Origin of the sequence: Comamonas sp. CMM02 (genome assembly GCF_014851485.1) — a bacterium.
Taxonomy (GTDB): domain Bacteria; phylum Pseudomonadota; class Gammaproteobacteria; order Burkholderiales; family Burkholderiaceae_C; genus Comamonas; species Comamonas avium.
Genome location: NZ_JACUZW010000001.1, coordinates 514,715 through 630,057 on the forward strand (window position 1 = coordinate 514,715; position 115,343 = coordinate 630,057).

Annotated in this window: 103 protein-coding genes and 2 tRNA genes (1 of these 105 cut by a window edge); 64 read left to right on the top strand and 41 right to left on the bottom strand. The window is 57.7% G+C overall.

What is annotated here, in order from left to right; genetic code table 11:
- The 4 genes from IB213_RS02320 to IB213_RS02335 all read left to right on the top strand — a co-directional run.
- Positions 1–8: the 3' end of an ABC transporter ATP-binding protein/permease gene (locus tag IB213_RS02320; protein WP_192405270.1), read on the top strand. The gene continues 1,807 nt to the left of window position 1, outside the view; the window shows 8 of its 1,815 coding nt (coding positions 1,808–1,815); its start codon lies off the left edge, out of view; its stop codon occupies positions 6–8.
- 39 nt (positions 9–47) lie between these two features.
- The gene (locus IB213_RS02325; protein ID WP_192405271.1) at positions 48–989 is read left to right on the top strand and encodes a 2-hydroxyacid dehydrogenase; all 942 of its coding nucleotides are present in this window, start codon (positions 48–50) and stop codon (positions 987–989) included.
- Between the two features lie 147 nt (positions 990–1,136).
- Positions 1,137–2,933 (top strand): Na/Pi cotransporter family protein, encoded by a 1,797-nt coding sequence (locus IB213_RS02330; RefSeq protein ID WP_370551170.1) that lies wholly within the window; start codon positions 1,137–1,139, stop codon positions 2,931–2,933.
- 211 nt (positions 2,934–3,144) lie between these two features.
- The gene (locus tag IB213_RS02335) at positions 3,145–3,516 is read left to right on the top strand and encodes a DUF1304 domain-containing protein (RefSeq protein WP_192405272.1); all 372 of its coding nucleotides are present in this window, start codon (positions 3,145–3,147) and stop codon (positions 3,514–3,516) included.
- 182 nt (positions 3,517–3,698) lie between these two features.
- Here IB213_RS02335 and IB213_RS02340 read toward each other — a convergent pair whose 3' ends face one another.
- From IB213_RS02340 to IB213_RS02350, 3 genes are read right to left on the bottom strand one after another with little or no spacing between them, the layout of a single operon-like run.
- Positions 3,699–4,736 (bottom strand): DctP family TRAP transporter solute-binding subunit, encoded by a 1,038-nt coding sequence (locus IB213_RS02340; RefSeq protein ID WP_192405273.1) that lies wholly within the window; start codon positions 4,734–4,736, stop codon positions 3,699–3,701.
- Between the two features lie 46 nt (positions 4,737–4,782).
- A complete protein-coding gene (locus IB213_RS02345; protein ID WP_191722747.1) occupies positions 4,783–6,081 on the bottom strand; it encodes a TRAP transporter large permease in 1,299 nt (432 codons plus the stop codon).
- Positions 6,078–6,629, bottom strand: a complete 552-nt coding sequence (locus tag IB213_RS02350) for a TRAP transporter small permease (protein ID WP_192405274.1) — start codon at positions 6,627–6,629, stop codon at positions 6,078–6,080. Before IB213_RS02350 ends, IB213_RS02345 begins: the two co-directional genes overlap by 4 nt.
- A 248-nt stretch (positions 6,630–6,877) precedes the next feature.
- On the opposite strand from IB213_RS02350, the gene IB213_RS02355 reads away from it, so the two are divergent.
- The 5 genes from IB213_RS02355 to IB213_RS02375 all read left to right on the top strand — a co-directional run bounded on the left by IB213_RS02355 (position 6,878) and on the right by IB213_RS02375 (position 11,354).
- Positions 6,878–7,828: a LysR substrate-binding domain-containing protein gene (locus IB213_RS02355; protein ID WP_191722749.1), complete on the top strand. Its 951-nt coding sequence runs from the start codon at positions 6,878–6,880 to the stop codon at positions 7,826–7,828.
- 323 nt (positions 7,829–8,151) lie between these two features.
- A complete protein-coding gene (locus tag IB213_RS02360) occupies positions 8,152–9,048 on the top strand; it encodes an amino acid ABC transporter substrate-binding protein (protein ID WP_191722750.1) in 897 nt (298 codons plus the stop codon).
- A gap of 108 nt (positions 9,049–9,156) precedes the next feature.
- Positions 9,157–9,912 (top strand): amino acid ABC transporter permease, encoded by a 756-nt coding sequence (locus IB213_RS02365; RefSeq protein ID WP_191722751.1) that lies wholly within the window; start codon positions 9,157–9,159, stop codon positions 9,910–9,912.
- Positions 9,913–9,914: 2 nt separating this feature from the next.
- Entirely contained in the window at positions 9,915–10,586 is a 672-nt protein-coding gene (locus tag IB213_RS02370; RefSeq protein ID WP_191722752.1) for an amino acid ABC transporter permease, read from the top strand.
- Positions 10,587–10,613: 27 nt separating this feature from the next.
- On the top strand, positions 10,614–11,354 hold the full coding sequence (locus IB213_RS02375) for an amino acid ABC transporter ATP-binding protein (protein WP_191722753.1): 741 nt from the start codon (positions 10,614–10,616) through the stop codon (positions 11,352–11,354).
- Positions 11,355–11,501: 147 nt separating this feature from the next.
- Here IB213_RS02375 and IB213_RS02380 read toward each other — a convergent pair whose 3' ends face one another.
- A complete protein-coding gene (locus IB213_RS02380) occupies positions 11,502–12,281 on the bottom strand; it encodes a siderophore-interacting protein (RefSeq protein ID WP_191722754.1) in 780 nt (259 codons plus the stop codon).
- Between the two features lie 85 nt (positions 12,282–12,366).
- Here IB213_RS02380 and pyrC point away from each other — a divergent pair, with 85 nt between their 5' ends.
- The 4 genes from pyrC (at position 12,367) to IB213_RS02400 (ending at position 16,534) form a co-directional block, all read left to right on the top strand.
- On the top strand, positions 12,367–13,410 hold the full coding sequence (gene pyrC, locus IB213_RS02385) for a dihydroorotase (RefSeq protein WP_192405275.1): 1,044 nt from the start codon (positions 12,367–12,369) through the stop codon (positions 13,408–13,410).
- A gap of 256 nt (positions 13,411–13,666) precedes the next feature.
- Complete coding sequence (locus tag IB213_RS02390; protein ID WP_191722756.1) at positions 13,667–14,536, top strand: NYN domain-containing protein; 870 nt, start codon at positions 13,667–13,669, stop codon at positions 14,534–14,536.
- Between the two features lie 222 nt (positions 14,537–14,758).
- Positions 14,759–15,634, top strand: a complete 876-nt coding sequence (gene htpX / locus IB213_RS02395) for a protease HtpX (RefSeq protein WP_191722757.1) — start codon at positions 14,759–14,761, stop codon at positions 15,632–15,634.
- Positions 15,635–15,787: 153 nt separating this feature from the next.
- On the top strand, positions 15,788–16,534 hold the full coding sequence (locus IB213_RS02400) for a YXWGXW repeat-containing protein (RefSeq protein ID WP_192405276.1): 747 nt from the start codon (positions 15,788–15,790) through the stop codon (positions 16,532–16,534).
- A gap of 58 nt (positions 16,535–16,592) precedes the next feature.
- Here the strand turns inward: IB213_RS02400 and IB213_RS02405 are convergent, their stop codons facing one another.
- Entirely contained in the window at positions 16,593–17,507 is a 915-nt protein-coding gene (locus IB213_RS02405; RefSeq protein ID WP_191722759.1) for a LysR family transcriptional regulator, read from the bottom strand.
- A 127-nt stretch (positions 17,508–17,634) separates the two neighbouring features.
- On the opposite strand from IB213_RS02405, the gene IB213_RS02410 reads away from it, so the two are divergent.
- The 10 genes from IB213_RS02410 to IB213_RS02455 all read left to right on the top strand — a co-directional run bounded on the left by IB213_RS02410 (position 17,635) and on the right by IB213_RS02455 (position 29,806).
- On the top strand, positions 17,635–19,752 hold the full coding sequence (locus tag IB213_RS02410; protein WP_192405277.1) for a 3-hydroxyacyl-CoA dehydrogenase NAD-binding domain-containing protein: 2,118 nt from the start codon (positions 17,635–17,637) through the stop codon (positions 19,750–19,752).
- A gap of 247 nt (positions 19,753–19,999) precedes the next feature.
- The gene (locus IB213_RS02415; RefSeq protein WP_191722761.1) at positions 20,000–21,181 is read left to right on the top strand and encodes an acetyl-CoA C-acyltransferase; all 1,182 of its coding nucleotides are present in this window, start codon (positions 20,000–20,002) and stop codon (positions 21,179–21,181) included.
- A gap of 23 nt (positions 21,182–21,204) precedes the next feature.
- On the top strand, positions 21,205–22,401 hold the full coding sequence (locus IB213_RS02420) for an acyl-CoA dehydrogenase family protein (RefSeq protein WP_191722762.1): 1,197 nt from the start codon (positions 21,205–21,207) through the stop codon (positions 22,399–22,401).
- A gap of 25 nt (positions 22,402–22,426) precedes the next feature.
- A complete protein-coding gene (locus IB213_RS02425; RefSeq protein WP_192405278.1) occupies positions 22,427–23,563 on the top strand; it encodes an acyl-CoA dehydrogenase family protein in 1,137 nt (378 codons plus the stop codon).
- Between the two features lie 5 nt (positions 23,564–23,568).
- Entirely contained in the window at positions 23,569–24,375 is an 807-nt protein-coding gene (locus IB213_RS02430) for an oxepin-CoA hydrolase, alternative type (RefSeq protein ID WP_192405279.1), read from the top strand.
- A gap of 39 nt (positions 24,376–24,414) precedes the next feature.
- A complete protein-coding gene (locus IB213_RS02435) occupies positions 24,415–25,665 on the top strand; it encodes a CaiB/BaiF CoA-transferase family protein (RefSeq protein WP_191722765.1) in 1,251 nt (416 codons plus the stop codon).
- A gap of 107 nt (positions 25,666–25,772) precedes the next feature.
- The gene (locus IB213_RS02440; protein ID WP_192405280.1) at positions 25,773–26,774 is read left to right on the top strand and encodes a tripartite tricarboxylate transporter substrate binding protein; all 1,002 of its coding nucleotides are present in this window, start codon (positions 25,773–25,775) and stop codon (positions 26,772–26,774) included.
- A 32-nt stretch (positions 26,775–26,806) separates the two neighbouring features.
- The gene (locus IB213_RS02445; protein ID WP_191722767.1) at positions 26,807–27,796 is read left to right on the top strand and encodes a tripartite tricarboxylate transporter substrate binding protein; all 990 of its coding nucleotides are present in this window, start codon (positions 26,807–26,809) and stop codon (positions 27,794–27,796) included.
- A gap of 167 nt (positions 27,797–27,963) precedes the next feature.
- Positions 27,964–28,713 (top strand): electron transfer flavoprotein subunit beta/FixA family protein, encoded by a 750-nt coding sequence (locus IB213_RS02450; protein WP_192405281.1) that lies wholly within the window; start codon positions 27,964–27,966, stop codon positions 28,711–28,713.
- A gap of 160 nt (positions 28,714–28,873) precedes the next feature.
- Complete coding sequence (locus IB213_RS02455; RefSeq protein ID WP_192405282.1) at positions 28,874–29,806, top strand: electron transfer flavoprotein subunit alpha/FixB family protein; 933 nt, start codon at positions 28,874–28,876, stop codon at positions 29,804–29,806.
- A 230-nt stretch (positions 29,807–30,036) separates the two neighbouring features.
- Here IB213_RS02455 and IB213_RS02460 read toward each other — a convergent pair whose 3' ends face one another.
- The 7 genes from IB213_RS02460 to IB213_RS02490 form a co-directional block, all read right to left on the bottom strand.
- A complete protein-coding gene (locus IB213_RS02460) occupies positions 30,037–30,669 on the bottom strand; it encodes a LysE family translocator (protein WP_192405615.1) in 633 nt (210 codons plus the stop codon).
- A gap of 52 nt (positions 30,670–30,721) precedes the next feature.
- A complete protein-coding gene (locus IB213_RS02465) occupies positions 30,722–31,201 on the bottom strand; it encodes an isoprenylcysteine carboxylmethyltransferase family protein (protein ID WP_192405283.1) in 480 nt (159 codons plus the stop codon).
- A 43-nt stretch (positions 31,202–31,244) separates the two neighbouring features.
- On the bottom strand, positions 31,245–31,448 hold the full coding sequence (locus tag IB213_RS02470) for a hypothetical protein (protein WP_192405284.1): 204 nt from the start codon (positions 31,446–31,448) through the stop codon (positions 31,245–31,247).
- Between the two features lie 58 nt (positions 31,449–31,506).
- Positions 31,507–32,133 carry a LysE family translocator gene (locus IB213_RS02475; RefSeq protein ID WP_192405285.1) on the bottom strand — a complete coding sequence of 209 codons (627 nt, stop codon included), beginning with the start codon at positions 32,131–32,133 and terminating at the stop codon, positions 31,507–31,509.
- Positions 32,134–32,186: 53 nt separating this feature from the next.
- The gene (locus IB213_RS02480; RefSeq protein ID WP_192405286.1) at positions 32,187–32,708 is read right to left on the bottom strand and encodes a GNAT family N-acetyltransferase; all 522 of its coding nucleotides are present in this window, start codon (positions 32,706–32,708) and stop codon (positions 32,187–32,189) included.
- A gap of 176 nt (positions 32,709–32,884) precedes the next feature.
- Positions 32,885–33,949 carry a porin gene (locus IB213_RS02485; protein WP_192405287.1) on the bottom strand — a complete coding sequence of 355 codons (1,065 nt, stop codon included), beginning with the start codon at positions 33,947–33,949 and terminating at the stop codon, positions 32,885–32,887.
- 204 nt (positions 33,950–34,153) lie between these two features.
- Positions 34,154–35,131, bottom strand: coding sequence for a GMP reductase (locus IB213_RS02490; RefSeq protein ID WP_191723293.1), 978 nt, complete (start codon positions 35,129–35,131; stop codon positions 34,154–34,156).
- 278 nt (positions 35,132–35,409) lie between these two features.
- Here IB213_RS02490 and IB213_RS02495 point away from each other — a divergent pair, with 278 nt between their 5' ends.
- On the top strand, positions 35,410–37,839 hold the full coding sequence (locus IB213_RS02495) for a UvrD-helicase domain-containing protein (RefSeq protein ID WP_192405288.1): 2,430 nt from the start codon (positions 35,410–35,412) through the stop codon (positions 37,837–37,839).
- Positions 37,840–37,972: 133 nt separating this feature from the next.
- Here the strand turns inward: IB213_RS02495 and IB213_RS02500 are convergent, their stop codons facing one another.
- The 3 genes from IB213_RS02500 to IB213_RS02510 form a co-directional block, all read right to left on the bottom strand.
- Positions 37,973–38,815 (bottom strand): BPSS1780 family membrane protein, encoded by an 843-nt coding sequence (locus IB213_RS02500; RefSeq protein ID WP_192405289.1) that lies wholly within the window; start codon positions 38,813–38,815, stop codon positions 37,973–37,975.
- 110 nt (positions 38,816–38,925) lie between these two features.
- Positions 38,926–39,897 carry a homoserine kinase gene (locus IB213_RS02505; RefSeq protein WP_192405290.1) on the bottom strand — a complete coding sequence of 324 codons (972 nt, stop codon included), beginning with the start codon at positions 39,895–39,897 and terminating at the stop codon, positions 38,926–38,928.
- A gap of 73 nt (positions 39,898–39,970) precedes the next feature.
- Positions 39,971–40,306, bottom strand: coding sequence for a hypothetical protein (locus IB213_RS02510; RefSeq protein ID WP_191723297.1), 336 nt, complete (start codon positions 40,304–40,306; stop codon positions 39,971–39,973).
- Positions 40,307–40,340: 34 nt separating this feature from the next.
- On the opposite strand from IB213_RS02510, the gene polA reads away from it, so the two are divergent.
- The 4 genes from polA to IB213_RS02530 all read left to right on the top strand — a co-directional run bounded on the left by polA (position 40,341) and on the right by IB213_RS02530 (position 45,597).
- Positions 40,341–43,160, top strand: coding sequence for a DNA polymerase I (gene polA / locus IB213_RS02515; protein ID WP_192405291.1), 2,820 nt, complete (start codon positions 40,341–40,343; stop codon positions 43,158–43,160).
- 285 nt (positions 43,161–43,445) lie between these two features.
- Positions 43,446–44,117, top strand: coding sequence for an AzlC family ABC transporter permease (locus IB213_RS02520; RefSeq protein WP_225214123.1), 672 nt, complete (start codon positions 43,446–43,448; stop codon positions 44,115–44,117).
- On the top strand, positions 44,114–44,431 hold the full coding sequence (locus IB213_RS02525) for an AzlD domain-containing protein (RefSeq protein ID WP_225560926.1): 318 nt from the start codon (positions 44,114–44,116) through the stop codon (positions 44,429–44,431). The genes IB213_RS02520 and IB213_RS02525 overlap by 4 nt, the downstream gene beginning before the upstream one ends.
- Positions 44,432–44,781: 350 nt before the next feature.
- Positions 44,782–45,597, top strand: a complete 816-nt coding sequence (locus IB213_RS02530) for a ZIP family metal transporter (RefSeq protein WP_192405292.1) — start codon at positions 44,782–44,784, stop codon at positions 45,595–45,597.
- Positions 45,598–45,780: 183 nt separating this feature from the next.
- Here the strand turns inward: IB213_RS02530 and IB213_RS02535 are convergent, their stop codons facing one another.
- Both IB213_RS02535 and IB213_RS02540 read right to left on the bottom strand, forming a co-directional pair.
- Positions 45,781–46,566 (bottom strand): LytTR family DNA-binding domain-containing protein, encoded by a 786-nt coding sequence (locus tag IB213_RS02535; protein ID WP_191723302.1) that lies wholly within the window; start codon positions 46,564–46,566, stop codon positions 45,781–45,783.
- A gap of 31 nt (positions 46,567–46,597) precedes the next feature.
- A complete protein-coding gene (locus tag IB213_RS02540; protein WP_191723303.1) occupies positions 46,598–47,677 on the bottom strand; it encodes a sensor histidine kinase in 1,080 nt (359 codons plus the stop codon).
- 52 nt (positions 47,678–47,729) lie between these two features.
- Between IB213_RS02540 and argH the strand changes: the two genes are divergently transcribed.
- From argH to IB213_RS02565, 5 genes are all read left to right on the top strand, one after another.
- Positions 47,730–49,190, top strand: a complete 1,461-nt coding sequence (argH, locus tag IB213_RS02545) for an argininosuccinate lyase (RefSeq protein ID WP_192405293.1) — start codon at positions 47,730–47,732, stop codon at positions 49,188–49,190.
- Between the two features lie 228 nt (positions 49,191–49,418).
- Entirely contained in the window at positions 49,419–50,414 is a 996-nt protein-coding gene (locus IB213_RS02550; RefSeq protein ID WP_192405294.1) for a Bug family tripartite tricarboxylate transporter substrate binding protein, read from the top strand.
- Positions 50,415–50,570: 156 nt separating this feature from the next.
- Positions 50,571–56,471: an alpha-2-macroglobulin gene (locus IB213_RS02555; protein ID WP_192405295.1), complete on the top strand. Its 5,901-nt coding sequence runs from the start codon at positions 50,571–50,573 to the stop codon at positions 56,469–56,471.
- Between the two features lie 85 nt (positions 56,472–56,556).
- Positions 56,557–56,859, top strand: a complete 303-nt coding sequence (locus tag IB213_RS02560; protein WP_191723305.1) for a YciI-like protein — start codon at positions 56,557–56,559, stop codon at positions 56,857–56,859.
- A gap of 193 nt (positions 56,860–57,052) precedes the next feature.
- Positions 57,053–59,113, top strand: coding sequence for a BCCT family transporter (locus tag IB213_RS02565; RefSeq protein ID WP_191723306.1), 2,061 nt, complete (start codon positions 57,053–57,055; stop codon positions 59,111–59,113).
- A gap of 135 nt (positions 59,114–59,248) precedes the next feature.
- Here IB213_RS02565 and tenA read toward each other — a convergent pair whose 3' ends face one another.
- Positions 59,249–59,923 (bottom strand): thiaminase II, encoded by a 675-nt coding sequence (tenA, locus tag IB213_RS02570; RefSeq protein ID WP_191723307.1) that lies wholly within the window; start codon positions 59,921–59,923, stop codon positions 59,249–59,251.
- Positions 59,924–60,065: 142 nt separating this feature from the next.
- Here tenA and IB213_RS02575 point away from each other — a divergent pair, with 142 nt between their 5' ends.
- From IB213_RS02575 to IB213_RS02615, 9 genes are all read left to right on the top strand, one after another.
- Positions 60,066–60,950 (top strand): endonuclease/exonuclease/phosphatase family protein, encoded by an 885-nt coding sequence (locus IB213_RS02575; RefSeq protein ID WP_192405296.1) that lies wholly within the window; start codon positions 60,066–60,068, stop codon positions 60,948–60,950.
- A 31-nt stretch (positions 60,951–60,981) separates the two neighbouring features.
- Complete coding sequence (gene pbpC / locus IB213_RS02580) at positions 60,982–63,171, top strand: penicillin-binding protein 1C (protein ID WP_192405297.1); 2,190 nt, start codon at positions 60,982–60,984, stop codon at positions 63,169–63,171.
- Between the two features lie 57 nt (positions 63,172–63,228).
- Complete coding sequence (locus tag IB213_RS02585; protein WP_192405298.1) at positions 63,229–65,133, top strand: diguanylate cyclase domain-containing protein; 1,905 nt, start codon at positions 63,229–63,231, stop codon at positions 65,131–65,133.
- A 116-nt stretch (positions 65,134–65,249) separates the two neighbouring features.
- Positions 65,250–66,428 (top strand): alpha-hydroxy acid oxidase, encoded by a 1,179-nt coding sequence (locus tag IB213_RS02590; protein ID WP_192405299.1) that lies wholly within the window; start codon positions 65,250–65,252, stop codon positions 66,426–66,428.
- 165 nt (positions 66,429–66,593) lie between these two features.
- A complete protein-coding gene (locus IB213_RS02595) occupies positions 66,594–67,637 on the top strand; it encodes a YidB family protein (RefSeq protein WP_192405300.1) in 1,044 nt (347 codons plus the stop codon).
- Positions 67,638–68,050: 413 nt separating this feature from the next.
- Positions 68,051–68,983: a DMT family transporter gene (locus tag IB213_RS02600; RefSeq protein WP_192405301.1), complete on the top strand. Its 933-nt coding sequence runs from the start codon at positions 68,051–68,053 to the stop codon at positions 68,981–68,983.
- 63 nt (positions 68,984–69,046) lie between these two features.
- Complete coding sequence (dinB, locus tag IB213_RS02605) at positions 69,047–70,249, top strand: DNA polymerase IV (protein ID WP_192405617.1); 1,203 nt, start codon at positions 69,047–69,049, stop codon at positions 70,247–70,249.
- 207 nt (positions 70,250–70,456) lie between these two features.
- A complete protein-coding gene (locus tag IB213_RS02610) occupies positions 70,457–72,019 on the top strand; it encodes a PAS domain-containing methyl-accepting chemotaxis protein (RefSeq protein ID WP_192405302.1) in 1,563 nt (520 codons plus the stop codon).
- A gap of 207 nt (positions 72,020–72,226) precedes the next feature.
- Positions 72,227–74,386 carry a hypothetical protein gene (locus IB213_RS02615; RefSeq protein WP_192405303.1) on the top strand — a complete coding sequence of 720 codons (2,160 nt, stop codon included), beginning with the start codon at positions 72,227–72,229 and terminating at the stop codon, positions 74,384–74,386.
- 55 nt (positions 74,387–74,441) lie between these two features.
- Here IB213_RS02615 and IB213_RS02620 read toward each other — a convergent pair whose 3' ends face one another.
- From IB213_RS02620 to IB213_RS02660, 9 genes are all read right to left on the bottom strand, one after another.
- Complete coding sequence (locus IB213_RS02620) at positions 74,442–75,332, bottom strand: hypothetical protein (protein WP_225560927.1); 891 nt, start codon at positions 75,330–75,332, stop codon at positions 74,442–74,444.
- Positions 75,307–75,537 (bottom strand): hypothetical protein, encoded by a 231-nt coding sequence (locus tag IB213_RS02625; protein ID WP_192405304.1) that lies wholly within the window; start codon positions 75,535–75,537, stop codon positions 75,307–75,309. Before IB213_RS02625 ends, IB213_RS02620 begins: the two co-directional genes overlap by 26 nt.
- Positions 75,528–76,613 (bottom strand): ribonucleotide-diphosphate reductase subunit beta, encoded by a 1,086-nt coding sequence (locus IB213_RS02630; RefSeq protein WP_191723317.1) that lies wholly within the window; start codon positions 76,611–76,613, stop codon positions 75,528–75,530. Before IB213_RS02630 ends, IB213_RS02625 begins: the two co-directional genes overlap by 10 nt.
- A 278-nt stretch (positions 76,614–76,891) precedes the next feature.
- Positions 76,892–79,798 (bottom strand): ribonucleoside-diphosphate reductase subunit alpha, encoded by a 2,907-nt coding sequence (locus IB213_RS02635; protein WP_192405305.1) that lies wholly within the window; start codon positions 79,796–79,798, stop codon positions 76,892–76,894.
- Positions 79,799–80,311: 513 nt separating this feature from the next.
- Positions 80,312–80,908, bottom strand: a complete 597-nt coding sequence (ampD, locus tag IB213_RS02640) for a 1,6-anhydro-N-acetylmuramyl-L-alanine amidase AmpD (RefSeq protein WP_192405306.1) — start codon at positions 80,906–80,908, stop codon at positions 80,312–80,314.
- A complete protein-coding gene (locus IB213_RS02645) occupies positions 80,892–82,346 on the bottom strand; it encodes a sigma-54 dependent transcriptional regulator (RefSeq protein ID WP_191723320.1) in 1,455 nt (484 codons plus the stop codon). The genes ampD and IB213_RS02645 overlap by 17 nt, the downstream gene beginning before the upstream one ends.
- An 8-nt stretch (positions 82,347–82,354) precedes the next feature.
- Complete coding sequence (locus IB213_RS02650; protein ID WP_287915184.1) at positions 82,355–84,085, bottom strand: ATP-binding protein; 1,731 nt, start codon at positions 84,083–84,085, stop codon at positions 82,355–82,357.
- Positions 84,086–84,115: 30 nt separating this feature from the next.
- Positions 84,116–84,343 carry a PP0621 family protein gene (locus IB213_RS02655; RefSeq protein WP_191723321.1) on the bottom strand — a complete coding sequence of 76 codons (228 nt, stop codon included), beginning with the start codon at positions 84,341–84,343 and terminating at the stop codon, positions 84,116–84,118.
- A complete protein-coding gene (locus tag IB213_RS02660) occupies positions 84,340–85,155 on the bottom strand; it encodes an inner membrane protein YpjD (protein ID WP_225560928.1) in 816 nt (271 codons plus the stop codon). Before IB213_RS02660 ends, IB213_RS02655 begins: the two co-directional genes overlap by 4 nt.
- Positions 85,156–85,415: 260 nt before the next feature.
- On the opposite strand from IB213_RS02660, the gene ffh reads away from it, so the two are divergent.
- The 3 genes from ffh to IB213_RS02675 all read left to right on the top strand — a co-directional run bounded on the left by ffh (position 85,416) and on the right by IB213_RS02675 (position 88,067).
- Entirely contained in the window at positions 85,416–86,807 is a 1,392-nt protein-coding gene (gene ffh, locus IB213_RS02665) for a signal recognition particle protein (protein ID WP_191723323.1), read from the top strand.
- A 253-nt stretch (positions 86,808–87,060) separates the two neighbouring features.
- The gene (locus IB213_RS02670; RefSeq protein WP_225560929.1) at positions 87,061–87,579 is read left to right on the top strand and encodes a C40 family peptidase; all 519 of its coding nucleotides are present in this window, start codon (positions 87,061–87,063) and stop codon (positions 87,577–87,579) included.
- A 74-nt stretch (positions 87,580–87,653) separates the two neighbouring features.
- Positions 87,654–88,067 (top strand): hypothetical protein, encoded by a 414-nt coding sequence (locus IB213_RS02675; protein WP_192405309.1) that lies wholly within the window; start codon positions 87,654–87,656, stop codon positions 88,065–88,067.
- 77 nt (positions 88,068–88,144) lie between these two features.
- Here the strand turns inward: IB213_RS02675 and IB213_RS02680 are convergent.
- From IB213_RS02680 to IB213_RS02705, 6 genes are all read right to left on the bottom strand, one after another.
- Positions 88,145–88,221 (bottom strand) — tRNA-Met (locus tag IB213_RS02680).
- 6 nt (positions 88,222–88,227) lie between these two features.
- Positions 88,228–88,304: transfer RNA gene (locus IB213_RS02685), tRNA-Met, on the bottom strand.
- Positions 88,305–88,330: 26 nt separating this feature from the next.
- The gene (locus IB213_RS02690; protein WP_192405310.1) at positions 88,331–89,110 is read right to left on the bottom strand and encodes an enoyl-CoA hydratase; all 780 of its coding nucleotides are present in this window, start codon (positions 89,108–89,110) and stop codon (positions 88,331–88,333) included.
- A 69-nt stretch (positions 89,111–89,179) separates the two neighbouring features.
- A complete protein-coding gene (locus tag IB213_RS02695; protein WP_192405311.1) occupies positions 89,180–90,946 on the bottom strand; it encodes a M61 family metallopeptidase in 1,767 nt (588 codons plus the stop codon).
- Positions 90,947–91,033: 87 nt separating this feature from the next.
- Positions 91,034–91,747: a DsbC family protein gene (locus IB213_RS02700; RefSeq protein ID WP_191723328.1), complete on the bottom strand. Its 714-nt coding sequence runs from the start codon at positions 91,745–91,747 to the stop codon at positions 91,034–91,036.
- A gap of 80 nt (positions 91,748–91,827) precedes the next feature.
- Entirely contained in the window at positions 91,828–92,967 is a 1,140-nt protein-coding gene (locus IB213_RS02705) for an FAD-dependent monooxygenase (protein ID WP_192405312.1), read from the bottom strand.
- A gap of 108 nt (positions 92,968–93,075) precedes the next feature.
- Between IB213_RS02705 and IB213_RS02710 the strand changes: the two genes are divergently transcribed.
- The 3 genes from IB213_RS02710 (at position 93,076) to ychF (ending at position 95,685) form a co-directional block, all read left to right on the top strand.
- Complete coding sequence (locus tag IB213_RS02710) at positions 93,076–93,963, top strand: MOSC domain-containing protein (protein WP_192405313.1); 888 nt, start codon at positions 93,076–93,078, stop codon at positions 93,961–93,963.
- Between the two features lie 50 nt (positions 93,964–94,013).
- Positions 94,014–94,313: a hypothetical protein gene (locus tag IB213_RS02715; RefSeq protein WP_191723331.1), complete on the top strand. Its 300-nt coding sequence runs from the start codon at positions 94,014–94,016 to the stop codon at positions 94,311–94,313.
- A gap of 277 nt (positions 94,314–94,590) precedes the next feature.
- A complete protein-coding gene (gene ychF / locus IB213_RS02720; RefSeq protein WP_191723338.1) occupies positions 94,591–95,685 on the top strand; it encodes a redox-regulated ATPase YchF in 1,095 nt (364 codons plus the stop codon).
- 240 nt (positions 95,686–95,925) lie between these two features.
- On the opposite strand, the gene IB213_RS02725 is transcribed toward ychF, so the two are convergent.
- Genes IB213_RS02725 through IB213_RS02735 form a run of 3 tightly spaced genes read right to left on the bottom strand, consistent with a single transcriptional unit; the run spans position 95,926 to position 97,829 of the window.
- On the bottom strand, positions 95,926–96,288 hold the full coding sequence (locus tag IB213_RS02725) for a DUF202 domain-containing protein (RefSeq protein ID WP_225560972.1): 363 nt from the start codon (positions 96,286–96,288) through the stop codon (positions 95,926–95,928).
- A 2-nt stretch (positions 96,289–96,290) separates the two neighbouring features.
- The gene (locus tag IB213_RS02730) at positions 96,291–96,644 is read right to left on the bottom strand and encodes a YidH family protein (RefSeq protein ID WP_192405315.1); all 354 of its coding nucleotides are present in this window, start codon (positions 96,642–96,644) and stop codon (positions 96,291–96,293) included.
- A 21-nt stretch (positions 96,645–96,665) separates the two neighbouring features.
- Positions 96,666–97,829 carry an acyl-CoA dehydrogenase family protein gene (locus IB213_RS02735; RefSeq protein ID WP_192405316.1) on the bottom strand — a complete coding sequence of 388 codons (1,164 nt, stop codon included), beginning with the start codon at positions 97,827–97,829 and terminating at the stop codon, positions 96,666–96,668.
- Positions 97,830–98,007: 178 nt separating this feature from the next.
- On the opposite strand from IB213_RS02735, the gene IB213_RS02740 reads away from it, so the two are divergent.
- Positions 98,008–99,225, top strand: a complete 1,218-nt coding sequence (locus IB213_RS02740; protein ID WP_192405317.1) for a CaiB/BaiF CoA-transferase family protein — start codon at positions 98,008–98,010, stop codon at positions 99,223–99,225.
- A gap of 23 nt (positions 99,226–99,248) precedes the next feature.
- Here IB213_RS02740 and IB213_RS02745 read toward each other — a convergent pair whose 3' ends face one another.
- Both IB213_RS02745 and IB213_RS02750 read right to left on the bottom strand, forming a co-directional pair.
- Positions 99,249–100,025, bottom strand: a complete 777-nt coding sequence (locus tag IB213_RS02745; protein WP_192405318.1) for an IclR family transcriptional regulator — start codon at positions 100,023–100,025, stop codon at positions 99,249–99,251.
- 20 nt (positions 100,026–100,045) lie between these two features.
- A complete protein-coding gene (locus IB213_RS02750; protein WP_225560931.1) occupies positions 100,046–100,846 on the bottom strand; it encodes an IclR family transcriptional regulator in 801 nt (266 codons plus the stop codon).
- A 100-nt stretch (positions 100,847–100,946) separates the two neighbouring features.
- Here IB213_RS02750 and IB213_RS02755 point away from each other — a divergent pair, with 100 nt between their 5' ends.
- From IB213_RS02755 to IB213_RS02780, 6 genes are all read left to right on the top strand, one after another.
- Entirely contained in the window at positions 100,947–101,912 is a 966-nt protein-coding gene (locus IB213_RS02755) for a tripartite tricarboxylate transporter substrate binding protein (RefSeq protein ID WP_192405319.1), read from the top strand.
- Positions 101,913–101,914: 2 nt separating this feature from the next.
- A complete protein-coding gene (locus tag IB213_RS02760; protein ID WP_191723345.1) occupies positions 101,915–102,070 on the top strand; it encodes an acetate--CoA ligase family protein in 156 nt (51 codons plus the stop codon).
- A gap of 14 nt (positions 102,071–102,084) precedes the next feature.
- On the top strand, positions 102,085–103,074 hold the full coding sequence (locus IB213_RS02765) for a tripartite tricarboxylate transporter substrate binding protein (protein ID WP_225560932.1): 990 nt from the start codon (positions 102,085–102,087) through the stop codon (positions 103,072–103,074).
- Positions 103,075–103,115: 41 nt separating this feature from the next.
- Positions 103,116–103,259, top strand: a complete 144-nt coding sequence (locus IB213_RS02770; RefSeq protein ID WP_192405320.1) for a hypothetical protein — start codon at positions 103,116–103,118, stop codon at positions 103,257–103,259.
- Positions 103,260–103,281: 22 nt separating this feature from the next.
- Positions 103,282–103,482 carry a DUF1254 domain-containing protein gene (locus IB213_RS02775; RefSeq protein WP_192405621.1) on the top strand — a complete coding sequence of 67 codons (201 nt, stop codon included), beginning with the start codon at positions 103,282–103,284 and terminating at the stop codon, positions 103,480–103,482.
- A 317-nt stretch (positions 103,483–103,799) separates the two neighbouring features.
- The gene (locus IB213_RS02780; RefSeq protein WP_191723667.1) at positions 103,800–104,726 is read left to right on the top strand and encodes a hypothetical protein; all 927 of its coding nucleotides are present in this window, start codon (positions 103,800–103,802) and stop codon (positions 104,724–104,726) included.
- A gap of 33 nt (positions 104,727–104,759) precedes the next feature.
- Here the strand turns inward: IB213_RS02780 and IB213_RS02785 are convergent, their stop codons facing one another.
- Positions 104,760–105,284 (bottom strand): YqaA family protein, encoded by a 525-nt coding sequence (locus IB213_RS02785; RefSeq protein ID WP_191723347.1) that lies wholly within the window; start codon positions 105,282–105,284, stop codon positions 104,760–104,762.
- A 61-nt stretch (positions 105,285–105,345) separates the two neighbouring features.
- Between IB213_RS02785 and IB213_RS02790 the strand changes: the two genes are divergently transcribed.
- From IB213_RS02790 to IB213_RS02820, 7 genes are all read left to right on the top strand, one after another.
- Positions 105,346–105,912 carry a hypothetical protein gene (locus tag IB213_RS02790; protein WP_192405321.1) on the top strand — a complete coding sequence of 189 codons (567 nt, stop codon included), beginning with the start codon at positions 105,346–105,348 and terminating at the stop codon, positions 105,910–105,912.
- Positions 105,913–106,045: 133 nt separating this feature from the next.
- Positions 106,046–107,098, top strand: a complete 1,053-nt coding sequence (gene dusB, locus IB213_RS02795) for a tRNA dihydrouridine synthase DusB (protein ID WP_192405322.1) — start codon at positions 106,046–106,048, stop codon at positions 107,096–107,098.
- Positions 107,095–107,346, top strand: a complete 252-nt coding sequence (locus IB213_RS02800) for a helix-turn-helix domain-containing protein (RefSeq protein ID WP_191723350.1) — start codon at positions 107,095–107,097, stop codon at positions 107,344–107,346. The genes dusB and IB213_RS02800 overlap by 4 nt, the downstream gene beginning before the upstream one ends.
- Positions 107,347–107,429: 83 nt before the next feature.
- On the top strand, positions 107,430–109,028 hold the full coding sequence (purH, locus tag IB213_RS02805) for a bifunctional phosphoribosylaminoimidazolecarboxamide formyltransferase/IMP cyclohydrolase (RefSeq protein ID WP_192405323.1): 1,599 nt from the start codon (positions 107,430–107,432) through the stop codon (positions 109,026–109,028).
- Positions 109,029–109,255: 227 nt separating this feature from the next.
- Complete coding sequence (locus IB213_RS02810; RefSeq protein ID WP_192405324.1) at positions 109,256–109,705, top strand: c-type cytochrome; 450 nt, start codon at positions 109,256–109,258, stop codon at positions 109,703–109,705.
- A 302-nt stretch (positions 109,706–110,007) separates the two neighbouring features.
- Positions 110,008–111,483 (top strand): amino acid permease, encoded by a 1,476-nt coding sequence (locus IB213_RS02815; RefSeq protein WP_192405325.1) that lies wholly within the window; start codon positions 110,008–110,010, stop codon positions 111,481–111,483.
- Between the two features lie 171 nt (positions 111,484–111,654).
- Entirely contained in the window at positions 111,655–112,260 is a 606-nt protein-coding gene (locus IB213_RS02820) for a DNA-3-methyladenine glycosylase I (protein ID WP_192405326.1), read from the top strand.
- Between the two features lie 57 nt (positions 112,261–112,317).
- Here the strand turns inward: IB213_RS02820 and hemL are convergent, their stop codons facing one another.
- A complete protein-coding gene (hemL, locus tag IB213_RS02825; protein ID WP_192405327.1) occupies positions 112,318–113,622 on the bottom strand; it encodes a glutamate-1-semialdehyde 2,1-aminomutase in 1,305 nt (434 codons plus the stop codon).
- Positions 113,606–114,595: a bifunctional hydroxymethylpyrimidine kinase/phosphomethylpyrimidine kinase gene (locus IB213_RS02830; RefSeq protein ID WP_192405328.1), complete on the bottom strand. Its 990-nt coding sequence runs from the start codon at positions 114,593–114,595 to the stop codon at positions 113,606–113,608. The genes hemL and IB213_RS02830 overlap by 17 nt, the downstream gene beginning before the upstream one ends.
- 111 nt (positions 114,596–114,706) lie before the next feature.
- Between IB213_RS02830 and IB213_RS02835 the strand changes: the two genes are divergently transcribed.
- Positions 114,707–114,859 (top strand): rubredoxin, encoded by a 153-nt coding sequence (locus IB213_RS02835; protein ID WP_225214156.1) that lies wholly within the window; start codon positions 114,707–114,709, stop codon positions 114,857–114,859.
- A gap of 62 nt (positions 114,860–114,921) precedes the next feature.
- On the top strand, positions 114,922–115,320 hold the full coding sequence (locus IB213_RS02840; RefSeq protein ID WP_192405329.1) for a PleD family two-component system response regulator: 399 nt from the start codon (positions 114,922–114,924) through the stop codon (positions 115,318–115,320).
- The last annotated feature ends 23 nt before the right edge of the window (positions 115,321–115,343 follow it).

The window sequence follows — 115,343 nt, forward strand, 5'->3', positions numbered from 1 at the left end:
ACGCTTAATAATTTCCCCCACTTTTATAGTTTGTGAGATGCATTGCCATGTCTGCCTCTAAGCCGGTTTTATTGATCCTGAATGTTTTGTCTGAGTCGCACCGTGCCCAGCTTGCTGCGTCCTATGAGGTGATTTATGCGCCCGATTCGCAGCAAGCAGCGCAGGCTATTGCGCAAGACGGTGGGCGCATTCATGTGGTGCTGACGATTGGTGCAATTGGCTTGAGTGCTGCACAAATGGATGCCATGCCTCAGCTGCGCATGGTGGGGGCGCTGGGTGCTGGCTATGAAAATATTGACCTCGCCCATGCCCAGTCGCGCGGCATTGCAGTCAGCAATGGTGCGGGCACCAATGACAGCTGCGTGGCAGACCATGCATTTGGCCTGGTGATTGCCGCTGTGCGCGGCATCGTGCATCTGGACAAGCTCACGCGGCAAGGTACGTGGCGCAACGACATTCCTTTGCCCCCCAACGTCTCGGGCAAACGCCTGGGCATTCTGGGCATGGGGACCATTGGCCAGAAAATTGCCCGCCGTGCGCAGGCGTTTGATATGCCCATTGGCTATCACAACCGCAAGCCCAAAGACGGTGTGGGCTACAGCTACTTTGCCAGCGTGCTGGAGCTGGCGCAGTGGGCAGATGTGCTGGTGGTGGCCACGCCAGGGGGCGCAGCCACCAAGCATCTGGTCAACGCACAGGTGCTGCAGGCTTTGGGCCCTCAGGGCTATGTGGTGAACATTGCGCGTGGTTCTGTGATTGACACAGCCGCGCTGGCACAGGCATTGCGCACCGGCAAGCTCGCTGGTGCCGGGCTGGATGTGTACGAAAGTGAGCCCCTGCCGCCAGCACAACTGCTGGAGCTGGAGAACGTGGTGCTGACGCCACACGTGGCAGGCTGGTCGCCCGAGGCTGTGCAGGCCACTGTGGATTTGTTTTTGAACAATGCACAGCGACATTTCTCCGGACAACCCCTGGTGACGCCGGTATAGCAAAAACAGTCGTCATACACTGCAAGCCTGTGCGCCACGCCACACGCGGGAGAGGCGCGGCCTGGGTGCAAGACTCAGGCCTTTAAAACCAATAATTTGCAGAGGTGTGGCGTGATCAGTCCCGTCTATTCGAAACATTCTTTGATCGTGCTGGCTTTTGCGGCCCTGGCATGGTCGTTCTGGTACAGCTCCGGCTGGCTGGTGCTGTGTGCAGGCCTGGCCCTGTTTTTGTTCGGTATGCAGAACCTGGAGCAAGGCCTGAAAAGTTTGGCAGGCAGCAAGCTGGAAGGCTGGCTGTCCACCAGCACTGCTACGCCGTTCAAAGGCTTGCTGTTTGGTACAGCGGCTACCTTTGTGCTGCAGTCCAGCACCCTGGTTTCGCTGCTGACGATTGCTTTTCTCAGTACGGGGCTGATCAGCCTGGCGGGCAGTATTTCAGTGCTCTTTGGTGCCAACCTGGGGGCTACCAGCGGCATCTGGCTGCTGGCCATGGCAGGACAAAACCTGAGCATGGCACCGCTGGCCATGCCGCTGCTGGTGTTTGGTGTCTTGCTGGGTTTTGCAGGCGATAAAGGCAAGGCAATAGGCCGCTTTTTGCTTGGTATCTCGCTGATCTTTCTGGGGATCGATGAGATCAAGGAGGGCTTTTCCAGCTTTGGTGATTTGCAACTGGACCGCTACAGCGCAGAAGGCATCAAGGGGGCGCTGCTGTTTATCGGTATCGGTACCTTGATTACCGTGGTGCTGCAGTCCAGCCATGCCACTTTGATGCTGACTTTGGCTGCATTGGCCAACCAGCAGCTGGAGCTGTCACAGGCGCTGGCCATTGCGATTGGCTCTAACGTAGGCTCGGCCGTCTCGACCGGGGTGATGGGCATGATCGGCAGTGCGCGCAGCGGGCAACGGCTGGCAGTGGCGCACGTGGTGTTCAACTGCACCACGGCGGTGATTGCCTTTTTCCTGCTCTCTCCCATGACGTGGCTGGTCTTGCAAGCAACGGGCTGGATGGGCATGGGCGAGAACAAGCTCATTCAGCTGGCCATGTTCCATACTCTGTTTAACGTCATGGGCGTGCTGTTTTTCTGGCCCTTGCAGAGCCAGCTGGCACGGGCTTTGTTGCGCTGGATGCCTGACCCGCAAGAGCCCGCAGTCTTGATCGCCACGCACACCGAGCAAGTCACGCAGATCACACGCGCGCGCTACCTGCAGCCTGCATCGTTGCAAACCGTAGAGAGCGCATGCAGCGCAGTGTCCAAAGAGCTGCAGCACATGGGGCGCTTGGGGCTGGAGGTGGTGGCACATGCCTTGTATGCCCCAGCCAATATGCGTGATGAGCTGGTGCGAGAGGATGCGGATTTGCGCAGCCGCCTGCAGCAGCAAGCCATCAATGCCGATGTACTTTATAAAACGCACATCAAAGGGGTGTACGCCGACTTGCTGGAGTTCATGGGCAGCATGGTTCAGCCTCTGGATGGGGCGCAGCAAGACTTCTGGCACAACAGCCAGGTTGCAGCTTTTCAGCTGGTTGAGGCGGTGAAAGATGCACACAGGCTGCAGCGCAACATGCACAAATACTTGCAAGGCCCGGATGACTCTGCTGCACGTAGCAGCTATCTGGAGTTGCGCATGCACATGCTGCAGACACTCAAGGATATGCACGTACTGAGCGTATCGGACACCCCGGAAGCCGAATGGACACTTCAGTTGCAGGCCCTGGATGAGCGCATTGCAGCTTTTGATACGCAGTTTCGCAAACATTTGTTCGCATCCATTCGTGGAGGCTTGCTGGACAGCTTCACCGCCAGTTCACTCATGAATGATCTGGGCTTTGCACAGAACATCATTCAGGGGCTGCGCCATGTGCTGCTCTTGGGTGAAGGGCATGAAGCCGCACGCCAGCTGCAGTTGCTGATGGGCGATGATCCGTTGATTCAAGCGGCATGAGCAGATAAGAAAAACTCGCTCCGCCCTGTGTACTGGCTGTTTCCGTTCAATGCACGGCGGGCGCTTGCGTGACAAGTGCTACTGGTAATCTTTTGTGTGTAAATGCATGCTCAAGACTTCAGGTTGCCTGCCTTCAATGGCTCCATGCATGTGTCTTTGATGCCATGCGTGAACCATGGCAAGGGGCTTTTCATCTCAACTGGAGACGTATATGCAGGTGTTTGCCAATATTGTTGTTGCTGCCGTTGCCTTGCTGCACATCTACATTCTGGTGCTGGAAATGTTTCTGTGGACCCAGCCACAAGGGCGACGAGCCTTTGGCATGACGCAGGAGTTTGCACAGCAGACGAAAGTGCTTGCGGCCAACCAAGGCCTCTACAACGGGTTTCTGGCCGCAGGTCTTATGACAGGCTTGCTGCTGGGGGATCAGGGGCAGCTGTTCAAAATCTTCTTTCTCTTCTGCATCATGGTGGCGGGGGCCTATGGTGCATTGACCGCATCGAAAAAGATTTTCTTTATCCAGACGGTCCCGGCAGCGCTAGCCCTTGGCGCGGTATTAATGGCTCGTCAGGCGGGCAGCTGATGTTCAGAAAATATTCCGGTTGCTGCAGCGCAAAGCGCATCTGCCACTGCTTTTTGCGAGCATGTGTCACAGGCACAGTGCGCTGACGGTCAACGTGAAATGAAAAGCGCCCTTGACCAAGCAATTGGGCAAGGGCGCTTTTTTACGTTGGCATGCGCGTGTGGGTGTGCCGCCTCTGTGAATTACTTCTTGCGCTCGGCAATCGCCTTTTCAGCCATGTCGACCAGGTTGGTGCCAATCTGTGGTTTCCACTTGGTGTACACGCTGCGGGTGGCATCGGCGAACACTTTGCGCTGTGCAGCGTTCAGGTCAGTCACGGTCACGCCCTGTGCGGTGATTTCTTTGACCAGCGGCTTGTCGGCTTCACTCATGCCCTTGCGGGATATGGCGATCTGCTCTTTGGCGGCATCCAGTGCGGCCTGTTTGACGATGGCGCGGTCTGCGGGGGTCCAGCTGTTCCATACGTCTTTGTTCACGACATAGATCAGCGGGTCATTCATGTAGCCCCACAGCGTCATGTACTTTTGGCCCACGGTGCTCAGCTTGGCAGCCATGTACACCGACACAGGATTTTCCTGGCCGTCGACCGCACCGCTGGCCATGGCGGGCTGTGCGTCGGCCCAGCTCATTTGGGTGGGGTTGGCGCCCAGTGCCGTGAAGGTGTCAAGGAACAGGGGAGAGCCCACCACGCGGATCTTCAGGCCCTTCAAGTCTTCAGGCTTGCTGATGACGTGTTTGGAGTTGGAAATTTCACGGTAACCGTTTTCGCCCCAAGCCAAAGGCAGCACGCCTGCTTTGTCGATGGTCTTGAAAATTTCTTGGCCTACCTGGCCTTGCACCACGGCATCGACCGCAGCGTAGTCCGGGAACAGGAAGGGCAGCGAAAACAGATTCAGTGCTTTGACCTGGGGCGACCAGTTGATGGTAGAGCCTACGGCCATGTCGATCACGCCCTGGCGAATGGCGCTGAACTCGCGCGTCTGATCGCCCTGTACCAGCGAAGTGCCGGGGTACAGCTTGATGTTGATACGTCCTTCGGTGCGCTCGCGTACTTTATTGGCCCAGATTTCTGCGCCCTTGCCCCAGGGAAAAGCGGTGCCCAGTACGACGGACAGGCGGTATTCCTCTTTGTACTTGGCTTGGGCGTGGGCTACGGGCAGGCCTATGCTCAGCAAGGTGGCCGCAGCGGCGGTGGCGCTCAAGAAGGTGCGAAGTTTCATGGTGTGTCTCCTCTTTGGGTTTAAGTTGTCAAGCACTCGGGGGAAATCAGTAGCCCAGCTTGGCAGGCAGCCACAGGGCCAGTTGCGGAAAGGCAATGACCAGCAGCATGACGCCGAACATGGCAATCAGCATGGGTATCACCCAACGGATGGTGCTTTCCATGCGCACGTTGGCGATTCGGCAAGACACCATCAGGTTCACGGCCAGCGGGGGGGTGAACTGGCCCAGTGCCACCTTCAATGTCAGGATCACGCCAAACCACACGGGGTCCCAGTTGTAGTGGTTCATGATGGGCAGCAGCAGCGGCACAAAGATCAGGAAGATGGAGATGCCGTCCAGAAACATGCCCACGGTGATCAGCAGCAAGATCAGCAGCATCAGCACGCCATACTCACCCAGGCCAGAGTTGACGATGGCCTTGGCCACTGGGTCAATCACCCCCAGCGTGGACAGCGAGAAGGCAAAAATTCCCGCCAGCGCCACCACCAGCATGATGACGGCCGACAGCTCGCCAGCCTCACGCAGAATGGGAAACAGATCGCGCACGCCAATCGTGCGGTGAATCACCATGCCAACAAACAGTCCGTAGAACACAGCGACTACCGCCGCCTCGGTAGGGGTGAACCAGCCCGCGCGCATGCCACCCAAAATCAAGATCGGGGCAGCCAGACCCCAGATGGCTTGTTTGAAGCTTTTCCATAACTCAGGACGGGGCAGGGCGGCTTCCAGATGGCCCATCTTGTGTTTGCGCGCCATCCATACGGCTGGAACAATCAAGGCAATGCCCGCCAAGATGCCGGGAATCATGCCTGCGGCAAACAGTGCAGGCACCGAGGCCCCGGGCACCAGCACCGAGTAAATGATGAAAGCCACAGAGGGTGGAATCAGAATGTCGGTGGCAGCAGCAGCCCCCACCACGCTGGCGGAGAAGCTGCCGGGGTAGCCGGCACGGTACATGGCTGCAATCATCACGCCGCCGACGGCGGCAGCGTTGGCGGGGCCGGAGCCTGAAATACCCCCCAGAAACATGGCCACCACAATGGCGACCAGTGGCAGCATGCCGGGGCCGCGCCCCACGATGGCGATGGCAAAGTTCACCAGCCGTGCGGCCACGCCAGAGCGGTCAAAGATGGAGCCCACCAGCACAAACATGGGAATGGCCAGCAGTGGGTATTTGCCCAGACCGGCATACAAATTCTGTGGCACTGCCAGCAGGCCGAACCATTGCGCATCCATATTGGCCAGCGCAATGCATGCAGCACCCGCCAGGCCCAGGGCTGCGCCAATTGGCACGCCCAGAAACATCAGAACCAGAAAGGCGACAAAGAGCAGCGTGGCGATCATGCTTGCTCCTTGTCGCTGGCGTCGATGGTCTCGCCTTCAAATGCGCCGGGCTTGGTTTGCCGCATGAACAGACCCACGGCGCGCGCGGTGATGGCCAGTGAGCAAATGGGCAGCCAGATGGAATACCACCACTGCGGCACACCAATACCGGGGGAGGTCTCTTCATAGCGCCAGTCGTCCCACACCATGCGCGCGCTCAAAACGGCAATCAGCATGAACAGAAGCGCTACGGATGTAGACCCCAAAAGGGCGAGTGCCTTTTTTCGTGCAGAACTGCCACGGCTGGTCAGAAATTCAATGCGGATGTGCTGATCGCGCGCTACGGCGGCGCTGCCTGCCACCATGGCCAGCAAGATCATGAGGAAGATGGAGAACTCCTCCGTCCATGCAAAAGATGCATCGGTGAAGTAGCGCACCAGTACATTGCCAAAGGTGATCAAGGCCAGCAAGGCCATGATGATGACGGTGAGCCAATCTTCAATGCGCAGGGAACGCGGCTCTTGAGAGCCTTCGGCCTTGGAGGCCGGGCTGGGTGTAGGTTCGGGCATGTCGCGGAATCGGAAACAAAAGCTAAGCAAGTGATCAGGCGTGCAGGCGTGTGAAGCGCCAACTGCTTGGGGGTCACCCAACGCCCAATGTCGATTCCGGTGTGGTCGGTGTTGTGCACGCCAGCCGGATGTTGAGAGCTAGCACGGATGTGTGCCAGAACCCACCAAACATTATTGAAGCATTTGCTTGCGCTGACTATGCGGAACATCCCAAGGTGTCAGGCTGCGGCAAGGCGATAATCTGCAGTATGGAAACAAAATGGCTTGAAGACTTTGTCAGTCTGGCTGAAACGCGCAGCTTCAGCCGCTCCGCTCAACTGCGCCATGTCACCCAGCCCGCTTTTTCGCGCCGTATTCAGGCGCTGGAAGCATGGGCGGGTACCGATCTGGTCGATCGCAGCTCTTACCCCACCCGGCTGACGTCGGCGGGCAAGACCATGTACGACCAGGCGCTGGAGATGCTGCAGTCGCTGCAAAGCACACGTTCGATGTTGCGCGCCCACTCAAGCAGCGACAAGGGCATGGTGGGTTTTGCCGTGCCCCACACGCTGGCTTTTACGTTCTTTCCCGCATGGGTATCTCAGGTGCAGGAGCAGTTTGGCTCTTTCAAAAGCCGCTTGATTGCATTGAACGTGCATGACGCCGTCATGCGCCTGGTGGAGGGCGGATGTGATTTGCTGATCGCCTATCACCACAGTTCACAGCCTTTCCAGCTGGACACCTCGCGCTATGAAATGGTGCGTTTGGGTGAAGAGCTGCTAGCGCCTTATGCCAAGCCCGATGCGAAAGGCAAGCCCATGTTCATGCTGCCGGGATCGGCGGGTGCCACCTTGCCTTTCTTGGCGTATGGCCCTGGAGCCTATTTGGGGCGCTTGACGGAACTGCTGCTCAAAGAGGCGGACATGCCCGTCCATCTGGAGCGTGTGTATGAAACCGATATGGCTGAAGGGCTCAAGGCGATGGCTATTGAAGGTCATGGCATCGCGTTCTTGCCATACAGCGCGGTACGCAATGAGCTGGCGTCTGGGCGCTTGGTGAGTGCATTGCCCGAAGGCACCACCAAGTTCCAGCTGCCAATGGATGTGTTGGCTTACCGGGAGAAGCCCACTGGCAAGGACAGCCAGAAAACGGTGGTGCAGGCTTTGTGGAGTTTCTTGCAGCAGCAAGCGGTGGGCCAAGACAAATCCAAAGCCGATTAACTGGCATAGAGATTGCATAAGAGTTGGGGTAATCCTCCTCTTGTCAAGCGACTTTCCTGAGGTAGGGGAAGTCGCTTTTTTATTGGCGAAATCATGTTGGTGCAAGAAAACACGAATTTCTAGGTGTTTCCCCGCATCAAACTTCTTCTGTAAAAGCTGCTGAAGCTTTTACGATGGAAGACATTCCGCTTGGCGACGCGAGGAGGGCGGGAATCTCTGTCACGCATTCGACAATGTGTGGCAAATTATGTACATCATGCATGACCTTATGCGTTTGACGTGTGGGTCTGCCTGTTCACTAAGTTTGATCTGAGGAGCACTGTATGAAGAAACATTTGCTGGCCGTAGCTGTGATGGCGCTGGCTGCTGGTAGCGCCATGGCACAAGCCAACGATACATTGGCCAAGGTCAAGTCGTCTGGAAGCCTGACACTGGGTGTGCGTGAATCCTCGGGCGCATTGGGCTACACATTGGGCGATGGCAAGTACGTGGGTTTTCACACCGAAATGGCTGAAAACATCACCGCCGATGTGGCCAAGCAGCTGGGCGTGAAGGTGGAAGCCAAATACCAGCCAGTGACATCGCAAAACCGTATTCCACTGGTCGTCAACGGTACAGTGGATCTGGAGTGCGGCTCTACGACCAATGACCTGAACCGTCAAAAGGATGTGGACTTCGCCAACACCACCTACGTGGAGCAGGTGCGCATTGCTGTGAATGCCAAGTCTGGCATCAATGATGTGAAAGATCTGAATGGCAAGACCGTGGCGACAACTACGGGCACCACTTCGGTGCAATTGCTGCGCCAAAACAAGCGCGCTGAAGGCATCGAATTCAAGAACATCATGGGCAAGGACCACGCAGACAGCTTCCTGCTGCTGGAAACAGGTCGTGCCGATGCGTTTGTGATGGATGGCTCCATCCTGGCTGGCAACATCTCCAAATCCAAGAATCCCAAGGATTTCAAGATCGTGGGCGAGCCTCTGTCCACTGAGCCAATCGCTTGCATGGTGCGCAAGAACGACCCTGCTTTCCTGAAGGCAGTGAACGATTCGATCGCGCGCCAAGTCAAGGATGGCACGCTGGCCAAGCTGTGGGACAAGTGGTTCGTCAAGCCTATTCCTCCAGCCAACGTTGCTGTGGGCCTGCCACTGTCGGATGCCACCAAGGATGCTTGGAACAACCCTAACAACAAGCCTAAGGAAGATTACAACAAGTAATTTTTGCCAATTGAACGCGCCCCGCCTGCGTGTGCTGGCTGGGGCGTTTTCCGTTGGAAGGCCTGTGTGAAAAACAGGCATCAGGTTGGTTAATTGGAAGGGAATCCTATGAATTGGGATTGGCAAATGTTTTGCGAAGACACGCTGGACCGCACGGTGCGCGAAGGCTGTTTTGGCAAGGACGGTGACATCACCTATCTGGATTGGATGTTGTCGGCCTGGGGCTGGACGGTTTCGGTATCCGTTCTGGCACTGATTTTGGCTTTGGTCGCTGGTGTGGTGATCGGTACTTTACGGACTCTGGAAAATCGTCCTTGGACAGTGCGTTTCGGCAATGCGTGGGTGGAGTTTTTCCGCAATATCCCGTTGCTGGTTCAAATTTTTCTCTGGTACCACGTGGTACCAGCCATCTTCCCTGCGATGAAGTCCGTTTCGGGCTTTGTGCTGGTGGTGCTGGCGCTGGGATTTTTTACTTCGGCACGTATTGCCGAACAAGTGCGTTCAGGTATCCAGGCTCTGCCACGTGGGCAGCGTTATGCGGGGATGGCCATGGGCTTCACCACATGGCAGACCTACCGTTTTGTGCTGTTGCCCAATGCGTTTCGCATCATCATTCCACCGCTGACCAGCGAGACGATGAATATCTTCAAAAACTCGTCCGTCGCGTTTGCCGTGTCGGTGACAGAATTGACGATGTTTGCGATGCAGGCACAGGAAGAAACTGGCCGTGGCATTGAGGTGTACATGGCCGTCACAGGCCTGTACATCATTTCTGCCTTCGCCATCAATCGCATCATGGCCTTCATTGAGAAGCGCTCACGTGTTCCCGGACTGGTGTCCGCTGGCGCAGTGGGAGGGCATTGAGCATGAATCTCGCACTTGATTTTTCGTTCTACAACTGGGATCTGATCCAGAACTTTGTTCTCAAAGGCCTCTATTTCAGCTTGATGCTGACGGTAGTCGCTACGTTGGGCGGCATCTTCTTCGGTACGGTCCTGGCGCTGATGCGCCTGTCGGGCAAGAAGTGGCTGGCAGTACCTGCCACCATTTATGTCAACGGCATGCGCTCTATCCCGCTGGTGATGGTGATTTTGTGGTTCTTCCTGCTGGTGCCACTGGTGATTGGCAAGCCTATCGGGGCAGAGCTGTCTGCCGTAGTGACGTTCATTGCTTTTGAAGCAGCGTACTTCTCCGAGATCATGCGTGCTGGTATTCAGTCGGTGCCGCGTGGTCAGGTGCATGCGGGTCAGGCCGTGGGCATGACCTATGGGCAAAATATGCGGCTGGTGGTGCTGCCACAGGCTTTCCGCAACATGCTGCCTGTGCTGCTGACACAGACCATCATCTTGTTTCAGGACACTTCGCTGGTCTATGCCATTGGTGCCTACGACATGCTCAAGGGCTTTGAAGTAGCCGGCAAGAACTATGGCCGACCCATGGAAGCCTATATTGCTGCTGCTGTGGTGTATTTCGTGATCTGCTTTGGCCTGTCTTACTGGGTCAAGCGTCTGCACAAAAAGATTGCCATCATCCGTTGATGGACGTTGGTGACAAAGGATTTACGCATGATTGAACTCAAAAACGTCTCCAAGTGGTACGGCAGCTTTCAGGTGCTCAACGACTGCTCCACCAGCATCAAGAAGGGTGAAGTGGTCGTGGTTTGCGGTCCCTCTGGCTCGGGCAAGTCCACTTTGATCAAAACCATCAACGCGCTGGAGCCGATCCAGAAGGGTGAAATTTGGGTGAACGGCACCGCCGTGCACGATACCAAAAACACCAATTTGCCTCAGCTGCGCTCCAAAGTGGGCATGGTGTTTCAGCACTTTGAGCTGTTTCCTCATTTGTCCGTCACGGAAAATCTGACCATTGCCCAGATCAAGGTGCTGGGTCGCTCTGTCGATGACGCCAAGGCGCGTGGGCTGAAGATGCTGGACCGTGTCGGTTTGACGGCCCACAAAGACAAGTTCCCCGGGCAGCTTTCAGGTGGCCAGCAGCAGCGCGTGGCGATTGCCCGTGCGCTGTCGATGGACCCGATCGTGATGCTGTTTGACGAACCCACTTCTGCGCTCGACCCGGAAATGGTCGGTGAAGTGCTGGATGTGATGGTCGGTCTGGCCCACGATGGCATGACCATGATGTGCGTCACGCACGAAATGGGCTTTGCCAAGAAGGTTGCCAGCCGCGTGATCTTCATGGACGTGGGTGGCAAGATTTTGGAAGATTGCTCCAAGGAAGAGTTCTTTGGCAACCCTGATGCACGCCAGTCGCGCACCAAGGATTTCTTGAGCAAAATTTTGCAGCACTGATGGCTGTGATCCATCTCGAAAAAAGCCGCTGGTACCAGCGGCTTTTTTTATGTCGAAGTGGTATTGAGCACTGCTTCACTGCTGCATTGCGCACTGCTTCAGTGCGAATGCATTCAGTGCTGCCGGCCCATTGATCGGCTCGACTGTTTATTCTTTATCTGCCAGCTCGGCATGGTGCGCCGCTTCGCCTTGCTTCCAGTAGGCAGCAATGCGCATGCGCTTGGGAGATGCGCCCTTGGCGACCACAACCTTGCGCAGTGCAGCCATTTCACTGTGCTCGCCAGCGGCCCAGATAAAACCGGGTGTTTCTGGCAGCGATAAAGCTTCAGCTGCTGCCGTCAGCGAGTCCACCCATTGCAGATCGACTTGTGCCTGCGAAGACAGCGCACGGCGGTCCGCTTCGGCCACGGCCAAACGCACTGTGACTTGTGCAGTGGGCGGCAGTTCGGCCAGCGCACGCTCTACGGCAGGCAGGCCGCTGGCGTCAGCCAGCATCCAGTACCAGTCAAAGGTTTTGGAGATCACCATGGAGCCGCGCGGGCCCGCTGCACCCACCCATGAGCCCATGGGGGCGGTGCGCGCCCATTCGGTGGCGGGGCCGAAGTCGTGCAAAGCAAAGTCAACCGTCAGCGTGTTGGTGGTCCAGCGCAGCGGTGTGTAGTCGCGCATGGTGGGGCTGGGGCCATCAATCATGGGCTTGCCGTCCACCATTTGGGGCAGCAGGGGCTGCTCATAACCTTCCTGGGGCAAGATGAGCTTGAAGTGGTCGTCAAATCCATCGCTGGCAAAGTCACGCAACTCGCCAACCAGTGTCAAACGCAAAAAATTAGGGCTGATTTGTTCGCGGGAGAGCAACTGAAGGTGGCGTGCTTTGAAAGGGTGGCGAACGCGCTCAAAAGCAGGCGCTGTGGTGGTGGTGTCTGTCATATGTTCTTCTTTAAATGAGAGTGCTTCTCATTATGCCTTTTGCGAGGCTGGCGGTAATTCATGCGGGCAATGTGACAATAGGGGGATGACTTCCCCCACGACCCTCACCATTACCCGCCCCGATGACTGGCACCTGCATGTGCGCGATGGCGATGCCATGCGTTGCGTGGTGCCACACAGCGCCCGCCAGATGGGGCGCGCCATCATCATGCCTAACTTGAAGCCGCCCGTCACTACGGCCGAGCTGGCCATGGCCTACCGCGACCGAATTTTGTCTGCCGTGCCCGCTGGCAATGCGTTTGAGCCTTTGATGACGCTGTACCTGACGGACAATCTCGGGCCCGACGAAATCGTGCGTGCCAAGGCTGCTGGTGTGGTGGCGTGCAAGCTCTACCCTGCGGGCGCCACTACCAATTCCGATCACGGGGTGACGGATTTGCGCAAGATTTACCCCACGCTGCAAGCCATGCAGCGCGAAGGTCTGGTGCTGCTGGTGCACGGTGAAGTGACCGATCCCAGCGTGGACCTGTTTGACCGCGAAGCGCTGTTCATTGAGCAGCAGCTGCAGCCTCTGCGTAAAGATTTACCAGAGCTCAAGATTGTCATGGAGCACGTGACGACCAAGGAGGCAGCCGACTACGTGACCGCAGGCGATGCGTACTTGGCAGCCACGATCACGCCCCAGCATTTGCTCTTTAACCGCAACGCCATCTTCTTGGGTGGCGTGCGCCCGCACTTTTACTGCCTGCCCGTGCTCAAACGTGAAACGCACCGCATGGCCTTGGTGCAAGCGGCCACCAGCGGCAGCCGCAAGTTCTTTCTGGGCACCGACAGTGCCCCGCACGCGGCGCATCTCAAGGAAGCGGCTACGGGTTGTGCAGGCTGCTACAGCGCGCACGCAGCCATTGAGATGTATGCCGAAGCGTTTGACGGCGTAGGTGCCTTGGACAAGCTGGAAGGCTTTGCCTCGTTCAACGGCGCAGACTTTTATGGCCTGCCGCGCAACACCGACACCATCACCTTGGTCAAAGAAACCTGGACCCCGCCAGTCAGCTTTGAATACGGCGAAGGCGCACAGCTCAAGCCGCTGCGCTTTGGCGATGCGCTGCCCTGGAAGATGCTGGATTAACGCCCACTGCTGCCAGCGGCAATACCTTGCTGTGCCTGGCCCGTACTCCGTGTACGGGACTGTGGCAGCACAGCCTCGAACGCTGTGCTGTGCAGAGGGTGTTTAAAAAATAGGAGCTGCAAGCGCTGGTAGCACAATGCTTTCAATGTTTAAGCATGCTGAAAATAAGCAGGGGTAAGCGTGTGCTGCTCCTTTTTTGGTATTGGCAAGTGGCTGTGCCTCAGGTAGTCTGTGTGCATTACCAAGGAGCCCATCCATGCCCACGGACGTCCAGCCCCGTATTGCTTTGCTGATCGATGCCGACAATGCACCGGCAGAGATGATTGATGAAATTCTGACTGAGTTGTCGACCTTCGGTGTCATCAACACACGCCGTGCGTATGGCAATTGGACCAAATCGGGCCTGCATGGCTGGCAGAACAAGTTGCTGGAGTACGCCATTCGGCCCATGCAGCAGTTTGACTATTCAAAAGGCAAGAATGCCACCGACATGGCCATGACAGTGGATGCCATGGAGCTGCTCTATACCGAAGAACCCGATGCGTTTGGCATTGTCTCTTCAGACGCTGATTTCACTCCGCTGGTGATGCACTTGCGTGCCAAAGGTGCGGCGGTGTACGGATTTGGCGCTGAGCAAACGCCGCGTGCATTTGTGAATGCCTGTTCGCGTTTTCTATACTTTGATGCCTTGCTGGAGCTCGGTGATGGCATCACCAGCCGCAGTGACCGCCGCGAGCTGTCAGAGGCCGAGCTGGAGGCCCGTTCGCTGTCTGCTCCGCTGCCGCCCGTGCTGCTCAAATCCAGCGCTGACGCTGGCAAAGTACCAGGGGGCACAGGGGTTGCCACGCCGTCTGCATGCAGCCTGCGCGTGCCTACGCACATGCTGCGCCAAAACAAGCAGCTCATGACCATGTTGCGCGATGCCGTGAAAGCGACCCAGGATGAAACCGGGTGGTCGCGCGTGAGTGCGGTGGGTACGCACATTGGCAACAAACTCTCCTTTGACGCCCGCAACTATGGCTATGCCACGCTGACCAAGCTGATGGCTGCCACGCAGGCGTTTGAGCTGCGCGACGAGGGCACCGCCCGCGTTGCTGTCCGCGACCCATCTTTTCAGCGCACGTAGGTCTGAAACCGGGACATTGGCTGAACTTCCAGCGGCGTTGGCAATCGAACGCCTGCTTTGCTTCTATGATGAATGCCGTTAAAACAGCGTGCAGCCCCCACACAACAACACCACAACATGCGGGGCGCAACAGGTGACCGCGCTTGAATTTGCAGGCTTGTGCCCCATCTTCCAAGCTGGGGCCGATGGCCTGTTTTTTCCCCACAGTGGAGAAACCCAAGAATGAAACGTATTGCTCTCTTTTTATTGACCAACATTGCTGTAGTGGCGGTGCTGGGTATCACTGCCAGCCTGCTGGGTGTGAATCGATTCTTGACCGCCAACGGTCTGGATCTGACCGCTCTGCTGGGCTTTGCCTTCATCATGGGCTTTGGTGGTGCCATCATCTCGCTGCTGATCTCCAAGCCCGTGGCCAAGTGGTCCTCGGGTGTGCATGTGATTGATCAGCCACGCAACGCCGACGAAGCCTGGATTGTGGACACTGTGCGCAAGTTTGCGGACAAGGCAGGTATTGGCATGCCTGAAGTAGGTATCTACGAAGGTGAAGCCAACGCCTTTGCAACCGGTGCTTTCAAGAACAATGCACTGGTGGCGGTGTCCACCGGTTTGCTGCAAGGCATGACCCGCGAAGAAGTCGAAGCCGTGATTGGCCATGAGGTGGCTCACATCGCCAATGGCGACATGGTGACCATGACGCTGATTCAAGGCGTGATGAATACTTTTGTGGTGTTCCTGTCGCGTGTCATTGGCTACGCCGTGGACAGCTTCTTGCGCAAAGGTGATTCTGAAAACTCGGGCCCCGGCATTGGCTACTACGTGACCACCATTGTGATGGACATCTTGCTGGGCTTTGTGGCTGCCATCATCGTGGCCTGGTTCTCGCGCCAGCGTGAATTCCGCGCTGATGCGGGTGCAGCCCAATTGATGGGGCGCAAGCAGCCTATGATGAATGCTCTGGCCCGTTTGGGCGGCATGGTGCCCGGTGAGCTGCCTAAGAGCATGCAGGCCATGGGTATCACCGGCAATATCGGCAAGCTGTTCTCCAGCCACCCACCCATTGAAGAGCGCATTGCTGCGCTGCAAAATGCTCAGCATTAAGCGGCGCACTGTGATGGTGTAGGCCGTGGCCTTGCGCTGTCACATCTTGTGCAGTTTCTTTACGCCGGCTTTACTGCCGCAGCCCCAACCCCGGTCAACATTGAACCGGGGTTTTTCGTTGTAGTGGTGTCTACCCTGAATGAAAGAGCTGTTATGCCATTCACTGTTGCTGATTTGAAAAGCCGCCTGACACCGCGTTGCTGGGCTGCGGTAGTGGCTGTGGGTGGTGCGGCTGTGCTCAGCGGTTGCGTGGTCGCCCCTTTGGATGATGGCTATTCTGACTATGCCTACTCCAGCACTACGGTCTATACCAACTATGGCTACCCGCCACCGCCCCGTGTGGAATACCGCACCGTGGCTCCTTCCCCGGGCTATGTGTGGGTAGGAGGTGACTGGTTGTGGTCAGGCAGCCGCTACGACTGGCACCCCGGTCGCTGGGCACCACCGGGCTATCGTCCCATGCCGCGTCCACCGCACCATGGGTATGCGCCTCGTCCACCGGCATACCCGATGCCGCCAACGCCCAGCCGTCCATCGATTCGCCCGGACGAGCCACAGCGACCACCGCACTGGCGCCCTGATGGGGGTTCACGTCCGCCACAGGTGCGGCCACCCGTGCCATCGCAACCGCCAGGCTGGCGACCCGGACGCCCGGGTACAGATCGCCCGCAGGTGCTGCCGTCGTTCCCGTCACAACCGGGCATGGAACGCCCAGATCGCCCTCGCCCGCCCCAGCAGATGCGCCCGGATGGTGAGCGGCCACGGCCTGAGATGCGGCCAGATCGTCCACGTCCAGAGATGCGACCAGATCGTCCACACCCAGAGGCTCGCCCTGTGCGGCCGTCCGACAGCGAAGAGGCCCGCCGTCCATTCTTTCGCGGAGATCGTGAAAACCGCTGAAATTGAGCTGCGGGTTGCTGACTTTCAAAGCCTGCTGGTTTGTTCCAGCGGGCTTTTTTTATTCGGAGCTGGTGGTGGGGCTGGCCGTACCACGGGCTTTGGCTAGCAGAAAGTCAATACAGGTACGCACAGCCCGCGTCTGGTGCCGGTTGGGCAGATAGAGCAAGTACATGTGTGTGCCAAAAATACTCAGGCGGTATTCGGTCAGTGTGGTCAGCACTTCACCGCTGGCAATCTTGTCTTGCACAACATAGTCGGGCACCAGCCCCACGCCCAGGCCCGCCAAGATACCTTCGCGCAAGAAGGGGAAGTGCTCGGAGCTAAGGGTGGGCTCCAGCATCACCTCTTGCCGGTCCATGCCTTCCTGATAGGCTGACAGGCGCAGCTGGCGGCCCATGACGCCGGCCGTAATCAAGGGGCTGGCGCGCAGCTCCATCAGGGTCTGGGGCAGTCCATATTGCTGCACATAAGCGGCAGAGGCGCAGGCCACATAGCGCACATCACCCAGGCTGCGGGCAATCACCGACAGCGGGGGTTCCTGCATCACGCGGATGGCAATGTCCACCTCATCGCGCAGGTTGTCGACCCGGTTCTCAAACAGCACATCGAGCACGATGCGCGGGTACAGGCGCTTGAACTCAATGAGCCACTGGCTCATCACGATTTGCCCGTAGCCGCTGGGCACGCTGATACCCACGCGGCCCTGTAAATCCTGGCCCAGGCTGGTGATGGTCTCGCGCGCAGCAAGAATCTCGTTGTGGATGTTGCGCCCGTGCTCGTACAGGCGCAGGCCAACTTCGGTGGGCTCCACACGGCGTGTGGTGCGCTTGACCAGTTGCACCCCCACTGATTTCTCCAGTTGTGCCAGGTGATAGCTGACATTGGCACGCGTCATCTTGAGTTTGCGGGCCGCCTGGCTGAGGTTGCCGCTGTCGATGATTTCCACCAGCAGTGTGAGCGTGTGCAGGTCCATCTAGGGTTTTCCCTTGTGATTGTTCAAAACCATTTGACAGTCTGTCAACTATTGGATGTATTGTAAAGAAGCATTAGCGTAGTACAAACGACTTTTCCCATAGAACAACTGTCCGGAGACACGCGCAATGAGTTCTGAAAGCACCGCTTCCGTGGTCCAAACCCGCCTTGATGGCGAGGTGTTGGTGGTCAGCATCAACAACCCCCCTGTAAACGCTTTGGGTCAGGCCGTGCGCGCTGGCTTGCTGGCTGCGGTAGAGCAAGCCGCTGCCAATGCAGCCGTGAAAGCGCTGCTGATTGTGGGTGAGGGCAAGGCCTTCATCGCGGGTGCGGACATCCGTGAATTTGGTAAACCCGCGGTTGCTCCTTCCTTGCCCGACGTGTGCAACGCGCTGGAAGCCAGCGACAAGTTGGTGGTAGCCGCCATTCATGGCGCAGCGCTGGGCGGTGGCCTGGAGGTGGCACTGTCGGCCCACTACCGTGTGGCGCTGCCTAAAGCCTTGCTGGGCCTGCCTGAAGTGAGCCTGGGCTTGCTGCCCGGCGCTGGCGGCACCCAGCGTGCCCCGCGTGTGATGGGCGTAAAGGCCGCAGCCGAGCTGATGCTCAGCGGCAAGCACCTGTCGGCCAAGGCCGCACTGGCTGCGGGCTTGGTCGATGTTCTGGTGGACAGCAGCGATCCGCTGGCTGCAGGGCTGGCGTATGCCCGCAACCTGCTGGCTGCCGGTGCCGCCGTGCGCCGCACCCGCGACATCGCCATTGCCGACAAGGCTGGCGCGCTGGCAGATCTTGAGGCACTGGCTGCAGAGACTGCCAAGAAGGCTCGTGGCCTGTTCTCGCCCCTGAAAATCATTGAGTGCGTCAAAGCCGCTGTGGAGCTGCCCTTTGACCAGGGGCTGGCCAAAGAGCGCGAGCTGTTTGTGCAGTGCCTGGAAAGCCCCCAGCGCCAAGGTTTGGTGCACGCGTTCTTTGCAGAACGTGAAACCGCCAAGATTCCCGAAGCCAAGGCCGCAGCGCCGCGCGCCTTCAGCACACTGGCCATTATTGGTGGCGGCACCATGGGCGCGGGCATTGCCGTGGCCGCACTGGATGCTGGCTACCCCGTGACCATGGTGGAGCGCGATGCCGAATCCATCGCCCGTGGCCAAGCCAATGTGGAAAAGGTCTACAACGGCCTGATTGCCAAGGGCCGTATGACCGAAGAGGGCAAGGCCGCCATCATGGCGCGCTACACCCCATCCACCAGCTACGACGACCTGAAAGATGTGGATCTGGTGATTGAGGCGGTGTTTGAAGACCTGGACGTGAAAAAGGCCGTCTTCAAGGAGCTGGACCGCGTGTGCAAGCGCGGTGCTGTGCTGGCCACCAACACCTCCTACCTCGATATTGATGCCATTGCCGATGCCACAGCGCGCCCGCAAGATGTGATTGGCCTGCATTTTTTCAGCCCAGCCAACATCATGAAGCTGCTGGAAATCGTGGTGCCAGCCAAGGTCAGTGCCGACGTCGTGGCCACAGCGTTTGAGCTGGCCAAGAAGCTCAAGAAGGTGCCGGTGCGCGCAGGCGTTTGCGATGGCTTTATCGGCAACCGCATTCTGGCTGTGTACAAGCAGGCCGCCGACTCCATCATGGAAGACGGCGCATCACCCTATGAGATTGACGAAGCCGTGCGCGGCTTTGGCTACCCCATGGGTCCATTCCAGGTCACCGATCTGGCTGGTGGTGACATTGGCTGGGCCACCCGCAAGCGCCGTGCTGCCACACGCAACCCCAAGGCACGCTACGTGGAAGTGGCAGACCGCATCTGCGAAAACGGCTGGTTTGGTCAAAAGACCGGGCGAGGCTTTTACCTGTACCCCCAAGGTGCACGCGTGGGCCAGCAAGACCCCGAAGTGCTGGCCATTGTGGATGCCGAGCGCGCCAAGAAGGGTGTGACACCGCGCAAGTTCAGCCCTGAAGAAATCATGCGCCGCTACATGGCAGCCATGGTCAACGAAGGTGCCAAGGTCGTGCAGGAGGGCATTGCCCTGCGCCCACTGGATGTGGACGTGACCTTCATCTCTGGTTATGGCTTTCCGCGCCACCGTGGTGGCCCCATGAAGTGGGCTGACATGCAGGGGCTGGACAAGATCTTGGCGGACATCAAGGCCTTTGAGCAGGAAGACCCTCTTTTCTGGAAGCCTGCGGCGCTGCTGGAAAAACTGGTCGCACAAGGCCAGAACTTTGACAGCCTGAACAAGGCTGCGTGACCCGCAAGGTCAGACATCTGAACGTATTGCCCAAGGCAGTGCGCAAAGAGGAAGGGGCGCAAGCCCTATCAGGGAGCACAACCGGCAGCACATAACAACCAAGCTGCTGGGCCGCGCTGCAAAGCGCGGTATTTAAAAAAAGAAGCTATCAGCGCAAGTGCAGCAAGCTTTTCAGTATTAAAAGTATCTGAAATGACCGCTTCATAAGCATTGATAGCTCTCAAAACATTTGAGTGAGACACACACCATGCGCGAAGCCGTCATTGTTTCTACCGCCCGTACCCCGCTGACCAAGTCGCACCGTGGCGAGTTCAACGTCACGCCTGCAGCCCAGCTGGCAGCGTTTTCCGTCAAGGCTGCGGTTGAGCGCGCGGGCATTGACCCGGCCATGATCGAAGACTTGATTCTGGGCTGCGGCAACCCCGACGGTTTTCAGGGCCGCAATCTGGGCCGCCAGACCGTGATCCGTGCCGAGCTGCCACTGAGCATTGCGGGCACCACCATCACGCGCTTTTGTGCATCGGGCCTGCAATCGATTGCGATTGCCGCAGGCCGTGTCGTAGCCGAAGGTGTGGACGCCATGCTAGCCGGGGGTGTGGAAACCATCTCGGGCATTCGCGCAAGCAACAACTTGCCCACCGATATGGACCCATGGCTGGTCGCCAACAAACCTGATTTGTTCATGGCCATGATCGACACCGCCGACGTGGTGGCCAAGCGCTACAGCATCAGCCGCGAAGACCAGGATGCGTTTTCGCTGCTCAGCCAGCAGCGCACTGCAGCCGCGCAGGCCGCAGGCCTGTTTGGCAACGAAATCATTGCCTGCGCCACACGCATGGCTGAAAAGAATAAAGAAACCGGTGAAGTCACTTACCGCGATGTGGTTGCCACTCAGGACAACTGCAACCGCGCCAGCACCACGCTTGAAGGGCTGGCCAAACTGGAGCCTGTCAAGGGCCCCGGCAACTTCATCACCGCAGGCAATGCCTCGCAACTGTCGGATGGATCCAGCGCCTGCGTGGTGATGGAAGCCAAAGTGGCCGAGCGCCTGGGCCTGCAGCCGCTGGGCGCTTTCCGTGGTTTTGCCGTGGCCGGCTGCGAGCCCGACGAGATGGGCATCGGCCCCGTGTTTGCCATTCCCAAGCTGCTGGCACGCCACGGCCTGACGGTGGATGACATCGACCTGTGGGAGCTCAACGAAGCGTTTGCCTCGCAGGCCCTGTACTGCCAGCGCAAGCTGGGTATTCCGCTGGAGCGGCTGAACGTCAACGGCGGAGCGATTTCGATTGGTCACCCGTTTGGCATGACTGGCGCGCGTCTGGCCGGGCACCTGCTGCTGGAAGGCCAGCGCCGCAAAGCCAAGTACGGCGTGGTGAGCATGTGTATTGCCGGTGGCATGGGCGCTGCCGGCCTGTTTGAAATTTTCTGAGCCAGTTTTCCCGAGGAATCGATATGGATCTTCAATTCACCCCCCAAGAAGAGGCGTTTCGCGCCCAGGTGCAAGCCTTTTTGCAAGACAAGCTGTCCCCCGAGCTGGCACGCAAGGTCAAGAACGGTCAGATCCTGAACAAGCAAGACCTGGAAAGCTGGCACACCACGCTCAACACACAGGGCTGGCTGGCCAACCACTGGCCTGAGCAGTACGGCGGACCCGGCTGGGGTGCGGTGGAGAAGTTCATCTTTGAACATGAATGCGCACTGGCTGGTGCGCCCCGCATCGTGCCATTTGGCGTGAACATGCTGGGCCCTGTCCTGATCAAGTACGCCAGCGAACAGCAAAAAAGCTACTGGCTGCCACGCATTCTGAGTGGTCAGGACTGGTGGTGCCAGGGCTATTCGGAGCCTGGTTCGGGCTCTGATCTGGCTTCCGTGAAGACCACGGCGGTGCGTGATGGCGATCACTACATCGTCAATGGTCAGAAGACCTGGACGACGCTGGGCCAGCACGCCAACATGATTTTCTGCCTGGTGCGCACCAACAAGGACGTGAAGGCACAGGCCGGCATCAGCTTCTTGCTGGTGGACATGAACACACCCGGTGTGACGGTGCGACCCATCATCACGCTCGATGGTGAGCATGAAGTCAACGAAGTGTTCTTTACCGACGTGAAGGTGCCGGCTGAGAATCTGGTGGGCGAAGAAAACAAGGGCTGGACCTACGCCAAGTACCTGCTGACCTATGAGCGCACGAACATTGCGGGGGTGGGCTTTTCGGTGGCGGCGCTGGAAAAACTGAAAGTGGCTGCAGACCGCATGCACTACAACGGCAAGCCTTTGTCGCAGGATCCTTTGTTTGCCGCGCGTATGGCCCGTGTGGAAATTGATCTGGAAAACATGAAGACCACCAACCTGCGCGTGATTGCTGCCGTGGCAGGTGGCGGTGTGCCGGGTGCAGAAAGCTCCATGCTCAAGATCAAGGGCACCGAGATTCGCCAAGAGATTCTGTCGCTCACACGCCGTGCCATGGGCCCTTACGCCGTGCCGTTTGTAGAAGCGGCCATGCATGACGGCTACAGCGAAGCACCGATTGGCCCTGAAGAAGCCACCGCCGCAGCGGCGGCGTACTTCAACTACCGCAAGCTGTCGATCTTTGGCGGCTCCAACGAAATTCAAAAGAACATCATCTCCAAGATGATCCTCGGCCTGTAAGCCGGGCAAGGGAAGCAACAAGACCATGAACTTCGAACATACCGAAGACCGCCGCATGCTGGCGGATACCTTGAACCGCTTTGTCTCTGAGCAGTACGGGATCGAGCACCGCAACCAGCTGGCTTATGGGCAAGAAGGGCATAGCCCGGCGCTGTATGCGCAATTTGCCGAACTGGGCGCTATTGGTGCGCTGTTTCCAGAAGATGCAGGAGGCTTTGGCGGCGCAGGTTTTGACATCAGCGTGGTATTTGAAGCGCTGGGCCGTGGCCTGGTGGCTGAGCCTTTGCTGGATGCTCTGGTCGTGGGCCAGGCATTGATTGCTGCGGGCAGCGAATCGCAAAAAGCCAAACTGCAAGACATCATTGCCGGTGACCTGATCTGTGCGCTGGCGCACGATGAACCGGGCAGCCATTACGAGCTCCATAACGTCTCAACCACCGCAACCCAAACGGCCAGCGGCTGGGTGCTGAACGGCACCAAGGGCGTGGTGGCACTGGGCGAGAAGGCTGATTTGTTACTGGTGAGTGCACGTACGGGCGGCTCACAGCTGGATGCCAGCGGTATCAGCCTGTTTCTGGTGGATGGCAGTGCCGCAGGGCTGAGCAAGCGTGGCTACCAGCGTTTTGAAGGAGGTCGCGCCGCCGACATCACGTTCAACAATGTACAGGTGCCTGCCGATGCCCTGGTGGGTGCTCAAGGCAAGGGCTACGCCGTACTGGAGCACATCAGTGGCTACGCGCTGCTGGCGCTGGCGTCTGAATCGCTGGGTGCCATGGATGTGGCCAAGCAGCACACGCTGGAATACCTGCAAACGCGCAAGCAGTTCGGGGTGGCCATTGGTACTTTTCAGGCGCTGCAGCATCGCATGGCCGATGTGCTGCTGGAGATTGAACAAGCCCGCTCTGCTGTCATCAACGCGGCCTCGGCAGTGGATACCGCCCAAGGCGCTGCCAAAGAAAAGGTCCTGTCGGCGGCCAAGTACACCGTGGGCTATGTGGGCACCAAAGTGGCACAGGAAAGCATTCAGCTGCACGGCGGTATTGGCATGACCTGGGAGCTGCCGCTGGCGCATTACGCCAAGCGCCTGGTCATGATTGATCACCAGTTTGGTGATGAAGACCACCATCTGGCACGCTTCATTGCCCTTGGGCAGCAAGGCTGATCGCCATGACCGAACCACTGCTCGTACGCCGGGAGGGGAATGTTCTCATCCTCTCCAACAACAACGTGGCAGCGCGCAATGCGCTGTCACCCGAGTTTTATGCCGCTGTGACGCAGGCCTTGAACGGCGCGGCTGCAGATCCCAGCGTTGGCGCAGTGGTGCTGACCGGGGAAGGCGGCCACTTTTGTGCCGGCGGAGATTTGCGTCAGTTGGCCAAGCGCCGTGATCTGCCCGTGCAGGAGCGCCGCGAAAAGCTGGAAGGCTTGCACGATCTGATCCGGGCGGTGCGTGACTGCTCCAAGCCGGTCATTGCTGCTGTTGAAGGCGCTGCTGCGGGTGCAGGCCTGTCGCTGGCATTGGCCTGCGACATGCTGGTGGCTGCCAAAAACAGCGTGTTCTCTGTGGCCTATGTGAAGGTGGGTTTGACCCCCGACGGCGGTGCCACGGCATTTCTGGCCGAGTTTGTCTCGCGCCAGGTGCTCACCGAGCTGTGCCTGACGGGCGAGCGCATCAATGGTGAACGCATGGCACAGATGGGCGTGGTGAACCGCTTGGCAGAACCGGGTCAAGCCATTGTGCTGGCCGTGGCGCTGGCACAGCAGATAGCGCAGGGGCCAGAGCTGGCCATGGCACGCATCAAAGGCCTGTGCCGCGTTGCGCCGCGCAACACGCTGCAAGAGCAACTGGAGCTGGAAGCCCAGTACATGGTGCAGTCGCAAGAGACCGAAGAGAGCCGCGAAGGGATTGGTGCTTTTCTGGAAAAGCGCACGGCCCAGTTTCGCCAGCCTTCGGCCATCGTGCTGACGCAATAACACCTACAACGACGCATCAAGCGCAGGGAGACAAAAACTATGACTACCACACCAACATTGCCTGAAGGCATGGACTTTCCGCTGGAAGGCGTGCGCGTACTGGATTTGTCGCGGGTATTTGCCGGCCCTTTGTGCGGGCAGGTGCTGGCCGACTTTGGGGCAGAGGTCATCAAGGTGGAGCACCCGGGCCGGGGCGATGACACCCGTGACTGGGGCATGCGCATTGGCAAGACCGAGACAACCTACTACAACAGCATGAACCGCAACAAGCGCTCGGTGACGCTGGATTTGCAAAGCGCTGAAGGCGTACAGATCATTTATGACCTGCTGCCCCAGTTTGATGTGGTGGTGCACAACTTCAAGCATGGCGGTGCAGACAAGCTGGGTCTGGGCTACGAAAAACTCAAGTCCATCAAGCCAGACCTGATTTACTGCAGCGTAGCGGGCTACAACAGTGACACCCCGGAAGCCAAACGCCCCGGCTATGACCTGGTGATTCAGGCCGAAGCTGGACTGATGGCCATCAACGGTGAAGAGGGGACACCGCCCTTGAAGTTTGGTGTGGCCGTGGTCGATTTGATGACCGGCATGTACGCCGCGCAGGCTGTGCTGGCTGCGCTGTACCGCCGCTGCCGCAATGGCCGTGGCCGCCAGATTGAGCTGGCGCTGTACGACTGTGGTGTCACCATCAATGGTTACTACGCACTCGACTCCATGCTGCTGGGTCACGATACGCAGCGCTACGGCAATGCCCACCCTTCCATCGTTCCTTACGGCATGTTTGAGGCGCAGGATGGGCCATTGATCATTGGTGTGGGCAACAACGGGCAGTTTGAAAAATTCTGTCGCAACGTCATTTTGCGCCCCGATATTTTTGAAGACCCACGCTATGCCACCAACGTGGAGCGCGCCAGAAACCGTCTGGAGATCTTGCCGCTGCTCAAGAGCATTATCGCCAGCCACCCACGCCAGCTGCTACTGGAGCGCATGCATGCCTGCGGCATTCCGTGCGGCGAAGTGGCAGGCCTGCACGAAGCGCTGACCAGTAAACGTACCCAGCAAACCGGCATCTTTCACCAAGTGCCGCACCCCGTGGTGGGCAAGACCTGGGTGTTTGCCCCGCCTTACCGCCTGGATGGTCAGCGTCTACCCATCCGCAACGCACCACCTACGCTGGGTGAGGCGACGCGGGAAGTGCTGCAAGAGCTGCTGTCCATGACGGATGAACAGCTGCAGGCACTGAAAGAAAAGGGTGTTCTGACCCTGCCAGAGGCACCGACGCCCCACTGATTATTTACCCCCGCACTGCGCGTCACAACAGCTCCGCAAGAGGGCTGTGTGCGCGCCAGCGTTGGGCCATTTCGCATCCAACACCGCAATTTCCGGGAGACAACCACATGGATTGCAACAACACCACCCGTCGTCAGTTGATGCTGGCCGCTGCCGCAGCGGCAGGCTCCAGCCTCGTGGGCCTGCCCGCCTGGGCCAAGGCCGCCTATCCCAGCAAGCCCATTCGCTTCATCGTGCCTTTCAACCCGGGTGGCGCGACCGACATCGTGGCACGCGTGCTGAGCGAGGCCATGTCCAAGAAGCTGGGGCAGCCCATCGTTGTGGAAAACAAGGCCGGTGCTTCGGGCATGCTGGGTACCGACCAGGTCGCCAAGTCGGCCCCAGATGGTTACAACGTGGTGCTGTCTCTGAGCACCTCGCTGCTGATCAACCAGTTCCTGTACTCCAAGATGGCCTACAACCCGCAAAAGGATTTGCTGATGCTCTCGGAGCTGGCATCGGCACCTGTCACGCTGGTGGTACACCCTTCGGTGCCTGCCAACAATATGCAAGAGCTGCTGGCGTGGGTGAAGGCCAACAAGAGCAAGGTGTCGTACGGTAGCTGGGGTGTGGGCTCGTACGCCCACCTGGGTGGCGCATACATGAGCAAGTCCATGAATGCCGACATGAGCCACGTGGCTTACCGCGGTGAAGCACCCATGATCCAGGAGCTGATTGGCGGGCAGTTGCAGCTGTGCTTTTCCAGCGCCCAGAACACCAAGCCGTTCATCGATTCCGGTCGCCTCAAAGCCATTGGTGTAACGGGCAAGGCACGCATGGCCGTGTTGCCCAATCTGCCCACGATCTATGAGCAAGGCGTCACCGATGACGCCTACTCGATCGCAGGCTTTGTCGGCATGGCCCTGCCTGCAGGCACACCCAAAGAGATCGTAGATGTGCTGTACGCCGCACTGCAAGAGGCATCCAAAGACGCCAAGGTCAAAGAGCGTATTGACGGTGCTGGTTTTTTGCCGGTGTTCAGCAGCCCTGAAGAATTTTCAAAAACCTATGCCAAAGCCGTACCTGTGTGGAAGTCACTGATTGAAGTGGCTGAAGCCAAGGTGGACTGATCAAAAAACGATATCAATCAGAGACAAAAAGCATGCAAAAACATTCCCATTCCATCACTCGCCGCATCTTGCTGGCCAGCGCTACTACCTTGCTGGCTGGCAGCGCGCTGGCACAGGCCGCATGGCCCAGCAAGCCCATCACCTTGATCGTGCCTTTCCCTCCAGGAGGCCCCACGGACGTGGTTTCGCGCATTGTGGGCAAGGAGTTGTCTGACCGTCTGGGTCAGCCCATCATTGTGGAAAACAAGGCTGGCGCTTCCGGTGCCATTGCGGCAACCCAGGTCAAACGTGCGGCACCCGATGGCTACACACTGATGACGCTGGCAACCCCTACGCTGTTTGCCCCGCTGTTTTACAAGAACACGGGCTACGAAATTTCCAAGGATTTCACTCCCATCGCCATGGTGTATGACCTGCCCATCGTGATGGTTGTCAATGCTGAAAAGCTGCCTGGTGTCACCACGCTGCCGCAGCTGATTGAAACCGCACGTGCGCAAAAAGGGGCGCTGAACTACACCACCAGCGGTGCAGGCAGCTTTGGTCATATGAGCATGGAGCTGCTCAAGGATCTGGGCAAGTTCGACATGCAACACGTGGCCTACAAGGGTGGCGTGCCCGCAATCACCGACACCATCGGTGGTCAGGTCCCCATCATGTATGCCGATCTGGTCGCCGCTTTGCCACACATCAAATCCGGCAAGCTGGTGGCTGTGGCCGTGGGCTCGCCTGAGCGTGTGAAGGTGATTCCTGAGATCAAGACCATTGCTGAGCAGGGCATTGAAGGCTTCTCTGCTGTCTCGCTGGGCGCATTCCTGGGCCCCAAGGGCATGCCGCCTGCAGTGGTCGAGCGGCTGAACAAGGAAATCAAGGAAATTCTGGCGCAAAAATCAGTGCAAGACCGCATCTTGGGTGCTGGTGCCATTGCGCGCTTCATGCCTGCAGCACAGCTGCAGCAAAGCCTGGCGACCGATTACGCCAAGTGGAGCAAAGTCGTGCGTGAAAAAGGCATGGCTGCTGAGTAAGCTAGTCTGTGCGCCTTCCACCGGCTGAGCCACGTGGAAGGCGGCCATCATGCAGCCTTCACGATCGGTGATGGCTGTATTTTTAAATACTGAATTCATAGCTGCTAGCGCCTGATGTATAAGCGTTAGTGACCGTTTTAACCAAAAATTTCTGAAAGAACAAAGCCATGAAGGTATTGGTCCCAGTCAAGCGCGTGGTGGACTACAACGTCAAAGTCCGTGTGAAGTCTGACGGCACAGGCGTAGATATCGCCAACGTCAAGATGAGCATGAACCCGTTTGACGAAATCGCGGTGGAAGAAGCCGTGCGCCTCAAGGAAAAGGGCGTAGTCACGGAAATCATTGCCGTCTCCTGTGGGGTTGCGCAGTGCCAGGAAACCCTGCGCACGGCCATGGCCATTGGTGCCGATCGTGCCATTTTGGTGGAGACCGATGCTGAGCTGCAGCCCCTGGCTGTTGCCAAACTGCTCAAGGCCCTGGTGGACAAAGAGCAGCCGGGCCTGGTGATTTTGGGCAAGCAAGCCATTGACGGCGACAACAACCAGACGGGCCAGATGCTGGCTGCGCTGGCTGATCTGCCCCAGGCCACCTTCGCCTCCAAGGTGGAAGTTGCAGGCGACAAGGTCAGCGTCACCCGCGAAGTGGACGGAGGTCTGGAGACACTGAGCCTGTCTACCCCCGCCATCATCACCACCGATCTGCGCCTGAACGAGCCCCGCTACGTCACCTTGCCCAACATCATGAAGGCCAAGAAAAAGCAGCTGGACATCGTCAAGCCCGAAGAGCTGGGTGTGGACGTTGCGCCCCGCATCAAGACCTTGAAGGTGGCCGAGCCTGCCAAGCGCGGCGCTGGCGTCAAGGTGCCGGATGTGGCGACCCTGGTGGACAAGCTCAAAAACGAAGCGAAAGTTATTTGACCCCCTGAGCCGCTTCGCGTCTTCCCCCTTGGAGGGGGACGACAGCCTCGCGTCGGGGCGGCCCTAGCTCGCTGTCCCTGATTTTGGGGCGTGCGAATTTGAAGGCCGTTTGCCCTATCCGCAGACTTCGCAAGAACCTCAAAGAATTTTTGGAGTTGAAATGACTTCTCTCGTAATCGCAGAACACGACAACGCCACCATCAAAGGCGCTACCCTGAACACCGTCACGGCCGCTGTAGCCTGTGGTGGTGATGTGCACGTACTGGTCGCTGGTGAAAACGCAGCAGCAGCCGCTGCAGCGGCTGCCCAGATCGCTGGTGTCTCCAAAGTCATCCACGCTGACGGCGCCAGCCTCAAAGACGGTCTGGCAGAAAACCTCACGGCCCAGGTGCTGGCTATTGCTGGTAACTACAGCCACATCCTGTTCCCAGCCACCGCCAGCGGCAAGAACGTTGCCCCGCGTGTAGCGGCCAAGCTCGATGTTGGCCAGATCAGCGACATCACAGCGGTCATCTCGGCGGACACCTTCGAGCGCCCCATCTACGCGGGCAACGCTGTCGCCACCGTGCAATCGTCGGATGCCACCAAAGTCATCACCGTACGCGGCACCGGCTTTGACGCAGCGGCTGCTACGGGCGGCGCAGCGGCGGTGGAAACCACTGCAGCGGTTGCCGACTCAGGCAAGAGCGCCTTTGTGGGCCGTGAAGTCACCAAGAACGACCGTCCCGAGCTGACGGCTGCCAAGATCATCGTCTCCGGTGGCCGCGCACTGGGCAGCGCCGAGAAATTCAACGAAGTCATGACCCCGCTGGCCGACAAGCTGGGTGCAGCCATTGGTGCCAGCCGTGCAGCGGTGGACGCAGGCTACGCTCCCAATGACCTGCAAGTGGGCCAGACCGGCAAGATCGTTGCCCCGCAGCTGTACATTGCAGCGGGCATCTCGGGTGCGATCCAGCACTTGGCGGGCATGAAGGACTCCAAGGTGATCGTGGCGATCAACAAGGATGCGGAAGCACCGATCTTCTCGGTGGCCGACTATGGCCTGGAGGCTGACTTGTTTGTGGCTGTGCCTGAGATGGTGGGCAAGCTGTAAAGAAATTTTCAGTCTTTCAACTGCATGTGAAAAAGGAGCCTTTGAGGCTCCTTTTTTTCACAGTCAGCAGCGCTTGCTGACTCTGCATTCAATACCGAATTTCAGTTCTGGTGGTTGGTTTTTTATTGCGTTGTTCTTGCCAGGGAACAAAACCCCGGCGGAGATGTTTAGCGAATCCGCTGTATCGACCGCTTGAGTTCACAGACAAAAACTGTCGTCATAAGCGTTGACTAAACCGCAGTTGAACGCCGAGCGAGCAGCAGGCCCAGCCCGGCAGCTCCGAGCAATGAGGCGCATATACGGTTAAAGATTTGCTTGCTTCGGGGCTCCACAAACCACTTCCTAAGATGACTTCCGAGGCAGGCGTATGCAGCAATCGCGAGCCACTCTAAAAACAAGAAAACAGTGCCTAAAGTGAAAAATTGTGGTGTGGCGGGCTCTGCAATATCTATGAACTGAGGCAGGAAAGCCGTAAAGATAAGAATCGCCTTGGGGTTGCCTGCAGCAACCAGAAACTCCTGCCGCGCGAGGCTAAAGAGGCTGGCAGTTGCATGAGTGTTGTTTATCTCTTGACCCTGTGGCTTGGCGCGCCACAACTGAAAGGCCAGATAAAAGAGATAAGCAGCTCCAATCAGTTTGATGACATAAAACCCGGCCAGTGATGCTTGCAATACTGCAGCAAGACCAGTCGCTGAAATAGCAATCATGCCAATGAATGCAAGCAGTCGGCCGGCTCCTGCTATTGAGGCAACCCAGAATCCATGGCGAGTGGCGTTTGCCACAGATAGCAAGTTATTAGGCCCCGGAGCCATGTTGAGAGCAAAGCATGCGGGAATGAAGAAAAGCAAAGTTTCTAAAGACATCGTTGTACAGCGCCGGGAGATTTCCGGTGAAACGTTAGCAGATTCAAGTTGCTTATAGCCAGCGCCGAACCTGTTGTCGATAAGTGTCAAACGATGCTCCAAATCGCTGGCGCAAGGCATCTTCCTCGGGACGTATCTGAAAATGCTGCAAATAGGCCATGAATAGCGGTACAGCAAGTAACGCAGACAGCTTGCCCAGCCACAGGGCGAAGGCCAGCAAAAGCAATGCGAAGCCGAGGTACATAGGGTTGCGCGTCCATCGATAAACCCCTCGCACCACCAGTGCGGTAGACGCTGCTGGATGGATCGGGTTGACGGTGGTCTTTGCACTGCGAAACGCTAAAAGGCCTGCAATGCACAGCATCCCCCCGATTACCGCCAGCACCAGGGCGATGATCCATGCTCCTGGAATAGCGATCGCTAGGACGCTGGGCAGGAGCCACATTGCGATCGCGCACAAAGCGCAGAGTGCAACGGGGGGTATGCGCAGAGATAGCCAGGAATTCTTCGTCGGCGGGGATTGAGCGGGCATATGAAGGTCAAACTATTAATTTCTGTGCGAGCACCTTAAAGATTTAAGTTACTTCAATGTCAACACCATGCATGGTGCATGCTTTTTCTGCTGTTCCTTGAGCAACAGGCATGGTCAATCTCGAGTCGGGCAGGCCCTGTTGCTGCGCGAAGGACAAGGTGGCTGCTTTCCCGGCAGTGATGCCAGCACAGATGTGCTCTAAGGCAAGCAGCTTGACCCTACCTTCATTGAAGGGATGTGCTTTCAATGCCCGCGAGCAACAGCACAGACATGGCTGAGCAAGTGGGCTGGTGTGATGGCATGCACTAACGCTCTTGAAAGGCGACCTTCAAGCCCAGAGCTACGTAGATGGCTCCAATCGTTTTACCTTGCCAGCGGCTAAATCTGCCCAAACTTTTCAGTGCTCGGCTCAGTGGCTTGACCGAGAGCGCCAGGAGGCTGGAATAGACGGCGCTAAGTGCCACAAATATGAGGCCTAGCACCATGAACTGAGTAAAACCAGAGCCTGAGCCTGGTTGAACAAACTGCGGCAGGAAGGCCAGGAAAAAAAGTGCGGTTTTAGGGTTCAAGACTTCTGCAGGAATCGCTTCTAGAAAAGCGCGTCCAGCCTTTATGGGTGTGACTTTGGGTAAGGTGGCACTTTGGGGCTTGGCCATGAATGTGCGCACACCCAGATAAATCAGATAAGCCGCACCCAGGTACTTCACAGTGCTGAAAGCCAGAGCGGAGGTCATCAGCAATGCAGAGAGGCCGACTGCAGCAAAAAGCGCGTGAATAAAGTCCCCAGCAGCAATGCCAAGTCCCGTCGCAATGCCGACATTGCGTCCACCTTCAAGGGTTCTACTGAAGACAAGCAGGACAGCGGGCCCTGGTATGAGGAAAAGGCCGATCACGATGGCCACGAATCCGGCTAGCGTTGACAAGTCAATCATGGTTTCTTTTGAGCCTCTAGATGGCTGCAACGGGTATCAAGTGGGGATGCCGCTTACCGCAGCGGTTTGACCATGTTCAGCCAGACCTGTGCGGCATGCACGGATGCTGATGCACCCTCGTTCACATAGCCTAAGGCCTCATAAAACGGCACACGGTCTTGCAGGCACGTCAGTGTCACTGTCTCTCGCTGTGCTGTGCGGGCAACGGTTTCCAGCTGGGACAGCAGCAGGCGGCCAATACCCAGCTTGCGGTGCGCTGGGTGTACGGCCAGACCCAGTACGGTCTGGTGACCTCCAGTTGCGGGGCTGGCGTTCAATTGTTTGAACAGCTCGTCGCGGATATAGCGTTCGGCTACTACAGGGCCGTTGATCAGTCCAATGACTTGTCCATGCAGCTGCGCCACCCAAAAGCAATCGGGAATGCGTTGCAGGCGCAGAGCAAATGCGGCGGGGGTCGCAGCCTCTTGGGGGGTGAAGCAGGTGTTTTCAATGGCGATCAGTTGCGGCAAGTCCTGCGCTGTGGCGGGGCGCAGCAGCAACTGGGGTGGCCTGGCAAGGTTCAAAGTTTCAGACATGGCAGCGATTGTGCATTTGAAGGCGGAGCGGGCATACCGGGCCGGGTGGCTGCAATGAGTCAGCTGGGGGGGGGTAGAAAAATAGCTTCTAACGCTTTTTTATGCAGCGTTAGAAGCTATGTTCATGCAGAGAAGGTGCCTCAAAAAGGCTCCCTTCCCCACCAGAAAGTCGCACCTTAGAAGGTGTGACGCAGACCCACCTGCAAGCCATGCTGCTTGCCGCTGTCGCTCAGCAGTGCTGCAGGCTCCAGACTCATGCCGCCCATCGCAGCGCTGTAGTCCTCGTTCTTCAGGAATGAGTAGGTGCCGTACAGTGCTGTGCGCTTGGACAGGTGGTGCTCATAGCCCAGAGAGAGCTGGTCGGCCTTGAGCTTGGTAGCTACCCCTACGGGCTGGTAGCGGTAGTGGTTATATGAGGCCTTCACCACACCGGCTGCCCCCACGGGCAGGGCTGTACCCAGCGAGTAAGTCTCGCTCTTGACGGTAGACAAGCCTGCTGGCGTGTTGCGTGCTTGGCGGTATGCTCCAGTCAGCTTGATGCTGCCAAAGTCATAGCTGCTGCCCAGTGCGTAGGCCCGCTGACGGATGTTGGCTCCCGTGAAGTCGACGTTGTTTTGCTGCTCCACCGCCAGACTGGCAGACCATGGCCCCTGATCGTATGAAACGGCTGCGTCGTAGTAAGCCTTGGTTTTCCAGGTGCTGTGGCTGGTTTCGCCGAAAGCGTAGTTGGCAGACAAAGTCACACCGCCAAAGCTGGGCGAGACATAACCGACCAGGTTGTCTTTGCGCTTGTCGTCGTTGTTGCCAATGCCCCAGGCTTGCGAGCCGCCGATGCCCGAGTGTTTGAAGACGTCATAGCGTTTCATGGCTTTGTAAGCTGCGGTTTCGTCTCGGCCCACGTTCACTTCACCAAAACTGCCTTTCAGCCCGATGGTGGCGCGACGCTTGAAGTCGAGGCCGTTGCCCGAGTCACCAGAGCCAGAGTCTGCGTTGATGCCGGATTCCAGCCAGAACTGTGCCTTGAGACCGCCACCCAGGTCTTCCACGCCGCGCAGGCCAAAGTAGCTGTCTTTGTTGCCACCCGATTTCAGGCCAGACCATGTGTTTTGCCCATCGATCACCGTGGCAGCAGCATCTACGTTGCCAAACAGCGTGAGGGACGATTGTGCAAATGCAGAGCCCGCTGCAGCTGCAGCCAGAAAGGGCAGGGAAGCGATGAGTTTTTTCTTCATTGTCTTCATCTGGAAACTCCAATCTGAGAGGTTAACTTGCAGATTTTTTTTGTGTTTTCTGGCAAATTGAAGTTCATTGATTTAACAGATTGTTGCAGTTTTTTGCATGCTGTTAATGCCGTGATCAAGATGTTTTGAGCTCTATGGAGGCTGCAGGCAGGCATTAAAAAAGCTGCCCTCAGGCAGCTTTGGTGGGGATGCGGTTGCGCAGATTTACATCAGCAGGTGTTCACCAGCGTTGTCACCGCCCAAGATGACGTAGTTGACCTTGCGGATGTCCAGCAATTTGGTGCCGCCGGAGTAGCTGATGGACGATTGCACATCCTGCTCCATCTCGATCAGCGTATTCATCAGCGGGCCCTTGACGGGTTCCAGGATGCGCTTGCCTTCGACGTGCTTGTACTCGCCCTTGTTGAAGTCGGACGCCGAGCCGTAGTATTCCTTGAACAGCTCGCCATTCACTTCCACGGTCTTGCCGGGGGATTCCTCATGGCCTGCAAACAGCGAACCAATCATCACCATGGTGGCACCAAAGCGGATGCTCTTGGCAATGTCACCGTGGCTGCGGATGCCGCCATCAGCAATGATGGGCTTGGTGGCCACGCGTGCGCACCACTTCAGGGCCGACAGCTGCCAGCCGCCTGTGCCAAAGCCGGTCTTGAGCTTGGTGATGCACACCTTGCCGGGGCCTACGCCCACCTTGGTGGCGTCAGCGCCCCAGGCTTCCAGATCGATCACGGCTTCAGGGGTGGCCACGTTGCCAGCAATCACGAAGGCTGCGGGGATCTTGGCCTTGATGTACTGAATCATGTTCTTGACGCTGTCGGCATGGCCGTGGGCGATGTCGATGGTGATGTACTCGGGGCAGATGTCGTCGGCCACAAAGCGGTCCACGATGGCGTAGTCCGCTGCTTTGACGCCCAGAGAGATCGACGCAAACAGGCCTTGCGACTGCATGGCCTTGGTGAACAGGACGTTGTCGATGTCAAAGCGGTGCATCACGTAGAAATAGCCGTGTTGCGCCAAGAATTTGCAGATCTTCTCGTCCAACACGGTTTTCATGTTGGCGGGTACGACGGGCAGGCGGAAGGTGCGGCCACCCAGCTCAACGCTGGCATTGCATTCCGAGCGGCTTTCCACGCGGCACTTGCGGGGCAGCAGCAGTACGTTGTCGTAGTCGAAGATTTCCATGATTTCCAAGCTCCAGAAAGGTCACGGCGGGAATCTCACCCGCCTCAATTTTCAAAGTAGGCGCTTGGTCTGGAGGCCGGTTTTTTGGCAGGCAAGCAAATTGCGGCCAAAAAAAACCGGACCACAAAAACTTGGGCCCGGTGATTGATTCTATATGTGCTGGCATACCCTTGGTGCATGCATGTTCGAATGAGCGGTATATGCGCAGGCATATACCGCTGTGCGGCGGGATGCACTTGTCCGTGCCTGGGGTGGTTCACACTTCCTACAATGCGAGGATGTTCCCAATCGACTTGCTTGACGGTGCCCATGGTGGCACGCCTTCTTCTCAGAATTCACCCCTGCTGCAAGGGCTGAATGACGAACAGCGTGCCGCTGTGACGTTGCCACAGGGCCATGCACTGGTGCTGGCAGGTGCTGGTTCGGGCAAGACCCGGGTGCTCACTACGCGCATTGCATGGCTGCTGCAAACAGGGCAGGTCTCGCCCGGCGGCATCATGGCCGTGACGTTTACAAACAAGGCAGCCAAAGAGATGACGGCGCGACTGTCTGCCATGCTGCCTTACAACGTGCGCGGCATGTGGATTGGCACCTTCCACGGTCTGTGCAACCGTTTGCTGCGTGCCCACCATGTGGCCGCTGGCCTGCCAGCCACCTTCCAGATTCTGGATACACAGGACCAGCTGTCTGCGGTCAAACGCCTGTGCAAGCAGTACGGTGTAGACGATGAACGCTTTCCGCCCAAGCAACTGACGTGGTTCATTGCAGGCTGCAAGGAAGAGGGCATGCGCCCGCAGGATGTGCCGGTGGCCGATCCTGATACGAAAAAGAAGGTAGAGCTGTACGCGCTGTACGAGGCGCAATGCCAGCGCGAAGGGGTGGTGGACTTTGGTGAGCTGATGCTGCGCAGTTTTGAACTGTTACGCGATGACGCTGCGTTGCGCGCCCATTACCAGCAGCGTTTTCGGTTTTTGCTGGTCGACGAGTTTCAGGACACCAACAAGCTGCAGTACGCATGGCTCAAGCAGCTGGCGGGCGAATTTGTCAACGGCAAGATGCAATCTACCAGCAGCGTGCTGGCCGTGGGGGACGATGACCAGAGCATCTATGCCTTCCGTGGTGCGCGTGTGGGCAATATGAGCGACTTTGTGCGCGAGTTTGATGTGCAGCACCAGATCAAGCTGGAGCAGAACTACCGCAGCTACGGCAATATTTTGGACAGCGCCAATGCGCTGATCGAGCACAACAGCCAGCGCCTGGGTAAGAACCTGCGCACTGATCAGGGTGCGGGCGAGCCGGTGCGTGTGATGGAGTCACCCACCGATCTGGATGAAGCCAGTTGGATCGTGGGAGAGATCAAGGATCTGGTGCGCAACGACGGCTACAGCCGCCAGGAAATCGCCATTTTGTACCGCAGCAATGCGCAAAGCCGGGTGATTGAAAGCAAGCTGTTCAACGCAGGCATTCCTTACCGGGTGTATGGCGGCCAGCGGTTTTTTGAGCGCGCTGAAATCAAGCATGCACTGGCCTATTTGCGGCTGATTGAAAATCCGCACGACGACACCAGCTTTATGCGCGTGGTGAACTTTCCTGCGCGTGGCATTGGCGCTCGCAGCGTAGAGACGCTGCAGGAAACCGCACGTGCTGCCGGGTGCTCGCTGAACGACGCGGTAACGGCCGTAGGTGGCGCAGCAGGCACCAAGCTGCAAGGCTTTGTGGCCAAGATGGATGTGCTGCGCGAAGAAGCAGAAGGCAAGACATTGCGCCAGACCATTGAGCGGATGCTGGAAGTCAGCGGCTTGATTGACCACTACGGCACGGAAAAAGAAGGCCAGGACCGCATCGAGAACTTGAAGGAATTGATCAACGCGGCCGAAAGCTTTGTGACGCAAGAAGGTTTTGGCAAGGATGCGGTGGCGCTGCCCATGGATGAAACGGGTGCTCCGCTGACGCAAAGCCCTGCCAGCCAAGGCTTGGATACCAGCTTGCCGGTGCTGGACCTGCCCCTGAATGGCACAGATGCAGAGACGGGCGAAACCCTCTCGCCGCTGCAAGCCTTTTTGGTGCATGCGGCGCTGGAGGCCGGCGACAACCAGGCCCAAGCTGGTCAGGATGCGGTGCAAATGATGACGGTACACGCCAGCAAGGGGCTGGAGTTTGATGTGGTGTTCATTGGTGGCCTGGAAGAAGGTTTGTTTCCGCACGAAAACGCCATGAGTGACCGTGGTGGTCTGGAAGAAGAACGCCGCCTGATGTATGTGGCCATCACCCGGGCACGCAAGCGCCTGTACCTGAGCCACTCACAAAGTCGCATGCTGCATGGGCGAACCACGTTCAATCTGCCCAGCCGGTTTATTGATGAGTTGCCCGAGAGCGCACTCAAGTGGATCAGCGCCAAGGGAGGCTTTGGCAGTTTTGCGCCTAAGAGCGCAGCGGGCAGCGGTTGGCAGTCGGGTGCCAGAGGTCAATTTGGTGCATATAGCCCCAAAGGCCCTGAAGTGTTTGCCAACCCGGTGGTGCCAGCTCAAAAGGCTGCCCCCGCGCACGGCATTGCCAAGGGCCTGACGGTGTTTCACACCAAGTTTGGCGAAGGCAAGGTACTGGCTGTGGAAGGGGCGGGTGATGATGCGCGGGCGCACATCAACTTCCCGCGCCATGGAGCCAAGTGGCTGGCGCTGGCCATTGCCAAGCTGACTATCGTGGATTAAGACCCGCTGGCCATCACCTCCGACACACACCAAAGACTTGCTGGGTGGTGTGAACGGCTCAAATGAAGCAGACAGATAGAGCAATAAAAAAGGGACGCAGAAGGCGTCCCTTTTTTATTGCGGCTTGTGCCGCTTATTTGTAGTCGTAGGTGACATCGTCCACGTGCAAAGTGCGCTCTTCGTCAGGTGGCGAGAAGCAGTCACGGAAGGTGAAGACGGCAGAGGTCAGGAACATGGTGACCAAGGCCATGCCCAGCATGACGGTCAAAATATTGGCTGCCAGTGCCACAGCAGAGCCCAGCAGCAAGGACAGCACCACGGTGATCAGTGACAGTGCAAGACCTGCACCAATGGCCAGACCCAGCCAGCCAATGGCATAGATGAAAAAAGCGCGGAAATTGCGTACACAGGCAACAACGCTGAAGAACACCGCTTTGACGGGAGACACGCCATGCCATTGCACCAGGGCCGGTGCATGCCACATCAGCATGGCCAGCAGGTTGTAGAGAAAAAAGCCGCCCCACAGGGCAATGTGAAAACCGGGCTGCTGCACCAGCTCTTCAGCCATTTCGGGGGTAATGGGCTCGTTGCTCAGAGACAGACGGGCCAGACTGCCGTCGTCAAACAGCGAGGTCAGCGCCACGATCAGCATGATGCCTACGGCGTAGAAAACGCCCAGAATGGCCAGAGCCTTGGTGCGTGGGTTGTCGCCACGAAAGGGGGCAATGACCAGGCTGGGGCGTGGAATACGGTCTTGAGAGGCCTCTGCTGCGCCCAGCATCATGATCAGAAATACCGAGGGCATGAGAACGAGGGCAATGTAGGGGCCAATGATAGGCAGCATGCCAATCAGCGACACGGCTGCCATGCTGAGAAACAGCAGTGCAGTCAGTGCCATGGGCTGGCGCCAGAAGGTTTGCATGCCCAGCTTGACCCATTGCAGGCCTGTGCTGGCAGGAACGATATGAAGTTTCATGTCTGTGTGGTACGCAAGAAAAAAGCCACTCAAAGCAGCGCTTGCGATCTGCTGAACTGTACCCCACACCTCACCAGCAGAGTGTGGCGTGGGGCTGCTGTGGCTTGAGCTTACGCCGTCAGCGGGTGGGCTAGCCTTGCAGGGTAGGCCACGCGCTGGCGCAGCACCCGCTCAAAGTGGGTGGGGTCGTGAGGCACCAGCATGGCAGCTTCACGAGGCAGATAAAAGTCCCACAGGCGTGAAATCCAAAACCGCAGTGCGCCAGCGCGCAGCATGGCGTTGAACAGCTGGCGCTCCGCAGCTTGCAGCGGGCGCACGGCCTGATAGGCATCCAGCATGGCCTGTGCCTTGGCGGCATCGTGTGCACCGGTGGCATGGTCAATGCACCAGTCGTTCAGACACACGCACAGGTCAAACAGGAAAGAATCTACGCCGGCAAAGTAAAAGTCAAAAAAGCCGGTGAGTGTTTCACCTTCAAACATGACGTTGTCGCGAAACAGGTCGGCGTGTACGGGGCCGCGGGGCAGGGCCTGGTAGGCGCTGGATGCGGCCGTGTGGTTCTGAAAGGCCAGCTCGGACTGCAGCAGCTCGGCAGTGGCAGGCTCCAGGTGTGGCAATACCACGGGCGCTGTCTCGTTCCACCAGGGCAGGCCGCGAAGGTTGGGTTGCTCGCGGTCGTAATTGCGCCCAGCCAGGTGCATACGCGCCAGCATGTCGCCCACTGCCGCACAGTGCACGGGCTGAGGCTGCAACTGGCTTTTGCCGCGCAGTTTTTGCACGATGGCCGCGGGCTTGCCGCAGACTTTGTGCAAGATGTCGCCACTCTTTGCATCTGCCTGTGGGTCGGGCACCGGAATGCCTGCGTGCGCCAGGTGTTTCATCAGATAGAGATAAAAGGGCAACTGTTCGGCAGTCAGGCGCTCAAATAATGTGAGTACCCACTCCCCTTGATCTGTTGTCAGGAAGTAGTTGGTGTTTTCAATGCCACCTTGAATGCCACGCAGCTCGGTGAGCTGGCCCAGGGGAACGCGGCGCAGTAAATCGCGCGCGTCTTTGTCAGAAACTTCGGTAAAAACGGCCATCGCTCAGGATGAAAGAAAGAAAAAAGCCTGCTGCGGCGATTGCGCGACAGCAGGTGAGGAAAAAAGAGGGGGCTTAGAACTGCAGAGCGCGCCAGACGCGGCGGCCATTGGTGCCGTCGGCACCTTCAGCGTTCTGAGGTTGCACCTCGTAAGCAGGCAAATTACCCACCTTGGGTTGAACGGTAATGTTCTTGGTTTCGCCACCTACACGCAATTCGTCCACACGGCTGCCTTCGTCTTCGACGCGAATGCGCTCAATACGTTGATTGCGTTTATCGCCCTTTTGCTCCGTATTTTGCAGCTGCTCTGAAGCTTGTGCATTGGGTTGGGGCGAGTTTTCGCCCTTGTCCTGTGCCAGCACGGGGGCTACGGCCAGGAAGGAGGTGAGGATGATGGTGGCTGCGCGCATACCTAAATTGTAGAGGGCAGGCACAATTCCAGCTATGAGCAATTCCAAGACACTGGTGCTGGTAGACGGATCCAGCTATCTGTACCGCGCCTACCACGCTATGCCCGACCTGCGGGCTGTGCCCGGAGACCCCAGCAGCCCGGCTACGGGCGCCATCCGGGGCATGATCAATATGATGCAGGCGCTGCGCAAAGAAGTGGTGGCGGATTACGCAGTGTGCGTGTTCGACGCCAGCGGTCCCACCTTTCGCGATGCCATGTACACCGAGTACAAGGCCACACGCTCACCCATGCCAGACGATCTGCGCAGTCAGATCGAGCCCATCCACACGGTGGTGGATCTGCTGGGCTGGAAAGTGGTGGCCGTGCCGGGCGTAGAAGCTGATGATGTGATCGCCACGCTGGCGAACATGGCGGCTGCGCAGGGCATGAACGTGATCGTCTCCAGCGGCGACAAAGACCTTTCCCAGCTCGTCAATGAACGTATCACCATCATCGACACCATGAACGGCAAGCGCCGTGATGTGGCAGGGGTGACCACTGAGTTTGGTGTGCCGCCCGAGAAGATGATCGACTTTCAGGCGCTGATTGGCGACACCGTGGACAACGTGCCTGGCGTGACCAAGGTGGGCCCGAAGACGGCTGCCAAGTGGCTGGAAGAGTACGGCACGCTGGACAATCTGATTGCCCATGCCGACGCCATCAAGGGCGTGGCAGGCAACAACTTGCGCGAAGCGATTGCCAGTGGGCAGCTGGCGTTGAGCCGCCAGCTGGTGACCATGAAAACCGACTGTGATTTGGCAGAGCATGTGCCCGGCCTGCCTGCGTTTGATGACATCACACTGGACGAGCCTGATGCCGCAGGCCTGCTGCCCTTTTACGAGCAATATGGCTTCAAGGGACTGGCGCGTACGCTGGGCGTGCCGGCGCCAGAGGCGTCAGCCCCTGCCGCTGCAGCCAAGGCCAAAGCTGCGCCGCCCTCGCCCCAGGGCGATATGTTTGATGCAGATGATGCCGCCGCAACCGAAGTGGCTGTGGCGGCGCAGCAGCGTGACGTGGTCTACACCACCATCCTGACCGAGGCACAGCTGGACCAGTGGCTGGGGAAAATTCAAGCAGCCACGCTGACCGCGATTGATACGGAAACGGATTCGCTGGATGAAATGCTGGCGCAGATTGTTGGCATCTCTTTCAGTGTGCAGGTGGGCGAAGCTGCCTATATTCCGCTGCGCCACGAAGGCATGGATGTGCCTGAGCAACTGCCTTTGACCATGGTGCTGGAGCGCCTCAAGCCCTGGCTGGAAAACCCCAGCATGAAAAAGCTGGGCCAGAACGTCAAGTACGACCAGCACGTGTTTGCCAACCACGGCATCAGCGTGCGCGGCTATGCACATGACACCATGCTGCAAAGCTATGTGCTAGAAGTGCACCGCCCGCACAACCTGACCAGCCTGGCGCTGCGCCACGTGAACCGCACCGGCATGACTTACGAAGACCTGTGCGGCAAGGGCAAAGGACAAATTCCGTTTGCACAGGTTGCCGTGGACAAGGCGGCTGCGTATTCGTGCGAAGACTCTGACCAGACGCTGGATGTGCATGGCGTGCTGTGGCCGCAGCTGGAAAACGATGCCAAGCTGCGCCACATCTATGAACTGGAAATTGCGACCAGCGAAGCGCTGTTTCGCATTGAGCGCAATGGCGTACGCATTGACGCCGGTGCGCTGGCGCGCCAGAGCAATGATTTGGGCGCACGCATCTTGCAGCTGGAAAACGAGGCGTATGAGATTGCAGGCCAGACCTTCAATCTGTCCAGTCCCAAGCAACTGGGCGAAATTTTCTTTGACAAGCTGGGCATGCCCGTTGTCAAGAAAACGGCGACCGGTGCGCGCAGCACGGATGAAGAAGTGCTGGAAAAGCTGGCAGAAGACTACCCGCTGCCCGCCAAGTTGCTGGAGCACCGCTCGCTGTCCAAGCTCAAGGGCACTTACACCGACAAGCTGGCGCAAATGGCCATTGCACGCACTGGCCGTGTGCACACGCACTATGCGCAGGCCGTGGCGGTGACCGGGCGTTTGTCCAGCAATGACCCAAATTTGCAGAACATTCCGGTGCGTACCCCTGAAGGGCGGCGTGTGCGTGAAGCCTTTGTGGCCCCTGAAGGCAAGCTGATTGCCAGCGCTGATTACTCGCAAATTGAGCTGCGCATCATGGCCCACCTGTCGGGCGATGAAGCTTTGCTCAACGCCTTCAAAAATGGTCTTGACGTGCACAAGGCCACTGCAGCGGAGGTGTTTGGCGTGAGCGTGGATGCCGTCAGCAGCGAGCAGCGCCGCTATGCCAAGGTGATTAACTTTGGCCTGATCTACGGCATGAGCAGCTTTGGCCTGGCCAAGAACCTGGGCATTGAAACCAAGGCCGCAGCGGCGTATATCGACAAATACTTCCAGCGCTACCCCGGCGTTAAGCGCTACATGGATGAAACCGTCGAGCTGGCGCACGCCCAAGGCTATGTGGAGACCGTCTTTGGCCGTCGCCTGTACCTGCCTGAAATTAACGGAGGCAGTGGCCCACGCAAGAAAGCTGCGGAGCGTGCGGCGATCAATGCCCCCATGCAAGGGACTGCGGCGGATCTGATCAAAAAAGCCATGGTTGCCGTGCAGGCCAAGCTGGATGCAGAAAAGCCGAATATTCAGGTCATCATGCAGGTGCACGATGAATTGGTGTTTGAGCTGCCGGCTGCGGAAGAGGGCTGGGTGCGCGCGCACATTCCGGGCGTGATGGCCAGCGTGGCTGAGCTGTCAGTGCCGCTGCTGGCAGAAGTGGGCGTGGGCGAGAACTGGGAAAAGGCTCATTGAGCCGTTGTCTCCAAAGATGCTCTGCCAGGAGGGGGCATCTGCTATAAAAAAGTCGGCCAAAGGTCGGCTTTTTTATGCGTAGATTGCGGTGTGAGCCACGAGCTGGTGGCATCGATCTGAAAATGCGTTGAATAATAAAAGAGCACCTAGTGCTTGCTGATAAATGTTTTCAGATACTTTTCATATGCAATCTCCCGTATAGGCTGCCTTAATAGCTATATTTTTTAAATGTCCCATTTGCAAAACACATTCATAAGGCCGTCATCTCTCACCCCTGCGGTACGTATGGGGCTTTCCATATCGGTGGCTACGGGCCTGTATGGCATTTCCTTTGGTGCTCTGGCAGTCGCTGCAGGTCTGAGCATCTGGCAGACCATGGCCCTGAGTGCGCTGATGTTTACAGGGGGGTCGCAATTTGCCTTTATTGGCGTGATTGCTGGCGGGGGGGCTGGATCGGCCGCATTGGGTGCAGCCACGTTGCTGGGGGTGCGCAACGCGGTCTATGGCATGCAGATGAACCGGATGCTGCAGCCCAAGGGCTGGCGCAAATACCTGGCTGCACAGGTCACGATCGATGAATCGGCCGCAACAGCATCGGGGCAGATCGATGCTGCAGAGCAAAGCCGCGGTTTCTGGACAGCGGGTGTCGGTGTGTTTGTGCTGTGGAACGTCTTCACTTTTGTGGGTGCCTGGCTGGGCGATGCTTTGGGTGATCCGCGCCAGTGGGGCCTGGATGGTGCGGCGGTAGCGGCTTTTCTTGGCCTGCTGTGGCCCCGTTTGCAGCAGCGTGAGCCCGTGGCACTGGCTGTGCTGTGCGGCGTGCTGACGGCTTTGGCTGTGCCTTTGCTGGCACCTGGCTTGCCAATTTTGGTGGCTGCCGTGGTAGGCGCCGCATGGGGCTGGTGGCGCAGCGCGGTTGCGCAAACCGCTGGTTTGAGCACCGAGGAGGCCTTATGAGTCTGGATCTGTGGCACTGGATTGTGCTGGCAAGTGCCGCTGCCTTTGCGTTGAAGCTGGCAGGGTATGCCGTCCCTGCACGGTGGCTGCAAAGCCCCAGAATGGTGCAAGTGGCAGCATCCATGACCGTGGCTTTGCTGGCGGCCTTGACCGTGATGAATACGTTCGCAGCAGGCACAGTGCTGGTGGCAGATGCGCGATTGGCAGCTTTGGTGGTAGCGGGCGTTGCTTTGTGGCTACGGGCTCCGTTTTTACTGGTGGTGCTGCTGGGGGCTGCCAGTGCGGGCATCACCCGCTGGCTGATGCAGGGGTAGCATCAGCGGGCAGCGCTGCCTTGTGGTGCCGCGCACCTCAACACGGTGAGGCATGGAGTTCACGCCACGATTGTGGGCGCAGCACCTGCAGCAATGGATATGATTCTCATTTGCCAGTTTCCATGACCACATCACGGCAGCAAGTGCGGTGAATGCATCGCCTTGCAGGGACGCATTTTTTTCTCTGTACCCCTTGACAGCTTGTGTAGGCTGTTTAGAGCGGGAGACTGGGGCAGTGAAAAGCACCCATTGGAACAACTCAGTCAGCAGCAAGGCGCGCAGCAAGTCTTGACCTGTTTAGAGAAAATACTGCGCAGTTGAGGCCACAGGCCTGAGAGAAAACATTTGCTATGACATTGGTCGCCATTATTTTGGCTACTCTGGCTTCCGGGATCGGAAGCGTCTGGGTGGCTAACTTTCTTCTGAAAGCCGGCTTTGGGAAAAACCAAAGTGACCGCGCTCAGCAAGGTCTATTGAGTCTTTCAGCGGGCGCGTTGCTGGCAACGGCCTTCATGCATTTATTGCCAGAAGCTTTCAACAGCGAAGCCAGTGCCCATGATTTATTCATGACGCTGCTCATTGGCGTGGTATTTTTCTTTCTACTGACCAAAGCCGAGCTTTGGCACCACGGCCATGAGCACCAGCATGAGCCGCATGACCATGATCACGCCCATCACCACGGCGGGCATACCCACCAGCACAGTCATAAAAGCGGTGGCTGGTCTTTGCTGACCGGCGACAGCGTGCATTGCTTTGGCGATGGCATCCTGATTGCCTCTGCCTTTGTGGCGGATATGCGCCTGGGGCTGATTGCGGCCGTTTCTGTCCTGGCCCACGAAGTGCCTCACCATATTGGTGACTTGGTGGTGCTGCGCAACAGCAGCCATAAGAGCCTGGCTTTGCTGAAAGTTTCCTTGGCGGGTGCTGTGACGGCTCTGGGCGGAATTACCGGCTATTTCCTGGTGGGCCGTCTGGCCGAGTCCTTGCCGTATTTTCTGGTGGTGGCATCCAGCAGTTTTGTCTATGTGGCGCTGTCTGACTTGATCCCTCAGTTGCAAAAACGCCTGTCAGCCAAAGAAACTCTGGTGCAAGTGGTGTGGCTGGTTACCGGGATTGTGTTGGTGACAGTGGTCAGTGGCTTGGCACACGGTGGTCACGCGCACTGACAAGTGGCGTGCGGCGCATTCAAAAATGGCACCCATTGGTGCCATTTTTTTGCGCTGTACGCTTTCCAATCCGTTAGCGCGACCCTTGGTACGTGGCTGCTTCGTAGCCTGGCGTATCTGTGTGCTGTAGCTGTCTGCTGCGCCGTACATGTCTTCGTCTTGCTGGGGGCGCTCTAGTGGCGTTCAGGCAGGCTCGGCTTGCTGGGTGTGTGTGCTGTTGCGCAAGACGCCTTGAATGGCAGAACGCACAGAAGACAGCTGACGGCGAGACACTTGCAAAATCTCTGGAACGCCGTGCAGGCGCATGGCCCAGCATTCGCCTTCTTCATCGGTGTAATTTTTTTCCAGCACACGCATTTGCGCGGGGTTGACCAGGGCGTTGCGGTGAATGCGCACAAACTGATTGGGAAAGCGGTGTTCCAGCTCACTGAGTGAACTATCCAGGATGAACGTGCGTGATGCCGTGCGCACGGTGACGTACTTTTGTTCGGCCTTGAGGTACACGATCTGGTGCAATGGCACGCGTTCGGCGCGGCCGCGGTCTCGAATGACCAGTGCAGGGGCGCTATCGGTTGTGTTGGTGGTGCCTTGCAAAGCACGCATGCGCCGAATTTTTGCAATGGCTTGCTGTAGTCGCTCCAGCCGCACGGGCTTGGTAAGGTAATCCACGGCATCCACTTCAAACGCGCCAGCGGCGTACATGGAATGAGCGGTGACGAAGACAATAGCCGGAGCGGGGTTCATGTTGCGCAGCATTTGCGCCAGAACCATGCCGTCAGGGCCAGGCATCTGAATGTCGAGCAAGACAACATCCACAGGCAGCTCAGTGCGTTGCAGGAAGTCTTGGGCATGGGCCACATTCGCTGCTTCTTCGACGATGAATGGAGAAGAGGGGTCTTCGCATTCGCTCAACAAGACTCGCAAACGGTTACGGGCCAACAGTTCATCATCGACGATCAGCACATGCATCTCTTATCTCCGGATGGTTATGGTTATGTACTTAACTGGACGGCAGAGAGATTCGAACTTCAAAAACATCATCTTTTTGCACTGCACTGAACGTTGCCTGAACATCGTGCAATAAGCGCAAACGCCGCTCTACGTTAGCAAGGGCCATGCCCTGACCTTTGGTAGCTGCAGCCTTGTCTCCTTGGCGTCTCGATGCACTCAGTGTATTGGTGACGCATAACAAAATGGATTTTTTTCGTAAGAGTCGCGCTGAGATTGTTACTTTCGCGCCAATGATTGAGGGTTCCACCCCATGTTTGACAGCGTTTTCTACCAAGGGCTGCAGGAGAAGTGGTGGCAAACCGACATTCAGGGTAGCGGGATCCAGGTCCCACTCCACCTGCAGCCGATTGCCGAAACGAATTTGCTCGATGTCGAGATAACGTTGGGCCAATTCAATTTCTTCGTGCAGTGCAATAGTGCTGCGCGGGTCTTGCAGCGTGGCTCGAAATAAATCACTCAGGTCTTCCAGTAGCCGTTCTGCTTTAGCGGGGTTTTCGCGCACCAGCGCGATGGCACTGTTGAGGGCGTTGAACAGAAAGTGCGGTCGTATGTGCGCTTGCAGCGCCGTGAGCTGTGCTTTGGTGGCTGCAGGGGTGCGGCCCTCGGCGCGCAGCACCAGGTAGCCCACAATGACGGCGGCCATCAGCCCGCCTGCGACGGCATTGGCCAGCCAGTGCATGCGCCCTACATCGCCAGTGATGGCCAGCATGGCTGTGGCGTAAAGACCTGCAACCACGCCCAGCGCGATACCGGTGGCGTATTGGTGTGGACCATCCATGCGGTGCAGGGCGCGCTTAAGGCTGCAGGCCATGAGCAGCCACACTAAAGTGCCAGGCAGCCCTCCACTGGTCAGCCAGGCGGTGTGCAGAAGCCACTCCCGGGCATTCGGGCTGGCGTAAAGCGACGCAACAGCCAGAGCCACTTCCACCCCCAGTACAGCGCGTAAAACTACGCCCAGATGGCAGGCGTCAAAAATTAAAACAGGTAGCGCTGCACTAGGCTGAGGGGTTGTCGTATCCGAAGATTCGAAAGAAGGCGATTGGCTCGATAAAATTTGCGGCTTGTGCATAGGGCATCCGGGTGTTCCGGGTGTCAGTCGTAATTGGAAATTCTGCCCTCCCATGTCTGATAACACCAACACACAGCCCTCCCAAAACCAGCTCGACACCAAGGCTCAGGCGTGGTCAGCGTTGTTTTCTGAGCCAATGAGCGATTTGGTCAAGCGTTATACCTCCAGCGTTTTCTTTGATCAGCGCATGTGGAAGGCTGATATCACGGGCAGCTTGGCCCATGCAGAAATGCTGGCTGCGCAAGGCGTGATTGGTCAGGACGACTATGCCTCCATCCAAAAAGGCATGGCGCAAATCAAGCAAGAAATCGAATCTGGCGCTTTTGAGTGGAAGCTGGATCTGGAAGATGTGCACTTGAACATTGAAGCGCGCCTGACGGCTTTGGTGGGCGATGCGGGCAAGCGCCTGCACACGGGCCGTAGCCGCAATGACCAGGTGGCCACCGATGTACGCCTGTGGTTGCGCGACGAGATCGATCTGATCGAAGGTCTGCTCAAAGAGCTGCAGCTGTCTCTGGTGGAAGTGGCCGAAAAGAACGTAGAAGTCATCCTGCCCGGCTTTACCCACTTGCAAGTGGCGCAGCCTGTGAGCTTTGGCCACCACATGCTGGCTTACGTTGAAATGTTCAAGCGCGACGCTGAACGCATGCTGGACGTGCGCAAGCGCGTGAACGTTTTGCCTCTGGGCTCTGCCGCCTTGGCTGGTACCACTTACCCGCTGGACCGTGAGCGTGTTGCAAAGACGCTGGGGATGGAAGGCGTGTCGCAAAACTCGCTGGACGGTGTCAGTGACCGTGACTTCGCCATCGAATTCTCGGCTGCCGCTTCGCTGTGTATGGTGCACGTGAGCCGCTTGTCGGAAGAGCTGATCATCTGGATGAGCCAGAACTTTGGCTTTATCAAGATTGCCGACCGTTTCACAACGGGCTCGTCCATCATGCCCCAGAAGAAAAATCCCGATGTGCCTGAGCTGGCGCGTGGCAAAACAGGCCGCGTAGTGGGCCACCTGATGGGCTTGATTACTTTGATGAAGGGCCAGCCTCTGGCCTACAACAAGGACAATCAGGAAGACAAAGAGCCGCTGTTTGACACCGTGGACACCCTGAAGGACACGCTGCGCATCTTTGCTGAAATGATGGGCGGTCAGGTCAATCCAGCCACTGGCGCCAAAGAAGGCGGTATCACCGTCAACGCGGCCAATATGCGCGCTGCTGCCTTGAAGGGCTACGCCACCGCCACCGATCTGGCGGACTACCTGGTCAAGAAGGGCCTGCCTTTCCGCGATGCCCACGAAACTGTGGCCCACGCCGTGAAGCTGGCCAGCGCCAAGGGCGTGGACTTGAGCGAGCTGCCTCTGGCGGAGCTGCAGTCCTTCAACCCCAGCGTAGAGGCTGATGTGTTTGAGGTGCTGAGCCTGGAGGGTTCACTCAACGCACGCAATACCCTGGGTGGCACTGCGCCTGCGCAAGTTCGCATTCAACTGGTCAAGCACCGCGCACGTTTGGCGGGATGACCGCGACGTTTTTGCTTGATCGAGCGGATTGAAACATCAAGAAAAAGGGACGCTGAAGGCGTCCCTTTTTCTTTGTTGGTGCCTTGCTTGCAGAGATTGCGTGCATTAAGTGGCGAATGGATGCATCACGATTTGCTATGTTTTTTGTAGAATTTTTGCGTTTTTCGACTGATAAGCTAGCAGATGGCCGTGTATGGCTGCTTTTATTTTTAACTGCTGGAGAAATTAGTGACCCACGCTTCACGTCGTCGATTCCTTGCCCAAACTGCTGCCCAAGCAGCGCTGCTGGCTACAGCCAGCGTGGCAGGGGCCCGCTGGGCGTGGGCTGCAGACAAACCTGTGCGCATCCTGGTTGGTTTTCCACCCGGCGGGGGCACAGACGTGATTGCACGTTTGCTCCAGGAGCCGCTGAGCCAGCGCTTGGGGCGCACGGTCATCATTGAAAACAAGCCCGGTGCGGGCGGGCAGATTGCGGCGCAGCAACTCAAAGCCTCGGTGGCTGATGGCACGACGCTGTTCTTGACGCATGACCACAGCATCTCCATCTTGCCGCAGGTGGTGCGCCATGCAGGGTTTGAACCGGCACTCGATTTTGAGCCTGTGGGGGGCTTTGCCTCATTTGTGAATACGTTTGCGGTATCGTCCCTGCATCCAGCCAAGACTTTTGAGGAATATCTGGACTGGGTGCGTCAAGCTGCGGGTGGCCGCAGTGCGGTGGGTATTCCGGCACCGGCGTCCACGCCAGAGTTCTTGGTCAAGCAAATTGCCAACCGTTATCAGCTGGATCTGATTGCCATCCCATACAAAGGCAGTGCCCCCATGATCGGGGACATGCTGGGTCGCCAGATTGAAGCTGGCATTGGCTCAGTGCAAGACTTTGTGAATTACCACCAGGAAGGCAAATTGCGTGTGCTGGCAGTACTGGGTGGCAAGCGCCAGCCCATGTTGCCGCAAGTGCCCACCTTCTCGGAGCTAGGTCTCAAAGGCTTGGAAGACATGCCTTACTACGGTATTTATGCCCCCAAGGGTGTGCCTGCAGCATTCACGCAGCGGTTTTCCAAAGCCTTGGCAGACAGCGTGCGGGAGCCGCACATTCGTCAGCAGCTAGAGGCGATCGGCTTGGTGGTAGATTCAATGACACCTGCGCAATTGGCGCAGCGTGAGCAGACTTACACGGCAGTCTGGACGCGCATCATCAGCGAAAGTGGCTTTAAACCTCAGTAAATCGCCATAGCATTGTGGGTGCCAAAGCCGCAGGCCATTGCGCCGCGGCTTTTTTATTGCCTGAAAAAAGCGCCAATGTCTGATGAAACGATGCGTGCTGTCAGTGCTAGGCTTGGCGATATTCATATCAATACAAAAAATGATTAGGGGCTGCAGATGCGCTTGAATGTGTTGTGGGGGCTCATGGCCGCGGGGGCATTGCTGTCTGGAGCGGCCCATGCGGTATCTATTACCCAAGTCACGCCCAAAGGGAGCGTGAGTGATGTGCGCCAGGTGGTGGTGCAAACCGCAGCGGATGCTGTGCGCTTTGGCAATGCCCAGGCGCCAGATCCGGTGCGTGTGCAGTGTCTGCCAGAACAAGCCGGCAAAGGTACGGGCCGATGGAACGATGCACGCGAGTGGGTGTGGCAGTTTGAACAAAGCCCGCCCGCTGGAACACGTTGCAATGTGCAGATAGATAAAGCTTTCAAGTCGCCCACGGGTGAAGCCCTGGCAGGTGCTGCAAGCTATCAGTTTGAAGTGGCTGGCCCCTCGATCATTCAGACCTGGCCCAGCACCTATGAAGCAGTGGATGAGGCGCAGACCTTTGTGCTGCAGCTCAATGGCGCGGCGACACCGCAGAGCCTGCAGCAGCATGTGTACTGCCGCAGCCAGGATGTGGGAGAACGCATTCCTGTACGTGTGCTGGACGATGCAGCAACGCGAAAAATTACCCAAGCTCTCGAGCTTTCTGGCAAAGGCCACTATGCGGCGCTGGAGTGCAATCGCCGCCTGACTGCTGGCAGCAGCATGCAGTTGGTCTATGGCGCTGGCGTGCAGATGGCCAATGGCGTGGCCAATAAAAACACCAAGACCTTGGACTTCAATGTCCGTGAAGCATTCACGGCACAGCTGCAGTGCCAGCGCGAACGGGCCAATGCAGGGTGTCTGCCGATTCGTGACGTTGTGGTGTCTTTTTCTGCACCGGTGGCTGAGGCGCAGGTCAAGCAAGTGCACCTGCTGTTCAACGGAAAGAAAATACAGCCAACTTTGGATAAAGAGTCCAAGGACACGTTCAGCGAACTACGCTTTGCTGCACCGTTTGAACCCTTGGGCAAGTACCAGTTGGTGTTGCCAGAGAAGTTCCAGGATGACGCGGGGCGGGCTTTGGTGAATGCCAGCTCTTTCCCTCTCTCGTTGGTCATGGGCGACACCCCGCCACTGGTGAAGTTTGGCGCATCTCCTTTTGGCGTGCTGGAGCGTTTTGCCGAAGGTGATGAGGGCACGGCTGTGCTGCCCGTGACTGTGCGCAAAGTAGAAGCCATGGATGTGCGTGCCAGTGGCGCTGGTGCACAGGTGCGAAATTTGCGGCTGGTCAACGACGCCGACATCATTCGCTGGTGGGATCTGGTGCAGCGTTATGACCGCGGCTGGGTCAACCGCAAACAGGCGCAGCGTGAATTGAAGACACGCTTGCCCAACCCTGTGGATGAAAACGACAGCCACTCTCTGGCCACTCGCACGGTGTCTTTGCTGCAAGGGCAGCAGGGCGTGCAGTCATTGAGCTTGCCCAAGTCCAAGGACGGGGACCCCCGTCCGTTTGAAGTGGTCGGCATTCCTTTGCCGCAACCCGGTTTTCATGTGCTGGAAGTGGAGTCGCCTCTTTTGGGCGCGGCTTTGCTCGATGAGCGTTTGGGTGCTCCGCGCAGCATGTTTGTTCGTACATCTGCTCTGGTCACTAATTTGGCGGTTCACCTGAAGCTGGGGCGCGAAGGCTCTGCAGTCTGGGTGACCTCGCTGGACAAGGGGCTGCCAGTTGCCGGTGCCAAAGTGCAGGTTTCTGACTGCCGTGGCAGGCCACACCACTCGGGCCAGACCGATGCGCAGGGTTTGCTGCAGCTTCCCGACTTGGGCAAAGATGCACCACGCTGCGATATGCACGAAGGCAGCGGCCAGTGGTTTGTCAGTGCCCGCTACAGCGAAAAAGGCGTGGAGGACACGGCATTTGTCTGGAGTGACTGGCAGCGCGGCATCGAGCCTTGGCGATTTAATGTGCCCACCGCATGGGGCAATCAACCTGAGCGTGTAGCACACACCGTTTTCGATCGCAACCTGGTGCGGGCTGGCGAGACGGTGTCGATGAAGCACTTTGTGCGCACGCAAACCGTGCAGGGCTTGGCATTGCCCCAGGATTGGCCGGTAGAGCAGGTCATCACCCACGTAGGCAGCGGGCAGCAATACAAGCAAGCGCTGCAGTGGGCTGCGACCCAAAATGGGGGCCGCAATGCAACCAGTAGTTTTGCAGTGCCTGAAGCTGCAAAGCTGGGTATGTACACCGTTGAGCTGCGCTGGGCTGCTTCTGCACAAGGCGGGCAGCGTGTGATGGAGTCTGGACAGTTCCGTGTCGAGGCATTCAGGCTGCCGGTCTTTCAGGGCAGTGTGCAGCCGGTAGATAAGGGCGCACTGGTACAGCCCAAAGAACTGCCTGTGGCCGTGAGTTTGAACTTCATCAACGGCGGTGCTGCCAGTGGGCAGGATGTTCAGGTCAGCGCTTTGCTGCGTGATTACAGCGTTAATTTTGAGCGCTGGAGAGGCTACAACTTTAGCGCGCCACGCACGCAAGAGCAGGCAGATCGCGAGAGCGAGGATGTCAGCAGTGATGGATCGCGTTTGGTGGCCGACAAGCTGAAACTAACTTTGGATAAACAAGGTCAGGGCCAGGTCAAGCTGCCCGCACTGCCACCGGTCACTGCGCCACAGAGTCTGGTGCTGGAGGCCAGCTTTGCAGATCCCAACGGTGAAATTCAAAGTTTGCGCAGTACGCAAACGCTGTGGCCTGCAGCTGTGCTGGCAGGGATCCGTACGGAAGGCTGGATGTCTGTCGGACGCAAGATGCGCCTGCAGGCGGTGGCTGTAGATGCACAGGGCAATCCGCAGGCGGGTGTCCCGCTGAAGGTGCAAGCCGTGCAGCACACCACCACCACCACACGCAAGCGCTTGGTGGGTGGTTTCTACAGTTATGACAACCAGCGCAACAGCAAAGATCTGGGAGAAGTTTGCAGCGGTAAAAGTGATGCACGCGGCTTGCTGCTCTGTGAAGTGCAGGTCGTAGAGGCGGGCGAGGTCGAGCTGATTGCTTCTGCCCAAGACAAGCAGGGCCACACGGCGCGTGCGGCAGACACTGTCTGGGTGACAGGACAAGGTGAGCTGTGGTTTGGTGGACAGGACCACGACCGCATGGATGTCCTGGCGGAAAAGACCAGCTACGCACCGGGTGAGACGGCCAAGCTGCAAGTGCGCATGCCCTTTCGCGAGGCGACTGCCCTGGTCAGCGTGGAGCGCGAAGGCGTGCTGCACACCCAGGTGGTGCAGCTGGAGGGCAAAGACCCAACCATTGAGCTGCCTGTGCAAGCAGGCTGGGGGCCGAATGTCTATGTCAGCGTACTGGCCCTGCGTGGCCGTTTGTACGAAGTGCCCTGGTACAGCTTTTTCACATGGGGCTACAAAGCGCCTCGCCAGTGGTGGAATTCGTTTTGGTACGGCGGCAAGGAATATGTCGCCCCGACAGCCATGGTGGACTTGAGCAAGCCCGCATTCCGCCTGGGTGTTGCAGAGCTGCAAGTGCAAGACCGATCGCAGCAACTGAACGTGGCGGTGCAGGCTGACAAATCCAGCTACCAGATTCGAGACAAAGCCAGAATCACCATCCGCGCAACGCTGCAAAACGGCAAACCTGCCGCACATGCTGAAGTGGCTGTGGCGGCAGTGGACAAGGCTTTGCTGGAGCTGTCTGCCAACGCAAGCTGGGATTTGCGCGCCGCCATGTGGCAGCGCCGCAGCTGGGCGGTAGATACCGCCACGGCCCAGATGGAAGTGGTGGGACGGCGCCATTACGGGCGCAAAGCAGCTGCGCCGGGCGGCGGCGGTGGCCAGGGTGCACCCACGCGCGAGCTGCTGGATACCTTGCTGCTTTGGCAACCCAAGCTGCAGCTCGATGCCCAGGGCCAGGCGGTACTGGAGGTGCCGCTCAACGATGCATTGACCAGCTTTACCATCGTGGCAGTGGCCGATGACGGTGTGCAGCGCTTTGGCACAGGCAGTGTGGACATCCGCACCAGCCAGGATTTGCAACTGATCAGTGGCTTGCCACCCGTGGTGCGCGAGGGCGACAAGTTCCGCGCCATGCTCACAGTGCGTAACACTACCGATCAGCCCATGCAGGTCAAGTTGCAGCCCAAGGTATCGGGCGCAGAACTGGCCGCGCAGACTGTGCAAGTACCGGCACAGGAAGCGCGTGAAGTGACCTGGGACGTGACCGTGCCCGCCAGCTTGATGCAGGCGGCGCAAGGTCAATGGCATTGGCAGATACATGCCCAGGACACCAAGACGGGTGCCCAAGACGAGTTGGCCGTGAGCCAGCGCTTGTTGCCCGCAGTGCCGCTGGCTGTGCAACAGGCCACGGTGCAGCAAATTGAGAGCCACTGGGAGCAGGCCTTGAGCTGGCCTGAGAACGCGATTCCCGGAAAAGGCGGACTGCGCCTGACGTTCAGCGACAAGCTGGCAGACAGCGAGAACGGCGCACCCGGTCTGCGAGACTGGTGGGCGGCTTACCCGTATGCATGCCTGGAACAAACCGTAGGCAAAGCCATTGGACTGAACGACGTGCAACTGTGGCAGCGCACGATGGCGCAGTTGCCCACGTACCTGGACGACGATGGTCTGGCCATGTATTTCCCGCCGCAAGACGGTCGCCGTGCGCAAGGCAGTGACAGCCTGACTGCGCATCTGCTGGCGGTGAACCACAGCCTGCAATCGGTAGACAAGCGCCTGCAATTGCCAGCGTCTGAAAAGGCCCGAATGGAGTCTGGTTTGATCGCCTTTGTCGAAGGCCGCATCGAACGCCAGCACTGGAGCCCGCGCAAGGATCTGGATGTACGCAAGCTCGCTGCCATTGCGGCCTTGGCACGCAGCGGCAAGGCACGCCCGGCCATGCTGCAAAGCATCAGCCTGGCCCCGCAAGACTGGCCAACGCATGCAGTGATTGACTGGCTCAGCATCTTGCAGCAAATGCCGCAAGTGCCTGCGCATGACCAGCGCATGGAAGAGGCGCAGCAAGTGCTGAAAACACGCCTGTCCTATCAAGGCTCTCAAGTGGGCTTTAGCACCGATGCGCAGGACCAGTGGTGGTGGCTGATGCAAAGCGCTGATGTGAACGTGGCGCGCTTGCTGCTGACCACCATGGGTGACAGTGCCTGGGATGCGGAGCGCGTTCGTCTGGTCACGGGGTTGCTGGCGCGCCAGAAACTGGGTTCGTGGGGAACAACCACGGCCAATACGTGGGCGGGCTTGGCGCTGCGTGAGTTTTCGCAGCGCTTTGAGCGCGAAGAAGTCACCGGCAACACCACGGCGCTGCTGGGTACTGCCACGCAAACCGTGCACTGGAATGTGCCGCCTGCGCCAGCAGCCGTCACCGCAGCCTTGCCTGCGGGCAGCGCTGCATCGGTGGAAAATTTGCCAGACCGCACCATGTTCCTGCCTTGGGGCGAACGCCGCATGGGGCAGCTGAGCGTGCAGCACCGTGGCACCGGCAAACCGTGGGTGGCTTTGCAATCCATTGCCGCTGTGCCACGCACCCAGCCTATGAATGCCGGCTATGTGCTGAAAAAGACGGTCAGCGCTGTGCAAGGGGCCAATGCCCAGAACTGGCGGCGTGGTGATGTGGTGCGCGTGCGCCTGGAGGTCAATGCCAGCGCCGACATGACATGGGTGGCGCTGAGCGATCCCATTCCCGCAGGTGCCACCATCTTGGGCAGTGGTCTGGGGCGTGACTCTGAAGTTGCGCAGCAAGGTCAAGGCCAAGCGAGCGAAGGCGCGTGGCCTGCATTTGTGGAGCGTGGCCAGGACAGCTACCGGGTGTATTGGGACTACCTGCCCAAGGGTGTGTCGGTGGTGGAATACACCGTGCGTTTGAACAATGCCGGTGACTTTGCCCTGCCACCCACACGGGCTGAAGCGCTGTATGCACCAGAGATGTTTGGCGAGCTGCCCAACGCACGCTGGAAGGTGGCGCAGCCCTGAGCGGCGTGTTTGTCTATTGCGTGACCTGCCTTGCAGCGCCATGAAATAGACAATCCGTCGCTCAACCTTGGGCCAGAAAGACCTTATGCACTATTTGCTGACTTACCAATACACCGACGATTACCTGGTGCGGCGTAACCTGTTTCGCAATGAACACTTGCGCCATGCATGGGCTGCACAGGCGCGTGGTGAGCTGTTGCTGGGTGGGGCGGCGGGTGATCCCCCCAGCAGCGCCGTGCTGGTTTTTAGCTGCGACAGCGCCCACACGGTCGAGCAGTTTGTGCAGGCAGATCCCTATGTCGTGCATGGGCTGGTGCGCAGCCACACCGTTCAGCCGTGGGCGACGGTGGTGGGTAAAGAAGCGAGCACACCCGTGCATCCGCAATAGTTTTTAAAATAGTAGCTATCAGCGCTTGCTGTGCAACGATTTAAGATAGTTATCTATCTGAAACCGATGTTGGGTAAGCGCTGAATGCTATTTTTATATTAAAAGTCAGCAGGCTGCGTGTTTTGTCTGACGCCCGGGGCGGGCGATGCTCTGCATACTCGCGCTGAAACACAAACTCCACAGAACGAAGATCATGGCCCATCCAGTAAATGAATCTGGCGCAGCCGCGGCGCCTAAAACGACTTTCTCCGCACCTGTGGTGGTACCTGCTCTGCTAGTGCTGGGTGCACTGCTGGTGTTGTGTGGCGCTTTCCCGGATCTGGCGGACCGGATTTTTTCCAGCGCGCAGTCATGGGTGGTGGGTCACTTTGACTGGTTTTACACCGTCATCGTCACGATGTTTCTGGTGTTCCTGATCTTGCTGGCTTGCAGCCGCTATGGCGATATCCGCCTGGGGCCTGACGATGCCAAACCGGAGTTCAGTTTTCTGTCATGGACGGCCATGCTCTTTGCCGCTGGCATGGGTATTGGCCTGATGTACTTTGGTGTGGGCGAGCCACTGCAGCATTACCTCAGCCCGCCCACGCAGCTTGCGGGTACACCAGAGGCCGCACGCGAGGCGCTGACCTCTACGTTCTTTCACTGGGGTCTGCATGCGTGGGCCATCTATGGCGTGATGGGGCTGGTGCTGGCGTATTTTGGTTTTCGCTACAACCTGCCGCTGACCATGCGTTCGGGCCTGTACCCCTTGCTGCAGCAGCGCATCAATGGGCCCATCGGGCATGGCGTAGACACCTTTGCACTGGTTGGCACGATTGCCGGTCTGGCCACCACGCTGGGCTATGGCGCTTTGCAATTGGCAGCGGGCCTGAACATTGTTACGGGCTGGGATACCAGCACAGATACATTCCGCGTGGGCTTGATTGTGGTGGTCGTCAGTCTGGCGGGGCTTTCTGCCGCATCAGGTCTGGACAAAGGCGTGCGCCGCCTGTCAGAGGTGAACCTCATCCTCACGTTCGTTTTGCTGGGCTTTGTGCTGTTCTTTGGCCCCACGGTTTTCTTGCTGCAGGCGTTCAGTGAGAACGTGGGTAACTACCTGTCTGGTCTGGTGAGCCTGTCGTTGCGCACGTTTGCATACCAGCCGGCACAAGATCCGGCCTGGTTTGGTGGCTGGACCATTCTTTACTGGGCGTGGTGGATTTCATGGTCACCATTTGTGGGCATGTTCATTGCCCGCATATCGCGCGGGCGCACGGTGCGTGAATTCATTGTGGGTGTGCTGCTGATACCTACCGCTTTCAACCTGCTGTGGATGACGGCCTTTGGCAATGGCGCAATCTGGATTGACACCCATGTGGCCCAAGGCGCTTTGGCGCAATCTGCAGGCAATGTGGACGCGTTGCTGTTCCGTTTCTTTGAATACCTGCCACTGGCCAAGGCAGTGTCATGGCTGGCGATCGTATTGATTGCCTTGTTCTTTGTGACCTCGGCCGACTCGGGTGCCTACGTGGTCGATGCGATTGCTTCGCGCGGCGACCCCCGCTCGCCGGTGTGGCAGCGTCTGTTTTGGGCTGCAGTGCTTGGTGTGACGGCTGTCGTGCTGCTTTTAGCTGGCGGCCTGAAGGCCCTGCAGGCGATGACGCTGGTGGCGGCCATGCCAGTGGCTGCCATCATGGCGGTGCTGTGCATAGGCCTGTGGCGAGGGATGAAGGCCGACGTCACGCACGCACGGCAAGACTTGTCACCTGCCACCAGCTTCTGGACTGGCCAGCATTGGCGAAAGCGGCTGGAGCAGATCGTGCACCAGCCAACGGCAAGCGATGTGAAACGGTTTTTGCAAAAAACCGTGTTGCCTGCCATGCGTGATGTGGCCGCAGAAATGCAGCGCCAGGGCATACAGGCACAGGTGCAGGACTACAGTGAGCAAGAGGCCGGTGCAGAGACGGGCACTGTGCGTCTGGTGATACCTACGCCCGAGCTGCGTGACTTTGTCTATGGCGTACGTCCCATCAAGCGCAAGCTGCCGGGTTTCATGCTGTCAGAAGTGGCCGATGAAAAGGAAAGCACGCGCCGGCATGTGGTGGAGCCCATCACCTTCTTTGCCGATGGCCGAGAAGGCTATGACATTCAATATCTGCGCCATGAGGAGCTGATTGCCGACATATTGCGCAACTACGAGCGTTATCTGTCCGTCAGTGCAGACCAGCGCACAGTGCTGCTCAATCGTGCGCCGGGGCATGCCGAAGGCGCTTAGGCTCGTTAACACCACCCTGGATCGTTGTTGGCTGGCGTTGCCATACGCCTGTACGTCTGCACGCGTGTATTGCCTGTGGCTTCGTCCCTTGTTGCCAAGGCCAATCAAAGATTTACTGGGTGGTGTTTGCTGCGTTTAGCAAGGCCAGGTTTTCAGCTGGTAAGCGCTGTCCCAGAACATCCATTCCAGGCGCGCGGCATCGGTGTAGGCGGCGTGCATGTCTGCAATGGTCTTGGCATCGGCTTGCGCGGCCACCGCATCCACCGTGTGGCGAACGGCGCGCACATGGGCATGGAAATCTTCGCCCGCGTACGTGTCAATCCAGCTTTGGTAAGGGTGATGGGGGGCAGCCTTGGCCAGAGTGTCGCGGCCAACCTCTGCATAAATCCAAAAACATGGCAGCAGCGCCGCCAGAGCCACAGGGTATGAGCGGCCCCACGCCACGGATTGCAGAAAATGGCAGTAATGGTGGCAGGCGGGCGACAGCGGGGTGCTCTGGAACTGCTCAGGGCTGATGGCATATTCGTGCATAAAGCCATGGTGCAGCTCGCGCTCAGCCACCACCGCTTCTTGCGCCGCTGCTGCAAATTGCACCAAGCCTTGTGCATCATCGGCCTTGCCTGCGGCAATCGCCAAGGCGCGGCCAAAAGCAACCAGATAGTGCGCGTCTTGAATCATGTAATGCTGAAACACTTCGCGGGGCAATGTGCCGTTGGCCAGCGCCTGATTAAAGGGCAGCTCCAGTGTTGCGTTGAATAAAGCGAGGTTGTTTTGCCAGGCCTGGTCACAAAAAGAGGTAGGTTGATTCATGGATGCTGAAAAAGTTAACAAAATTTCGTACAAGCTTTCGAGGGCTTCTGCCACTGCCATGCAGCAGTCATCCTGATAGCCCCGTCAAAATGCACGGACATGGTCGGTATAACACTGCTTTTAGAGAGTCAGAGAGTTTGGTATGCACTTGGTGACCTGGAATACACAGTGGTGCTGTGGCCTGGACGGAGTCGTCAGCCCCGAGCGTATTGTGCAAACCATTGAAGCAATGGGTGAATGCGATGTGCTTTGCCTGCAAGAAATTGCCATCAACTACCCCCAATTGAATGGGCACCCTCAAGACCAGCTGGCACAGCTGCAGTCTTTGTTGCCTGGCTGGACCCTTTTGTTTGGTGCAGCAGTGCATGAATGGACGGCAGCAGGCATGCAGCAGTTCGGTAATTTGATCGCCTCGCGCCTGCCTGTGTTGCAGGTGCAGCACCACCCACTGCCTTACCCTGCGCAGGCGCAAGTACGCACCATGCCGCGCATGTGTACCGTCGTGACGGTGCAAGACCCGCACCTGGGCCCTGTGCGTGTCATGACGACCCATCTGGAATACTACTCAAGCAGGCAGCGTATCGCGCAGACGCAGCATTTGCGGCAGATGCATCTGCAGGCCCTGTCTCAAGCGTTGTGCCCGCCTCAGCAGGCGCAAGACGGCTCGCCTTTTCAAAACAAGCCACATACAGCACATGCCGTGCTGTGCGGAGACTTCAATTTTGAAGTGCACAGCGCCGAATATGACCTCTTGGGATCACCAGCCACGGCAATGGAGTGCGTGCAAGCGGGCTGGCCTGAGCGCATGGTGGGCGCTGGCTGGAGTGATGTGTGGAACTTGCTGCACCCTGGGGCGCGACGGCCCGATACCTTCAAAGTGTTTGATCGGCAATTTGGCCCTGAACCAGTGGCCTGTGATTTCGTGTGGGTCAGTGACAGCTTGCGCAGTCAAGTGCGCAGCTTGGAGGTGGATGAAAAGACGCAGGCGTCAGATCATCAGCCCGTGCGTGCAGTGATTGGCGTTTAAATTAGAGCGAATTCTTCGAATAGCCATCGTTATGCGCACCTTCTTACTGGTCACTGCTTTTTGTCTGCCGATGGTGGCCTGGTCCTTGCCCTCGCACCAGGAAGTTCGCAGTAGCTATTCATCCTCAGAGACACATATTCTTTCGCGCGAGGGCGAAGTCTTGCAGCGCCTGCGCACCGATAAGCAAGTGCGCCGGGGGCAATGGGTGGCGTTGCGTGATGTATCTCCTGCTTTGCGCCTGGCATTGCTGGTCAGCGAGGACCAGCGGTTTTACGCCCATAGCGGCGTGGACTGGCGGGCCGTTTCTGCTGCTGCATGGGGCAACCTGTGGAACAGCAAAACCCGGGGTGCCAGCACGATCACCATGCAGCTTGCCGGCTTGCTGGATGAAGACTGGCGCGCCAGCAACAGCGGCCGTGGTGTAGGGCAAAAACTGGGGCAGGCGCTGGCGGCGACACAGCTGGAGCGCCGCTGGCGAAAAGACCAGATTTTGGAGGCCTACCTCAATTTGCTGCCTTTTCGTGGTGAGCTGGTCGGGATTGATGCGTTAAGCCGGACATTGTTTGGCAAGGCCGCACATGGCTTGGATGAGGTGGAGTCATCAATTGCTGCGGCTTTGGTGCGTGGGCCCAATGCCAGCGCTTCGGTGGTGGCGCAGCGGGCCTGTGGTGTCTGGCAAGAACTGGTGCAGTCGCAAATGCAGCCCTCGGGCGCAGATTGCACGGCGGTGCAGTGGCGCACGGAGCAAAGCTTGCGCGCGCGTTTATGGCCGGCCAGTGAAGGGATTGCCCCGCATTGGGCGCAGCGCGTCTGGAATGCTCGTAACCCGGATGTAGCCATTCCTGCCAAAGGCATCAAGACAACCATCAGCGCCCCAGTACAGCGCCTGGCCGTTGAAAGCCTGCAGCGCCACCTGCGTGAGTTGCAGGGCCGCAACGTTGAGGATGGTGCGGCCGTGGTGCTGGACAACGAAAGTGGTGAAGTGCTGGCGTGGGTGGGGTCTTCCGGAACGCTGAGTCAGGCCAGCGAAGTCGATGGCGTATTGGCCTGGCGGCAGCCTGGCTCCACGCTCAAGCCTTTCCTGTATGCGCAGGCACTGGATGAGCGGCGGCTGACGGCAGCCTCATTGCTGAATGACTCTTCTGCCCAGATCGCGACGGCGTCAGGCCTGTACATCCCGCAAAACTATGACCGAAGGTTTAAAGGCTGGGTGTCGGTGCGCATGGCATTGGCTGCATCCTTGAATGTGCCTGCGGTGCGCACTTTGGTCATGGTGACGCCCGATGCATTTTTCCACCAGCTGCGCCAGCTGGGCATGCCTTTGCGTGAGGGCGCAGGCTATTACGGCTACAGCCTGGCGCTGGGCAGCGCAGAGGTGCCTTTGCTGCATTTGACCAACGCTTACCGTGCGCTGGCCAATGGTGGGCGTTTCTCTGCCGTCGCTGCCAGTGTGCGTTCTCCAAAGGGCCGCGCAGAGTTTGCTCAAGTGCTCTCGCCACAGGCCGCTTTTATCGTGGGAGATATCTTGTCGGACGCACAGGCGCGCTCCACCACGTTTGGTCTAGATAGCGTGCTGGGCACACGGTTTTGGACGGCAGTCAAGACGGGAACCAGCAAAGACATGCGAGACAACTGGGCCGTTGGCTGGTCACAGCGCTATACCGTGGGTGTGTGGGTGGGCAATGCGTCGGGTCAAGCCATGCACAGTGTCAGCGGCAGCAGCGGGGCAGCCCCTATCTGGGCCGACATCATGGTGGGACTGAACGCACGCACGCCAAGTCGTGCTCCGGCTGTAGCGCCGGGCCTGGTGCAGCAGAAAGTAGATTTTCTCGCCACCACGCCAGGGCACACTCTGGAGCCCGCCCGTCTGGAGTGGTTCATGGCGGGCACACAGCAAGCGCAGTTCCATGAGCCTGCGTCGATCAAAACCGCCGATGCTGTCTCAGCCAAAGCGCGCATTGAGTCGCCAACCCATGGAACCATCTTGGCATTGGATCCTGATATTCCACCGCAGCGCCAGAAGCTGCAGCTCACAGCCAACCGCAGCGACGTGCGCTGGTACATGGCAGGGACACTGCTGGGACAAGGCCGTCAGGTGCAGTGGCAGCCGTGGCCGGGAAGGCATGTGCTGCAGTTGCGCGATATGAAAGGCCAACTGCTCGATGAGGCCGCACTGGAAGTGCGTGGCGCAGCGGTAAAGCCCGCCCAGCGAGGGTCTTGATCTATGGCCAAACATGGGCTGACGGCCTTCATACAATAAACGGACATGCCTAGGCCCATGATCTATCGTTTCTTTTCACACCGCATTGCTTGGTTGGCGTTGATTGTCTCGCTGGGGATTGGTGCGCTGTTCGTTCATACGATGTGGTCCATGCGCAAGGAGCATTGGGACTACCAGCTGCGTACCAATACCAACCTCAGCAGTACCCTGGCCAAGGGGCTGGAGTGGTCGCTGGATGCCGTTGATCTGTCGCTGCAAAAAACCGCCATTGCCCTGCGTGAGACACAGGTGCTGGAAAATGGCGAGGACACCACACCCAACCAGGCTTTGCTGGATGCCCTGTGGCGAGACATCAACAACAGCAACTTGCTGGTGCTGGATAACCAGGGGCGCATTGTTCACCGTGCTCAAGGCGTACAGAGTGTGGGTAAGCAGTTCTTGGCGCATGACTTTTTTCAGGCATTTCGTACCGATTCACACCACGGTGTTTTTATTGGACGGCCGACCAAAGAGTTGTTGATGGGCGAGTACGTCTTGCCCGTTGCACGGGCAGTACGCGGTAAATATGGACTGTTAACAGGCGTGGTGGTGGGTACGCTGCGCATGCAGGACATCAACGCATGGCTTTCCACCATGAACCTGGGACAGCACAGCGGCGTGAATGTCATCCGCGATGATGGCCTGGTGCTTACGCGTTTTCCATACCAAGAAATGCAGAGCCTGCAAAGCCTTGCGGGTTCTCAGAACCTGGCCCACTTTCTGGCAACACCGCAGGGCAACTTCGTGGGGACCGCAGTGATTGACGGGGTGCAGCGGCTGTATACGCACAACAAGGTTGGGCACTACCCGCTTTTGGTGAACGTGGCGCAGTCTACGCAAGCGATGTTGCACGGCTGGGCGCGCAATGCATGGCAATTGGGGGCATTTGCACTGTTGCTGATGCTCAGCTGCCTGGGCTTGGCCATTATGTTTACCCGCGAGCTTGCACGCAGAGAGTCGATGGAAGCGGATCTCTTTACAGAAAAAGAGCGCATGCGCTTGACGCTGCAATCCATCAGCGATGCGGTGATCTGCACTGATGCACAAGGCCGGATTACGTACCTGAACCCTGTGGCCAAGGAGCTGACGGGATGGACCATGGACGATGCCAGGCACCAGCCGGTGGAGATCATGCATGTCTTGCGTGATGCCACTGGGGGCTATGTCCAGGCGTCTCCACTGCGGCTGGCGCTGGAAAGTGGACAAGCCATCGAGCGCGCTCGTACGACAGTGACCCACCGTTTCAACGGAGAGCGGGTGGAGATGGAAGAATCTGCCAGCCCGGTCATATCTGCCGATGGGGTGGTGCTGGGTGCCGTTGCCGTGTTGAGAGATGTGACCGTTACTGCAGCACGCGAAGCGCGCATGCAGCGGCTGGCTTTTCACGATGTACTCACGGGCTTGCCCAATCGGCTGCTGCTGCAGGACCGCGCATTGCAGGCCATTGCGCAAAGCAAGCGCACGGGCGACATGCTGGCAGTGGTGTATTTGGACCTGGATAGATTCAAGCAAATCAATGACAGTCTGGGTCACCACGCTGGTGATGCAGCGCTGGTGCATGCTGCCAAGGCTTTGCAGGCCTGTGTTCGCGAAAGTGATACGGTGTGCCGCCTCGGTGGCGACGAGTTCGTGGTGCTGTTGCCAGCGCTCACCTCTGAAGCCCATCTCATGGGGATTGCACAAAAAATTCAGCAGGCGTGCGCTCTGCCTTTCACATGGGAGGGCAGGGATTACGTGCTGCACGCCAGTGGTGGCGTGGCTCTGTATCCGGTGCATGCCGTGCAGTGGGATGCGCTGCTGCATTGCGCCGATGCAGCCATGTACGCCGCAAAAAAAGCCGGGCGCCACCAAATTCGGCTGTACCAGCCACAGGCAGAGGCTTCGCTGCTGGTGTGTGCTGAGGTGCCCGAGGATGTGGTCTAGGGCATAAAGCAGCGGCGATCTCTTCAAATTTCAAGCGCCCACAAAATTCATTCACGCAGCAGGCCTGCTGCGCGCACTACGATATGCGCTGTTCCTGAATGACTGAGGGCTGAACTGTGGCTGATCTGTCCAAAATTACCTGTATCGAAGACCTGCGCATCATTGCCAAGCGCCGTGTGCCGCGCATGTTTTATGACTATGCCGACTCGGGTTCATACACCCAGGGTACGTACCGCGCCAACGAAGAAGAATTCCAGAAAATCAAGTTGCGCCAACGTGTAGCGGTCAATATGGAAGGCCGCAGCACACGCAGCACCATGGTGGGGCAGGACGTTGCCATGCCTGTGGCTATTGCACCCACCGGGCTAACGGGCATGCAGCATGCAGACGGAGAAATCCTCGCTGCGAAAGCGGCCAAGGCTTTTGGTATTCCATTCACGCTGTCGACCATGAGCATTTGCTCGCTGGAAGATATTGCGCAGGAAACCGATCGCCATCCCTTCTGGTTTCAGCTGTACGTCATGCGCGACAAGGGTTTCATGGAACGCCTGATTGATCGGGCCAAGGCCGCGAATTGCTCGGCGCTGCAGCTGACGCTGGATTTGCAGATTTTGGGACAGCGCCACAAGGACATCAAAAACGGTTTGTCCACGCCGCCCAAGCCCACTTTGGCGAACATGATCAATTTAGCCACCAAACCCCGCTGGTGCCTGGGCATGCTGGGAACCAAGCGCCGCAGCTTTGGCAACATCGTAGGGCACGTCGATGGCGTGGCAGATATGTCTTCGCTGTCGTCATGGACGGCCGACCAGTTCGATCCTTCTTTGAACTGGAGCGATGTGGAGTGGATCAAAAAGCGCTGGGGTGGCAAGCTGATTCTCAAAGGCGTTATGGACGCTGAAGATGCCCGTCTGGCAGCACAAAGTGGCGCCGATGCGCTGATTGTCAGCAACCACGGTGGTCGCCAGCTGGATGGCGCCCCGTCTTCCATTGAAGCGCTGCCCAGCATAGTGGAGGCGGCTGGCAAAGACATTGAAGTGTGGATGGATGGCGGCATCCGCAGTGGTCAGGATGTGCTCAAAGCCCGCGCACTGGGTGCACAAGGCACCCTGATTGGCCGCAGTTTTCTGTATGGGCTGGGCGCTTTTGGCCAGGAAGGCGTGACCAAAGCGCTGCAGATTATTCAAAAAGAGTTGGATATCACCATGGCCTTTTGTGGCCATACCGATATCAACCGTGTGGGCCAAGAAATTCTCCTGCCAGGCACTTATCCCCGGCCGTTTGCCCTGGCGTAATCGGGTGGGGGCTGCGCCTGCTTGTATAGCTTTGTAAGAGAGTAGAAATTGCCAAGCTTGGGCGGGCACGTCCTACAGGGTCAGGGCGGGGTTTACTCCTAAATAGCGCTATGTCTCCATCCATCTTTGGATGGATGTTGTGGCGCAGTGCAAAGGAGTAAACACATGCTGGATACCTTGATTCGTGAGATCAGTGCGCGTTGGGGTTTGGCTGACCAAGGGCGCTCACTGGTGCAAATGCTGGTGGCCTACATCAGCAATCCGGCCACAGGCGGTCTTGCGGGCTTTCTGGATAAGTTTCGCAAGGCCGGGTGGGGCGGTATGGTCAATACATGGGTGGACAACAAGGCTCTGCCAGAAATACCGACAACGGCCCAGGTTGAAACGGTTATGGGGTCCAGCCGTGGACTGCTCGGTCAGGCGGCTTCGCTCTTGGGGCTGCCATACGACAAAGTCAGCGCAGCAGTCGCTGGCATTTTGCCTTTGCTTGTAGCTCGCATGACGCCGGACGGCACTATCCCCGCCACACTTCCCGCAGAGTTCTCTCCTTTCGTGCAGGAAGGCAAAACTTTGCTGGCGCAAGGGGCTGCGGCAACCACGAGCGGCTCGGTAAGCAGTGTTTCCTCCGGCAGCGCCGGCGTTGGAAAGTGGTGGCCTTGGGTGCTGGGTGCACTGATTGTGATTTTTGGGGTGAGCTATTGCAGCAAAACCAAAGATCCTGCGCCGGTCACGCCCATGGCTGAAACCAAGCCCATGCCTGTTGAGCCTGCCCCCCCTGCGGTGGCTGCATTACCTGCAACACCGGCCCCGGAAAGCGGCAGTGCTCCAGTGCTGTCCGCAGACCTTGCGGCCCCAGATGGTGCGGGGGTGATGGACAACATGCACAACGGCATGCCCGCTTTGCATGTGTTTTTTGATACGGGGAAAACCGATGTTGCCCCCGCTTTTGCAGATAAGTCCAAGCCTCTGGTGGATTTTCTCAAAGCCAACGCTGATGTGACGGCGGTGATCTCTGGCTTTAACGACCCGACGGGTGATCCTGCCAGGAATGCGCAGCTGTCCAAGCAGCGTGCTGAATCAGTAAAAGCGGCACTGGAGGCGGCGGGCGTTTCTGCCGATCGTGCGGTGCTGGAGAAACCGGCAGAGACTACGGATGCTGGTGCAAGCAATGCCGCATCGCGCAGGGTTGACGTGGTGTTGCGCCGTTAAGAAAACACTTCTGATCCTTCAAAAAAAGTGCCAGGCAGCCCGGGCTGTCTGGCACTTTTGCATGGACAAGGACCACCCCGATACGTACGCAGTTTTCCCCTGGCGTGCTTTGGCGCTGGCCCTGACCCTGTTGATGTAGCTTGACTTCGCCACAAGCCAGTGGCTTGCGGGCTGTGATCTTGGTTGTTTAATTTAGGAGCGTTTGAGGCTTGTAAATAAGGAATTTCAATATACTTTGATATTGAAATGCAAGTGGTTGCTGCGATAGATGCTATTTTTTTATTTTTTATCCGCTTAGGCGCACACATCTCTGACTGGCGCGGCCATCCTCGCCAATGTGCGGCGCGCAGTCCCTAAGCATTGGCTATGCTGCCCGCACAGCGGTTGTGCTGGTCTATTTGCTTTTTTGTTTTATGCCGTTGTCTCTTCAAGAATTTGCCTGGTTGTGGGTGCCCGTTACGCTGTTTGCAGCGGTGGCACAAACCGTGCGCAATACTGCTCAGCGTTCGTTGACCCAGCAACTGGGCACACTCTCTGCCACCTTGGTACGTTTTCTGTACGGCCTGCCTTTCGCTGCTGTTTTTCTGTGGCTGCTGTATGTGCTGCCAGAGCAGGCACCCGCTATGCCTAATTTCAGCCTGGCTTACGCTGGCTGGATCAGTCTGGGAGCTTTCTTTCAAGTGGCCGCGACAGCGGCCCTGCTGCTGGCGATGAAAGAGCGCAACTTTGCGGTGGCGGTGACGCTGTCAAAAACCGAGATCTTGCAGGTGGCGCTTTTTGGTGCGCTGTTCCTGCAAGAGCTGCCCACGGCCTTGGCGCTGGCGGCCATGGTGATTGCAACCGTGGGTGTGCTGCTGCTGTCCTTGCCACCACGAGGACAACTGTTGTCCCTGCAGGCGTGGCTCAGCAAATCGGCGCTCTACGGTTTGATTTGCGGAGCGTGTTTTGCGGTGGCAGTCATTGGTTTCCGGGGCGCTGCACTGGCGCTCAATGCCCAGTCGCCCTGGCTGTCCGGTGGCTGGGGTGTACTGATTGCGCAAACCCTGCAAAGTATTTTTCTGGGTGCATGGGTGGCCTTCAAGACGCCGCAGGGCATCTTGCCCATTTTCCGTGCATGGCGTGTGTCGCTGCTGGCGGGATCGATGGGTGCTGCTGCATCCCTGGCCTGGTTTTCTGCCTATGCCATGCAAAGTGCTGCGGCGGTGCGCACCTTAGGTATGGTGGAGGTGGTGTTCAGCTATCTGGTCTCACGCCGTATCCTCAGCGAAAACTTGAATACTGCCGAAAAGCTGGGGATGGCGTTGATGGTGCTGGGTTTAGTGCTGATTTGTCTGCAAGGGCTGTAAAGCTTCTTTCACAATAGCGGGGTGACCGCCGCTGACTTACCCCGCCGTATCGCCCATCTGGACATGGATGCATTTTTTGCATCGGTGGAATTGCTGCGCTATCCGCAGCTCAAGGGGTTGCCTGTGGTCATTGGTGGCAGCCGCCACACGCCAGAGCATGAGGCGCAGTTGATCGCGCAGTGGGGCTCGCTGGATGCCATCCCTGTAGAGGCTTTTCCGCGCTTGGCCCGCTATGTGGGGCGGGGCGTGATCACTACCGCTACTTACCCGGCTCGGCAGTTTGGCGTGGGCTCTGCCATGGGCATGATGAAGGCGGCGAGACTGTGCCCTCAGGCAATTTTGTTGCCTATCGACTTCGTGCGCTATCGGCAGTACTCACGCACGTTCAAAGACGTTATTTTGGAGATGGTCCCACTCATGGAAGACCGGGGCGTGGATGAGGTGTATATCGACTTTACGCTGGTACCAGATGGCCAGCATGAAGGTGGCCGTGTGCTGGCAGCCAGCATTCAGCAGCGCATTTTTGAAAAGACCGGGCTGACTTGCTCTGTGGGCGTCGCTCCCAATAAATTGCTGGCCAAGATGGCCAGCGAGTTCAACAAGCCCCAAGGTATTTCTATCGTGATGCCGCAGGATGTGGAGCATCAGATCTGGCCGTTGTCGTGTCGCAAGATCAATGGCATTGGCCCCAAGGCAGGAGCCAAGCTGCAAGGGCTGGGGATTGTCACCATCGGAGAGCTGGCGGCTAAAAGTCTGCCGTGGCTGATACAGCACTTTGGCAAATCGTACGGTGCCTGGCTGCATGCTGCATCCCATGGCCAGGACGATCGTGCTGTAGTGACCGAGAGTGAGCCCGTGAGTATGAGCCGCGAGACCACCTTTGACAGCGACTTGCACGCAGGCCACGACAAGGCGCAACTGGGTGCCATCTTCACGCGACTGTGCGAACGCGTCGCGCAAGACCTGCAACGCAAGGGGTATGCGGGGAGAACGATAGGCATCAAGCTGCGGTATGCCAATTTCAAGAGCGTGACACGCGAGATCACGGTAGACGCTTTTACACAGGATGCAGGCACGATTCGCCGCGTTGCAGGCCAATGCCTCAAGCGTGTGCCGCTGGAGCAGAGCATTCGTTTGCTGGGTGTGCGTGTGGGCTGTCTGGTGCACTGGGATGCAAGCACCCAGCAAGCCGAAGGCGCTGTGCCAGTGCTGCCGCGCAAATCTACCGGCAAGGGAGACCCGCTATCGTTGCCGTTGTTTGACTGATTTGCACCGGCTGGCCGTCGCCAAGCCGTTTTGGCCTTCTTCTTCAAAGAAGGTGTACCTCCAAGGCAGAGATGCCGTTAGAAAAATTAGTGGCATTGGAGAAGGCATGGGGAGTCTAATTGTCAGCAAATGCAAGCTGACTGTGCCATGATGGGTGGTTTACCTTGAAGTGTGCTTGCTTCAAGGGGTTGCCAGCTGGAGATATGCGTGCGAGTCAACCTCCCCGTTACCCAAAATAATTACGATTTCCCGAACGATGAATTGCTGGTCTCCGTGACCAATGCCAAAGGTGAGATCACCCATTGCAACCCCGCATTTTTGCGAGCCAGTGGCTATGCCTACGAAGAGTTGATGAGGCAGCCGCACAATCTGATTCGCCACCCGGATATGCCAGCGGCAGCATTCAAAGACATGTGGCGCACGATTGCGCATGGCTACCCGTGGACGGGCATCGTCAAAAATCGCCGAAAAAATGGTGACCACTATTGGGTACGCGCCAATGTCACCCCCATCATGGATGGTGACAAGCCAACGGGCTACTTGTCAGTGCGGACAAAGCCCAGCACGCAAGAAATACAAACGGCGCAAACCCTGTATGCCCGCATGAATGAAGAGGTGCAGCGGGGTCAAGAGACGATACGTCTGCGAGCTGGTGAAGTTCGATATCTGGGCTGGCGTGGCCTGTGGGCACAGCGCAGCGATATGGGGCTGCTGGCGCGCATGGTGGCCATGATGGTCATCATGGCGATGGTCGTCATGCTGCCTGATGTACTGGGCTGGCAGGGGCTGCTGGCTGGTGGTGCGCGCCTGGCTGCGCTGGTGACGGGCGGTGCCTGGGTGGTGTGGCGCTTTAATTCACGTTGCGTACAAGGCATTGAAAAAGCCAACGCATGGGCGGCGCAGATGGCCAGTTGCAACCTGTCGCAATCCTGCCAGCACAATTATTCGGGCGCAGTCGGTACGTTGATGGCGCGCTTGCAGCAAATACAGATCAATTTACGCGCCGTGGTAGGCGATGTACTGACGGAGGTGCGTGGCTTCAACGTCATGTCAAAAGAAATCGCGCATGGCAGTCTCGATTTGGCCAGACGCACGGAGTCTCAGGCTTCAAGCCTGCAGCAAACGGCAGCCTCCATGGAGGAAATTGCAAGCACCGTGCTGCAGACGGCGGAAACAGCCCAGCAAATGGAGCAGGAAAGCCAGCAAACCAAGGCTATCGTCAGCCACAGTGGCCATGCAATTGAGGAGGTGGGTGAAGCCATGGAGCACATTCGCCAGTCTTCAACCCGCATGCGCGAAATCATTGGCGTGATTGAAAGCATTGCCTTTCAGACCAACTTGCTGGCCTTGAATGCGGCGGTAGAAGCGGCCCGCGCCGGCGAGCAAGGCCGTGGCTTTGCCGTGGTAGCTGCAGAAGTACGGGCGCTGGCACAACGCAGCGCAACGGCCGCCAAAGAAATCGGGGGGTTGATTAACAATACGGTAGACGGCATTGATGAAGGCAATGCCCGGATGCAGGCGGCTGGAAAAACCATTGATGGCATGGTGCAGGCCGTAGAGCGAGTAAGCAGCTTGGTGCAGCAAATCAGCCTGGCTACGCGCGAACAATCGCAAGGGATTTCCCTCGTCAATGAGGCTGTGGCATCCCTGGATACGATGACACAACAGAATGCAGCCATGTCTGAGCAGTCCACGGGTTCCGCCCAATCACTGCATACCAATGCACAGCGTTTACAGCGCTCCGTATCTTTCTTCAATCTCTCGTCGTAGAGCGTGAAAAGAAAAAAGCAGCATACAAGCTGCTTTTTTTATGACCATTTGTACAACAACTAAGCATGTGAAAGCCAGCAGCATGGTTAGCATGCAGGTATGCAAGTCTTGTTCATTGTTTTGGCGATCATCGTGCTGCTGCTGTGGGGCATAAGAAGCTATCGTCCAAAAAAACGGATCGTACCTCCAGCATCGAAAGCGCGCTCTTTGGCAACTGCTACTGCGGCAGTGGTGCCAGCGCCGGAGCCTGAGGTTTCACCCAGCATTAATAGCGATGTGAAATTTCGCATGCAGGGTGAACGCGGCATGGGGGGGCCTATCTTTGGCGATGTGCTGTGCAGTGATGGGGTGTATTTGCCGCATGTATGGGAGTCAGATTTCCACACCTCGTTTGATGGTCGCTGGATTCGGACAGGCTCTTACGGTGATTCCATTCCTCGCCTGCTTGACAGAAAAACGCGACGATCCTGGCTACTCAGCGTGGCCGAGGCAGGTCTGGTCGACGATTTGCATTGGCGACTGCCTCGCTGGAACGGGGAAAGCCAGGGCGGTAATGGTGTGGCCGCAGAAGCGCACAACGCGCTCAGCGATGTGGCTTTTGATGCATGGCTGGCAAAAAATGTGAACCAAAAGGCACAGCCTCTGGCTGGTGTGTGTGACTTGTGGGTTCCTGCAGACTGTGTCCCAGAAGAAGCGCAAGCGGCCCCTTTTTCCATCCCACAGCAAGACAATGCGGTGGTGCAGGTGACAACGCAGCGCCATTGGCCTGCATCATTGCGTGAGCTGGAGCGCCCGCTGGAGCCGCTGCTGGAGCCACACTGGCAATTGCAGCTCAATGGTGAGGCGCACTCCTGGATCGTTGATGGAAAAAGTCCGTTTGTGTGGCGTCCAGATGGGCAGGCATTTGCCTGCTATGGCTACCCCTCCAACGACACTTCACGCAAACCGAGTGTGCGACTGGGTGTCTGGAGCCTGACTTTTGGTGGCCAGCAATGGTCAACATGGCTGCCAGAAGACCGCAAGCCCTGGTCGGTAGCGCTGTACTCCCCTGAAGATGCTTCTACAGCTTTGCCCGCTTTGAGCTGGGATGATGTTGAGCTGCTGCAACGCATGGAAATGGACACACCAGAGCTGGAGCGTCTGCACGATGGCCGTAGCCTCAGCTGTGTGATGAGTGAGTTGTATGCGGTCTCCAAGCACCGGGCAGATGGACGACCCATGCTTAAGAAAATTCCGGTGCGCCAATTCCAATGGCGTCGCGACTTGCACAATCCTTCTCGCTGGGTTGCCCAGAGCGAGGCCGTTGCAGGCCAGCCTTTGCTGTGGACTCTGGTGCATGAGGCCAAGGATGAGCTGGGAGCAACCGCTGCTTATTCTGTGCAGTGGGGTGAGCATCAGTTGCCCGGACTGTGGGAGCTGGAGCATGTGCTGGTTGATGGTCAGTGGGCTTTGTTGTGCCCCTGGGGAGAGTCGCCACTCAAAGGTGGCAGGCCTGTTCCATGGGTGTGGGATGGCAAGCAACTCAATGCCATTGAGATGACGCTTCCAGTGCTGCGCATGCGCCCCCACGTAGTGAGCGGGCATGCACAGTTGCTGGTGGTCGTAGGGTGCGGGCCTGACAACAGCAACTTGGCCAGCACGGGCTTGTGGCGCTGGCCTTTGCAGGTGGCCGATGAAACCAACTTGACCAAAAATGGCTGGACCCCTGCCTATGAGTGGCGGGATGTTGCAGTGAATGCACAAGGTGTTTGGCAGTTGAAGCCACGCTGGCGGGAGGTGCAGCAAATTCAGCACCCATGCGCTGACGGCGACTATGTGTGGCGCCATGCACCATCGCATGATGGTCTGTGGTGGTGGGGCGGGCTTCACAACAGCATGAATAACTACTGGAACCCCAAGGCACCGCGCTGCGAAGGCGTGCTGGTGACACAGTCAGGTGCTGTGCTGTGCGGCGTTGGGCCGAGTATTTGCCCGCACCATGCGGGTGATGGCTGGCTGGTGCTGGAGTGGCTGGCCCGTGGCCAAAATGACGAGGCACACCATTGGAAGCTGCATTGGTTGCGACCGCACAAGCATGAGCTCTGGACGCTGGAGCTGCGCGCTTATATGCCGGTACTGCAGGGCTGGGATGCGCAGCAAGGGGTGCAGTGGACAGATGTGGCAGTGCCAGGTTCAGAGGAAGGTGCACCTGTGCAAACGGCGCAGCAAATCATTGCACCAATGCGCTGGGAGAGTGCGCAACTGGACGTGCTCAAACAAAGCCCGGTCGGCTTGTGGGTGCGCAAGCAAGATGCGGTCTACGTGGATGCAATGGCCTTGCGTGATGACTGGCCCTGGGACAAACCTGTGCCGCAGCAGCGGCCCTAAAAAAAACCGGCTCTCAAGAGGGCCGGTTTTTTTATGGCGCAGCCTTGCGCAAGGCTTATGGCTTGTTGCCTGTAGGGAAGGGCCATGCAGCTTGCGGTGCCAAAACAGTCTTGGCCACAGGTGCCGTGGTTTCTGCAGCAGGAGCAGCAGCCTTCTTGGCAGGAGCAGCAGCAGCCTTCTTGGCAGGAGCAGCGGCCTTCTTGGCAGGAGCAGCAGCAGCCTTCTTGGCAGGAGCAGCGGCCTTCTTGGCAGGAGCAGCAGCAGCCTTCTTGGCAGGAGCAGCGGCGGCCTTCTTGGCAGGAGCAGCGGCGGCCTTCTTGGCAGGAGCAGCAGCGGCCTTCTTGGCAGGAGCAGCAGCGGCCTTCTTGGCAGGAGCAGCAGCGGCCTTCTTGGCAGGAGCAGCAGCGGCCTTCTTGGCAGGAGCAGCAGCGGCCTTCTTGGCAGGAGCAGCAGCAGCCTTCTTGGCAGGAGCAGCAACAGCCTTCTTAGGAGCAGCAGCCTTGGCAGCAACAGCCTTCTTAGGTGCAGCGGCCTTGGCAGCAACAGCCTTCTTAGGAGCAGCAGCCTTGGCAGCAACAGCCTTCTTAGGTGCAGCGGCCTTGGCAGCAACAGCCTTCTTAGGTGCAGCGGCCTTGGCAGCAACAGCCTTCTTAGGAGCAGCAGCCTTGGCAGCAACAGCCTTCTTAGGTGCAGCGGCCTTGGCAGCCACAGCCTTCTTAGGAGCAGCAGCCTTGGCAGCAACAGCCTTCTTAGGTGCAGCGGCCTTGGCAGCAACAGCCTTCTTAGGCGCAGCGGCCTTGGCAGCAACAGCCTTCTTAGGTGCAGCGGCCTTGGCAGCAACAGCCTTCTTAGGCGCAGCAGCCTTGGCAGTCACAACCTTCTTAGGTGCTTCGGATTTAGTTACGGGGGTGGCTTTTTTATCAGCCGCTTTCTTTGCAGTTGCCATCGTTTTCTCCTTCATCAATTTGCACACAGCGTTTGAGCGATCGGACTCCAAGAGCGATCTCAAGCCATAGCGACGTGGAGTGGTTCGACGCATGGACAAACAAACGCCCCATGCCATCACCTGTAGAAATAATTTGTGATGGCATGGGGCGCATTATGAATTCCATTGCAAGAGTTTGCGAGGCTTTATCGAGACTTAATCCCAAGAAAGTGCACCACCGGATTGGTATTCGATCACACGTGTCTCAAAGAAGTTACGTTCCTTCTTCAAATCGATCATCTCGCTCATCCATGGGAACGGATTTTCTTCGCCAGGAAAGAGCTCTTCCAGGCCAATTTGTGTGGCGCGTCGATTGGCGATGTAGCGCAGGTAGCCCTTGAACATGGATGCATTCATACCCAGTACGCCACGCGGCATGGTGTCCTCGGCGTATGCGTATTCCAGGTCCACTGCCTGGCGGAATAGGGCGTTGATTTCTTCCTTGAATTCAGGTGTCCACAGGTGCGGATTTTCCAGCTTCAACTGGTTGATCAGATCGATGCCGAAATTGCAGTGCATGGACTCGTCCCGCAGGATGTACTGGTACTGCTCGGCAGCGCCCACCATCTTGTTTTGGCGACCCAGTGCCAAGATTTGCGTGAAGCCCACGTAGAAGAAAAGGCCCTCCATCAGGCAGGCAAAAACGATCAGCGATTTCAGCAGTGTCTGGTCATCTTCAGGCGTGCCCGTGTGAAAGTGCGGGTCCATGATCGACTCAATAAACGGGATCAAGAACTCATCTTTGTCGCGGATGGATTTGATCTCGTTGTAGGCGTTGAAGATCTCGCCTTCATCCAAGCCGATCGACTCCACGATGTACTGGTAGGCGTGTGTATGGATGGCTTCTTCAAACGCTTGACGCAGCATGAACTGGCGGCACTCTGGTGCGGTGATATGGCGGTAAGTCCCTAGAACAATGTTGTTGGCCGCCAACGAATCTGCCGTGGTGAAAAAGCCCAGGTTGCGTTTGACGATGCGGCGCTCATCTTCTGTCAGGCCGTTGGGGTCTTTCCACAGTGCAATATCGCGCGTCATATTCACTTCTTGCGGCATCCAGTGGTTGGCGCAAGTAGCAAGGTACTTTTCCCAGGCCCATTTGTACTTGAAGGGCACGAGCTGGTTGACGTCGGTCTTGCCGTTGATGATGCGTTTGTCTGCGGCATTCACGCGCAGATGTGCGCCGCTAGGTGCAGGTGCGGCAGCGGTGTCGGTGGTGGTGATTTCGTCGTCAAAACTCAGCATGTCGGGCTCCTGGTGTTTTGCAAAAAAGAGAGCTGGCTGCGCTTTTGAAACAAAGGTTTCAAAATGAAAATGTTCGGAAACCTTGGTTAAATGAGCGCTGGCTGCTATGAAATAAAAGTAGATGCGAAGGGGCTTTAGACCCACTTACCCCACCCGGCAAATCGAACACTTGCAATGCACACGAGGTGCGAAGCCGCAGGCCAAGCTGTACAAAGGGCATGGCAAGGCCTGGGCAATAACGTATCAAGGTCGGGGTTGGCGGGTGTTGTTAGCAGGCCTTACTGGCAGGCTTCGCAGCCGGGGTCATCAATCGCACAGAACTTGATGTCGGTGGCCGGGGCACCCGTGCTGGCGCGTGCTGCCGCAGCGGCGCGGTCCAGCGCGCTGCTGGTTTCAACAGCTGCAGGCGATACCGCGTTGAGCGTGCGACTTTGGATGGTGGATTTCTCTGCCGCAGTAGCGCTGGTGGTGCGCAGGTAGTAGGTGGTTTTGAGGCCTCGCACCCACGCCAGTTTGTAGGTTTCGTCCAGTTTCTTGCCCGATGCGCCTGCCATGTAGATGTTCAAGCTCTGGGCCTGGTCGATCCATTTTTGGCGGCGAGCAGCAGCTTCTACCAGCCATTCGGGTGCGACTTCAAACGCCGTGGCATACAGCTGCTTGAGGTCTTGCGGCACACGGTCAATGGCGCGCAGTGAACCGTCAAAGTGCTTGAGGTCCATGACCATCACGCTGTCCCACAGCCCGAGCTTCTTCAAGTCACGCACCAGATTCTGGTTGATGATGGTGAATTCACCCGACAGGTTGGACTTGACGGACAGGTTGCCGAACGAAGGCTCAATCGAGGCATCAACGCCCACGATGTTCGAGATGGTGGCTGTAGGAGCGATGGCCACGCAGTTGCTGTTGCGCATGCCGTCGGCCTTGATCTTGGCGCGCAGCGCATCCCAGTCCAGCCGGGTGCTGCGATCGACTTCAACATAGCCGCCGCGTTGCTGGGTCAGCAGTTCCAGCGAATCCAGCGGCAAGATGCCTTGTGACCACAGCGATCCTGGGTAGCTGCTATAGCTGCCGCGCTCTTTAGACAGCTCGGTTGAAGCCCAGTATGCGTAGTAGCAAATGGCTTCCATGGAGGTGTCTGCAAATTCCACGGCGGCATCGCTGGCGTATGGCGTGCGCATGGCATACAGCGCATCTTGAAAACCCATCAAGCCCAGGCCGACAGGGCGGTGACGCAAGTTGGAGTCACGTGCTTTGTCGACGGCGTAGTAGTTGATGTCGATGACGTTGTCGAGCATGCGCATCGCTGTGGTCACGGTCTTGCGCAGTTTGGTGTGGTCCAGTACGCCATCAGTGATGTGCTGCGCCAGATTGATGGAGCCCAGGTTGCACACCGCCGTTTCGCTGTCGCTGGTATTGAGCGTGATCTCCGTGCAAAGGTTAGATGAATGCACGACGCCCACGTGCTGCTGGGGCGAGCGAATGTTGCATGGGTCCTTGAAGGTGATCCATGGATGGCCGGTTTCAAACAGCATGGACAGCATCTTGCGCCACAGGTCTGTGGCCGGGATGGTTTTGAACAGCTGAATATCACCGCTGACCGTTTGCGCTTCATAGGCGGTATAAGCCTTGGCAAAATCTGCTCCGTACAGGTCGTGCAGGTCAGGTACATCGGACGGAGAAAACAGTGTCCACTGGCCTTTTTCCATCACGCGTTGCATGAACAGATCGGGAATCCAGTTGGCCGTATTCATGTCGTGGGTGCGACGGCGGTCATCGCCCGTGTTCTTGCGCAGCTCCAGAAACTCTTCAATGTCCAGGTGCCAGCTTTCCAGATAGGCGCAGACTGCGCCTTTGCGCTTGCCGCCCTGGTTGACCGCTACGGCAGTGTCATTGACCACTTTCAGGAAAGGTACGACGCCTTGTGACTCGCCATTGGTCCCTTTGATGCGAGCACCCAGCGCACGCACTGGGGTCCAGTCATTGCCCAGTCCACCGGCAAATTTGGACAGTAAGGCGTTTTCTTTGAGTGCATCGTAGATGCCACCCAAGTCATCGGGCACCGTCGTCAGGTAGCAGCTGGACAGTTGCGAGCGCAGCGTGCCGCTGTTGAACAGCGTAGGTGTCGAGGACATGAAGTCAAACGAGGACAGCAACTCGTAAAACTCAATCGCACGCGTGTTGTGGTCTTGTTCATTGATGGACAGGCCCATGGCCACGCGCATGAAGAACGACTGGGGCAGCTCAATGCGTGTTTTGCGCACGTGCAAGAAATAGCGGTCGTACAGGGTTTGCAGGCCCAGATAGTCAAACTGCTGGTCACGCTCAGCCTTCAGGGCTGCGCCCAGACGAGCAAGGTCAAACTTCAGCAGCTCGGGGTTGAGCAGCTCGTGATCGACGCCTTTTTGGATGAAAACAGGAAAGTTCTCTGCATAGGCCGCAGGCATGTCACAGGGCTGTACATCGCGGCCCATGACTTCGCGCACGATGGTGTGCAGCAACAGGCGGGCAGTGACGTAGGTGTAGTCGGGGTCGCGTTCAATCAGAGTGCGGGCGGCCAGTATTGAGGCTTTGTAGACTTCGGCCAATGGCACGCCGTCGTACAGATTGCGCAGGGTTTCTGCCACGATGGGGTCGGGCTTGATGTCAGCATTGAGGTTGATACAAGCTGCTGCAATCAGGGCTTCCAGACGATCCTGGCGCAATGGAATTCGCTCCCCGTTGTCGCTCACATGCAATACGGGCTGCGGTGCAGCGGCAGCCGCGGCATCTTCCAGCGCTTTTTTCTTTGCGGCCGCACGTTCCTGGTTGCGCGCTTCGCGGTACAGCACATAGGCACGGGCCACATCTTGGTGGCCACCGCGCATCAGGGCCAATTCCACGTGGTCTTGCACATCTTCTATATGGAAGGTGCCGCCTTCAGGGCGTGAACGCAGCAACGCACGCACGACGGCGTTGGTCAATGCTTCGACCGTTTCGCGGATGCTGACAGATGCTGCGCCTTGCGGGCCTCGCACGGCCAGAAAGGCTTTGGTGACGGCGATGGCGATTTTCTGCGGGGAAAAGGGAACGACATCCCCGCTGCGGCGAATGATTTGGTATTGATCGAGTACCGCTGGAACACTGCTAGCACCGGGTGTGTGGGGTGCTGAAAAATCAGAGTTCGAGCTGTTCATAGCGTGTTGCATGAGGGCCTCTTGGTACGGGTAGTGGGGCGTTGCGGTGTGTGGCAAGGCCTCGAATGGTCACGTTGGGCAGGATTTATTCTCTACCAATGGTGTTTTTGATAATTTAAAACACTAGGGGTAGTGTATTGGCCTGTGGTCAAGAAAACCATTGTGTGGATGCCCGGCACTAGGCAATGTTCCTTGTTGACACGCGGCTAAGCCTTGAGGACGTTGCTTGGAGATGGAAAAAACCATGTCTGGTGCGGCTTGCAAGGCCAAAGGGGGCTTGAACGCCTTTGTTGGCAAGCAATGAAAAGCGCGAAAAAATTAAAAAATCCCTGACGTGGTGATGGGATATGGACGCTAAATATGTGGATATAAATCCATGTCAAAGCACTAGATATAGTGTTTTGGCTTTTTCTCAAAAAGCAGGCGCTGGATGGCACAACGCGATGCGCACGGGCGGCTGCAGCGCTTTGTACGGATTGTTTTTGCTTGCCTTCAAAGCACTGGCGCTGGTGCTACTGCTTCTTGCTATGGAAACTGCAGTGGCAATGTTTGCAACTTTGTGTGCAGCAGGGGCCAGTCAAAACCTGGCCCCGGGTCTTGTTTGCGGCCTGGAGCAATGTGTTCATGCCCGGCAATCTGCGTGATGGGATAGTGGGCAGTCAAGGCTTGACACAACTGGCTGAGGGCTTGGTACTGGGAGGCTTCAAACGTCAAGCCTTCCAGACCCTCCAGTTCAATACCAATAGAAAAATCATTGCAGTTGTCACGCCCCCCCCACTGTGATGCCCCCGCATGCCAGGCGCGGTCATCGGCGCTGACAAATTGCCAGACCACGCCCTCACGGGTGATAAAAAAGTGCGAAGACACCTCCAGTCCCCGAATGGTTTGGAAGTAAGGGTGCGCATCCCAGTTGAGCTGGTTGCTAAAAAGCTGCTGTACGCAGCCCGTGCCATATTGACCGGGTGGCAGGCTGATGGAGTGGATCACGATCAAGTCGATGCGTGTCCCTGCCGGACGCTGGCCAAAGTTGGGTGACGGCTGATGCTGAGCGCTAGAAAGCCAGCCCTTATGCCAAGACAGGGGGGCGGCGGTTTTTTCCGTGGAATCAGTGGTGCACGTCATACAGCGCATTGTCGCTGGCTGGCTCAATATCTTCAGGTGAGATCGGAATGTTCAAGCGGGCAATGCGGTAACGGATCTGACGCAAGCTGATACCCAGCCGTGCCGCAGCTGCCGTGCGGTTGTAGCCACAGGCTTGCAGGGCACGCGTCAAAATGGCCCGCTCTTGCTGGTCCAGCCAAGCCTGCAAATCATCTGGCAGCGCGTCTGCAGGTAAGTGGCTGCTGCTGTCGCCCGCATTTTCATTCGTTGCTGGGGCTGCTGACACATTGGCCTCTTCTCCCAATGCTATTGCACGGTGCAGAAGGTTTTCCAGCTCGCGCACATTGCCGTGCAGTGGCTGGTGCTGCAATTGCGCCAGCACGCTGGCAGAAAGTGAGGAGGCTTCGTGTATGTGCTCGCCCGTAATGCGCCGCAGCAAGGCCGTGCATAGAGCTGGCAGGTCTTCGCGCCGTTCACGCAGAGGTTGAATCGCAATGTCGATGACGTTGAGGCGGTAATACAAATCTTGGCGAAAGCGGCCCGATTGCACATCTTCAGCCAGATTGCGGTGTGTTGCACTGACGATACGAACATCGACAGGCTCCTCCAGCGTCGCTCCCAGCGGGCGTACACAGCGCTCTTGAATGGCACGCAGTAATTTGGCTTGCATGGACAGAGGTAATTCGCCAATTTCGTCCAGAAACAAGGTGCCCCCACGGGCTGCGCTAAAAAAACCTTCCCTGTCAGTCGTGGCTCCAGTGAATGCGCCTTTGAGGGCGCCAAAGAATTCAGCCTCCAGCAAGTGCTCGGGGATGGCGCCGCAGTTCACGGCCACCCAAGGTGCATTCGCACGGTGACTGCATGCGTGCAAAGCCCGCGCCACCAGCTCTTTGCCGGTGCCTGATTCGCCCGTAATCAGGACCGGTGCCATGCTTGGGGCCACCTTCTGGATGCGTTGCTTGACTTGCTGCATGGCCACCGAGGTGCCCACTAAACGATCCAGGGCGGCTGAAGGATTCAAGATGGCTCCCGTAGTGCTCGCTACGGTGGTGCTCGGCGTAAACATCCCGGGTGCAGACGTGACAGATTCACCATGTGCTGCAGAAGCTACGACGGTGCGAAATTGCTTGAGATCGACCGGTTTGGTGAGGTAGTCAAATGCCCCATAGCGCAGCGCCTCCACTGCATTTTCAGCAGAGCCATATGCAGTCATGACAATGGCGCGCTCCTTGCGACGTTGCTCGCGCAGTTCACGCAGCAACTCCATGCCCAGACCATCAGGCAGGCGCATGTCGGTAATCAAGACTTCAAAGCGGCACAACTGCAGCTGGGCGCGTGCTTCTGCCAGTGAACCAGCTGTTTGTACGCGGTAGCCTTCACGCAAAAGTGTCAGCTCGTAGAGCGTACGCAAGTCTGGTTCGTCATCGACAACAAGAATAGAGGCAGTAGAAGTTCCCATGGCCTTGATCACACCACAATTGGGTCAAACAAGGAAACGTTGGCCGTGTGCAGGAGTCGACCTCTGAAGTAGACGGTAAATGCGTTACCGGTTTGCAGCCCGCGCGCGGTCATGCGCTCGCAGCGGCTGTAGTTGATGCTGCCGCCATGGCGCTGACAAAGCTCTCTGCAAATGTACAGTCCCAGTCCTGAGGACCGACTTTGCGAAGAGAAGAACGGTTCAAACAAGTGTTTCTGTACAGAGGCTTCTACGGCAGGACCCTCGCTCCATACCTGAAACCAAAATTGTTCGTCGCTGCTGGAGCCTGTGAGCAGCTGCAGCGCATCGTTGTGCTTGCCTTCACAGTAGCGGGCGGCGTTGTCCAGCAGGTTGACCACTACACGGCGCAGGTGCTCGCTGTCAAAAGCCACGTGTGCCTGCGCGCAATTGGGCGTGAAAAGACCGGGTCGCTGCATCGCATGCTGTTGCTGCCACTCTTGCCAGATGTGGCGCAGCTCTGCATCTAGCAACAAGGTGCGTGAATCGGTGTGCTGGATTTGCTGCTGCACGCGGGCAATGTCCAGTACGTCTTCGGCGATGCGCACCAGGCGCTGGGCGTTTTGTTCCACCATGTGGCTCAGGCGCTGCTGAGTGGGCTCTGTTAGTTCTTCTGCCAGCAAGGCGTTGGCTTGCACGATTGCGGCCAGTGGATTGCGAATTTCATGAGCCACAGCGGCAGACATGCGCCCCATGGCTGCCATCTTTTCAATGCGCATACGGGCTTCTACTTCGCGCAAATCATGCAAGAACATGACGCACAGCCACGGCTGCGGAGCCAGAAGGCTGTCAGGATGGGTGTCGTGCCGGAGTTCGGGAAGGGCGACATCAGCGGCGATGCTGGTGGTCAGCCAGGTGCGGACATACAGCCCCGTGGTGCTTTGGCCGGTAGCCATGAGGTGCATGTGCTGGCTCAGTGCCTGGTTGGTGGCGTAGGTCTGGTCCACCATGTCGCGCAAAGGGAGCCATTCGGCATGGCATAAATCATGCAAAGCCAAAGGTGCAGGCAAGCCAAGTAACTCGCACGCTGCTGGGTTGGCCATGCGGACCTGGTAGGTGCTGTCAACGACCAAGATGCCTTCAGTCAGATTCGCGATGATCAAGCTGTTGACCTGGGCATGGGTTTGCGCCGCGTGCCGGCTGGTGCGTGCCTGACGTTCTTGATAGGCCAGTCGTTGCGCCAATTGACGGGTCAGGTAGGTGACTGCAAAAAAACCTGCGCAGATGAGCGCAGTTTGCATGTAGTCCTCGCTTTGCAGGCGCCCCAGAACCCATGCATGAAAAATATCAGTGCCCAGCAAAATCAGGGTAATGCTGGCAGTTGTCGCCAGCGCCATGCGCATGGTGCCGAGCACCGAAACGGTCAAGATCGGCAACGCCAGCAATGGGGTGTAGTGCATCTTGCCGGTTTGCACCTCTTGCAAGATACAAATAGCCATGATGTCTGCGGCCAGCAGCAGAAGCCAGGGCCAGCGCCAGTCGCTAGCGGGAGGTTTCTGGTGCAGCAGTCCCCAGGCCAGTAGCGCAAGAACGAAGTAGCTGCCAGTCAATGCCCACGGCCAATACACATCGGGGTGCTGCACGCCGGGAGATGTCCAGGTCTGCGTAACCTGTAATGCAATCAGCAGTGTTGCAACCAGCACCCGGGCTGACAGAAAAGCCTGCCAGAGCCGGCGCGCACTTTGAAGAGGAAGTGTGGTCACGATAGGCAGCGGGCTGGGGCAACCAAACGATTAACGTGGTCCGAGGTGGCGATGCTCAGTGCTGCAGTAATACGTGCGATCAGGACTGGTGATTGCATCACTGGATGGCAAGTGCAGCCCGCAGTGCGCGCAGGTGACCATGTCTTCTGGCTGCCGCAGACGGGGCTTGGGTGGTGGCACAGCCCCCGCCTTACGGCGGTTATTGCGCCAAATGCCTATGGCAATAATCACAACCAGTGCGACCAGTAGATATTTCATGACAGACGTCCCAGCATGACGACTTCCAGTACAAAGCGTGAACCGGCATAGGCCAGCAACAAGAGCGCAGCCCCTGCATAAATCAAATGCACGGCGTGGCGCCCGCGCAGACCGAAACGAGAGCGCCCGATCAGCAGCAGGGCAAATGCCACCCAGGCCAGTAAAGAGAACACCGTTTTATGGTCCCAGACCCAGGCGCGGCCATACAGCGATTCACCAAACAGCAAGCCTGCCAGAAGTGTGGCGCTAAGGAGCACAAAACCTGCGGTGACAAAACGGAAGGTCAGGCGCTCCAGCATCAGTAAAGGCATGCCGCCTTCGTCGTTGGAGGCCGTGCGCATGCGGTGCTCGGCGCGTGACATCAGGCCCGCATGAACGACTGCTGCCGCGCACAGGCCATACGAGGCAATGCCCAGCGCCAGGTGTAAAGGCAGCCATGCCGATGTTTGCAGCGCCATGGGCTTGCCGGGGAAGATCTGCGCCAGCAATACGGTCAGTGCACCCAGCACAGACAGCACGCCAACGGCGCGCATCTTGGGGTAAAGCTGCTGTTCAATGGCATAGACCGTCAGCATCAGCCAGGCCGTCATGGACAGCGCGGGCGCAAACCCAAAGCGAGCGGGGGTGGTCATCAAACCTGCCGCTACGGTCAGCAGGTGAAGAACCCAGGCACAGCGCATAGCCAGGCGTGTGTGGCTTTCGGCCATGCGCTGCATACCAAAAACTGGAATGAGATAGGACGCAATGGCAGCCATGGCCAGTGCCATGACCCAGGTGGGTGAGCCAGTGAAAATGTGGGTGGAAGACTCCATGCCTGCAATCATAGCTGCCCGCCCTATGGGCTGGGGCCGCTATTGTTTGCCATCCTTGCGCCGCGTCAGTGCTTGGGTGCTCTGTCCTTGGACAGGGCGAGTGATGTGCTCAACGGGTAGAATTGACAGCTTGTTTGTACAGGGCTGCCCGCGGCGGGCAGCACGGGCTACAGCGTAAGCTGCGCCCCCTGCCCAAAGCGCCGGGCCGTCAGGCCAAGCCGCACGCGGCGCAGCTTCTCTCTCTTCGGACACATCTGCTTATGGCATCCGCACTCACCGACAAACTCTCGCGACTCGTCAAGGAAATGCGTGGCCAGGCCCGCATTACTGAATCCAACGTACAGGACATGCTGCGCGAAGTGCGCATGGCCCTGCTGGAAGCTGACGTGGCCTTGCCCGTGGTGCGCGACTTTGTGGCCCGCGTCAAGGAAAAAGCGCTGGGTCAGGAAGTCATCAGCTCGCTGCAGCCAGGCCAGGTACTGGTTTCCATTGTCAACAAAGAGCTTTCGGCCACCATGGGCGAGGGCGTGGCTGACATCAACCTCAACGCTCAGCCACCCGCTGTCATCTTGATGGCCGGTTTGCAGGGGGCCGGTAAAACGACCACCACCGCCAAGCTGGCCAAGCACCTGATTGAAAAGCGCAAGAAAAAGGTGCTGACTGTCTCGGGTGACGTATACCGCCCTGCAGCGATTGAACAGCTCAAAACCGTGACAGCTCAGGCCGGTGCGCAGTGGTTCCCCTCTACGCCAGACCAAAAGCCCCACGATATTGCCGTGGCTGCATTGGACTACGCCAAGAAACACTACTTTGACGTGCTGCTGGTGGATACGGCCGGTCGCCTGGCCATCGACGAATTGTTGATGGCTGAGATCAAGGACTTGCACGCCACGCTCAATCCGGTTGAAACCCTGTTTGTGGTTGATGCCATGCAGGGCCAGGATGCGATCAACACGGCCAAGGCCTTCAAGGAAACGCTGCCGCTGACCGGCATCGTGCTGACCAAGCTGGACGGTGACTCTCGCGGTGGTGCGGCGCTGTCCGTGCGCCAGATCACGGGTGCGCCCATCAAGTTTGCCGGTGTCTCTGAAAAGCTCGATGGCCTGGAAGTGTTTGATGCTGACCGCCATGCACAGCGCGTGCTGGGCATGGGCGACATCGTGGCGCTGGTGGAGCAAGTCACCAAGGGCGTGGACATGCAAGCGGCGCAGAAGATGGCCGAGAAGCTGAAAAGCGGCGACGGCTTTGATCTGCATGATTTCTTGGCGCAACTGCAGCAAATGAAGCAAATGGGGGGCTTGTCCAACTTGCTGGACAAATTGCCCTCCGAGATGACCGCCAAGGCGGGTGCCGTGGATATGGACAAGGCCGAGCGCGAAATCAAGCGCAAGGAAGGCATCATCTGCTCCATGACTTACAAGGAGCGCAAACGCCCTGAACTCATCAAGGCCACCCGTAAAAAACGCATTGCCGATGGCGCTGGCGTGCAGGTGCAGGACGTAAACCGCCTGCTCAAAGAATTTGAGCAGATGCAGACCATGATGAAAAAGATGAAGGGCGGCGGCCTGATGAAGATGATGAAGAAGATGGGTGGCATGAAGGGGATGAAAGGCATGATGGGCGGTGGTGGCATGCCCAAGCTGCCTTTCTGATTGCAGCCCCCTCTTTGCATTTCGGGCTCAAGCCGCATCGCTGTTAAAGCCATGCGGCTTTTTGCTGAATAGAAGCTAGAAAACAGGAGCTACTTGCGCAGGCTTTATGCGTACTTCGGATAGATAACTATTGGAGTTCCTTGTTACATATGCGCTGCAAGCTCTGATTTTTGCTTTTTCCCGTAAGTTGCCCATAATGCACAGCATGCAAGCACCGTCTCATCTTTCTGCGCCGCACCCAGCAACTCGACGCATGTGGTTGCTGGCAAGCGCAGCCGCAGTGCTGGCGGGCTGCTCCAGCACACCCCGTACCCCAAATGCATCTCGCACTGCACCTGTAGCGCGCAGCGGCGGCTCCAGCGCACGCGCGGTAGACCCTTTGCAGCTGCAATCCGATCTGCGCGAGGCCCTGCTGGCGCGCACCATGCTGGTGGTCAACACGCCCTATACCTACGGCGGAAACTCGCCTGAAGGTGGCTTTGACTGCAGTGGCTTGATTCAGTGGGCCGTGCAGGGCATTCATACCGGCAAGCTGCCGCGCACCACATCGCAATGGGCGCAGTCCAGCACACCCGTGCAAGGACGGGGGCTGCAGCGTGGTGACTTTGTGTTTTTCAACACCATGGGCAGCAACTATTCCCACATGGGTATTTTTGTGGGCAGTGGGCAATTTGTGCATGCACCTTCCAGCGGTGGCACGGTGCAGCGCGTGCGGATGGACAATCCGTATTTCGCCAAACGGTTCACTGAGGCGCGGAGCATCTTCGCATAGCAATGGCAAGGGTATTTGCCTGACAGACAGGAGTTGTCAGACAGGTCAGCATGGTGCATTTGGAGGATGTAGCCATGCCCACGACACAACCCATCCGTTTTTACGCATTGAGTGCAGTGGCTGCGCTGGCCGTGCTGACTGGCTGTGACCAGTCAGGCCCGCAAATGCGCGCAGACACTTTCCCGATGGCAGCCATTGATCGCTTTGATCAACCGCCACCAAGCAAGCCACTGTTTGGTTCTACGAACTATTTGCGCAGCCACGATGTGCTGCCTGTTGCCAAGGCAGATATCCGTGAGCCTTTGCCTGCTGCTGTGCCGCTGCCAGCGAAGGTTGAGAGCATTGAGGTCATTCAGCCGCCATCCACGGACGCTGAGGCTTCCAAGGGGCAGGGTGGGGTGACACCTGCTGCGGGCATGGCGGCGGTGATTACGGGTGCCCAGGGCGATGGTGAAAAGCACAAACTGGACGGCGGCACAGTCAAATAGCAGCGTCGTTTGGGGTGCTGCTGTGCAGGTATAAAGAAAAACCCCGCAGTACTTGCGTACTGCGGGGTTTTATATTTTGGTGGTCGTAGGTGGACTTGAACCACCGACATCAGCATTATGAATGCTGCGCTCTAACCAACTGAGCTACACGACCGGACTCTGGTGGTCGTAGGTGGACTTGAACCACCGACATCAGCATTATGAATGCTGCGCTCTAACCAACTGAGCTACACGACCAAGAGAACGAAATTATATATCAATATTTAGCGGTGAATAAAATTCGCGGGGCGCTTGTTGACAAATGCATCCATGCCTTCTTTTTGGTCCTGGGTGGCAAACAGTGCGTGGAAAAGGCGGCGTTCAAACATCACGCCATCATTGAGGCTGCCTTCGAAAGCACGGTTGACCGATTCTTTGGCAGCCATGACAGCAATTTGCGAGAAGCCGCTGATGATGATGGCTGCGCCCAGTGCTTCTTCCATCATCTTGTCAAAGGGCACAACACGGCTGACCAAACCAGCTCGCTCGGCTTCGGTGGCGTCCATCATGCGGGCGGTCAGTGCCATATCCATGGCCTTGGCTTTGCCCACTGCACGGGGCAGGCGCTGTGTGCCGCCAGCGCCGGGGATCACACCCAGCTTGATTTCGGGTTGGCCAAACTTGGCGTTGTCAGCAGCAATGATGAAGTCGCACATCATGGCCAGCTCACAGCCGCCACCCAGCGCAAAGCCGCTGACTGCTGCTATGACGGGCTTGCGAATACTGCGAATGCTTTCCCAGTTGCGGGTAATGTAGTCTCCCTTGTAGGCATCGGCAAAGCTGTACTTGGCCATGGCACCAATGTCTGCACCAGCAGCGAATGCGCGCTCGCTGCCTGTAATGACCATGCAGCCAATGCTTTCGTCAGCATCAAATGCTTTGAGCGCTTGGCCCAGCTCATCCATGAGCTGGTCATTCAGGGCGTTGAGTTGTTTGGGGCGGTTGAGGGTAATGATGCCCACTTTGTCCGCTTCCACGCGGACCTCGATCATTTCGTATGCCAAGGCTTATCTCCTAATAGTCATGTGTGGAAAACCCAGCACATGACTATACCCAAGCTGTCAGCAGATGGCTTATAGAGCCAGCCAGCGGTCGAGCGCCGCAGCGTCGGTGATGCTGAGCTGGAAGTTGGAGGCAGGAGCGTCAGTCACTGCTGCGGGCAAGCTCAGTGGCAAGCGAAGCAATTGACGGTCCCGAGCCACCAAGGCCGTGATGTGCAAGGTGCCACGGGCTGTGTACATATCCAGCTCTTCAAGTTTGGTGAGACGCCATGCGGGCGGTGCCTCTGCTCCAGGCAGTTCAATGCCATACCACTCATCGCCAGCCATCATGCCGGCTTGCTCGGCCAAACCACCACGCAGCACTTGCTTGATGATGACGCTGTGCGTCTCTTGCACGCGCAGCCCCAATGCCTGGGCAGGAGCAGGTTTGTCGATGTCTGCGCGCACGCCGTGGCTGCTCAGCAGTGCTTGCAGCGGCAACTCCTGCGTACCGTGTACCCATTCCTGAAGCTCTTCATGCCAGCTGCGGCCCGTCTGCTCTTGCAGTACTGCCAGTACGTCGGCCTCGGTCATGGCGCCACCCTGGCAGCGTTGCCACAATGCGCGCATGGTGTCATCCAGCGTGGTGCTGCCTTCTTGGCGCAGCTTCAAGTCCAGGCACATGGCCACCAAGGCCCCCTTGGTGTAGTAGCTGACGGTGGCGTTGGCTGTGTTTTCGTCTTGGCGGTAGTACTTCACCCAGGCATCAAAACTGGACTGGGCAACGCTTTGTACTTGTCGGCCCGGCGTTTGCTGCACCTGATTCAGTGTCTTGGTGATGAGTTTGAGGTAGGCCGTGCTGTCAATCAAACCAGCGCGTCGCAGCAGCAAGTCGTCGTAATAGCTGGTGAAGCCTTCAAAGAACCACAACAGCTGCGTGTAGTTTTCTTGATCGTAGTTGTAGGGAACCAGTTCTGCAGGGCGCAGACGTTTGACATTCCAGGTGTGAAAGTACTCGTGACTGATCAGTCCCAGCAATTGAATGTAGCCGTCACTGGCCTTTTCTGTACCAATGCGCGGTAGATCGGGGCGGCTGCAAATCAGCGCTGTGGAGTTGCAATGCTCCAGCCCGCCATAGCCATCGTGTGTCACGTTGAGCATGAATACATAGCGGCTGTGTGGTGCTACGCCCCAGAAATTGATTTCAGCTTCACAAATTTTCTGGGTATCTTGCAGCAAACGCTGGCCGTCAAACGATGCCGGTGCTCCGGCCACCACTAAGCGGTGTGGTACACCGCAGGCTGTAAAAGTGCCACTCCAGAAATCACCCATCTCTACAGGGCAATCAACCAGTTCGTCGTAGTTGTCTGCTGCGTAGGTGCCAAAACTTTGCTCATCGACAGCGATGGCGGTCAACCCTGTTGCCAGTTGCCAGTGCGGCACTTGTGCGCAAGGTTGAATTTGAAGGCGATGGGCCTGTGCTTCTTGTCCGTGCACGCGCAGCAGCAGGCTGGTGCCGTTGAAAAAGCCCCGTCGCTGGTCCAGCCAGGCGGTGCGCACAGAGGTGTCGTAGGCGCTGACTTCGTAAGTGAGCTCCAAGGGGTGCTCGGTTTGGCAGGCTACTTGCCATTGATGCTTGCTGAGCTGTTGGACAGCAATTGATTTTTCGCCTTGGCTTGCGTGCAGGCCGTGCAGATTCTTGGCAAATTCACGCACCAGATAGCTGCCAGGAATCCAGACGGGCAGAGAAACGCGCTGCTGTGCACTTGGCTGCGCAATCGTCAAAGTGATGCGATACAAGTGTGCATGCAGGTCATGCAGCTGAACGCGGTAATGAACGGGGGCGGTGGTGTGAGGCATGGTGCTGCTGATAGGTTCAAGCCCACGGCATGCCTGGCGGCTGTGCCGCAGATAAGGCAGGCAGCGTTTGGCTGCCTGCAGGATGTATTATTTTTTATGCGCTGCGGCCAGGTATTTTTCAACCTCGCTGGCTGGAATGGCGCCGGGCACCCGGGTATTGTCTGCAAAAATCAAAGTCGGTGTTCCCGTGATTTTGTGTTTGCGACCCAGAGCCAGATTACGCTGAATGGCATCAATGTCACAGCTGGCTGCCGCAGGTGTTTTGTCCTTCAGCATGAGTTCATGCCAAGCTTTTTTGCTGTCCTTGGCGCACCAGATGTTGCGCGACTTTTCAGCAGAGTCACGGCTCAAAATCGGATAGAGGAACAGGTAAACCGTCACGTTGTCTACGTTTTGCAGGTCACGTTCAAAACGTTTGCAATAGCCGCAGTTGGGGTCTTCAAAGACTGCCAGCTTGCGCTCGCCCTTGCCGTGCACGATCTTGATGGCATCAGCTAAGGGCAGATTCTTGAAGTCCACCGCTGTGAGCGTGTTGATACGGTCTTCCGTCAGGTTGCGCTGTGCTTTGGTGTCAATCAATTCCCCCTGAATCAGATAGTCGCCGGTTTCGTTGGAGTAAAAGACATCTGTGCCGACTCGCACTTCATACAGGCCCTTCATTGGGGTGGGCTTGACTTCGTCGACCTGCTGCAGCTGGGGAATGCGCTCTGCCAAGGTTTTGGCAATTTGGTCTTGGGGCTGTGCAGCGATCGCGCTACCCCAAGCTGCTGTGGCCAACAATGCGGCGGCTAACAATTTCATGGCAAAGATTCCCGTGAATAAAAAACGATTAAGGTTTGGTTGATAAAGGGCCCAAAAGGTTCCCCTGGTGCCAAGCACAATTAGCGGTCCAGACCCATTGCTTGGCGCGCAGTCCAGTCTTTGAGCAAGCCGCTGCGCTCAAAACTGCGCAAACCCCAGTTTCTGAGGGTTTGCAAGGGCGCTTCGGTGCGGGTAAATAGTTGCTGCAAGCCATCCATGGCCATGCCAACAGGCGCCAAGCCTGCTTTGCGCTCTCGCTCATAGCGGCGCAGCAGCTTCAAATCTCCGGTACTGCGCCAAGCATCGCGTGTTTGGAGGATACGTGCCAACGCCTGTACGTCGGCCAGCCCGATATTGAGGCCTTGGCCCGCCAGTGGGTGCACATTGTGGGCAGCATCTCCGGCCAGGACCCAACTGGTGGGGGTACGTGCTTCAGTGGTGCCAGGAAAGGGGCCGCACCAGCGTTTGGCCACGGCCTGCTGCAAAGGCCAGGACATGCGTGGTCCGCACAGTTGCAACTGGCCCAGGCTGCTTTGGCTAATTTCCATCAATGCCTGCGTGAACGATGCTTCGTCTTGCTCCAGCCAGTTGGGTGCTGCAGATTGAGGGACTGACCATACGACGGCTACGCTGTGCCCGTCGGCGCCATCCAGGGGTAAAAAAGCCAAAATTCCTTGCGGTGAGAACCATTGGCGAGCGACTTGCCCATGAGGCAGCTCGCAGCGCAGGCGGGTGGCGATGGCGTGCTGCCCATAGGGGGTAACATCAAAGTCCACGCCAAATTCTGTGCGTGTGGTGCTGGCACGACCTTCGCAGATGGCAGTCAACGGTGCATCTACAGGCGTGCCTACTATTTCGATCTGAGGCTGATAGCGCACAGCCTCGGCCAGTCGCTGCTCCAGAGCAGGAACATCGACAATCCAGGCCAAGGCTTCTACGCCTTGGGCGCCTGCATCGAAATGCACACTGCCATCCACATCGCCATGCACTTCCATGTGTTTGACTGTGGTGGCGTGGAGGGCATCTGGCCATGTTCGCAACGATTCCAGCATTTGCTTGGAGTTGGCGTTCAGTGCGTAGGCCCTGACGTCGGTCTGTGCTGGGGTTGAACGAGGGGCGTCAACAAGGGCCACTCGCAGCCGCTCTCGAGCCAGCAAAAGAGCCAAGGTGCGGCCGACAATGCCAGCTCCGCGGATACATACATCAAAGGTTTGCGCCATGCGCCACATTGTAGGAGGGCTGGAGCAAGCGTTTGGACAGGACGGTTTCCCGAAATCAACAGTGCTGCATATTTGCCTGTGCCCGTGATGCCAGATCACAATATGTGCATGACAACCAATTTTGATCAAGCAGACGTCACAGGCACGGTTGGTGCTTTGTGGGTATTTCCTGTCAAGTCCTGTGCGGGGATCTCTGTACAGCAAGCCAAATTGTTGCCCACAGGCCTGGAGTGGGATCGTGCGTGGATGGTTGTGGATGAGCAGGGCGTGTTTGTTACACAGCGCGAGGTGGCGCACATGGCTTGGGTGCAGCCGCGCATTGATGTGGACGGTGGGCAACTGCTGCTGAGTTTTCCCGGGCAGGAGGATCTGAGCATTCCTTTGGCATTGCCATGGATGACTGAGGCACCCCAACTGCACGTGCAGGTGTGGAGCAGTCACGTCAATGCCTGGGACATGGGGCCAGAAGCGGCAAGCTGGTTCAGTCAGGCCTTAGGACGTGCTTGCCGCTTGGTCCGCTTTGACCCAGCGCAGCAGCGTCTGTCCAGCAGCAAATGGACGGGGGGTATTCGAGCGCCCAACCAGTTTGCTGACGGCTACCCCTTGCTGGTAACGACGAGCTCGGCTTTTGCTGCCCTCAATGAGCGGTTGCAAGCGCAGGGACATGCTGTTGTAGATGGTGTGCGCTTTCGTGCCAATATTGTGCTGAATGGCCTGGCTGAGCATGAAGAAGACTATATAGACACGCTGTGGGTACAAGCTGCTGAGCCCGTGGCCATTTGTATGGGCAAACCTTGCTCTCGCTGTCCGATCCCGAATATCGACCCTCGCACTGCTCAGTCCAGTCCTGAAGTTGGTGACACTATTCATCAGTACAGGCAGGATGCAAGGCTGGATGGTGCTATCACTTTTGGTATGAACGCCGTAGTCGCGCAGGGTGCGGGCCAGCTGCTGCAGGTGGGGCAGGCTGTTGGCGGGCTGCTGAAATTTGACTGAAGCCAGCCACTCTTCGTTAAGATGCTGCTCAATTTTGGAGGAGTTTACCCATGAAATTCGTAATGTTGGCAGCAACCGCTGCGCTGGCTCTTGCAGGTTGTGCGACACAGACGGACCCCATGGCAAAAGATGCAGCACCTTATGTTGCCAAGCCTGATTACGAGCATGCTTTGGTATGCGACACACGCTACGACGATCTGCAAAAATGCGAAGCAACTTTGAAGATGCTGTGCGGCGACCGTGGTTTCCTTGACCTGCGTATTCGCCCTTTGCGTGAGCCTGGCAGCAGTGTTGACAGTTCCACCCACCGTCTGCTGCAGCTGCAGTGCAAGCCGCGTCCGGCCAAGTAAGACTCTGGCCTTGATTGCAACAGCCTGCCTTTTTTGGGCGGGCTGTTTTACTTTGTATCCCCGTCACGTAGATGCGGGGCAATCTGCCCCTTGCCGTCAGAGATTCGCCGCTCATTACAATCGGCATAAATTTTTGTGACAAACCGGCACCAAACTTTGCCAAGCAAAGTGCTTTTCATCACATCTCTCCATAGAACCAGATTCGCCCAGTGCGGATCGGGCACTTCGGCCACGCTGGTGTGGTGCCGGGTAGTGCATTGATACCAAAGGAATTTCCATGAGCCTCAAATGTGGCATCGTGGGCCTGCCCAATGTCGGCAAGTCCACCCTTTTCAACGCCCTGACCAAAGCCGGCATCGCTGCCGAGAACTACCCTTTTTGCACGATTGAACCCAATACCGGCGTAGTGGAAGTACCTGATCCTCGCTTGGATCAACTGTCCGAAATTGTGAAACCCGAGCGCGTGGTCCCTGCAATTGTCGAATTTGTGGATATTGCCGGTTTGGTGGCTGGTGCCTCCAAGGGTGAAGGTCTGGGCAATCAGTTTTTGGCTCACATCCGTGAAACCGATGCCATCGTCAACGTAGTGCGTTGCTTTGAAGACCCCAATGTGATCCACGTGGCCAACAAGGTGGACCCGATCGCTGACATTGAAGTCATTCAGACCGAGCTGTGCCTTGCTGATATGGCCACGGTGGAGAAAGCGATCCATCGCCACACCAAGGCTGCCCGCTCAGGCAACGACAAGGAAGCCGCCAAGCTGGTTTCGCTGCTGACGCCCATCCTGGAAGCGCTCAATGAAGGCAAGCCAGCGCGTTCGGTACCAATCTCCAAGGAAGATGCACCCCTGCTCAAGCCTTTTTGCTTGATCACGGCCAAGCCGGCCATGTTTGTGGGCAACGTTTCGGAAGACGGGTTTGAGAACAATCCCTTGCTGGACAAGCTCAAGGCCTATGCCGACGCGCAGGGTGCACCCGTGGTCGCCATTTGCGCCAAGATTGAAGCGGAAATGTCGGAGATGGAAGACGAAGACCGCGACATGTTCTTGCAAGAGCTGGGTCTGGAAGAGCCCGGTTTGAACCGCCTGATCCGTGCCGGCTTCAAGCTGCTGGGCCTGCAAACTTACTTCACCGCAGGCGTCAAGGAAGTGCGCGCCTGGACCGTGCGTGTGGGAGCTACTGCACCCCAAGCTGCCGGCGTGATTCACGGTGATTTTGAGCGCGGTTTTATCCGTGCGCAGACCATTGCGTTTGACGACTTTATTGCCTTCAAGGGCGAGCAAGGTGCCAAGGACGCGGGCAAGATGCGCGCTGAAGGCAAGGAATACATTGTCAAGGATGGCGATGTTCTGAACTTCTTGTTCAACGTCTAACGTTGATCTGTTGCCTCACGGGTTCTGTGAGGCTTCTTGAAACCCAGTAAGTTAATGATTTACTGGGTTTTTTAGTTTCTTTGCTGTGTTTTATTGAAGTGGTTACGTTGGTGGGAGTGGTTGCTGTATTCCCGCATTTAAAAGTGGATACGGAGACTGGAAGGGCAGCGCCATGTTGAATGGCTCGCAGTGCCGTACGTCCAAGTCTGGGCTTTGCTCGCTCGGGTGCATGTTGCCTCCTCAATGAGTGCAAGAGGAAAGCGATAGAAGCATTGAGGCTATTGCAGTAGCACATGCTATGAGTACGCTGACGCCAGTTGCAGCCATGGGCATCGCTGGCACCGCGATCGAATCCGTGCCGCAGAGCATGTGCTGCTGCCGAAACACGCCGTAGGCCATGACTGCACCTGCCGCAGTAAGCAGTATCAATCCCATGGCGGTGATCGGCATTTCCTGGTGAATCCAGCCTGATCGCAATGCAAGCAGTGCATTGGCAAAGATTGCCAAGCCAGTCCGACTCCAGGATAGCGCGGTGCGCTGCGCTTGGAGCCCCGTGTCCTGGCTTGGCGAGGGGGGGCTTGAGGTATGTCTGGCGCACCTCATTGTTATTGTGAGCAGAGGATGTATATGACTGCTGCGCCGATACAGCAAAGAGATGCGGCAAGGATCGGGATGGCTAGGGTGCTGGGCAGCCTGCGAGAATGGCGCATTGCGATCTCATTGGCGCGCCAGCGCACGTAAGCCATGGTGCAAAGCAGTGTCGCCAGCAGGCTCAGAGCGATGGACAGGGCGACGATGAACGAGCGCGGACCGAGCTGGGTGGAGGCCTGCTCAAGCAAGAGTCCCCCAGCAAGCAGCCCGAGGGCAGTGCGTATCCATGCGAGAAAAGTGCGCTCGTTGGCCAGTGAGAACCGGTAATCCGGCTCTGTGCCTTGCCTGCGCCATTGCGGTTCACGCATTGCGAGTTCCTGTTTGTGTCATCAGGGCCTGAGGTCGTAACCTGCGGCGCTGAAGGTGCGTCTGGCAATATTGAGCTGATGGATCTGGCTGGTGCCTTCGTAGAGCCTGAATAGCCGGACGTCGCGGTACAGGCGCTCGATGCTGTTATCCGCGATGTAGCCATAGCCACCCAGGGCCTGCACGCAGCGGTCGGCAACACGACCGCACATCTCAGAAGCAAAGTATTTGCAGATGGAGGCTTCCATCGTCACATCTTCACCCGCATCGCGCTTGCGCGCCGTCTCCAGCACGAGTGCGCGAGCAGCATGAATCTCTGTCTGGCAGTCTGCAATCAGTGCCTGAACCAATTGAAAGCTGCCTACAGGCTGCCCGAATTGCTTTCTAGTAGCCGTATAGGCGACAGCGTCATTGAGCATGCGGATAGCGGGACCAATGCACAGTGCGGCAAGGTGCAGGCGCTGCTTGTTCAGCACCTTCATGGCAGTTTTGAAGCCCTGACCTTCCTTGCCGATCAGATTGGCAGCCGGTACCCGGCAGTTGTCGAAGTGGACCTCGGAAACGGGTGACCCAGCCTGCCCCATCTTGGCATACGGTTTGGCAGTGCTCAGCCCAGGCGTTCCGCGCTCGACCAAAAAAGCAGACACACCGCCAGCTCCTTGGTTGTCAGTGGCAGTTCTTGCCATGACCGTGAAGAGACCTGCAATAGGTGCATTGGTGATAAAGCACTTGGTTCCGTTAAGAACATAGTGATCGCCATCACGCACGGCCGTGGTGCGCAGTGCTGTCGCATCCGAGCCGGCATCGGGCTCGGTGAGCGCGAAACAGCCAGTCAGCTTGCCACTGGCCAGGTCGGGCAGATAACGTCGCTTTTGCTCGTCCGAGCCGTCGGCAACCAGAGCTTCAGATCCTATGCCTGTGTTAGTGCCAACGCGGGCCCGAAATGCCACCGAGCATTGCGACAGCTCCATCGCCGCCATCACCAGCTCTTCAGTGGTCATGCCTGCACCGCCATACGCGGCAGGGATCGAATAACCGAACAGACCATAAGCGGCCATTTCTGCTACGACCTCGGCAGGCACCTCATCCTCTGCGGCCACACGTGCTTCGTGAGGGACGAGGCGCGTGCGTACAAAGTCGCGCAGTTCGTGGATGAAGCTTTCAAAACTTTTCGGATCTTGGATCATGTTTTTTCCTACAGACTTTGCCCGTAGCGCCGGGCTCTGAAATGAATGTAGAAAAAAACGTGGCCAAGAACGACATGTGTTTTGCTATGTTAGCCAATGCCTGGTGGCGAGGTTGTCTGAGTCACATAGCAAAACTGCTTGCATTCAATTGGAGCAATGCTTTCAAACTGGAGGCACTATGAATATCACTCCAAACCCTTCTAATTCAGGTCCGTTGAGCGGCGTGCGAATTCTTGATCTCGCCACCGTGCTTGCCGCCCCATTTGCCTCGACGCTTTGTGCAGACCTGGGAGCGAGTGTCATTAAGGTGGAATTGCCTGAGGGGGGCGATTCGCTACGCAGTCTTGCACCCGTCACATCTGAGCACGCCTTGTTCTGGAAAGCGGCGAATCGCGGCAAGAAGGGCATTTCTCTGGATATACGCAAGCCCGAAGGCAAGGTACTGCTACTACGACTGCTAGAGAAAACGGATGTCCTCGTAGAGAACTTCCGTACGGGCACCCTGGCACGATGGGGCTTGGATTTTAAAACGCTCAAGCAGGCAAATCCTCGTCTCATCGTGCTGCGGCTGACTGGCTTCGGTCAGACCGGACCCTATGCATCACGGCCAGGTTTCGCCCGGATATTTGAGGCCATGAGTGGCTTTGCCCACCTCACCGGTGAAGCCGACGGAGCACCTCAACACATGAATTTTCCGTTCGGTGATGTGGTCTGCGGCGTGTTTGGCGCGTTCACTATTGCGGCGGCCGTTGCCGAGCAGCGGGGCAGCAATACGCCTGAGCCAAGGGAAATCGATCTATCTGCGACGGAAGCGCTGCTGAGACTACTTGATCCGTTGCCTGTGGAGTTTGAGCAGCTGGGCGTTGCACGTCGCCGCGCGGGCTCTCGTGCCACCTACACTGCACCGTCCAATATGTATTGCAGTGCGGACGGTGTCTGGATTACCTTGGTGGGCACTTCGGATGCCATTTTTCAGCGCGTGACACAGGCAATGGGCAGGCCTGAGCTCACCAGCGATCCGCGTTTTGCCACCAATCCATTGCGCGTTGAGCATCTGGAGGTCCTCGACAGAGCGATTGCAGACTGGTGCAAATCGTGCACCTTCTCGCATCTGGCTGATGTACTGAGTCGGCACCAAGTGCCGTTCAGCAAGGTCTATGACATCAAGGATGTCATGGACGATCCACATTTCAAGGAACGGCAGGCCATCATCCGCATTCCGGACAAAGACTTGGGCAGCATTCCGGGTCCCTGCGTGGTCCCCCGTTTCAGTGGTCACACCTCAAAGATCGAAGCATCCGGTCCGGATACTGGCGAGCACAATGCCGAGGTTTACGGTCAACTTGGTCTCACGGCTGACGATCTGGGACACTTGAAGCAAGCTGGAGTGATTTGACGCAGATGGTGATCCGAAAGGGCTCACTCGTTGTCAAGGGTGCGCATGCCAATGGCGACCTCGATATGGCGCACCATGTCGCGCAGTGCATAGCCAGCCTCGCGTGCCTTGGCAAGGCGCAGGGATTCGTCTGCAAGCAGCGAGCAGTTGAAAACGATCAGCTCGCCATGCAGCAGTTTGCACATTGGCACGGCCACTGCCACGCGGCGAGCATCATGGGCTCCCCGGTTAATGCTGAATCCATGGCGCTGCATCTGGCTCTTCGTCTTCTCGATCTCTTTTTGATTGGCCTCGAACACCGCAGGCGTTTGCAGGCGAATCTGGTTGAGAGCAGCGGTGCGCTGAGCTTCGGATACAGAGCATAGCCAGGCGCGACCTGCTGCCGAGGCGAGCAGCGGTAAGCTGGATCCGATGTCGACCGACGGAGTGTTGCTGTCTATTTTGCGTACCGAATCCAGGTAGATGATCGAGGAACGATCGCGAACGCACAGAGAGACGGTACCGTCCATATGCTCACTGAGGTTGTGCATCCATGGCCGGGCGACTTGCCGGATATGCATGCTGGCCAGCAGTGGATAGCCTAGTGTCAGTACGCCGGTGTCGAGTGAATAGCCGCCGCGCAATCCTTCGCGGCGCAGATAACCCAATTCGATCAAGGTGAACGCCAACCTGGACACCGTTGCCTTGTCCATGCCTGTCAGTGTTACCAGTTCTCCATTGGTTAAGGTGGCTTTTTCGCTGGAGAATGCCTGAAGGATTTGTACACCACGCGCGAGCGTGATGGTGAAATGCTCATCCACTTCTTGGGTCCCGTGCCGCGTCATCGTGCCGGCTCCACTTGCTGCTGTGCCAGCAATTGGTCGATTTGCTGCGCAGTCTTTCTGAGCAGTGGGCCCACCTTGCGCTCGAGCTTGGAGGAGGGCATGCGGTGCTGAAGCATGCCGCAATTGAGTATGACCAGATCGCCGCGCACCCGCTCCCGTAAAGGCAAAGCGATGGCGTTCACATCATGCACAAAATCTCCCTGCGACATGCAAAAGCCACGCTCGTGCAAATCGCGCATTGCAGTGCTGACGACGTCAAGGGCGCCAAGTGCAGACAGACTCATGCCTGTACTACGTTGTAGCCAGGCGTAGGCATCGTCGCGCTCAAAATCATCACATGCGGCAAGCCAAGCACGTCCGGCAGCCGTGCCCAGTAGCGGCAGAGCCGCCCCGATTTCCGGGCGGAAATCCTCTGCATCGTGTTCTCGCGTGGTTTCGATGTAGATGACGGAGGCACGGTGCCGCATGCTCAGCGAGATGCTGCCGCCGGTGCGATTTGCCAACTGCTGCATCAATGGTCTGGCTACTTGCCTGACGGCTAGGCGGGAAAGTAGTGGGTAGGCGATGGACAGGGACATGGCGCCGAGCCGGTATCGGCGTGCTTCCTGGTCGAATTGCAGCAGGCCTATTAGCTCCAGGGTGTAACTCAGGCGGGATACCGTTGCCTTGGATAGCCCCGAAAGGCGAGCCAGCTCACCATTGGTTAAGCAGGGCGCGAATGGAGTGAAGCAACGTAGCAAAGCCATGCCATTTGCCAGTGTTGTGGCGAAGCGCTGATCGTTGGTGCTTCTTTCCAAGAATCTCTCCCGGCGGGATGGCTGAGTAATATGTCGAAATCTTATACCACGTCAAAAGCAGCATCGCGGATCATCTCTCCACTACAACACGGAGACATCCATGCGCCACCTGCACTGCCGTTTCGTATTGGTCACCACCGTGGTATTGACTTGCCAGTCTGCCATGGCCAGCGACTACCCCAGCAAGCCTGTCCGCTTGGTCGTGCCATATGCAGCTGGTGGCGGCACGGATATCGTGGCGCGCCTGGTTGCGCAAAAGCTCGGTAATCGCCTGAGGCAGCCCGTCATTGTGGAGAACAAGGCAGGAGCTGCCACCCAGTCCGGTACCACGGCGGTCGCCAAGGCGGCACCTGACGGTTACACCCTGTTGATGGGTACTGCCAACCTCGCCACCAACGTACCGCTATTCAAGAAATTGCCCTACGACGCCAGCAAGGATCTGGCACCGGTTTCGTTGGTGACCAAGGTTCCTGTGTACCTGTTCGTGACGCCGAAATCCTCCATCAAGAGTGCAACGGATATCTTGAGCCAAGCCAACGCAACGAATGGCGGCCTCTCCTGGGCTTCGGCCGGTGTTGGCAGCACACCCAATTTGGTAGGTGAACTCTTTCGCATGCAGACACAGGCCAATATGACGCATATCCCCTACAAGGGAAGCTCTGAGTCCGTCATTGCGGTAGCCAGTGGGCAGACTGCATTCGCCTTTGACAACCTGCCACCTTTTGCCGGTCAGGTCGCGGCGGGCAAGGTCAAACCGATTGCAGTGGCTCTGCCGCAGCGCTCCACGTTGACACCTGACGTTCCCACGCTGCAGGAGTTGGGTATCCCGGTGGTTGGTTACTCTTGGTGGGGTGTGCTGGCGCCAGCGGGGGTGCCGACGTCCATTGTTGACAAACTCAGCCAAGAAATCGCCGCTATCGTGCAGGAACCGGATACCAAGGACCGCTTTGCACAACTCGGCATTGAAGCCGTCGGCAGCACGCCAGCAGAATTTCGTACCCACATCACGTCAGAAACAAAGAAATGGAGTGAGGTGGTGAAGGCGGCAGGTATTCAGGCCGAGTGAGCATGAAAACGCAAGCACTGGTGAATACGGTGCTGCGATTTAGCGAGCTGGCCTCTGCGTTGGGGTCTCGTCTGGGCACGCTCGAAATCAATCCGTTGATGGTGACGGTGGATGGTGTGGCAGCGGCAGATGCCGTTGTGAGTTTCGTTGAAGCTTGAAAGGAGACGGGTCTATGAAAAATTCGTGTACCTCAATGCCGAGTCGGCGCGCATTGCTGATCAGTGCTGCAACCCTGACTGCAGCACCACTGCTGGCACATGCAGCCAATACCAGAGGCAAGGCGATTCGCATCGTTGTGCCATTCCCTGCAGGAGGTGGCACGGATGTGATGGGGCGCCTGATAGCGCTGGAGCTTGGGCGGGAGCTCAATGCGACGGTGATCGTCGATAACGTGCCGGGCGCAACGGGAACGCTGGGCAGCGCGCAGGTGGCCCGCAGCGCGCCCGATGGATTCACGCTGCTGCTGGGTATTAGTGCCACCCACTCCATCGCACCGGCCTTGTTCAAGGATCTCAAATACAGCCCAGAGCGGGATTTTGTCGCTCTGGCGCGGATTGCCCACGGTGGAAATGTACTGGTTGCCAACGCCAAGTACGCGGCAGATACGCTGCCCGAGATGCTGGCCTTGGTCAAACGATCTGGTGCTCCGTTGATGTATGGGTCGTGGGGCACTGGTTCCGGCGGGCATTTGGCTGTGGAGAGTATTCGTCTGTCTACCGGCATACCCATGGAACATGTGCCTTACAAGGGAGTTGCTCCGCTATTGCAGGATTTGGCTGGTGGCCAGATAGAGGTTGCAATGGCCGATGTGGCCGGCGCTTTGCCGTTACTGCAGGCGGGCAAGATAAAGGCGCTGGCAGTGTCGGGGCGCAAGCGTTCCTCGGCATTGCCGCAGGTGCCGACTTTGGTGGAAAGCGGCGTTGCCTTTGACACCGAGATTTGGTACACCTTGTTCGCTCCAGCCAAGCTGTCTCCTGTTGACGTTCAGCGCCTAGCGCAGGCGAGCGCACAGGTGCTGCTGCAGCCACGCGTTGTGGAGAAGATCCGGAGTCTGGGAATGGAAGCAGAGCCTATCTCGCGCGAGGCTTTCGAGAAGCAGTGGCACGAGGACACTGCCGTCTGGGCACGTCTGGTGCAGGTCAGCGGCGTCACTGTGAATTGAACAAAAATAATTACAGGAGACCGCAGCATGGCATCCATTTTTTGAGCCAGAAATCTACGGTGCCTCAGGCGGACTGGACAGCGCACAGTGCTGTGCCAGCCATCGTCGCGGGGTACCCGCTGTTGGAAGTCATTCGTAACTGCCATGTGCAGACCTTGCTTGGTGCGCAGGCCTCCGGCCAATGATCTGCTCTAAAGCAATACCTGGATCGATCTGTGCCAGAGGCCTGTTGCCATCACGGTTCCGCGACAGACCGGGCGCTGTTTTGTACTGGAGCTCATGGATGTTTACACCAATAACTTCCATAAACAAGATTCGTCGCCGCTGGAGTTTTTGCTGCAGGCCGTGACTCAAGCACTCTTTGCAGACATATTTGAGACCTTGGTGGGAGCGGGTGTGTTTGACTGAGGCAGCAGATGGACTGGGAGCTGAAATGAAAACCGGCAAAATTCCAGCCTGGTTCAAGGAAGCATTACTGGCTAATTCTGAGCAGGGTGTTGCAGCATCAAGTGGTGCACAACGTCGATAATCACGGCTGGTGGATGGGTGTCTGTCATCGGTGAGTGCTTGCCTGATGACTTGTGGGCGGTGCGGGGACCATGCTGCAATCGCCTGAAAGCGTCTGTTTTTAGTAGGCAAGAAAGCGGGGATGGATATGGGGCATATGACTAAGCAGCTGGTACTGGCGCGAATTGCACCCTTGTTCTCTTTGTTGAGTGTCTAAATTGAGCAAAACTGCGGAGCAAGCTTTGCATGCTGAGTTGGTGGCTGTTTTGGCAGCCGTCAGCCAGGGGCAGCCTCGGGTGCTCACCACCCGGGGAGGCGAGGCTTTACCGGCGGGGCCATTTCAAATGGTGCATCGCTCGCTGCAGGCGGGCTTGCGTGCATGGGTGGAAAACCAGACCCAGCACAGTTTGGGCTATGTTGAGCAGCTCTACACCTTTGCCGACAGAGAGCGGAGTGAGGCGGCACATGTGCTGTCCATCAGCTATCTGGGGCTGACACGCGAGCCTGAGCAGCCGCCGCAAGGGGATACCAGCTGGCAGGACTGGTACAGCTATTTCCCCTGGGAGGACTGGCGAACGGGTGCACCCGCAGTGCTGGCTGATTGCATCGTGCCGCACCTGCAAGCATGGGTCAAAGAAGCGCCAAACACGGTGCAAAAGCAATCTAGGCAAGCGAGGGCCGCGATTAACTTTGGCGTTAATGAACAAGCCTGGAACGAAGACCTGGTGCTGCAGCGCTATGAGCTGCTGTTTGAGGCTGGTCTGGTGCAAGAGGGTGCGCAGCGTGGCATGGCCGTGCGTGACCGATTGCCGGGGCGTTCCATGCAGCATGACCACCGCCGCATACTGGCCACCGGCATTGCGCGCCTGCGCGCCAAAATTAAATATCGACCTGTCGTGTTCGAGTTGATGCCGCCCGCATTCACCTTGCTGCAACTGCAGCAAACGGTCGAAGCGCTCGCGGGGCGAGGCCTGCATAAACAGAACTTTCGCCGGTTGATTGAGCAGCAGGACTTGGTAGAAGAGGCCGGGGGGGTGACCGCCGGTGGAGCTGGGCGGCCAGCCAAACTTTTTCGTTTCCGCAGCGACGTGCTTCAGGAGCGGGCAATTGCTGGCAGCAAGTTGCCACTGGCGCGTGGCACTTGAGGCTTAAATTCAGAAATCTGACGGCCTGAGTACTTATCCCGGCAAGGCCCACAAAATGGCCGCAGTCATGGCCAGGTAGCGAAAGAACTTGCCGATGGCCATGTAGAACACGCAGGGCCAGAACGGCAGATTGAGCCAGCCTGCCACCGCACACAGTGGGTCTCCTACAATCGGCAGCCAACTGAGCAGGCAGGTTTTTGCACCCCATTTACGCAGCCAAATGCGGACACGGCGTTCATGGCGCGAGAGCGAGCGTGGTGGTTTCGTGCCTGGTATATCGGGCAGCCCGGCGCGGCGGCGCTGGCGGGCAGCGTGCCAGGCTTTGTGGGCTCCCAGCCCCATCCACCAACTGATTGCTCCACCAATAGTGTTGCCCGCAGTCGCGGTGAAGATGGCAGCCCAGAACAGGTGGGGATTCAGTTGTAGCAAGCCCACCACAGCCGGTTCGGACCCCATGGGCAGTAATGTGGCAGACACCAGGGCCACGACGAACAAGGTGCTCAGGCCAAATTGGGGCAGCGCCAACCATTGCAAAATTTCTTGAAACCATGCTTGCATCTGACTAAGTGTAGGTGCATGTCTGCTGGCAGCAGACAGAGGCTTAGCCTAAGCTGGGGGTATGAACATTGCATTGATCGAAAGAAAGTGTGTGACATTGCCCATGCGTGGAGTGCTCTTGGCGGGGTTAATGGCGTGCTTGCCAGTGCTAGCCAAAGACAGCGCCATACCCATGGATGAAGAAGAAAAACAGATTGCAACCGATTGCGCCGCGTTGCTGGACCAGGCAAATACGCGACGGGCGATGCATGTTGTGCGTGTGCAGTTGCAGGCACAAGGCATGAAGCTGGTGACCCAGGGCTGCCCTTTTGTGCGTACAGGAGTTGGCAACATGCAGCAGGTGCTGGATGTGCGTGTACAGGTGACTGACAGCGATGCTGCAGCTCACTTTGTGCGTGGGCCCCTGGCGGATGGCGAAGAGGTCGATATGGGGGCTGTGCACCTGGGCATGCCCGGTCAGGTTCATCACGTCGATCAGGTCCAAGAGCTGGGTGCAGCGCAGCAGGAAGAGGTTTCGCCCGATGTGCTGTTTAACCGCCAGTGGCTGGCCGGTGTCATGAAAGCGCGTGGCTTGCAGACCGTGCAGGACCACTGGTGGGCCTTTGTGCCCGCAGCCACCCGCAATTGAAGGCCGGCTTGGAGAAAGTGGGCTTGGGCTTACCTGATTCTTTGCTAGTGTCTTTGTAGCAGCAGGGTGCTGCTCATTTTTTGGGCAGATACAATACTGCCTCTTTCCCCACCGTCGATTGCTTTACCCACCCATGACTGCGCTACGCATTGGTCAGCATACGCTGGCGAACAACCTGTTTGTTGCACCCATGGCGGGAGTGACGGATCGGCCATTTCGCCAGTTGTGCAAGGCATTGGGGGCCGGTTATGCCGTCAGCGAGATGGTGACATCGCGCAAGGACTTGTGGAACAGTCTCAAGACCAGCCGCCGCGCCAACCACGCTGGAGAGCCGGGACCGATCTCGGTGCAAATTGCTGGCACCGATGCGCCCATGATGGCCGAAGCGGCCATCTACAACATCGAGCGCGGTGCGCAAATCATCGACATCAACATGGGTTGCCCGGCCAAGAAGGTGTGCAACAAATGGGCAGGCTCTGCGCTGATGCAAAACGAGCCTTTGGCCGTAGAGATCGCCCAGGCCGTGGTGCAGGCTGCACGCCCCTTCAACGTGCCTGTCACGCTGAAGATGCGCACGGGTTGGTGCGATGCACAAAAAAATGCCGTCCTTTTAGCGCGGCAGTTTGAAGACGTGGGCATTCAAATGCTCACGGTACATGGCCGTACCCGCGAGCAGGGCTACAAGGGCTTTGCAGAGTACGACACGATAGCTGCGGTCAAGCAGGCTGTGCATGTGCCCGTGGTGGCCAACGGTGACATCACCAGCCCTGAAAAGGCGCGTGATGTGCTGGCCTATACCGGTGCGGATGCTGTCATGGTGGGCCGTGCAGCACAGGGCAGGCCGTGGATTTTCCGTGAGATTGGTCACTTTCTGGCCACAGGCGCGCACATGGCTCCCCCCTTGGTGGCCGAAGTACGCCGCCTGCTGCTGGACCACTTGCACGACCACTATGGCCTGTATGGTGAGCTGACCGGTGTGCGCAGTGCGCGCAAGCACATTGCATGGTACGTGCGGGCATTGCCGGGTGGGGAAGAACTTCGACAACATATCAACACCATCGACGACTGCCTGGTGCAGTGGCAAGCTGTGGCGGATTACTTTGATCAGCTGGGCTTGCAGATGGAGCGTCTGCCGCAGATCCATGCGGTCGATGCAGAGCAAGAGATTGAGGAACTGGCTGCATGAGCGCCCCACATAACAACGATAACCAAAACATTGAGGAATGCGTGCGCGCAAGCCTGGAGAGCTACTTCAGCGATCTGGGTGGCGAGACGCCCAGCAATATGTATGACATGTTGCTGCGACTGGTGGAAAAACCGCTGCTGGACGTGGTCATGCAGCAGTCTGACAACAACCAGTCACGTGCTGCGCAATGGCTGGGTTTGAACCGTAACACCCTGCGCAAAAAACTCTTAGAGCATGAAATGCTTTAAGGGTACGCATTGCCTGAACTGATAACTGTCGACGCCTGCCAGATAGGCGCCAAGTAACGATTTCACTATTATTGAGTTGCACCATGAAAGCACTGCTCTCCGTTTCTGACAAGACCGGCATCGTTGAATTTGCCCAAGCCCTGCACGGTCTGGGTATTCAACTGCTGTCCACTGGCGGTACCGCCAAACTGCTGGCCGACAAGGGCCTGCCCGTGACCGAGGTGGCAGAAGTCACCAAGTTCCCTGAAATGCTGGATGGCCGCGTCAAAACCCTGCACCCCATGGTGCACGGTGGCCTGCTGGCTCGCCGCGAGCTGCCCGAGCACATGGCTGCGCTCAAAGAGCACGGTATTGAAACCATCGATCTGCTGGTCGTGAATCTGTACCCCTTTGAAGCCACCGTGGCCAAAGCCGGCTGCACGCTGGCCGATGCGATTGAAAACATCGACATTGGCGGCCCCGCCATGGTGCGCTCTGCCGCCAAGAACTGGGCCGATGTGGGTGTGGTTACCGCTGCTGACCAGTACGACGCTGTGCTGGCCGAGCTGAAAACTGCTGGCAAGTTGAGCAACAAGCTGCGCTTTGAGCTGTCGGTGGCTGCATTCAACCGCATTGCCCAGTACGACGGTGCCATCAGCGACTACCTGTCGAGCGTGAAGTTTGAAGACGAGAAGCTGTCCGAGGCATATGTGCCTGAGCGCGCACAGTTCGGTGGTCAGTCCAACGGCCACTTCATCAAGGTGCAAGATCTGCGCTACGGTGAAAACAGCCACCAGCAAGCGGCCTGGTACCGTGATCTGTATCCTGCACCGGGCTCGCTGGCTACTGGCGTGCAGCTGCAGGGCAAAGAGCTGAGCTACAACAACATTGCCGATGCGGATGCTGCCTGGGAATGTGTCAAGAGCTTTGACGTGCCTGCCTGCGTGATCGTCAAGCATGCCAACCCCTGCGGTGTGGCAATTGGCAGCGATGCACACGAGGCGTATGCCAAGGCCTTCCAGACCGACCCCACCAGTGCGTTTGGCGGCATCATCGCCTTCAACCGCGTAGTCGACAAGGCAGCGGCAGAAGCCGTGTCCAAGCAGTTCGTTGAAGTGCTGATGGCCCCCGAATTCACCGCCGAGGCGCTGGACATCTTCAAGAGCAAAGTCAATGTGCGCCTGATGAAGATTGCCCTGCCTGCAGGTGGCAAGACCGACTGGGAAAATGGCCGCAATGCGGTGGAGTCCAAGCGCATTGGTTCGGGCCTGCTGCTGCAAACTTCTGACAACCACGAGCTGACACTGGCTGACCTGAAGGTGGTCACTGTCAAGCAGCCCACGCCGCAAGAGCTGCAAGATTTGCTGTTTGCCTGGAACGTGGCCAAGTTCGTCAAGTCCAACGCCATTGTGTTCTGCAAGAACGGCATGACCATGGGCGTGGGCGCAGGCCAGATGTCGCGTCTGGATTCGGCACGCATTGCTTCGATCAAGGCCGAAGCGGCCAAGCTGTCGCTGCAAAACACGGTGGTGGCCTCGGATGCCTTCTTCCCCTTCCGCGATGGTCTGGATGTGGTGGTGGATGCCGGTGCAACCTGCGTGGCGCAGCCCGGCGGCTCCATGCGCGATCAGGAAGTGATTGATGCAGCGAACGAGCGCGGCGTGGCCATGGTGTTCACGGGCGTGCGCCACTTCCGTCATTGATCTTCTGGGGCGGCGCATTGCACGCCTGATGCGTCGCTGCAATCTCTGGTCGCAGCACTGCTGCGGTTTTCAGGATTGACGCATCGCCTTAGTTAGCTATCTTTCGATGGATGGCGTGCCGTACGGTCTGGGAAGCCCTGGCCCTGATCAGGTTGAGCCAGGCAATGCAAACTCGGCATGGTTGTTTCGGCAACCATGCCGATTGTTTTTTGGAAAAGGATTTTTGCATGCAGGATTACGACGACGAGCCCGTGCAGCGGCCGCGCTGGCTGGGCTGGGTCATCATCATTGGCATGATTTTGGTGGTGCTGGGTTTGCTGAATCTGGGGGCGCGCATGATCATTGGCACCTCGTCAGACCAGGCTGCGGCACAGACGGTGGCAGCGGTGGCTGAGCACAATCCGGCGCTGGTGGGTGGCAAGACCTTGATTGACGGCAGCGACTGCATGCGTTGCCACGGTGTGGAGCGCAAGTTTGTGGGCCCGGGCTTGGTGGAGATTGCCCAGCGTTACAAAGACCGCGCAGATGCGCAGGCTTATCTGGCACAAAAGATTCGGCAAGGCAGCGTGGGAGAGTGGGGACGCACTATCATGCCTCGCCACCCCCAGGTGACAGAAGCACAATCGCTGGAAATGGCGCAATGGATCATGGCGCTGGCGGACCAAAAAACCCCATAGCGGTTGCTCACTTCATTTCTGATAGCCCGATGCATGCTTTGCGTGCATCGGGTTTTTTTGCGTCTATGAATGATGTAGCGCAGGTTGAAAGCGCTTGCAGCACTCTGAGCGCACCCTTTGTGAGTGTGGCGTTCCGCTATCGTTAAAATCCAAAGTTTGCCCCATAACGCGCACTAAACAAGCGTGCAAATGGGTGTAAGTGCAGGCTTTGTGTGCAACGTACATGCAAACCCTATGCTTGCGTCTTTGAAACGAGAGCGTTACCTGTGCCATGGGCATTCAAGGTAGCCAAAAGGGATTGCATGCAGTGGTTAAAAACCAAAACCGTCGCTCAGGCATTGGCCGATGCGGATGAGCCGGGGCGTCAGCTCAAGCGCAGCTTAGGCACCTTCGACCTGATGATTCTGGGCCTGGCCGTGGCGGTAGGCGCGGGTATTTTCTCGGTTGGGGCGCGTGCTGCAGGCACGTTTGCAGGCCCAGCGGTGATCTTTTCCTTCATCATCGCAGCGTTCACCTGCGCGCTGGCCATCATGTGCTATGCGGAGTTCGCGTCCAGCGTGCCTGTGACAGGCAGCGCCTACACCTATACCTATCTCACCCTCGGGGAGGGGCTGGCATGGATCATTGGCTGGAATCTACTGCTGGAGATGATTTCTGCAGCCGCTGTGATTGCCAAATACTGGGGTATTTATCTGAGCACGGTTCTGTCGGTTGCGGGCATTGACTTGTCATCCACCATCGAGCTCGGCGGCCTGACCATGTACTGGGGGCCTTTCTTGATTGTGGCCGTGTTCACCGTGCTGCTGATTGCGGGCACGCAGGTGTCTGCCAAGGTGAACAACGTGTTCACCATCCTCAAGCTGGCAATCACTGTATTTGTCATTGTGGTGGGCTTTACCTACATGAACACGGACAACTTCACGCCCTTCATTCCCCCGGCACAGACGCCCGTGGTGGCGCATGGTGTCAGCGGTGATGTCTGGGGGCAGCCCATGCTGGCATGGCTGTTTGGTGCGGCACCCAGTCAGTACGGCTGGCTGGGCGTGATCTCGGGCGCTTCGCTGGTGTTCTTTGCATTCCTGGGCTTTGACATCGTGGCTACCTCGGCCGAAGAGGTCAAAGACCCGCAGCGCACGCTGCCACGCGGCATTTTGGGGGGCTTGGCACTGGTCACCGTGCTCTACATTCTGGTCACGCTGGCGTTGACGGGCATGGTGCCGTACACCGAGCTGGCCAAGGCCGAGAACCCTTCGCTGGCCACCGCATTCATTGCGGTGGGTGCTGGCTGGGCTGCGCAAATCATCTCCGTCGGGGTGCTGGTGGGCATGACTACCGTGGTCATGGTACTGCTGATGGGCAGCTCCCGCGTGCTGCTGGCGCTGTGCCGCGATGGCCTGCTGCCGCGCAGCTGGGGTGTTACGTCGAAAAAGCGCCAAACACCTGAGCGGCTGCAGATTGCGGTTGGGGTGGTGGTGGCTATCCTGGCGGGCTTTACCAAGGTAGAAGCGCTGGAGGAGATGATCAACATCGGCACGCTGTCGGCCTTTGTGCTGGTCAGTGTGGGCATCCTCATCTTGCGCAAGAAGAACCCGCACAGCACAGGCTATCGCGTGCCCTTGGTGCCGCTGCTGCCCGTGCTTTCTGCGCTGCTGTGCGTGTATCTGATGATGAATCTGACCACGCTGACCTGGGTGCGCTTTCTGGCGTGGATGGCACTGGGCGTGGTGGTCTATCTGGCTTACGGCATGCGCCATTCGCGTTTGGCGCACAGCGAATGATAAAAAATAGAGCATCTTTCGCTTGCCAGTAAAAGGTTTCAGTATGAAAACTATTTGAAACTCTTATCTGATAAGCGCTGGTAGCTTCTTTTTTTGTAAACCCAATGTCTCAAACACATTGGGTTTTTTTGTGGCCTGTTTGTTTTACAGTGGCAGGCAAGGAGAGTGCTGATGATTCCCACAGGCCTTGGCCCAGACGGCCATATTCGCTGCAAATGGTGCTTGGCCACCGATCGCTACATCCACTACCACGACCATGAATGGGGTTTCCCGGTAACGGATGACCGCCGGCTGTTTGAGAAGATCAGCCTGGAAGCCTTTCAGTCGGGGCTGAGCTGGTACACCATCTTGCAAAAGCGTGAGAACTTTCGCGCAGCCTTTGCGCAGTTCGACTTTCATGCCGTGGCACGCTTTACCGAGGCAGATGTGCAGCGTCTGCTGCAGGACGCGGGCATTGTGCGCCATCGCGGCAAGATTGAAGCTGTTATCCACAACGCAAGCCGGGCACTGGAGATGGTGCAGCAAGAGGGTTCGCTGGCCGCCTTCTTTTGGCGCTTTGCACCAGAAAGAAATGATGCAGACATTGTGCTGCAGGCACAGACGCCCGAATCGCAGGCTCTGGCCAAAGCACTGAAAAAACGTGGCTGGAAGTTCGTCGGACCCACCACGGCCTATGCCTTCATGCAATCGATGGGCATGGTCAATGACCATGCCCCTGAGTGCACGACACGCAGCCTTGTTGATGCGGCGAAACAAGCTTTTCAGGCGCCGCAATAAAAACAAGCCCTGCAGGCTTGGCAGCGTGCAGGGCTTGGCTGATAGCTGAAAAGGCCTTTACAGCGTCTTGAACACTTCGCTGGCCGCTTCAATGGTGCGGTCGATGTCGGCCTCGGTGTGGGCGGCGCTCACAAAACCGGCTTCATACAGCGCTGGCGCAAAGTAATGGCCACGTTCGAGCATGCCGTGGAAGAACTTGTTGAACAACGCGCCGTCGGTCTTCATGACTTCGTGGTATGTCGCGGGCAGCTCGGGCAGCAGGTAAAAACCAAACAAGCCGCCTTGCCAGTCGATGCTGAAAGGAATGCCTGCGGCATCAGCTTCGGACTTGAGGCCCTGCATCAACATGCCAGTCTTGAGGTGCAGATGTGCATGGAAACCGGGCTGGCTGATCAGCTCCAGCGTCTTGAGGCCACAGGCTGTGGCAATCGGATTGCCTGACAGGGTACCTGCCTGGTAGACCGGGCCCAGGGGCGAGAGCTTTTCCATAATGTCGCGGCGACCGCCAAAAGCGGCCATGGGCATGCCGCCGCCAATGACCTTGCCAATCACGGTCAGGTCAGGCTGGAAGCCTTCAATTTGCTGCGCGTAAATGCTTTGCGCACAGCCCAGAGCCACGCGGAAGCCGGTCATGACTTCGTCATAAATCATCAGCGCACCGTGCTCTTGGGTCAGCTCACGGATGCGGCGCGTGAAGTCGACCGAAGCACGCACAAAGTTCATATTGCCGGCAATCGGCTCCATGATCACGCAGGCAACCTCGCTGCCAATCTTGGCAAAGGCTTCTTCCAGCTGGGCGATGTCGTTGTATTCCAGCACGATGGTGTCTTTGACCACGTCGGCAGGCACGCCCGCAGAGGATGAAGAACCAAAAGTGGCCAAGCCCGAGCCTGCCTTGACCAGCAGTGAATCTGCGTGGCCGTGGTAGCAGCCGTTGAACTTGATGATCTTGTTGCGGCCGGTATAGCCACGCGCCAGACGCAGGGCGCTCATCCCTGCCTCAGTGCCAGAAGACACCATGCGCACCATTTCCATGGAGGGCACCAGTTCACGGATCTTTTCAGCCAGCACCACTTCACGTTCTGTCGGTGCTCCAAAGCTGAAGCCTTCAAGCACGGCATCTTGCACGGTCTGCAGAACTTCAGGGTGACCGTGACCTAAAATCATGGGGCCCCAGGAGCCGATGTAATCCACAAACTGCTGGTCGTTGGTGTCCCAGAAGTAGGGGCCTTGGGCACGTTTGACAAAGCGGGGCACGCCGCCCACCGCGTTGAAAGCGCGCACTGGCGAGTTCACGCCGCCAGGGATCACGCCCTTGGCGCGTTCGAACAAAGAAAGATTCAGGTCAGTGTTTGGTGTCATGAGAAGGCAGCACAAAGCCCTCAAGGGGCGGTTGATTCCCCTCATGGGAGGGGCTTGTAGACAGTGGTTCCTCGGTATCTTCGCTGCTTTCGGCAGCGTCCACACCATCTTCAGGTTGCGCCCAAAACATCCGGTCGGGTATGAGTTGACCCATGCCCGGGCGAAAACCGTTGGCAAGGCTGCGGTCCAGATACTCCAGCGCTTCCTGAGAGGCCGCTCCCAAGTCGTTGCCAGCGGCCAGCAAAGCGGTCAATGCCGCCGAAAGGGTGTCACCGGCGCCATTGAAGCTGCCGTCAAACAATTCGAACTTGCTGCTGCCAATCACGGTCTCGGTGGAGGCCAGAACGTTGTCAATATGCTGTTCAGGCAGTGGAATGCCTGTGACCAGAACAAAGGGAACGTCCAGCGCCTCGGCGGCTTTGGCGATATCGCGCGCAGTGGGCGCGCGGCTGTGGCTCCAGTCGGGGAGCAGCCAGCGGCTCAAGGTTCCGTGGTTGCCAACCAACACCGAAGTTTGAGGCATCACAAGAGCTTGAAACGCATCCAGATATTCCTCCAGACCGTCACCTTGCCACCAAGACAGGTCAGGCATGTAGCTGACGACGGGAATGTCCGGGTAATCGCTTGCCAGCTCTGCAATGGCCGCCAAGTTGGCAGGACTGCCAGCAAAGCCCACTTTGATGGCGCGCACCGGGATGTCTTCCAGCACAGTGCGTGCCTGGTCGGACACGGCTTCATCGTCGATGCAGGTGTGCGAGAAAACATGGCTGGTGTCGCGCACCACTACGCCAGTGACGACGGCCACAGGGTGGCCGCCCACTGATGCAATGGTCGTTATGTCGGCTGTAAGGCCGCCTGCGCCACTGGGGTCGCAGGCGTTGAAACACATCACGCACATGGGCTGCGCAAGAACGGTTTCTGTGCTGTCGGGGGTATTTTTTGCAGTTGGAACTGCTGGGGGCTGAAATGCCATGCGTTGTTCCAATGACCGTCGTTCTGTCAAGAGGGCCTGGTTAGGTGCCTAGATACAATGATTGCATTCTATTGGAAGCGACTTTAAGCTGTGACTGACCCTAAAACTTGGATGTGTTTGATTTGTGGCTGGATGTATGACGAGACGGTGGGTGACCCTGAACACGGCATACCAGCAGGGACCCGGTGGGAAGATGTGCCAGATGACTGGACATGCCCCGAATGTGCCGTCAGTAAATCAGAATTTGAGATGGTCGAAATTTGAGAGGACGACAGGTGCTGTACAGCCCTGTTGGGGATTTTTTATAACCCAGGGGGCGTTTCAAATTGAGTACAGCAGGAGCATCCTTCAAAGTGCTGGTCGTGGATGACAGCAACACCATTCGCCGAAGCGCGGAAATCTTTCTCAAGCAAGGCGGCCACGAAGTGCTGCTTGCCGACGATGGCTTTGATGCACTGGCCAAGGTCAATGATTTTCAGCCCCAGCTGATTTTCTGCGACATCCTGATGCCGAAATTGGATGGCTATCAGACGTGCGCCATCATCAAACGCAACCCCCATTTTTCTGACACGCCGATTGTCATGCTCTCGTCCAAAGACGGGGTGTTTGACAAGGCGCGTGGCCGCATGGTCGGCTGTCAGGAATATCTCACCAAGCCATTTACAAAAGACCAGCTGCTGCAAGCGGTGCAGCAGTTTGGCCGTGTTGCGCCTGTTGTTGTCTGAATCTAATAAAACGAGAGGAGAGA

Bases quoted from the DNA above. Each gene is read 5' to 3' on its own strand.
- IB213_RS02820 (WP_192405326.1), top strand. From the start codon at position 111,655: ATGATTCCCACAGGCCTTGGCCCAGACGGCCATATTCGCTGCAAATGG.
- htpX (WP_191722757.1), top strand. From the start codon at position 14,759: ATGAAACGTATTGCTCTCTTTTTATTGACCAACATTGCTGTAGTGGCG.
- IB213_RS02600 (WP_192405301.1), top strand. From the start codon at position 68,051: ATGCCGTTGTCTCTTCAAGAATTTGCCTGGTTGTGGGTGCCCGTTACG.
- IB213_RS02460 (WP_192405615.1), bottom strand. From the start codon at position 30,669: ATGTCTTTAGAAACTTTGCTTTTCTTCATTCCCGCATGCTTTGCTCTC.
- IB213_RS02345 (WP_191722747.1), bottom strand. From the start codon at position 6,081: ATGATCGCCACGCTGCTCTTTGTCGCCTTTCTGGTTCTGATGTTTCTG.
- IB213_RS02410 (WP_192405277.1), top strand. From the start codon at position 17,635: ATGAGTTCTGAAAGCACCGCTTCCGTGGTCCAAACCCGCCTTGATGGC.
- IB213_RS02800 (WP_191723350.1), top strand. From the start codon at position 107,095: ATGAGCGCCCCACATAACAACGATAACCAAAACATTGAGGAATGCGTG.
- IB213_RS02835 (WP_225214156.1), top strand. From the start codon at position 114,707: ATGTGTTTGATTTGTGGCTGGATGTATGACGAGACGGTGGGTGACCCT.
- IB213_RS02675 (WP_192405309.1), top strand. From the start codon at position 87,654: ATGCCCACGACACAACCCATCCGTTTTTACGCATTGAGTGCAGTGGCT.
- tenA (WP_191723307.1), bottom strand. From the start codon at position 59,923: ATGAATCAACCTACCTCTTTTTGTGACCAGGCCTGGCAAAACAACCTC.
- IB213_RS02435 (WP_191722765.1), top strand. From the start codon at position 24,415: ATGACTACCACACCAACATTGCCTGAAGGCATGGACTTTCCGCTGGAA.
- IB213_RS02390 (WP_191722756.1), top strand. From the start codon at position 13,667: ATGCCCACGGACGTCCAGCCCCGTATTGCTTTGCTGATCGATGCCGAC.
- IB213_RS02365 (WP_191722751.1), top strand. From the start codon at position 9,157: ATGAATTGGGATTGGCAAATGTTTTGCGAAGACACGCTGGACCGCACG.
- IB213_RS02660 (WP_225560928.1), bottom strand. From the start codon at position 85,155: ATGGAGTCTTCCACCCACATTTTCACTGGCTCACCCACCTGGGTCATG.
- IB213_RS02480 (WP_192405286.1), bottom strand. From the start codon at position 32,708: ATGTCTGAAACTTTGAACCTTGCCAGGCCACCCCAGTTGCTGCTGCGC.
- IB213_RS02325 (WP_192405271.1), top strand. From the start codon at position 48: ATGTCTGCCTCTAAGCCGGTTTTATTGATCCTGAATGTTTTGTCTGAG.
- IB213_RS02810 (WP_192405324.1), top strand. From the start codon at position 109,256: ATGCAGGATTACGACGACGAGCCCGTGCAGCGGCCGCGCTGGCTGGGC.
- IB213_RS02335 (WP_192405272.1), top strand. From the start codon at position 3,145: ATGCAGGTGTTTGCCAATATTGTTGTTGCTGCCGTTGCCTTGCTGCAC.
- IB213_RS02710 (WP_192405313.1), top strand. From the start codon at position 93,076: ATGACAACCAATTTTGATCAAGCAGACGTCACAGGCACGGTTGGTGCT.
- argH (WP_192405293.1), top strand. From the start codon at position 47,730: ATGTCTGATAACACCAACACACAGCCCTCCCAAAACCAGCTCGACACC.
- IB213_RS02520 (WP_225214123.1), top strand. From the start codon at position 43,446: ATGGGGCTTTCCATATCGGTGGCTACGGGCCTGTATGGCATTTCCTTT.
- IB213_RS02620 (WP_225560927.1), bottom strand. From the start codon at position 75,332: ATGGCAACTGCAAAGAAAGCGGCTGATAAAAAAGCCACCCCCGTAACT.
- purH (WP_192405323.1), top strand. From the start codon at position 107,430: ATGAAAGCACTGCTCTCCGTTTCTGACAAGACCGGCATCGTTGAATTT.
- IB213_RS02560 (WP_191723305.1), top strand. From the start codon at position 56,557: ATGCACTATTTGCTGACTTACCAATACACCGACGATTACCTGGTGCGG.
- IB213_RS02695 (WP_192405311.1), bottom strand. From the start codon at position 90,946: ATGCCTCACACCACCGCCCCCGTTCATTACCGCGTTCAGCTGCATGAC.
- IB213_RS02540 (WP_191723303.1), bottom strand. From the start codon at position 47,677: ATGCACAAGCCGCAAATTTTATCGAGCCAATCGCCTTCTTTCGAATCT.
- IB213_RS02340 (WP_192405273.1), bottom strand. From the start codon at position 4,736: ATGAAACTTCGCACCTTCTTGAGCGCCACCGCCGCTGCGGCCACCTTG.
- IB213_RS02350 (WP_192405274.1), bottom strand. From the start codon at position 6,629: ATGCCCGAACCTACACCCAGCCCGGCCTCCAAGGCCGAAGGCTCTCAA.
- IB213_RS02355 (WP_191722749.1), top strand. From the start codon at position 6,878: ATGGAAACAAAATGGCTTGAAGACTTTGTCAGTCTGGCTGAAACGCGC.
- IB213_RS02830 (WP_192405328.1), bottom strand. From the start codon at position 114,595: ATGGCATTTCAGCCCCCAGCAGTTCCAACTGCAAAAAATACCCCCGAC.
- IB213_RS02370 (WP_191722752.1), top strand. From the start codon at position 9,915: ATGAATCTCGCACTTGATTTTTCGTTCTACAACTGGGATCTGATCCAG.
- ychF (WP_191723338.1), top strand. From the start codon at position 94,591: ATGAGCCTCAAATGTGGCATCGTGGGCCTGCCCAATGTCGGCAAGTCC.
- IB213_RS02645 (WP_191723320.1), bottom strand. From the start codon at position 82,346: ATGGGAACTTCTACTGCCTCTATTCTTGTTGTCGATGACGAACCAGAC.
- dinB (WP_192405617.1), top strand. From the start codon at position 69,047: ATGGATGCATTTTTTGCATCGGTGGAATTGCTGCGCTATCCGCAGCTC.
- IB213_RS02505 (WP_192405290.1), bottom strand. From the start codon at position 39,897: ATGGCCGTTTTTACCGAAGTTTCTGACAAAGACGCGCGCGATTTACTG.
- IB213_RS02405 (WP_191722759.1), bottom strand. From the start codon at position 17,507: ATGGACCTGCACACGCTCACACTGCTGGTGGAAATCATCGACAGCGGC.
- IB213_RS02565 (WP_191723306.1), top strand. From the start codon at position 57,053: ATGGCCCATCCAGTAAATGAATCTGGCGCAGCCGCGGCGCCTAAAACG.
- IB213_RS02455 (WP_192405282.1), top strand. From the start codon at position 28,874: ATGACTTCTCTCGTAATCGCAGAACACGACAACGCCACCATCAAAGGC.
- ampD (WP_192405306.1), bottom strand. From the start codon at position 80,908: ATGACGTGCACCACTGATTCCACGGAAAAAACCGCCGCCCCCCTGTCT.
- IB213_RS02725 (WP_225560972.1), bottom strand. From the start codon at position 96,288: ATGAGGTGCGCCAGACATACCTCAAGCCCCCCCTCGCCAAGCCAGGAC.
- IB213_RS02655 (WP_191723321.1), bottom strand. From the start codon at position 84,343: ATGAAATATCTACTGGTCGCACTGGTTGTGATTATTGCCATAGGCATT.
- IB213_RS02415 (WP_191722761.1), top strand. From the start codon at position 20,000: ATGCGCGAAGCCGTCATTGTTTCTACCGCCCGTACCCCGCTGACCAAG.
- IB213_RS02635 (WP_192405305.1), bottom strand. From the start codon at position 79,798: ATGCAACACGCTATGAACAGCTCGAACTCTGATTTTTCAGCACCCCAC.
- hemL (WP_192405327.1), bottom strand. From the start codon at position 113,622: ATGACACCAAACACTGACCTGAATCTTTCTTTGTTCGAACGCGCCAAG.
- IB213_RS02465 (WP_192405283.1), bottom strand. From the start codon at position 31,201: ATGCCCGCTCAATCCCCGCCGACGAAGAATTCCTGGCTATCTCTGCGC.
- IB213_RS02760 (WP_191723345.1), top strand. From the start codon at position 101,915: ATGAAAACGCAAGCACTGGTGAATACGGTGCTGCGATTTAGCGAGCTG.
- IB213_RS02790 (WP_192405321.1), top strand. From the start codon at position 105,346: ATGAACATTGCATTGATCGAAAGAAAGTGTGTGACATTGCCCATGCGT.
- IB213_RS02360 (WP_191722750.1), top strand. From the start codon at position 8,152: ATGAAGAAACATTTGCTGGCCGTAGCTGTGATGGCGCTGGCTGCTGGT.
- IB213_RS02815 (WP_192405325.1), top strand. From the start codon at position 110,008: ATGCAGTGGTTAAAAACCAAAACCGTCGCTCAGGCATTGGCCGATGCG.
- IB213_RS02445 (WP_191722767.1), top strand. From the start codon at position 26,807: ATGCAAAAACATTCCCATTCCATCACTCGCCGCATCTTGCTGGCCAGC.
- IB213_RS02785 (WP_191723347.1), bottom strand. From the start codon at position 105,284: ATGCAAGCATGGTTTCAAGAAATTTTGCAATGGTTGGCGCTGCCCCAA.
- IB213_RS02575 (WP_192405296.1), top strand. From the start codon at position 60,066: ATGCACTTGGTGACCTGGAATACACAGTGGTGCTGTGGCCTGGACGGA.
- IB213_RS02700 (WP_191723328.1), bottom strand. From the start codon at position 91,747: ATGAAATTGTTAGCCGCCGCATTGTTGGCCACAGCAGCTTGGGGTAGC.
- IB213_RS02510 (WP_191723297.1), bottom strand. From the start codon at position 40,306: ATGCGCGCAGCCACCATCATCCTCACCTCCTTCCTGGCCGTAGCCCCC.
- IB213_RS02670 (WP_225560929.1), top strand. From the start codon at position 87,061: ATGTGGTTGCTGGCAAGCGCAGCCGCAGTGCTGGCGGGCTGCTCCAGC.
- pyrC (WP_192405275.1), top strand. From the start codon at position 12,367: ATGACTTCCCCCACGACCCTCACCATTACCCGCCCCGATGACTGGCAC.
- IB213_RS02585 (WP_192405298.1), top strand. From the start codon at position 63,229: ATGATCTATCGTTTCTTTTCACACCGCATTGCTTGGTTGGCGTTGATT.
- IB213_RS02400 (WP_192405276.1), top strand. From the start codon at position 15,788: ATGCCATTCACTGTTGCTGATTTGAAAAGCCGCCTGACACCGCGTTGC.
- IB213_RS02490 (WP_191723293.1), bottom strand. From the start codon at position 35,131: ATGGAAATCTTCGACTACGACAACGTACTGCTGCTGCCCCGCAAGTGC.
- IB213_RS02735 (WP_192405316.1), bottom strand. From the start codon at position 97,829: ATGATCCAAGATCCGAAAAGTTTTGAAAGCTTCATCCACGAACTGCGC.
- IB213_RS02440 (WP_192405280.1), top strand. From the start codon at position 25,773: ATGGATTGCAACAACACCACCCGTCGTCAGTTGATGCTGGCCGCTGCC.
- IB213_RS02765 (WP_225560932.1), top strand. From the start codon at position 102,085: ATGAAAAATTCGTGTACCTCAATGCCGAGTCGGCGCGCATTGCTGATC.
- ffh (WP_191723323.1), top strand. From the start codon at position 85,416: ATGGCATCCGCACTCACCGACAAACTCTCGCGACTCGTCAAGGAAATG.
- IB213_RS02715 (WP_191723331.1), top strand. From the start codon at position 94,014: ATGAAATTCGTAATGTTGGCAGCAACCGCTGCGCTGGCTCTTGCAGGT.
- IB213_RS02740 (WP_192405317.1), top strand. From the start codon at position 98,008: ATGAATATCACTCCAAACCCTTCTAATTCAGGTCCGTTGAGCGGCGTG.
- IB213_RS02420 (WP_191722762.1), top strand. From the start codon at position 21,205: ATGGATCTTCAATTCACCCCCCAAGAAGAGGCGTTTCGCGCCCAGGTG.
- IB213_RS02730 (WP_192405315.1), bottom strand. From the start codon at position 96,644: ATGCGTGAACCGCAATGGCGCAGGCAAGGCACAGAGCCGGATTACCGG.
- IB213_RS02530 (WP_192405292.1), top strand. From the start codon at position 44,782: ATGACATTGGTCGCCATTATTTTGGCTACTCTGGCTTCCGGGATCGGA.
- IB213_RS02450 (WP_192405281.1), top strand. From the start codon at position 27,964: ATGAAGGTATTGGTCCCAGTCAAGCGCGTGGTGGACTACAACGTCAAA.
- IB213_RS02430 (WP_192405279.1), top strand. From the start codon at position 23,569: ATGACCGAACCACTGCTCGTACGCCGGGAGGGGAATGTTCTCATCCTC.
- IB213_RS02630 (WP_191723317.1), bottom strand. From the start codon at position 76,613: ATGCTGAGTTTTGACGACGAAATCACCACCACCGACACCGCTGCCGCA.
- IB213_RS02425 (WP_192405278.1), top strand. From the start codon at position 22,427: ATGAACTTCGAACATACCGAAGACCGCCGCATGCTGGCGGATACCTTG.
- IB213_RS02495 (WP_192405288.1), top strand. From the start codon at position 35,410: ATGTTCCCAATCGACTTGCTTGACGGTGCCCATGGTGGCACGCCTTCT.
- dusB (WP_192405322.1), top strand. From the start codon at position 106,046: ATGACTGCGCTACGCATTGGTCAGCATACGCTGGCGAACAACCTGTTT.
- IB213_RS02555 (WP_192405295.1), top strand. From the start codon at position 50,571: ATGCGCTTGAATGTGTTGTGGGGGCTCATGGCCGCGGGGGCATTGCTG.
- IB213_RS02475 (WP_192405285.1), bottom strand. From the start codon at position 32,133: ATGATTGACTTGTCAACGCTAGCCGGATTCGTGGCCATCGTGATCGGC.
- IB213_RS02535 (WP_191723302.1), bottom strand. From the start codon at position 46,566: ATGCATGTGCTGATCGTCGATGATGAACTGTTGGCCCGTAACCGTTTG.
- IB213_RS02595 (WP_192405300.1), top strand. From the start codon at position 66,594: ATGCTGGATACCTTGATTCGTGAGATCAGTGCGCGTTGGGGTTTGGCT.
- IB213_RS02500 (WP_192405289.1), bottom strand. From the start codon at position 38,815: ATGAAACTTCATATCGTTCCTGCCAGCACAGGCCTGCAATGGGTCAAG.
- IB213_RS02755 (WP_192405319.1), top strand. From the start codon at position 100,947: ATGCGCCACCTGCACTGCCGTTTCGTATTGGTCACCACCGTGGTATTG.
- IB213_RS02485 (WP_192405287.1), bottom strand. From the start codon at position 33,949: ATGAAGACAATGAAGAAAAAACTCATCGCTTCCCTGCCCTTTCTGGCT.
- polA (WP_192405291.1), top strand. From the start codon at position 40,341: ATGAGCAATTCCAAGACACTGGTGCTGGTAGACGGATCCAGCTATCTG.
- pbpC (WP_192405297.1), top strand. From the start codon at position 60,982: ATGCGCACCTTCTTACTGGTCACTGCTTTTTGTCTGCCGATGGTGGCC.
- IB213_RS02380 (WP_191722754.1), bottom strand. From the start codon at position 12,281: ATGACAGACACCACCACCACAGCGCCTGCTTTTGAGCGCGTTCGCCAC.
- IB213_RS02375 (WP_191722753.1), top strand. From the start codon at position 10,614: ATGATTGAACTCAAAAACGTCTCCAAGTGGTACGGCAGCTTTCAGGTG.
- IB213_RS02705 (WP_192405312.1), bottom strand. From the start codon at position 92,967: ATGGCGCAAACCTTTGATGTATGTATCCGCGGAGCTGGCATTGTCGGC.
- IB213_RS02525 (WP_225560926.1), top strand. From the start codon at position 44,114: ATGAGTCTGGATCTGTGGCACTGGATTGTGCTGGCAAGTGCCGCTGCC.